Genomic DNA, 114745 nt, shown 5'->3' with positions numbered 1-114745 from the left:
CCCGAATCCGTCAGCTCACCCGGTAGGCGTACGACACCGAAGGGGACCGCCAGCACGTGCTGAAGGGCCGAAACCGCACTGCCGCCTCGCTCGCGGCGCTCGCCCTCTCCGGCGCTCTCGCCCTGTCCGTGAGCTCGCCGGCAACGGCGGAGCCCGACGTCGACACGGTCCGGGAGCGGGTCGAGGCGCTGCTGCACCAGGCCGAGCAGGCATCCGAGCGCTACAACGACGTCCGCATCGAGCTGACCGAGCTCAATCGCGACCTGAAGTCGCTGCGGGCCGACCAGTCCCGCCAGGGCGAGAGCCTGGACGGCGTCCGCGCCGAGGTCCGGGACACCATCATCCAGCGCTACCAGAACGGCGGCCTCGGCCCCGCGGGCGACCTCCTCGCCTCCGACTCGGAGCGTTTCCTCGACGGACTGTCGACCAAGGAGACCGTCGACGGCCTGCACGAGGCGCTGCTGTCGGACTACGACAACGAGCGCGAGGCCTACGGCATCCGCGAGAGCCAGACCGAGAAGCGCCGCAAGGCCATCGCAGCGCTCAAGGCGAAGCTGGCCGAGGAGAAGAAGGAAGCCGACGACAAGCTCGCGAAGGCGGAGTCGCTGCTGTCCCGGCTCGAGGCGGCCGAGCGCGACGAGATCGTGTCCCGCGACAGCGAGCGTGCCCCCGCCGCTGCCTCCGTCCCCGCCTCCGGCCGCGCCAAGGCGGCCATCGCCTACGCGCTGGCCCAGGTCGGAGACCGCTACGTCTTCGGCGCCGCCGGCCCCGACGCCTTCGACTGCTCGGGCCTGACGATGCGCGCCTGGGGCCAGGCCGGCGTCAGCCTGCCGCACTCCTCCCGCGCTCAGGCCGGGACCGGAACGCCCGTCGCCCGCAACCAGCTGCAGCCGGGCGACCTCGTCTTCTACTACAGCCCGATCAGCCACGTCGGCATCTACCTGGGCAACGGAAAGATCGTCCACGCCGCCAACCCCGGCGCGGGCGTGAAGGTGTCGAGCGTCGACGAGATGCCCTACGCCGGAGCGGTCCGGCCTGGGTGATCCGCCGAGCCGGAGCGGCGCTGCTCGCGCTCGCCCTCCTCTGCGGGGGCTGTGGCGGTGAGGAGTACGTCGCGCCGCCTCCGGCCAAGGCGAGCTCCGCGGTCGACGCGACCGCGGCGACGTCGACCGTCACGGCTCTCCAGCAGGCGCTGGTGGCCGGCGACCGCGCCGCGGCCGAGCGCCTCGGCGCCGACGGACCGGCGCAGCAGCTGCTGGCCGCCGTCGCCGGCAACGTCCGCGAGCTCGGGCTGCGCGAGGTCACGCTCCGCTACGTGACCGAGACCGGGCGGACCCGTGGCGCCGACGGCTGGGACGGCCTGGTCGCGCTCACCTGGCGGATGCCCGGATCGGCCACGGCCGCTGCCCGGCTCGAGCTGCCCTTCTCCTTCGCCGACGGCGGACACGCGGTCTCCGCGATCGGCGGCACCTCAGGAAGGCTGCCGCTGTGGCTGGCAGGCCCGGTGACGGTGCGCCGGGTCCCGGGTGCCGTCGTGGTCGGCGAGGGTGCCGCGGCCGACCTGGCGTCGTACGCACGATGGGCGCGGCAGGCGGTCGTGGAGAGCCGTGACGTCGTCGAGAAGGACGCCGTTCTCGTGGTCGAGGTGCCTGCGGACACCACCGCCCTGCACCGGGCGCTCGGCGCCGATGCGGGGGAGTACGCCGCGATCGCGGCCGTGACCGCGCCCGCGGACGGCTCCCGGGTGCCGGACGCACCGGTGCACGTCTTCCTCAACCGCGCCGTGTACGACGACCTCGACCCGGTGGCGGCGCAGGTCGTGATGACGCACGAGGCGGTGCACGCGCTGACCGGGGCCGTGCTCGCCGGTGGGGCACCGCTGTGGCTGGTCGAGGGCTTCGCCGACTACGTCGCCCTGCGGGACCTGGACCTCCCCCTGGACCGGACCGCGGGGCAGGTCATCGAGGAGGTGCGCCGCGACGGTCTCCCGGACGCGTTGCCCGCCGACACCGACTTCTCCCCGGGCGCCAGCCACCTCGGCGGCGTCTACGAGGCCGCCTGGCAGGTGGCGGTCACCCTCGCCGAGCGCCGCGGCGAGGCCGCGCTGGTCGCCCTGTACCGCGCCGTCCTCGACGGCACGAAGCTCGCGCCGGCCCTGCGCTCGGGGTTCGGCTGGTCCGAGGCGGAGCTGACCACGGCGTGGCAGGAGCGGCTGGCGACACTCGCCGGCGTCCCGGAGCAGGCGCCGTGAGGGGCCCCCGGTTGAGCCGCCGGAGCGTCGCGGCGCTCACCGTCGTCGTCGGCGCGCTCGCTTTCGTGGTCATCGCCGTGTGGCGGGTGCCGTGGGAGCCGGTACCGGGCGGCACGCCTCCGCCGGTGCCTGCCGACTCCGTGTTCACCGAGGCGCAGATCGCCCGCGCCGAGCACCTCGCCGCCTGGAGCCGGGTGTGGAGCTGGTCCTCGCTGGCCCTCTCGTTGGCCGTGGCCTGTTGGCTCGGCTTCGGTCGCCTGGGCCGTCGCTGGGCCGGCCGGGTCCGGGGCTGGCGCTGGGTCAGGGTCGTGGTGGTCGTGGCCGCGCTGAGCCTGGTCGGACGAGTCGTCACGCTGCCGTTCGCCATCGCGCTGCGCCGGCTGCGGCTGGACGAGGGCCTCGCTGCGGGCACCTGGGGCGCCTGGGCGCGCGACCTCGTGGTCAGCGAGCTCGTCACCGTGGCATCGACCTCGCTGGCGGTGCTGGCCCTGCTGGCGTGCGTGCGACTGCTGCCCCGGCTGTGGCCGCTGATCGCTGGACTGGGTGCCGCCGCGGTCGTCGTGCTCGGCTCCTTCGTCTACCCGGTCCTCGTCGAGCCGTTGTTCAACGACTTCACCTCGCTGCCCGACGGCGAGCTGCGCACCGAGATCCTGCAGCTCGCCGACCGTGAGGGCGTCGACGTCGAGGACGTGCTCGTCGCGGACGCATCGCGACGGACCACGACCCTCAACGCCTATGTCTCCGGCATCGGCAGCACCCGCCGGGTCGTGCTCTACGACACCCTGGTGGAGTCGACACCACCGGCTGAGGCGCTCTCCGTCGTCGCCCACGAGCTCGCCCACGCCAAGCACGACGACGTGGTCACCGGCACGCTCCTCGGCGCCGCGGGCGCCATGGTCGCTCTCGGTCTGCTCGGGCTGGTGCTGCCGGCCGGAGGCCGCGGTGCCCCAGAGGCTGCACCAGTCGAACCTGGCATCGGGGTGCGCGACATCCCGAGACTGCTGGCTCTCGCGGCCCTGGTCTCCCTGCTGGCGTCCCCGGTGCAGAACGGCATCAGCCGGCAGATGGAGACCCGCGCCGACCAGGTGGCGCTGGAGAGCACGGGGGACCCGCAGGCGTTCCGGGACCTGCAGGTCCGGCTCGCGCTGCGCTCCCTGGCCGACCCGACGCCGCCCGCCTGGTCGCAGTGGTGGTTCGGTTCACACCCGACCGTGCTGCAGCGGGTGGCGCACGCGGACGCGTTCAGGGGCTGAGGGCGTCCAGCAGGCCGGCGGAGGAGAGCAGGTCCATGACTGAGCCGTCGAATGCGCTGACGGCGGTGACGATGACGCCGGCGATCAGCAAGGCGAGGAGGGCGTACTCGGTCGCGGCGGTGCCGCGGTCCTGGGATGGACGCCACCTGCTCATCGATGCCCTCTTCTACGGAACGAAAAGCACGCCGGCCGCGTCACCCGGGGTGACGCGGCCGAGCGGTTCGACGTTGGGATCAGAGCTTGCTGTTGACCTTGCCGAACGCGTCGTCGATCTTGCCGCCGAGGGTGGCAACCACCCCGACGATCACGGCGGCGATCAGGGCGACCAGCAGGCCGTACTCGACGGCGGTGGCGCCGCGCTCCTCCATCTTGGCGAAACGGGCGTTGAGCAGGATGCTGAGGTACTGGACCATGAGAGTGACTCCTTGATCGACGTGCGTGTCTCCGGGGGCGGCCCCCGATGTCCCAATCCTGTCGGACCACTGGCCCTCGAGGATCGGGAGTTCGTCTCCTCGCCACTAGTCACTTCGGGCCAGGAAACCCGGGCGGACCTCAGCGCGCCGAGGGCTGCACCGTGGACAGCAGGCCGACCCGCATCGCGGTGACCAGCGCCTGCGCCCGGTTGGCGGCGCCGAGCTTCTGGTAGATCCGGGCGATGTGCGACTTGGTGGTCGACTCCGACAGGTAGAGCTTGGCGCCGATGGCGGCGGCGTTGAGCCCCTCGGCCAGCAGCAACAGCACGTCGTGCTCGCGCTCGGTGAGCGCCGTGGACTCGGCCGAGGTGCGGCGCATCATCGCACCGACGAGCCCGGCACAGACGAACGCCTTGGGGGAGACCGCGGCGTGCCGGGCGGTCTTGATCACCTCGGTCGACGGCGCGTCCTTGCCCACGAATCCCGACGCGCCGGCCTGCATCGCGGCGAAGATCTGCTCGTCGCCGGAGTGCATGGTCAGCACCACGAGCCCGACGGTGTCGCTCTCCTTGCGCAGCGTGCGGACCACGTCGAGGCCGGTGCCGTCCTGCATCTGCAGGTCGGTGATCACCACCGCCGGCCTGTGCTCGCGGTAGCGCGCGATGCCCTCGGCGACCGAGCCGGCGGTGGCCACCACCGCCAGGTCGGGCTCCAGGTCGAGGACGGCGCCCAGGCCGTCGCGGATCAGCTCGTGGTCGTCGATCAGCAGGACGGTGATCTGCTCGCTCATCGCTTCTCCTCTGTGCTGTTCGACCCTGCGGGAGCACGGGCCGTGTGCCTCGGGGTCTTCACCGACACCGCGACGGTGAGTCCCCGGCTGGCGTTGTCCCTGACCACCAGCTCGGCGCCGATCAGTCTGGCACGCTCCCGCATGATCTTGAGCCCGTGGGAGTCGCTGCGGGCCGTCTGCAGCCCCACGCCGTCGTCGGTGACCGTGATCACCGCCTCCGGGGGATAGACCTGGCACCGGACGTCGATCGCGGTGGCGCGCGCGTGCTTGACGGCGTTGTTGATCGCCTCCTGCGTGATCCGGAACAGCTCTGCCTCCACCTCCGGACGCAACCGAGCCGGCTGCTCGTCCAGGCGGACCCGGATCGGGATGCCGGAGGACTCCGACAGGTGCCGTGCCACGCCGCTGATCGCCGCGCCCAGGCTCTCGTTCTCGCCGATGCTGGTGCGCAGGTTCATCACCGACTGCCGGACCTCGGCGACCACCTTGGAGACCCGTTCGCGCAGCATGGCGAGCGCCTTGGCCTGCTGCTCGTCGGCGGGCCGTGCGGCGAGGGCGTCGATGATGTAGCCGAGCGAGGCGATGTCCTGGGCCACCCCGTCGTGCATCTCGCGGGCCAACCGGTTCCGCTCGTCGGCGGTCGCGGCGGTGCGGAACTCGGCGAAGAGCAGGGCGGCGTCGAGCTTGACGGCACTGTCGGACAGATCCCGGCCCACCCGGTCGAGTGCCGGCGTGGCACCGGGATCGGCGGTCGCCGGGCGGATGCCCGCCACGATGGCCTGGTCGCTGACCCGGAACGCGAAACCCTGGCCGACCTCGATGTGGGCATCACCGCGCACGTCGAGGGCACGCACCTCACCGGCGAGCACGGCACAGGCCGCGGCGTCCACGGCATCCAGCTCGACGGTGGAGGCCACCGGCGTCAGCTTCTCGCCGTGCGGCACGTAGAGCACGAGCCCGCGGTTCGGGATCCGGTCACTGACCTGGCTGAGCAGCTCGCCGCCGATCGCGCCGACGTCCAGCCCGGAGCTGAGTCCACCGGCCAGGTCGAGCAGCTGACGCAGGTGCTGCTGAGCATCGCGGTACGGCGCCACCGGGTCCGCGCTGCGGTGGTCGGCGAACGTGTACGACGCGATCAGGCTGAGCCCGACCCCGGTCACCGTCCACACGAAGATGCCCACGCTCTGGTCCGGGGTGAGCTCCTGGGCCCACATCAGCGCCAGAGCGATGACGCTGATCAGCTGGACGGCGACGGTGCGCACCATCACCTGCGTGCCGGCGATGGCGGTGGCGTACAACGGTGGCACCACCAGCGCGGCCAGCAGCGTGACGCTGCTCTGCATGCCCAGCGCGCAGATCACGCCGACCGCGGCGCCCTCGGTGATCGGCGAGACCGACAGGCGCAGCTCGCGCCGGGTGGCGGTGAGTCCCTGGTAGACCCAGAGCAGGCCGAGCGCTCCGATGGCCGCGACGCTCTCGGACTGCTGGAGCCACAGCGCCGGCGCGCCCAGCGCGAGCAGCGCGAAGAGCCGGGCGGCAGCCACGACCGCGAAGGACTGGTTACTGGCCATCGTCAGCGGGTGTCAGCCTGCGCCGGAGAAGCTGTCGATGGCGGAGAGCACCGCCGGCCCCATGACGACGACGAACAGGCACGGCAGGATGCACAGGATCAGCGGGATCATGATCTTCACCGGCACCTGTTGCGCCTTCTCCTCGGCGTACTGCCGCCGTTTGACCCGGATCTCCGAGGACTGCACCCGCAACACCTGGCCGACCGGGATGCCGAAGGCGTCGGCCTGCACCATGGCGCCGACGAAGGTGTGCAGGTCGTCGACGTTGCTGCGCGCACCCAGCGCGCGCAGCGCCTCGGCGCGGCCCATGCCCAGCTGCATCTCCCGCAGCACCCGGGAGAACTCCTCGGCCAACGGGCCGTCGGTGTTGCGCGCCACCTGCTGCAGGGCGGCGTCGAAGCCGAGGCCCGCCTCCACGCTGATGGTGAGCAGGTCGACGGCGTCGGCCAGCGTGCGCTTGATCTTGTCGGCCCGCTTCGCCGCGCACTGGTACAGGTAGATGTCGGGGGCGAAGAATCCGACGACGGCCCCGCCGAGCACCAGCAGCACCAGCCAGGTGGGGCTGAAGCCCAGCAGCAGGCCGTAGACGCCGAAGCAGACCGGGAGCACCACCGCGGCCATGACCTTCAGCGAGACCACCCGGTCCACCGACCAACCACGGGGGTTGCCGGCGAAGTCCAGCTTGCGCCGGATCCGCTCCGCCTTGTCCGCCCCGGTGATCCGGCGGCCGAGGGTCAACGCGCGGGTCTGCATCGGCTCCAGCACGCGGTCGGCGAAGGGACGGTCCGCCTCCTGGGCCATCTCCTGGCCGGCGAGGCCGGAACGCTCCAGCGCCTCGAGAGCGCGCTGCAAGCCCTGCGGCTGCTCCCTGGCGAGACCGGCGCCGACCGCGGCGATGGCGAGCAGGAACATCAAGAACGCGACGAGGAGCAGCATCAGACGTCCACCTTCACCATGCGCGACATCCAGAACACCCCGATCGCCAGCCAGGCGACCCCCGCCACGCTGATCACGATGCCGCGGGGATCGCGGTAGAGCGGCTCCAGGAACGCCGGGTTGGTCAGCAGCAGGTAGAGCGCGAACACCGGCGGCAGCGAGCACAGGATCATCGCCGACATCCGGCCCTCGGCCGACAGCGCCCGCACGTGCCGGCGCAGGAACTGCCGCTCCCGCATGGTGGCGGCCACCGTGGTCAGCAGCTCGGCTAGGTTGCCGCCGACCTGCCGCTGGATCCGGATCGCCATGACGGCCCAGGCGAAGTCACGGCTGTTGAACCGCTCCGCCACACCCTCGAACGCGTCCTCCAGTGCCACGCCGATCCGGGCCTCGACCAGCACCCGCTTGAACTCCGAGGCGATGGGCTCCGGACCCTCCCGGACCACCGTGTCCACGGCCTGGGCCAGCGAGAGACCGGCGCTCAGCGCGCCGGAGAGCAGCTGCAGCACCTCCGGCAGCGCGTTGTCGAAGGCCTTGCGCCGCCGACCAGCGACGGTCCGGAGGTACAGCGGCGGCAGCGCCGCGCCGACGAGCACGAAGATGAGACCGACCACGATGCTGCCGCCGCCCAGCAGCAGGCCGAGCACACCGCCGGCGAGCACCACGCCGACGTGGACCAGCAGCCACTCCGAGGGCTTGAACTCGCTGCCGGCGGCGGCGAGGCGACGGGTCAGCCGGTCGTTGAGGCCATGGTTGCGATCAAGGACACCGGCGGCCGCGGCCTTGGCCTGCTCCAGCATCGGCTCCGCGGCCTTCTCGTCCGACTCCCGAGCCGCCCCCGCGGGTCCGGCGCCGTAGCGGCTGTACGCCGTGACCCGGTCCGCGATGCTGAGCGGCGCGGGCGGCGGCGGCACGAGCAGGACGGCCACCGTGACCAGGCCGACGGCCAGCACGCCCAGCCCGACCCACAGCAACCAGGCGGGCGCCACCCAGCCGCCGTCGATGGCGAGGTCGGGCGTGCCCGTCGCCGCGCTGCTGCCCGCGGCCGCGACCTCGACCGGCGCCAGCGCCCGGGCCACCACGGGCTCGGTGGCGGTGGGCAGCGTGACGACGACGTTGGCGACGCTCGCCGCGAAGGCCTCGGGCAGGGGAGCCGTGACCAGCACCTGATCGGCGACCGCGGCCGCCTGCGCGGCGAACGTACGGGCCAGCGCGTCGCCGGTGGAGGTGATCACCTCGCCCTTGCCGGTCGTCGCGATGCTGCGCAGTGCGGCGAGCTGGTCGGCGGGCAGGTCGAGGCCGACGACGTGGACCCGGGTCTCGCTCTCCTCGACCAGGGCGGTGACGTCCTCGAGGCTCGCTCGGCTGCCGGTGTCCGCGCCGTCGGAGAGCACCAGGACGGTGCGCTGCCCGACGTTGCCGGCGCTGCGTACGGCGGCGGTGAGGCCGTCGTACAGCAGGGTGTCCCGGCTCAGGCCGAGACCCTCGAGCACGGCCTGCGCCGCTGCGCGGTCCTCGGTGGGCTCCAGCGCCACCTCGACGTCGGAGTCGAAGGTGACGATGCCGACGGCGACGTCCGGCGGCACGGTGCGCAGGTAGGCCGCCGCGGCCGCCTGGGCGGCCGCGAAGCGCCCCTTGCCCCGCATCGAGCGACTGGTGTCGATGGCCAGCACGGTGGTGCGCCGGACGGCCGTGCCCTGGCGGGTGCTCTCGGCGGTGGCAGCGAGCTCCTTGCCGTCCAGGGTGACCTGCACCCCGGTCAGGTCGGCCTGGGTGCCGGGGGGCACGTCGACCAGGATCCGCAGGCCGTCCTCGCCCGCCTCGACGTACGCGATCGAACCGTCGGCAGCGCTCGCGGCACCGGCGGGCAGCAACAGCACCGCGAGGACCGCCACCAGCAGCCCCGCGAGCCGTGCCCACGTTTGCGAGCCCTCGACCCGGCGTCGCCGGGCACCCGGCGACATCAGATGCGTTCCGTTCGGAAGAGCGTCGGGTCCACGGCCACGTTGGACTGGGCCAGCTTCTCCACGAACGTGGGCCGCAGCCCGGTCGGGCGCAGCCGGCCGAGGACGCGGCCGTTCTCGTCGAACCCGGCGGAGTTGTCGAAGACGAAGATGTCCTGGAGGGTGATGATGTCGCCCTCCATCCGCTCCACCTCGGTGATGTGGGTGATCCGGCGCGACCCGTCCTTGAACCGGGTCTGGTGCACGATCAGGTCCACGGCCGAGGCGATCTGCTCGCGGATGGCGCGGATCGGCAGGTCCATGCCGGCCATCAGCACCATCGTCTCCATGCGGGCCAGCGTGTCCCGCGGGCCGTTGGAGTGCAGGGTGCAGATCGATCCGTCGTGCCCGGTGTTCATCGCCTGCAGCATGTCGAGCGCGGAGGCGTCGCGGACCTCGCCGACGACGACCCGGTCGGGGCGCATGCGCAGGCTGTTGCGGACCAGGTCGCGGATGCTGACCTCGCCCTTGCCCTCGATGTTGGAGGGGCGCGACTCCAGGCGCACCACGTGGTCCTGCTTGAGCTGCAGCTCCGCCGCGTCCTCGATCGTGACGATCCGCTCGTCGCTGGGGATGAACGACGACAGCACGTTCAGCGTCGTCGTCTTGCCGGCACCTGTGCCGCCCGAGACGATCACGTTCAGCCGGCCCCGGATGCAGGCGTCGAGGAAGTCGGCGGTCTGCGGGGTCAGGGAGCCGAAGTTGATCAGGTCCTGCACGGTGAGCGGGTCGGCGGAGAACTTGCGGATCGTCAGCGCCGATCCGTCGACGGCCAGCGGCGGCACGATCGCGTTCACCCGGCTGCCGTCGGGGAGCCGGGCGTCGACCATGGGGGAGGACTCGTCGACGCGGCGGCCGATGCGGGAGACGATCTTGTCGATGGTGCGCCGCAGGTGCGCCTCGTCGCTGAAGTGCGCCTCGGCCTTGACCAGGCGGCCGTTGAGCTCCAGCCACACGCTGTCGTGCCCGTTGACCATCACCTCGGAGACCTCGGGGTCACGCAGGTACGGGTCGATCGGGCCGTAGCCGAGGATGTCGTCGGTGATCTCCTGCGTCACCCGGCTGCGGTCGGCCGCGCTGAGCGGCCGGTCCTGGGCTGCGAGGACCTCCGAGAGCACCGAGCGAACGCGCTGGTCCAGCTCTTCTTGGTCCATCTCGGCGTCGTAGAGGTGCGGCCCGAGCTGCTTGAGCAGCTCGGCGTGCACGCTGGACTTCAGCTCCTCGATCCGGTCGGCCTCCTGGGCGGCCATGCTTCGCCGGGCACCGGGGCGTCCCTCGGACGCGGCGACCGCGGTGCGGGCCGAGAGCGGTCCCGGGGCGCTGCCGGCGGCGGGGGCGGGCTCCGGGGTGGTGCTCACCGGGGCCTGGGCGGCCGCCTGCTCGCTGCCGGACTGGTCGGCCGCCTGCTTGTCCTGTGCGGCCGCGGCCTCGCGGCGGGCCGCGGCGAGACGATCGGAGAGGCTGGCCATCAGTTCCTCCCGCGGCGGAAGAGCCCGCGAGACCTGCCCTGCTGCTCGCTCTGCTGGGCGGGGACGAGGGGTGCGGCCACGGGCTCACCCGTGACCGAGGCGGCCAGCTGGCTGAACGCGACGCTCGCCGCGTGGCCGGGCTTGGTCGAGACGATCGGCGTGCCGGCATTGGTGGAGGCCGCGATGTCGACGGCGGTGGCGACCTGCGCCGAGACGGGCATGCCGAGGATGCTCTCCACCTTGTCCACGCTGATCCCGACCTCCTCGTCGGCCCGGTTGAGGAGCAGGTGGCGGTGACCGCGGGCGATGTTGAGCATGTCCATCGTCTCCAGTGCGACCTTGACGTTCTTCAACGTCGGCACGTCGAGGGTGGCGATGATGACGCACTCGTCGGTCTCGTCGAGCGCGGTGAGGGTGGCGTCGTCGAAGGACGGTGAGGTGTCGACGACCACGTAGTCGAACCCGTCGCGCAGGTGCCGCAGGATCCGGGAGATCAGCAGCGGGGTGACCCGCTCCCGCACGTCGGGGTGCGCCGGCGCGGCCAGGACCATGAGGGAGTCCTCGGCGCGGGTGAGCAGGCCCTCGAGCATGCCGAGGTCGATCGAGTCCTCCGCACCCACGGCCTGCTCGATCGAGTGCGTCGGGAACAGCTGCATCGTGATGGCGACGTCGCCGAACGCCAGGTCCAGGTCGACCAGGCAGACCTTGCGGGCGCCCCGGTCGGTCAGCGCCAGCGCCAGGTTGACCGAGGAGGTGGTCTTGCCGACGCCGCCCTTGGGGGAGAAGACGGTGACCACACGGCCGACCTGCTTGGCCCCGCCGGGTCCGCGCAGTGCCTGGTAGAGCTGGTGAGCGCGCTCCACGGCGCCGGTCAGCGCCTTCGGCTCGTCGGCGACGACCACGTCGCGCACCCCGGCCTGCATCGCGCGGGTCAGCACGTCGGTGTCGAACGTCTCGCGCACCAGCACCACGCTGACGGTGGGGCGTTGGATGCGCAGCTGCTCGGCGGTCCCGAGCGCCATGTCGAGGGGGACAGTGGAGCCGAGGACGAGCACGTACTCGTCGGTGTGCTGGTCCAGCCAGGCCAGGCCGCGCTCAGCGGTGCCCACGGCGTGCGAGCCTGGCGGCATCGCGACCAGCAGCTCCTCGACGGTGGTCGGATCCTGCTCTACGAGAACCGGCATGTCGTCCCTACCGTGCGTTGCGGATCGCTGCGCAGGGCCCGCTCTTGTCGAGCTTGACCTCGCTCGCCGAGTTCAGCAGGGCCACGGACAGCTCTCCGCGGGTCTTGCCGTCCTCGATCTGCTCGAACTGCTTCTGGGTGACCGCGAGGTGCAGGGCCGGGGCGCTGCCCGCCTCGGCCGGCTCGGAGGTCTCCGGGGTGGTCGTCTGGGCGCCGACGGAGATCACCGACACCCGGTCGACGAGCAGGCAGGTCGGGGCGCTGGCGTCGGTGGTCAGGAACACCGCGAGCTGTGAACCGGGGAGGATGAAGGAGCCGACAGGCAGGTCGAACGACTCCGGCTTGGCGATCATCCCGCTCGGCAGCGGCAGGGTCGCCACGTCGACGGTGTCGCCGACGCCGCCGAACTTCGTGGACAGCAGCTGCTCGCCGGCGTACAGCGTGGTGAGCGCGACCTTGTCGTCGAGGTCCGTGAGGTCCGCGCCCCGCAGCGCGTCGGCGAGGACCTGGGCCCGCGGCACGTCGGTCTCGGCGAGCTTGCCGGTGTCGAGGGCGGACTTGATGCTCTCGCCGGGCAGCACGGTCTTGCCGGCCGCGACGGTCACGATCTTGGTGGTCTCATACCTCTCGGCCGCGCGGCTCTCGGCGCCCCGGGCGAACACGAAGACCAGTCCGACTCCGATCGCGGCGATCACCGCGGCCAGCACCAGCATCAACCTGCGACGATCCACTTCTGAGCCCTCCCGCTCCCCATGAGTCGGCCGCGGACCCTCCCCGGGGAGCCACGTCGACCGCTCACTGATGAGAAAAATGGTGCTGTCGCCGCCCTCCCCGGCGGACGCGCAGGGCGAGGCTAGCGAAGTCCCGGGCCACCAGTGACCAAAACCCCAAAACGGTGAGACGTGTCGGCCGGGCCCGGGACCGCGCGCTCAGGAGTAGAGGTTGGTGATCTCTTCGACGTAGTCCCGCATGACCACGTGCCGCTTCAGCTTCAGGCTGGCGGTGACGTGGCCCTCGTCCTCGGTCCAGTCGTGGGGCAGGATCGTGAACTTGCGGATGGACTCGGCCTTGGAGACCGTCTTGTTGGCGTCGTCGACGGCGGCCTGGATCTCCGCGCGCAGGTCAGGGTCGTCGATGAGGTCGGCGACCGATCCGCGCTTGCCGCGCTGCTCGGCCCACGCGGAGAACGCCTCCTCGTCGATGGTGATCAGCGCGCCGATGAAGGGCTGGCCGTCGCCGACGACCAGGCACTGGCTGACCAGTGCGGACGCCCGGACCCGGTCCTCCAGGACGGCCGGGGCGACGTTCTTCCCTCCCGCCGTCACCAGGATCTCCTTCTTGCGGCCCGTGATCCGCACGAAGCCCTCGTCGTCGATCTCCCCGACGTCACCGGTGTGGAACCAGCCGTCGGCGTCGATGGCCTCCGCGGTCGCCTTGGGGTTGTTCCAGTAGCCGGTGAACACCTGGCCGCCGCGGAAGAGCAGCTCACCGTCGTCGGCCACCCGCACCGAGGTGCCCGGCAGCGGACGTCCCACGGTGCCGATCTTCTGCGCGTCGGGCAGGTTCACGGTCAGCGCGGCGGTGGTCTCGGTCAGGCCGTAGCCCTCGAGGACGTTGACCCCGATGCCGCGGTAGAAGTGGCCGAGCCGCTCGCCCAGCGGAGCACCGCCGGACACGGCGTACTCGCAGCTGCCGCCCAGCGCGGTGCGCAGCTTGGCGTACACGAGGCGGGAGAACAGGGCGTGCTGCGCGCGGATCCGCAACGGCACCCGGCCGCCGTCCAGGGCACGCGAGTAGGCGATCGCGACCTCGGCCGCTCGGTCGAAGATCCGGCCCTTGCCGTCCGCCGTGGCCCGCTGGGAGGCGGTGTTGAAGACCTTCTCGAACACGCGCGGCACCGCGAGCACGAAGGTCGGCTGGAAGGTAGCCAGCTGCGGCAGCAGGTTCTTGATGTCGGCGCTGTGCCCGACCCGGGTGCCCGCCTTGATCGTGCCGACCTCGATGATCCGGGCGAAGACGTGGGCCAGCGGCAGGAACAGCAGCGTCGAGGAGCCCTCGGTGTCGAAGAGCCGCTCCAGCTCCTCCACGGCTACACCCAGCTCGAACCCGAAGTTGCCGTGGGTGAGCATGCAGCCCTTGGGCTTGCCCGTCGTGCCCGAGGTGTAGATCAGCGTGGCCAGGTCGTCCGGCCCGGCCGTCGTACGACGTTCCTCCAGCTCGGCGTCCCCCACGCCGGCACCGGAGGCGGTGAGCGCCGTGACGGCGCCGTCGGTGATCGTCCAGACGTGCTCGAGCGCGGGCAGGTCGGCGCGCAGCGGCTCGACCCGGGCCAGGTGGTCCGCGTCCTCCACGACCAGGGCACGGGCGCCGGAGTCGGAGAGGATCCAGGCGATCTGGTCGGCCGACGACGTCTCGTAGATCGGCACGCTGACCGCGCCGGCGAACCAGATGGCGTAGTCGAAGAGCGTCCACTCGTAACGTGTCCGGCTGAGCAGCCCGACCCGGTCACCGGCCTCGATCCCGGCGGCGAGGAGCCCCTTCGCCAGCGCCGAGACCTCGGCGAGGAACTCGGCGCAGGACACGTCGACCCAGCCGCCCTCCTCGTCGGGGCGGGCGAACTGCGGTCGGTCGGGGGTCCGCTCGGCGTTCCTGACCACGTCGTCGGTCAGGTTGCCGGTGGTCGGGATCGTGATCGTCTGCGGGTTGGTGTACTCGCGCACCGTTCCTCCTGCTCTGGGGGCCGTCGAAGGGTACTCCTGGCCACTGGTGCGACCTATGCGCGGCATAGGAGTCCGGTAGCCTTCGCCGCATGGCAGAACAGACGTCCTCGTCGATCGTCGTCGACGCCCCTGCTGCAGCGGTGATGGCTGCCATCGCCGACTTCGAGGCCTACCCCCAGTGGGCCAAGGGTGTGACGGTGGCCGAGGTGCGCTCCACCTTCCCCGCGGACGGTCCCGAGCGCGGCCGGGCCCGCGAGGTGTTCTTCGCCCTCGACGTCTCTCCGATCAAGGACGAGTACACGCTGGCCTACCAGTGGGACGGCGACCGGCAGGTCACCTGGACCCTGGTCGAGGGCAAGATGCTCAAGGCGCTCGACGGTGCCTACGTGCTGCGGGAGACGGGCGCGGGCACCGAGGTCACCTACCGCCTGGCGCTCGACGTCTCCATCCCGCTGATCGGGATGCTCAAGCGCAAGGGCGAGAAGATCCTGATCGACACAGCGCTCAAGGGGCTGAAGAAGCGCGTCGAGTCCGGCGCCTGAGCGCCACGAGGGGGCCGACGTGCGGATCATCCTGTTCACCGGCAAGGGAGGCGTCGGCAAGTCGACCGTCGCCGCCGGCACGGCGGCGCTGAGCGCCGCCGGCGGCCACCGCACGCTGGTCATCTCCACCGACGCCGCGCACTCGTTGGCCGACGCCTACGGCCTCGGCGCCGTACGCCCGCTCGAGCCGACCGAGGTCGCGCCGAACCTCTACCTGCAGCAGGTCGACGCCCAGCAGCGCTTCGAGCAGTCCTGGGCCGACGTGCAGCGCTACCTGCTCTCCGTGCTCGACGCGGTGGGCATGGACCCGGTGGCCGCCGAGGAGATGACGGTCATCCCGGGCGCCGAGGAGGTGCTCGCGCTGCTGGAGCTGCGCCAGCACGCCCGCCGGGGCGGGTGGGACGTCATCGTCATCGACTGCGCCCCTACCGCCGAGACGCTGCGCCTGCTCGCGCTGCCGGAGGCACTGGGCTGGTACCTGGAGCGGCTCCTGCCGATCCAGCGTCGGCTGGTGCGGGCGCTGCGGCCGCTGCTCGACCGCGCCGCCGGCGTGCCGATGCCCGGTGACGACGTGTTCGACGCGATCACCCGGCTGCACGACGAGCTCGACGACGTGCACGACCTGCTCTGCGGCCCCGGCGCGAGCGTCCGCCTGGTGCTCACCCCCGAGCAGGTGGTCCTCGCCGAGGCCCGCCGGGCCTACACCAGCCTCTCCCTCTTCGGCTACCGCGTCGACGCGGTCGTCGCCAACCGGGTCTTTCCCGCGGCGGACGGCGACCCCTGGCGCGCCGGCTGGGTGCGCGCCCAGCAGGCGGTCCTCGCCGAGGTGCAGCAGTCCTTCGCCGGCCTGCCGGTGCTCACCGCGCCCTACCAGTCCGCCGAGCCCGTCGGCGTGGAGGCGCTCGGCGCCCTGGCCGCCGAGCTGTACGACGCCACGGACCCCCTCGCCGAGCCCGTCGGGCAGGGGCCGTTCCGGGTCACCCGGTCGCAGGGTGCGGGCGCCGTGATCCACCTCAGCCTGCCGTTCGTGACCCGTGAGGACGTCGACCTGGCGCGCAACGGCGACGAGCTGGTGCTCACCGTCGGCTCCTACCGCCGGCTGCTCACCCTGCCCGCCGGCCTGGCCCGGCTGCGCGTCGTCGGGGCCCGGGTCGCCGACGGCGAGCTGCAGGTGCGCTTCGCCGAGCAGCCGGACCAGCCGGACCACCGGCCTGACCGCCAGAAGAAGGACGCGCGATGAGCGACCAGCCCGACGACCCCCAGCCCGACGGCCCCCAGCCCGGCGGCCCCCAGCCCGGCGACGACCAGATCGGCTCCGTGGCGGAGGAGGCGACGAAGCTGTTCAGTGCGCTGGCGGACCTCGCCCGCACCCAGGGCGGCGGCGCGGGCGGCCTGGCCGGGGACCTGGCCGGGGACCTCGCCGGGCAGGCGGCCGGCATGGCCCAGCAGGTCAACGAGCACCTGGCGACCGGGGACGCGGAGTGCCGCTACTGCCCGCTGTGCCGAGCGGTGCACGCCGTACGGGTGGCCTCGCCGGAGGTCAAGACGCACCTCGTCGTCGCGGCCTCGTCCCTGCTGCAGGCGGCCTCGGGGCTGCTGGAGGCGATGCAGCAGCCACCCCAGCGCGCCGACGGCGACGCAACGGCTCCGCGGGCGGCCTCGGTGCAGCACATCGACCTCGACGACTCCGAGGACGAACCGCGATGAGCGCCCGGCCGGAGCCGACCGCCGGTGAGCTGACCTGCGGCATCGACATCGGCGGCACCAAGATCGCCGGTGCCGTCGTCGACGCCGAAGGGCGGATCCTGGTGGAGGAGCAGGTCGAGTCCCCGGCCACCGACCCCACCGCGCTCGAGGCGACCGTCGCGTCCCTGGTCGCCCGGCTCTGCGCGGGCCTTTCGGTCAAGGCGGTCGGGGTCGGCGCCGCCGGCTACATCGCCGCCGACCGCTCCACCGTGCTGTTCGCGCCCAACATCGCCTGGCGCAACGAGCCGCTCGGGGCCGACCTGAGCCGACTGACGGGTCTGCCGGTCCTGGTCGAGAACGACGCCAACGCCGCCGCGTGGGCCGAGGCCCGGTTCGGGGCCGGCCGTGGTGTCGCCGACCAGCTCATGGTCACCGTCGGCACCGGCGTCGGCGGAGGGATCGTGACCGGCGGCCGGCTGCTGCGCGGCGCGCACGGCATCGGCGCCGAGATCGGGCACCTGTGCCTGGTGCCCGACGGGAGGCTCTGCGGGTGCGGGAACCACGGCTGCCTGGAGCAGTACGGCAGCGGCTCGGCGCTGGTGGCCGACACCCGTGAGGCGGCCGCCGCCAGCTCGCTGCTGGCCCGGGCCCTGCTGCAGCGCGCCGGCGGCGACCCCGCCGCGATCACCGGACCGATGATCACCGCCGCCGCCCAGGAGGGCGACCGGTTCGCCATCGCGCAGCTGGCGCGGCTCGGGGGCTGGCTGGGCCGTGGCCTCGCCTCGCTGGCAGCGGTGCTGGACCCGGCGCTCATCGTGGTCGGCGGCGGCGTCAGCACCGCCGGCGACCTGCTGCTGGAGCCGATGCGCACCACCTTCGAGGCCGAGCTGACCGGCCGCGGGTTCCGCCCCGCCGCACAGTTCCGGCTGGCCGAGCTCGGGGTGCGGGCCGGCGTCATCGGCGCCGCCGACCTCGCCCGTACCTGAGCACGGGTCCTGAGCCACATGAGCACCACCGTCGGGCGGCCGCACGCGGCGAGCACGATCGGCGTCGACGTCGGCGGCACGAAGGTGCTCGCCGTACGACTCTCCGCCGACGGTCAGGTCGAGGCGAGCAGCACCCGGCCGATGCCGGGGCGCGACGCCGAGGAGCACCGGCTCGAGCAGGTCGTGGCGGCCGCCGCCCGAGACGTGTACGACGTGCCCGGCCCGGCCGCGATCGGGCTGTCGCTGGCGGGGCTGGTCGACGCCGCGCGCGGGCGCTACCTGTTCGGTGCCCACCTGCCGTGGCGTGACGCACCCGTGCGCGAGCGGCTCGCGCGTCGTACCGGGCTGCCGGTCGTGGTCGACAACGACGCCAACTGTGCCGCGTACGCCGAGGTCCTCGCCGGGGCGGCCCGGGGTGCGCGCTCCGCCCTGCTGGTCACCATCGGCACCGGGATCGGTGGCGCGCTGGTGCTGGACGGCCGCGTGGTCCGCGGGGCCCGCGGGCTGGCCGGGGAGTTCGGGCACATGCAGGTGGTGCCCGACGGGCTGGCCTGCGAGTGCGGTCTGCGTGGCTGCTGGGAGCAGTACTGCTCCGGTCGGGCGTTGGAGCGCCTGGCCCGGGTCGCGTTGGGGCGACATCTCGACGGTCCGCAGGTGACCGCGCTGGCGCGTGGCGGTGACGAGGTGGCCCGGCAGGCGTTCTCGTCCGTCGGCACGTGGCTCGGGGTGGGGGTGGCCGGCCTCGTCTCCGCCTTCGACCCCGAGGTCGTGGTCGTCGGCGGCGGCGTGGCGGCGGAGGACGACCTGCTGCTGCAGCCCGCCCGGGCCGCGCTGCGGGACTCGCTGCAGGGCACCGCCTACCGTGCGGTGCCGCCGCTCCTCGCCGCTCGCCTCGGGCCGGTGGCCGGTGCGGTCGGTGCGGCGCTGCTGGCCCGGGACGCGACGGGCTGAACCGGCAGGTCAGAGAGGGACAGCGACAGGGAGGCCGGCGTCGCTCAGACGCGGGCCCCGTCGTCCCAGGGGTCGCGCGGCCCGCCGGGCATCCGGGCGACCAGGTAGCAGAACCCGGCGATGAAGCCGCCGACGAGGACCCAGGCGAGCAGGCCGGGCAGGCTGAGCCCGAGCAGCAGGAACACCAGCAGCACGACGGGGGAGCCGAGCACCCCGGCCCAGGCCAGCAGGCGGTCCAGCGGCGGCATCGCGACCGGGGGTGCCTCCTCGGGCACGAAGCGGTCGACCTCGTCCAGGTCATCGTCGCCCACGGCGGTCTCGTCGGGGTCGGCGGGCTCGTCAGGCAGGTGGAGGTCCTCGACCCGGTCTGGAGTGGCGTCGGTGTGCCCGGCGGTCTCCCCGGAGGTCTCCTCGACGGGGTCGATCAGCACCCGATCGCCGTAGTTGTCGACGATCTGCTGCCAGGCCGCGTCCTGGTCGCCGGCGTCCTCCCGCGTCACGCCACCAGCCTACGTCGCATCGCGGCGCACGGACACGCCTGCGCCGGCTGCGCTGCGGTCAGCCCGTGACCCGCGCGACGAACTCCGCCGAGCGGGCGAAGATGGTCGGCGCGTCGTTGTCGAGGGTGGCGACGTGGTAGCTCTCCGGCAGCGGCACCCGGGTGACGTCGGTGGAGGAGACCCGACCGAGGATGATCGGCTCGGAGGAGTCGTCGACGACGTTGTCGGTCGCGGAGCGGAAGTAGACCAGGGGCGCGGTGACCTGCGGCAGGTCGGCGATGAGCTGCGGCCAGGCCCGCATCATCGAGTGCACGGCCTTCAGCGGGGTGCGCTGGTAGCCGGACTCGTCCATGCCGGCCTTCTTGATGTCGTTGCCGATCGCCGGGAACGACGGGACCACGTGCTTGAGCACCGGCAGCAACCGCACGTCGCGGCGCAGGGTGGACACCGCCGGGTTGACCACCATCACCCCGGCGACCCGGTCGCCGACGTCGGCGGCCAGGCGCAGCACCTGGGCACCCCCCATCGACAGCCCGCCGACGACCACCGCGTCGTGGGTGGCGCTCAGCTCCTCGAACACCTCCCGGATCGTCGCGGTCCACTGCGCCCAGGTGTGCCGGTTCAGGTCCTGCCACGTCGTGCCGTGGCCGGGCAACAGCGGCGCGCGGACGCCGTACCCGAGCTCGGCGAGGTGCTCACCCCACGGCCGCATCGACGCCGGCGAGCCGGTGAACCCGTGGCTCAGCAGCACCGCGATGCGGCGATCACCGGTCAGCTCGGGGCGGGCATCGACTCTCAGCGGCGCGGTGGCGGACCCGGTGGTGCTCGGCATGCGGTGATTGTGCCGCACCCGGCGTGGTGGCGTCGGGTGTTCGCCGGCCGGTCGGGGCACTAGTCTTCGAGGGCGTGCCCGCTCGGGGGCCGCGTGGTGGGTGTCCTAGGGAAGGTGCGGTCGGTTGTTCTACTGGTTCCTCAAGTTCGTCGCGCTCGGTCCGCTGCTGAAGGTCGTGTTCCGGCCGCGTGCAGAGGGCGTGGAGCACGTCCCGACGGAGGGCCCTGCGATCATCGCCAGCAACCACCTCTCCTACGCCGACTGGCTGTTCATGCCGCTGGTCGTGCCGCGCAGGGTCAGCTTCGTGGCGAAGGCGGAGTACTTCACCAGCCCCGGCCTCAAGGGCTGGCTGCAGAAGACGTTCTTCAGCGGCACCGGCAACATCCCGATCGACCGCTCCGGCGCCAACGCCGCGGCCGGTGCGCTGCTGTCCGCCAAGCGGGTCCTGGACGACGGTGAGCTGTTCGGCATCTACCCCGAGGGCACCCGGTCCCACGACGGCCGGCTCTACCGCGGCAAGACCGGCATCGCCCGGCTCGCGCTGGAGACCGGCGTCCCCGTCGTCCCCGTCGCGGTCGTCGGCACCGACGTCGTGGCGCCCCCGGGCAAGAAGTTCGGCCGCTGGACCCGCCCGCGGGTGCGGTTCGGTGAGCCGATGGACTTCTCCCGCTACGCCGGCATGGAGAACGACCGGTTCATCCTGCGCGCGGTCACCGACGAGATCATGTACGAGATCATGAAGCTCTCGGGCCAGGAGTACGTCGACGTGTACGCCGCCCGCGCCAAGTCGGAGTCACGCCGCGGGGGGCCCGGGGGCAAGGGCCCCCAGGGCGACCAGGGCGGCGACGAGCAGCGGAAGCTGGCGTCCTGACCGACCCGACCTCGCTGCGGGCGGCGCTGGCGGTCGAGGACCGGCTGTTCCGCGCCCTCGCCGTGCTGCGGTTCGTGGTGCTGGGCTACGCGCTCCTCATCAACGCCTACCGCAACAATTTCGATCGTCCGGCGCTGGCCTGGACCTGCCTGGGGGTCATGGTGGTCGCGACGGTGGCCGCCACGTTCGTCTACGCCGCCCCGGAGCGTCGGGTGCCGGCCGTGCTGGTCGCGGACCTCGGGCTCGCCGTCGGGCTTCTGCTGATCACCCCGGTGGCGAAGGGGGAGTGGTTCCACGCCACCATCCCCAGCTACTGGATCATCGCCGCCGTGCTTGCCTGGTCCGCGCGGTACGGCTGGCGCGGCGGCACTGCGGCCGGCGTGCTGCTCGCCGCGGTCGACCTGCTCACGCGGGCGGAGGTGGCGCAGAAGGACTGGGGCAACGCCTTCCTCATCGTCCTCGCCGGCTCGCTGATGGGCTTTCTGTGCGGCTCGCTGAAGGAGATGGCGGCCGAGCGGGACCGGGCCCAGGCCGAGGCCGCCGCGGCGTCGGAGCGGGTCCGGCTCGCCCGGGCGGTGCACGACGGCGTGCTGCAGGTCCTCGCCCTGGTCCAGCGCCGCGGCGCCGAGCTCGGGGGCGAGGCCGCCGAGCTCGGTCGGCTCGCCGGCGAGCAGGAGCAGGCGTTGCGCACCCTGATCCGCACCCAGTCCGGCGTCGTCGTACCGCCCACCGCCGTGCGCCGGGGCGCGCCGGGGCAGCCGCCGAGCGACCTGGCCGCCGCGCTGGGACGGCTCACCGCGCGCGAACGCACCGAGGTGGCGCTGCCGGCCGGGACGGTGGAGCTGCCTGCCGACCGGGCCGCCGAGGTCGTCGCCGCGGTCCGTGCCTGCCTGGACAACGTCGACCGGCACGTCGGCGAGACGGCGCCCGCCTGGGTGCTGCTGGAGGACCTCGGCGACCACGTCGAGGTGACCGTGCGCGACGAGGGTCCCGGCATCGCTCCCCACCGGCTCGCTGACGCCGAGCGGGAGGGCCGGCTCGGGGTGGTGCAGTCGATCCGTGGCCGCATCACCGACCTCGGCGGCACCGCCGAGGTCGACACCGGCGTGCACGGCACCGAGTGGGTGCTCTCGGTGCCCCGGCACGCACCGGCCGAGGAGCCCGCACGGGACTCCGCACCCGCCGAGGAGGCGCGTTGACCATCCACACCGGCCACCCCTTCGCCGTCCCCGACCCCGACCCCGCCCGGCGGCTGCGGGGCCGGCTGGGCGGCGCGGTCACGCTGTGGACCGCCGGCGCCGGTGCCGACCGGGCCGGGCTCACCGTCAGCTCCGTGCTGGTCGCGCTCGGTGAGCAGCCGGCGCTGCTGGCGCTGCTGGACCCGGACGCCGACCTGACCGACCGGCTGCGGGAGACCGGCACGGCGGTGGTGCAGCTGTTGGCGTGGCGCGAGCGTGACCTGGCGGAGATGTTCGCCGGCACCGCCCCCGCTCCCGGTGGTCCCTTCCGGCAGGCCGCGTTCGTCGACACCCCGCACGGTCCGCGACTGGCGTCCGCCGGCACCTGGGCCGCGGTGCGCCTGGTCGGGGAGCGGGAGGTCGGCTGGTCGGTGGAGGTCGAGGCCCGCATCGAGCACGTCGAGATCGCCGCCGACGCCGCCGACGCCGCCGACGCCGGAGACGGTGGCGCCGCACCCCTGCTGCACCGCCGCGGCCGCTACCAGCGCGGATAGGGTCCCGCCATGACCGAGACGACGGGTGCCGTGGGCACGGCGGGCACGGGCGAGCCGCTCCGGGTGATGGTGGTCGACGACCACCCGATGTGGCGTGACGCGGTGGAGCGCGACCTCGTCGCCGCCGGCCTGGAGGTCGTGGCGACCGCGGCGAACGGCACGGACGCCATCAACCGGTTCCGCGCCACCCGGCCGCAAGTGGTCGTGCTCGACCTGCAGATCCCCGAGCCCACCGGGGTCGAGGTCACCCGGACCGTGCTGGCCGACGACCCGTCCGCGCGAGTGCTGATCCTGTCGGCCTCCGGCGAGCAGGACGACGTGCTCGCCGCGGTGAAGGCGGGCGCCACCGGCTACCTGGTCAAGTCCGCCTCGGCCGCGGAGCTGCTGGCCGCCGTACGACGCGTCGCCTCCGGGGACAGCGTCTTCACCCCCGGCCTGGCGGCGCTGGTGCTGGGGGAGTTCCGGCGGATCAACGAGCCGAGCACGCCGCCGGGTGAGCGGCTCACCGAGCGTGAGACCGAGATCCTCAAGATGGTGGCCAAAGGACTGTCCTACAAGCAGATCGCCGAGCGGCTCGTGCTCTCCCACCGCACGGTGCAGAACCACGTGCAGAACACGTTGCGCAAGCTGCAGCTGCACAACCGCGTCCAGCTGACCCGCTACGCCATCGAGCAGGGCCTGGACGACGAGCCGTGAGTGCCGCCGCCTCGCCCGGGTTGCTGGAGATCGCCGACGAGCTCTACGCCGTCGGGCTCGCCGAGTTCACCCCGACTCGCGACGCGAAGGTGAAGGAGCTCAAGGGCACGCCCCTGGCAGCGCAGGTCAAGGCGCTGCGCAAGCCGAGCACGGCCGCCTGGGTGCTCAACCTGCTGGTCCGGCGTGAGACCGAGCAGGTGGACCAGGTGCTCAGCGTCGGTGCCGCGCTGCGCGAGGCGCAGCGGTCGATGTCGGCCGGCGAGCTCCGCGCCCTGACCAGGCAGCGGCGGCAGGTCACGGCCGCCGTCACCACCCAGGCGCGGCGGCTGGCCGCGGCGGAGGGCCTCAAGGTCACCTCGGCGGTCTCGGACCAGGTGGAGAGCATGCTCACCGCGGCGATCGTCGACGCCGAGTGCGGGCGTGCGCTGCGCAGCGGGCTGCTGGTCTCCACCCTGAGCACCAACGGCTGGGACCCGGTCGACGAGGCGACCGTGGCCGCAGCGCTGGCCGCGCCGGAGGCGCTGGGGTTCACCGCCACCGCCCGCGAGGCGCCAGCGCCCGGGCCGCCCGACCTCAAGGTCGTCCCCGACCCCGAGAAGGAGGCGAAGCGGCTCCGTGCCGCCGAGGAGCGGCTGGCCCGCGCCGCCGAGCAGTACGACGTCGCGCGCGCCGCGCACCAGGAGTGGGTGAGCGAGGTGGAGCGCCTCGACGCCCGCTCGCTGCAGCTGCAGGCCGAGATCGACGAGCTGCGCCGTCGGCTCGCCGAGCTCGAGGAGAGCTGCGACGCCCTCGACGAGGAGGTCGCCGAGGCCGAGGAGAGTCGCGACTCCGCGGCCGCCGAGCTGCGCACCGCCGCGGCGGAGCGCGACGCCGCCCAGGCCGCCCGGGACCGCCTCGCCCCGTGAGCCGCAACGGCCCGTGACTCGGGCGACTGACTCGCCCGGCGTGAAGGCTGACGCGACCAGCGTAGGTGGGCGACGACGGGACGGAAGAGGGAGAAAAACAGGGGGCGACGGGACGCAGGCAGAGGCGTACGTTGGATGACATGCGCGTGGGAGTCCTCACCGGAGGCGGCGACTGTCCTGGCCTGAACGCGGTGATCCGCGGGGTGGTCCGCAAGAGCGCGGCCCAGCACGGTTTCGAGGTCATCGGCTTCCGCGACGGCTGGCGCGGACCGCTGGAGGGACTGACGATGCCACTCGGCGTCGAGCAGTGCCGAGGCATCCTGCCGCGCGGCGGCACCATCCTCGGCTCCTCCCGCACGAACCCGTTCGCGGTGCCCGACGGGGTGGAGCGGATCGTCGCCAACCTCGCGGCGGCCGGCGTCGACGCGCTGGTCGCGATCGGCGGCGAGGACACCCTCGGGGTGGCGACCCGGCTCGCCGAGGCGGGGGTGCAGGTGGTCGGCGTGCCCAAGACCATCGACAACGACCTGTCCGGCACCGACTTCACCTTCGGCTTCGACACCGCCGTCAACATCGCCACCGAGGCGATCGACCGCCTGCACACCACCGCCGAGTCCCATCACCGGGTGCTCGTGGTGGAGGTGATGGGCCGGCACGCCGGCTGGATCGCGCTGCACGCAGGCATCGCCGGCGGGGCCAGCGAGGTGCTGATCCCCGAGGTGCCCTTCGACATCGAGGCCGTCTGCGCCCACGTGGAGGCTCGGTTCCGCAGCGAGTACGCGCCGGTCGTGGTCGTCTCCGAGGGCGCGGTGCCCGCGGACGGCTCCGGGATGACGCTGGTCACCGGGGAGAAGGACGCCTTCGGCCACGTCCGGCTCGGCGGGATCGGCGACCGGTTGGCCGGAGAGATCGAGAGCCGCACCGGCAAGGAAGCCCGGGCCGTGGTGCTCGGCCACGTGCAGCGCGGTGGCACGCCGACGGCCTTCGACCGGTGGCTGGCGACCAGGTTCGGCCTGCACGCCGCCGACGCTGTGGCCGAGGGGGACTTCGGAGTGATGGTCGCCCTGCGGGGCACCGACATCGTCCGGGTCCCGCTCGCCGAGGGCACCGGCGAGCTCAAGGTGGTCAGCCCGCGGGAGTTCGCCGAGGCGCAGGTCTTCTTCGGCTGAGGCCCAGCCGCCGCAGTCCTGCTCCTGGCCCCAGAGCTGCACCCCGAGCAGTGTCTGCGCCGAGGCCCGGCTGCAGGTCCAGGTCCACCACGAGGGCGCGGTGGTCCGACAGCTCCATCCGCCGCGCCTGGCCGCGCGCCGCCAGTGCGGGCTCGGCCAGCACGTGGTCCAGCTGTTCGGTGGGAGCGTCCGCGGGGAAGGTGGCCTCCGCCACCAGGGGGTTCATCCCGGTGATCCGACGTGCCCGGGCGAGGTCCATGTTGAGGTCGCCGCACAGCACCAGGGGTCGGGGAGCGGGTGCCAGCGCCCGGAGCAGGTGGCGCAGCTGGTGCCGGTTCCACCAGCTGATGAACGACAGGTGCGTGTTGGCCACCGTGAGCTCGCCGTACGGCGTCGCCACCCTGGCCGCGATCGCCACCCGCGGCTCATCACGGACCAGGACGGGCCGCACCGACTCGGAGAAGCGCATGGGCACCCGGCTGCGCAGCGTCGGCAGCCGGATGCTCTCCCAGCCGCTGACGGGCAGCCGGCTGAGCAGGGAGATCCCGTAGGCGGCGTCCCGGGGCTGCTCGTGCCCGGTCGCCGCGCTCCAGGTCGCCCCGGGGCTGCCGGCGAGCGCGGCCACGAACTGCTGGTGCGACGCGCCCATCGCGTCCGCGGCCACCGCGGTGAGGTCGGCCAGGCCGGAGCGGCGCTGGTTCCGGTCGACCTCCTGCAGGGCGAGGACGTCGGGGTCCAAGGAGCGGACCGCGTCGGCGAGCACCGAGGGGTCCACGACGTCGTCGTGCGGAGTGCGGCCGTTGAGGATGTTGAACGTCACGATGCGCATCACCGGCCGCGGTACCCGGCCCAGCCCAACCCAGCCCAACCCAGCCCGGCGCATAGCAGGGGGAGTGCGGGGTACCTCGGGGCCGTGATGCCGATGGATCAGGTGCCCGGCATGGTGGGCCACGGGGCAGCCCCCCGTGGGCGGAACCCGCTGCGCGAGGCGCTCAAGCAGGTAGCGGTGGCGCTCAAGGAGAGCCAGGTCCCGTTCGCGCTGGCAGGCAGCTACGGCCTGTGGGCCCGCGGCGGACCCGAGCCCGCCCACGACGTCGACTTCATGATCGCCGAGGACGACGCCACCGCCGTCTACGAGCTGCTCGCCGGACGCGGCCTCGAGGTCGTGCAGCCGCCCGAGGACTGGCTCTTCAAGACGTACGTCGACGGGGCGATGGTCGACGTCATCCACCGCGCCGGCGCCCGCTCCATCGACCGAGGGCTCTTCGGCGAGGCCGACCTCCTCGAGGTGGAGTCGGTGCAGATGCCGGTGCTGTCCGCGACGGTGCTGATGGCGCACAAGCTGGGCGCGATGGACGAGCGCGCCTGCGACTTCGGAGCGGTGCTGCCCGCCGCCCGCGCCGTACGTGAGCAGGTCGACTGGGAGGAGGTCTCGCGGCGGACCGCGCAGAACCCCTTCGCCCGCTCCTTCCTGGGCCTCCTGCACGACCTGGCCATCGCATGAGCACGGTCCGCGTCGGGCGCGACCGCACAACCCAAGGAGTGGACCGATGACCGCTTCGTCCGCCGACCACGGCGCCGACCGGAAGAACGAGACGACCGGTCCCGACCAGCCGCCGCTGAAGCGGGTGCTGGGCCCCGGCCTGCTGCTGCTGTTCATCGTCGGCGACATCCTCGGCGCCGGCGTCTACGCGGTCACCGGCCGGCTGGCCGGTCAGGTCGGCGGGGTGGCCTGGCTGCCGTTCCTGGTCGCGTTCGCCATCGCCACGCTGACCGCCTTCTCCTACCTGGAACTGGTCACGAAGTACCCGCAGGCGGCGGGGGCGGCGTTGTACGCGCACAAGGCGTTCGGCATCCACTTCATCACGTTCCTGGTCGCGTTCACCGTCGTGTGCTCCGGCATCACCAGCGCGTCCACGTCCGCGGGGCTGCTCGCCTCGAACCTGATGATCGGCCTCGGTGACGACAACCCCGGCAACGGCGTGGTCCTCGGCGTCGCGATGGGCTTCATGCTGCTGCTGGGCGCGATCAACCTGCGCGGCGTGGGGGAGAGCGTGAAGTTCAACGTCGTGCTCACCGTCGTGGAGATGGTGGCCCTGGCGATCGTCATCGCCATCGGCTTCGTCGTGGTCGGCAAGGGCGACGGCGACCTGAGCCGGGTCACGGTCTTCGAGAGCCCCGACGACAAGAACCTCTTCATGGCCGTCACCGTGGCCACCGCGATCGCGTTCTTCTCGATGGTCGGCTTCGAGGACTCGGTGAACATGGTCGAGGAGACCAAGGAGCCGGAGCGGATCTTCCCGCGGATGATGCTCACCGGCCTGGGCATCGCGGTGCTCATCTACATGCTCGTGGCGATCTCCGTGGTCGCGGTGATCCCCGCCGAGGACATCGCCAACCCGACCAACCCCGACGCGGGCATCCTCATCGACGTCGTCAAGGTCGGCGCCCCCGGCCTGCCGATCGACGAGGTCTTCCCGTTCCTCACGGTCTTCGCCGTCGCCAACACGGCCCTGATCAACATGCTGATGGCGAGCCGGCTGGTCTACGGCATGGCGCGCCAGGGCGTGCTGCCGCAGGTCTTCGGCAAGGTGCTGCGCCGCCGACGCTCGCCGTACGTCGCCATCGCCTTCACCACGGTGCTGGCCATGGCGCTCATCGCCTACGTCCGGCTGGCCTCGGAGAGCACCATCGTCGTGTCGCTCTCAGGCACCACGGCGCTGCTGCTGCTCGCGGTCTTCACCGTCGTCAACGTCTCCTGCCTGGTGCTGCGCCGCGACCCGCCCGGCAAGTTCCGCGCCCCCACGGTGGTGCCGGTGCTCGGCGCCCTGCTGTGCGCCTACCTGCTCGGCCCGTGGGCCCGGCTGGAGACGGACATGATCCAGTACAAGATCGCCGCCTACCTGCTCGGCCTCGGCATCGTGCTGTGGGCCGTGGCCCGGCTGCTGCACAAGCCCGAGGGCGGCCACTTCGCCGACATCGACCACCTCGACGGCGACGACACCGACTGGCGCCCCCCCGGCCAGAGCTGACAGCGCCCCGGCGGCCGGGTTCGTCCGGCTGGTGCGCCGAGTCTGCGGCCGGAGGTCTCGCGCCGTACCCTAGAGGGGTGAGCACCTTCCCGTCCCTCGAGCAGTTGCACGCCATCGGCGCGAAGCAGCAGCCGTCGTACGACGACCCCGCGGCGGTGGCCGCGGCCGTCGAGCGGCTGCGCCGGCTTCCTCCGCTGGTGTTTGCCGGCGAGTGCGACGGGCTGAAGTCGAAGATCGCCGCCGCCAGCCGGGGTGAGGCCTTCCTGCTGCAGGGTGGCGACTGCGCCGAGACCTTCGCCGACGCCACCGCGGACAACACCCGCAACAAGCTGCGGGTGCTGCTGCAGATGGCGGTCGTGCTGACCTACGCCGCCTCCGTGCCGGTGGTCAAGGTCGGCCGGCTGGCCGGGCAGTACGCCAAGCCGCGCTCCTCCGACAACGAGACCCGGCTGCTGCCCGAGGGCGAGGTGACGCTGCCGGCCTACCGCGGCGACGCCGTCAACGGCTTCGAGTTCACCCCCGAGTCGCGCCGGCCGGACCCGCAGCGGCTGCTCGAGGTCTACCACTCGTCCGCGTCCACGCTGAACCTCGTGCGCGCCTTCACCACCGGCGGCTACGCCGACCTGCGCCAGGTGCACACCTGGAACTCCGAGTTCGTCCGCAACTCGCCGGTGGGCCAGCACTACGAGGCCATGGCCGCCGAGATCGACCGTGCGCTGACCTTCATGAAGGCGATCGGCGCGAACCCCGACGAGTTCCACCGGGTCGACTTCTACTCCTCGCACGAGGCGCTGATCCTGGAGTACGAGCACGCGATGACGCGCATCGACTCCCGCACCGAGCAGCCCTACAACGTCTCGGGCCACATGGTCTGGATCGGCGAGCGCACCCGCCAGATCGACGGCGCCCACGTGGAGTACTTCAGCCACATCCGCAACCCGATCGGCTGCAAGCTCGGCCCGAGTGCGACCGCCGACGACGCGCTCGCGTTGGCCGCCAAGCTGAACCCGACCAACGAGCCCGGCCGGCTGACGTTCATCACCCGCTTCGGGGCCGACAAGGTCCGCGACGGGCTGCCCGGCCTGGTGGAGAAGGTCAACGCCGAGGGCGTCGACGTCGCCTGGGTGTGCGACGCGATGCACGGCAACACCTTCACCTCCTCCAACGGCTACAAGACCCGGCGCTTCTCCGACGTCCTCGACGAGGTCCGCGGCTTCTTCGAGGTGCACCGCGCCCTGGGCACGGTCCCGGCCGGGATCCTGGTGGAGAACACCGGCGACGACGTCACCGAGATCATCGGCGGCGGCGAGGAGCTCGACGAGCAGGGCCTGGCGCACCGCTACGAGTCGGTCGTCGACCCGCGGCTGAACCGGGTGCAGTCCCTCGAGATGGCCTTCCAGGTCGCGGAGATGCTGCGCCGTTCCTGACGCCTCGGCGTCCCGGCGTCCCGCGCCGCTGTCGGACGGCGACAGTGGTGCGGGTGGCAGGATGAGCAGGTGATCGACCTGCGCTCCGACACCCTCACCCGTCCCACCGAGGCGATGCGGGCGGCGATGGCCTCCGCCGAGGTCGGTGACGACGTGTACGGCGAGGACCCCACCGTCCGCGCGCTCGAGGAGCGGGTCGCCGAGCTGTTCGGCCACGAGGCGGCGCTGTTCACGCCGACCGGGTCGATGGCCAACGTGCTCGCGGTCGCGGCGCTCGTCGTCCCCGGCCAGGAGGTGCTCTGCGAGGCGCGGGCGCACATCGCGCGCGCCGAGCTCGGTGCCCACGGTGCCGTGAGCGGGCTGACGATGCGCACGTGGTCGCACCCGCGCGGCGGGCTGGACCTGGCCGTGCTGGAGGAGCTGTTCGCCCCCGACCTCGGCCCGTTCTTCGTGCGCACCGCGGCGATCTCGGTCGAGAACACGCACAACTTCGCCGGCGGCACCGTGCTGGGCTTGGCCGACCTGCAGGCGCTGCGGGCCTTCGCCGACGACCGCGGCGCCGCGGTGCACCTCGACGGGGCGCGGATCTGGAACGCCCATGTCGCGACCGGCACCCCGCTGGCGTCGTACGGCGCGGTGGCGGACGTGCTGGCGGTGTGCCTGTCGAAGGGGCTGGGCGCCCCGGTGGGCTCGCTGCTCGTGGGCAGCGCCGAGCAGATGGACGAGGCCCGGGTGCGGCGCAAGCGCCTGGGCGGCGGCATGCGCCAGGTCGGGGTGCTCGCCGCGGCGGGCCTGCACGCGCTGGAGCACCACGTGGCGCGCCTCGCCGAGGACCACGAGCATGCCCGGCTGCTCGCCGAGGCCTGCGGTGTCGACCCGGCGACGGTGGACACCAACATCGTGGTGCACGACGTCGACGATGCCGTGACGTTCGTGAAGGCCGCCGCGGACGCCGGGGTGCTGCTCAGCGCCGTCGGCCCCCGGACGGTGCGGATGGTCACCCACCTCGACGTCGACCGCGCCGCCGCGCAGCGGGCCGCCACGGTGCTGGCCGCGCTCTGAGTGCCTGACCTGAGCGCCTGACCTGAGCGCCCGACCGGGTCTCAGCCGCGGGCGCCGGTCAGACGGACCTCGCTGATCGCGGTGAAGTCGCGGCCGTTGTCGCCGCGTCCCGGGGCGGAGACCTCGAGGAGGTGCAGCCGCACGGTGCGGGTGCGCACCGGGCCGATGCTGTGGGTCTGCATGTTCGGCAGCGGGCTGAGCTGCTGGGTGATCCGGGTGCCGTCGTCGAACTCCCACTGCACCGCGGTGATCCGACGGTTCCCGCGGTACCAGTCGTCCTCGCCGTCGATCTTGGCGTAGCCGTTGACGAGGCCGACCTCGGTGAGCACCACCTCGTCGCCGAGGTCGAAGGTCAGGATCTGCCCGGTGCCGTCGCCCGGCATCCGCCAGGCGGTGCGCGGGTCGTCGTCGATCAGGTTCGCCGCCTCGAAGTCGACGGGCTTGTTGTCCCGGTCCCGGCTCGCGGGCGCCACTGCGGGGACCTGCACGGACGTCTCGGCGGCCAGGTCCTCGACCTCGTCGGGCTGCTCGACGGGGCCGTCGGTGCCGGTGGCGTCCGGGCTGCCGTCCTGGTCGGTCGTCGGGGAGTCGCTCGCCACGGGGCTCTGTGCCGCCGGGACGTCCTCGTCTCCCTCGGAGCCGCCGAGGAGGAGCACGGCGCCCAGGCCCGCCGTCAGCACGACCGCGGCGACACCGAGCGCCCAGGGCCACCACGGACCCCGCGGCGCGGCGCGGCCTCCGGGTGGGGTCGGCGGGCCGGGCACGAACGGCACCGGATCAGGGTCGGCGAACAGGGGGTAGCGCGCCGGCTGAGGCACGCCCGTCGCGGGCAGCGGCGCCACCGGTCCGGACGGCGCCGGCGGCGGGGGAGGCGGTGGAGTCCATGCCGGCGGCACCGGGACCGTCTGCGGGCCAGTCGGCGGACCAGTCGGCGGGGCCGGGGGCGGGCCGGCCGGCGGGGCGGGCGGGGCCTGCGGGGGCCGGCCGAGTGCCGGGGTGCCGCAGCTCGTGCAGAACCGGCCCACCCCGAGCGGGTGCGCGCAAGCGGGGCAGAGGGTCGGCTCGGTCATGGCGCGGTCAGGCTACCCGACCGTGTCGGCGGGCGCCGGGCGTCGTACGACGCTCCTCGGCACCAATGTGGTCTGTGTCGCCGGGAGCGCCCGTCCTCACACGGCGATGTGGGGCACCTCGCCCTCGACGTGCCGGCGGGGCAGCGCCTCCACGACGAGCATCGCGACCAGCACCAGGGCGCCACCGAGCAGCATCCGCGAGGTGAGCGACTCCCCGCCGAGCAGGACCGCGAAGAACGCGGCGAAGACCGGCTCCATGCTCATGATGATCGCGCTGCGCGTCGGCGGCAGGTGGGCCTGGGCCCAGGTCTGCGCCAGCATGGCGAGCGCTCCGGCCGCGATCGCCATGTAGAGCACCGAGGCCCAGTCCGCGCCGCCGGAGGGCAGCACGACGCCCGGCTTCCCGGTGCCCAGGGCCGCCACCAGGCAGATCCCGGCGATCACCAGCACCTGCAGCACCGACATGCCCAGGGCGTCGGCGGGACGCGACCAGGCGCCGAGGCCCACGATGTGCGCGGCGTAGAGCAGGGCGGCGACCAGGGTGAGTGCCTCGCCGTAGCCCACGGAGAGCCCGTCGAGGCTGAGCACCGCGAGCCCCACGGTGGCCAGCGCCACCGCGGCCCACGTGCCGCGGGTGACCCGGCTGCGCAGCAGCAGCGCGGCCAGGACGGGGGTGGCGACGACGTACAGGCCGGTGATGAAGCCGGACACGCTGGCCGGGGTGTGCGCCAGCCCTGCCGTCTGCAGCACCTGCGCGGCGCCGTACAGCCCGCCCAGGGCCAGGGCGCGGCGCCGGGTCTCGGGTGAGAGGCGGGCGATGGCCCGTGGTGCGACGAGCAGCATCGCGGCTCCGGCGACGAGGAAGCGCACGGCGAGGAAGTCCACCGTGGGCACCCGCTCCAGCAGGTCCTTGATGAGGAAGAACGTGGAGCCCCAGCACGCGGTCAGCGCCAGCAGGGCGAGCGCTGCCAGCAGGGCGGTACGACGGGTGGTGCCCGGCCCGGGCGCCGGGACGGCGGCGCCGGGGCTCCGTGCGGGGTCGGCCTCAGCCACCGGCGGAGGCGTCGCGCAGCTGCTTGAGCAGCGCGATGTCGGGGTCGTCGGCTCCGCGCGAGCCCGGCGTCTCCAGGATGAACGGCACCCCCGCGGTGGCGGGGTGCGCGAAGAGCTCGGCGAACGCAGCGGTGCCGATGTGGCCCTGACCGATCTTCTCGTGACGGTCCTTGAAGGCGCCCCGGACGTCCTTGGAGTCGTTGGCGTGGATCAGTCGGAGCCGGCCCTCTCCGCCGACCTGCACCAGCCGGTCCACGGTGTCGGTCGTGCCGCCCGGCTCGTCGAGCGGTTCGCCGGCGGCGAACACGTGGCAGGTGTCCAGGCACACCCCCGCCTTGGGGTGCATGTCCAGCGCACCGAGGTAGGCGGCGAGGTCCTCGACCTTGGCGCACAGCGACCGGCCCTGGCCGGCGGTCGGCTCCAGCAGCAGCCAGGGGGCGTCGTCGGTGGCGACGTCGTCCAGGATCGGCAGCAGCCCCTCCCGGAGGCGGCGCAGCGCGTCGCGGTGCCGCTCCTGCGCCGCGTCGGGGTCGTCGCCGGCGGGCTCGACGTAGGAGCCGGTGTGCACCACGACGCCCTCGGCGCCGATCTCCACGGCGCGGCGCAGGTTGTGCGCGATCAGCGCCAGGGAGCGCTCGTACGTCGCCGGGGTGGGGGAGCCGGGGTTGACCAGGTACGGGGTGTGGATGAAGACCCGCAGGCCGAGCTCGCCGGCGCGGTCGCGGAACCGCCGGTCGACGTCGGGGTCGCCCTCGCTGAGCGCCCAGCCGCGCGGGTTGCCGCAGAAGACCTGGATGGCCTCGCACCCGAGGTCGACGGCCGTGCGCAACGCCCCGTCCACGAGGTTCTTGCCGACCTGGACGTGGGTGCCGACGGGACGGGAGACGTCCGGCGGGCGGGGCGTCGTCGTGGCGTCGGCGAGGGGAGCGGGCGCGAGGCCGGGTACGGCGTCCTGCAGGGTCACCCTCAGACGATATAGAGCACGATCGTGCTGCCCTTGCGCACCCGGGTGCCGCCGGCGGGGTCGGTGGCCCAGGCCACCTCGCCGTTGATGTAGATCGAGGCGCGCCGCTTCTTGACCACCAGGCCCAGCGCCTCCAGCTTCTCCACCGCGTCCTCGGTCGAGGACAGCCGGACGCCGGGGACGGTGACCAGCGGCGGGCCCTTGGAGACCACCAGCGTGACGGTGTCGCCCTTGTAGACGTTGCCGCTGCGCGGCTGCTGGCGGATCACCTCGCCCTTGGCCACGTCCTCGCTGAACTCATCCTCGGTCTTGACCTTCAGACCACGCCCGGTGAGGTTCTTGGCCAGCTCGTCGGCGTCGCGGCCGGTCCAGTCGCGGACCGGGATCGGCTTGCGGCCCTTGCTCACCACGAGGCTGACGGCGGTGTTCACCGGCAGGTCGAGGGCGGCCTCGGTGCCGTACGACGGCTTGCTCGAGACCACCTGTCCCTTCGGGACCGTCTCGGAGTACTGCTCGGTGACCCGGCCCACGAGCATCTTCACCTCGCCCAGCGCGGACTCCGCCTCCTCCAGGGTGAGGCCGGCCAGTTCGGGCAGGTCGTAGCGCTCGGGGCCCAGCGAGACGGTCAGCGCGACGCTGTCCTCAGGCAGTATCCGGGCGCCGGGGCGGGGGTCGGTGCCGATCACCACTCCCTTGGCGGTGCTCTCGGAGTAGACCTCCTCGGCGACCTGCGCCTGCAGACCGGCCTTCTCCAGCTTCGCCACGGCGGCGGCCTGCTCGAGCCCCACCACGCTGGGGGTGTCGGTGTAGCGGCCCCAGCCGAACCAGTAGCCGGCCGAGCCGAGGCTGGCGAGCAGCACGGCGAGCACCACGAGCAGCACCAGGCGTCGCCGCCGGCGCGGGCGCTGGGCTCCGCTGTGCGTGGAGTCGTCACCCCGGTGGCCCGGGTGGTTCGTGTCGTCGGCGGGGCCGCTCGCGGCAGCGGTGCGGGTCCCTGCGGTGCGGGTGCCGGTCGCCGGCTCCACCGTGGTGCCCGCGGCCAGCCGCGGCGCGGTCGGGCCCTGCAGCACCGACGTCGCCTCCCGATCGGAGGGCTGCTCGGAGCGGACCCAGTCCGGCACGCCGTCCCACAGCGAGCTGACCGGCTCGGGCTTGGTGTCGCTCAGGCCCGCACCGCCCTCCTCGGCGCCACGGCGTGCCTGCGGCATCAGGTCGGCGACCAGCTCGTCGTCCTCGCGGACGCCGCCGTGCAGCGCGTGGGCCACCCGGCGCACGTGGTGCAGCAGGACGCCTGCGTCGGCCGGTCGCAGGCTGGGGTCGCGGGTGGTCGCGCGTGCGACGAGCGCGTCGACGTACGCCGGGATGCCGGGCACCACGCTCGAGGGCGCCGGCACGTCGTGGTGCACGTGGCGGTAGGCCACCGCGATCGGGCTCTCCCCGGTGTGGGGCTTGGTGCCGGTGAGCAGCTCGAAGAGGATGACGCCGGCGGCGTAGACGTCGGCGCGGGCGTCGGCCTTCTGCTCGATGACGAGCTCGGGCGCGAGGTAGGAGACGGTGCCGATCAGCACGCCGTTCGTCGTGGTGTGCTGGGTGTCGGCGCTGATCGCCTTGGCCAGGCCGAAGTCGGCGACCTTGATCCGGCCGTCGTCGGCGATCAGCACGTTCTCCGGCTTCACGTCGCGGTGCACCAGCCCGGCGCGGTGCGCCGAGGCCAGCGCCGAGAGCACCGGCTCCAGGATCGCCAACGCACGCTCCGGCGACATCGGCGCTTCCTTGGTGATGGTGTCGCGCAGAGTGTGCCCGGGCACGTACTCCATGACCAGGTAGATCGTGCCGTCCCCGGTGTCGTCGCGGCCCTGGTCGTAGACGGCCACCACGTTGGGGTGGGAGAGCCGGGCCGCGGCCCGCGCCTCGCGCACGAAGCGGCGCGCGAAGGACTCCTCGGCGTCGGCGGAGGCGTCGCCCAGGCCGGTGTGCATGATCTTGACCGCGACCGTGCGGTCCAGCCGGGTGTCCGTGGCCTCGTAGACGCTGGCCATGCCGCCGCGGGCGATCCGGGAGCCGATCCGGTAGCGGCCGTCGAGCAGCCTGCCGCTCTGGTGGTCCGAGATCCGCGCGGGGTCGCCGGCGGACGCGGCGAGGTCGCCGCGGGCGCGTCGGTCGTCGTGCACAGCGACCCTCCTGTGCATGTTCTGCTGGACCGGCCGGGGAAGTGACCGGGGGGCCATCGTACGGCGCGGCGCGCGAGGGCGGTGCAGGCCACGCCGAGGCGCCGGCGGCTCGGCGTGCGCCGTGCCGGTGGTGGAGGATGGACCCATGACCGAACCGCGACTCGCCGATCACGACCTCGCCGCCCTCGTCGACGACTGGCTGGACTGGGACGAAGCCGCCGCGTCGCTCGGCGTCACCCCGGCGCAGGTGCGCACGATGGTGCGCGAGCACCGACTGGCGGCCGCCGTGCCCGCTCCGGGGCGGCGTCAGGGCATCCCGGCGTTGTTCCTCGTCGACGGTGAGCCCGTCAAGGGCCTGCCGGGGCTGCTCACCCAGCTGCACGACAACGGCCTCGACGACCGCGAGTGCATCGCCTGGATCTTCCTCGACGCGGACCTGCCCGGCCGCCCGATCGACGCGCTGCGGGAGAACCGGGGCTCGGAGGTCAAGCGCCGCGCCCAGGTGATGGGCGCGATCTAGGCCCCGTCGCCGCCCGGGCTCCCGGAAGCGCTCAGGAGGTCCGGCTGGTCGCCGCGGTGGCCAGCTGGTCCAGCGCCACCACGGCGTCGGGGTGCCAGCCGGCCTCGCGGCCGCGCTCGAGCGCGGCACGGGCGGTACCGGCCAGCTCGGCGATCGTCGTCTCGACCCGTTCGCGGGCCCCGCAGCGCTCGATGATGTCGCGCAGCTCGGCGACCTCCGAGGCGTCGAGGGCGGTGCCCAGTGCGGCGTCCAGTCGCTTCGCCTCGGCTGCCGGCGCGGCGTCCAGGGCGAGCGCGACCAGCACGGTGCGCTTGCCCTCCACCAGGTCGTCGCCGGCGGGCTTGCCGGTGGCCGCGGGGTCGCCGAAGACGCCGAGCAGGTCGTCGCGCAGTTGGAAGGCCTCGCCCAGCGGCAGCCCGAAGTCGGAGAGCAGCTCCAGCGCCGCGGCGTCGGCGCCGGCCAGGGCCGCCCCGACGTGCAGCGGTCGCTCGATGGAGTACTTCGCGGACTTGTAGCGCAGCACGGTCATCGCCTGCGCGACGTCGGCGGTGCCCCGGGCCTGCACGGAGATGTCGAGGAACTGCCCGGCGATGACCTCCGAGCGGCACAGGTCGAGCACCTCGAGCGCCGGTCCGACCCGGTCCCAGCCGAAGCCGCAGCGGCGCAGCAGCTCGTCGGCCCACGTGAGCAGGAGGTCGCCGGCCAGGATGGCCGCCGCGGCGCCGTACTGCTCGGGGTCGCCGCGCCAGCCGTCCGTGCCGTGCTCAGCGGCGAAACCGCGGTGCGTGGCCGGGCGTCCGCGGCGGGTGTCGGAGGCGTCCATCAGGTCGTCGTGCACCAGGGCGCTGGCGTGCAGCAGCTCGAGTGCGGCCGCGGCCCGGCTCACTGCGCGGGCGTCCTCCCCGCTCGGCGGGCCCGCCAGGGCGGCGTAGCCCCACAGGCAGAAGGCGGCGCGCAGCCGCTTGCCCCCGCTGGTCAGCGCCCGCACCTCGGTCATCAACCTGGCCGCGTCGTCCCCGAGCGGGCGCAGCCGTGCGTCCTGCTCGGCGAGGAAGTCGTCCAACGTGTCCTGCACCGAGCTGCGAAAGGCGGTCGGGTCCCACGTGCGGTCGCTCACGCTGAGAGCCTAGTGAGGTGCGCGGCGAGCGGGACGATCCCCCCTGTTCCAGTGACCGCGCCTAGACTCCGCGCCATGACTACCGGTTCTGGGCGCTCCCTGGGCGAGATCCTCCGCGGGGGAGAGCGGTCCTTCTCGTTCGAGTTCTTCCCGCCCAAGGACGACGCGGGCGAGGAGCAGCTGTGGCGAGCGATCCGCGCGCTCGAGCCGTACCGGCCCTCGTTCGTCTCCGTGACGTACGGCGCCGGCGGCACCACCCGCGACAAGACGGTCGCGATCACCGGGCGCATCGCGCGCGAGACCACGCTGGTCCCGATGGCGCACCTGACCTGCGTCGGTCACACCCGCGCGGAGCTCGAGGGCATCCTCGATGCCTACGCCGCCGAGGGGGTGCGCCACGTCATGGCGCTGCGCGGCGACCCGCAGGAGGGACCCCGCGCCGAGTGGTCGCCGACCGAGGGCGGCCTGAACTACGCCGTGGAGCTGGTCGACCTGGTCCGCTCCCGTGGCGACTTCCGGGTGGGCGTGGCCGCCTTCCCCGAGGGCCACCCGTCGGCGGCCTCGCTGGACGACGACGCCGACGTGCTGGTCGCGAAGGCCGAGGCGGGCGCCGAGTTCGCGGTGACCCAGATGTTCTACCGTGCCGAGGACTACTTCGGCCTGGTGGAGCGGGTCCGGGCGCGCGGCTGCGACATCCCGATCCTGCCGGGCATCATGCCGATCCTGAACCTCAACGCGATCCGCCGACAGGGCGAGCTGATCGGCACCAGCGTGCCGGCCGACGTGGTCGCCCGGATCAGCGCCTTCGACGGCGACCCGGTCGCGGTGCGCGCCGAGGGCATCAAGATCGCTGCCGAGCTGTGCCACGAGCTGCTCGCAGGTGGTGCGCCGGGCCTGCACTTCTACACGCTGAACCGCTCCAAGGCGACGCTGGAGATCTTCGAGGCGTTGCAGATCGCCGTCTGAGCTCCGGACACCCATGCGCCCGGGCTACCGGTCAGCGGGCCGCGGTGCCGATGAGCTGGGCGACGAGCGCGGCGGACTGCGTCACGAACGGCACCCCCGCGCCGGGCGCGCCGTGCGCGCCGGCGACGTAGACGCCCGCGATCGGCGTGTGCGGGCCCAGCCGGCGGCGTACCGTGCCGCGGCCCTGCCACAGCACCCCCATCGGCGAGCCGTGCCACTGCTCCACGGCCTGCCGGGGCGAGAGGTCGACGCGGGTCACGATGTTCTCCCGCACGTCGATGCGGTGCCGGGCGAGTGCGTCGACGATGTCCTCGGCGAGCTTGCCGCGCCCGTGCAGCGTCCACGCCGTGCCGCCCTCGGGTGCGGAGCCGCCGGGGCGCACCACGATCAGCGGCTCGGCGTGCAGCACCACCTCGTGGGTCAGTGCCGGTACGTCGCCGCTCAGGCCGAGGTGGGTGATCACCGGCGGGAGCGCCGGCATCGTGCGCGCGACGTGCGGGGCCAGGACCGGGATCCGCCGGGGGTCGACGGCCACCACGACGGCGTCGGCGTCCGCGTCTCCCTCCGGGGTGCGTACGGCGACCACCCGGCCCCCGCGCACCACGAGGTCGGTCACCGGGGTCGAGGTGCGCACGCTCACCTTGCGCGTGGCCAGGCGCGCGGTGAGCAGGTCGGCCAGCCGGGCCATGCCGCCCGGCAGCTGCCACCCGCCGAAGGTCTGCTCGAGGTAGGCGCGCACACCCACCCAGGACGGCACGTTGCGCAGGTCGTGGCCCTCGGCCACTGCCGGGTGGCCGGCGACCAGGGCGAGCCGCTCGTCGCGGAAGTCCCGGCGCAGCCGCTTGTGCAGCGTCTCGCGCGAGCCGAGGAGTGCGTCGAGCTCCTTCGACGTGCTCACCTTGGCGCGCGGGTCCCAGGGGGCCTCGACGTAGTGCCGGCGCAGCAGGTCCCACGTCTCGCCGTAGCTGTCGACGTGCTCGGCCCAGCGGCGGCCCAGGCCCGGCCCGAGCTCCTCCATCGCCGCCATCTGTGCGGCACGCGACCCGCCGGTCAGCCGCACGGAGGTGCGGTCGGCGAAGCGGTGCTCGCGCAGCACCTCCAGCGGCTCCAGCTCGCCGCGCAGCTCGGCCTCCAGCGGCCGTCCCGTCTTGCGGAACAGGTCGCGCAGCGCGGCCGGGAGCAGGGTGCTGGTCGGGCCCGCGTCCCAGGTGTAGCCGTCCTGATGCACCGGGGCGAGGGCGCCGCCGAGGCGGCCGCCGGCCTCGAGCAGCGCCACCTCGTGCCCCTGCTTGGCGAGCCGGGCCGCGGCGGCCATGCCGCCGAGGCCGCCGCCGACCACGATCACCCGCACCATCTGCTCGCTCCGCTTCCTGTGCTCGTCTACTCGACGTCGATCGGGGTGGCGCCGGTCATCGCGAGCAGCTCGTCGTACGTCGTCGAGAACACCGCGGCCGGGTGCCCGGCCGCCGCCCACACGACCTCGTGCCTGCGCAGCCAGGAGTCGATGTAGGTCCGGATCGGAGCCGGGTGGCCGATGGGGGAGACGCCCCCGATCACCTGCGAGGTGTGCTCCTTGACGAGCTCGGGCTTCGCGCGCTTGAGCGGTACTCCGCCGGTGCGCTCGCTGACCAGCGCGGTGTCGACCCGGTGCGCCCCCGAGGTGAGGATCAGCACCGGGGATCCGCCGGCGTCGAAGAGCAGGCTGTTGGCGATCGCGCCGACCTCGCACCCCAGGGCCTCGGCGGCGAGTGCGGCGGTGTGGACGCTGTCGGGCAGAATGACGATCTCGCCGGTCCCGCCACGCTCGCGATGGGCGGCGCGGAACCTGACGACGGAGGGATGGTCGGCCGACATGGAGGAGACCATAGCGATCGGCGCGCCCGTCGATGCAGTCGCGGATGCAGGAGGAACGATGACCAAGAGACCACCGGCCGTCGAGCTCGCCTGCTGGCTGTTGTGGCTGCAGATGGTCGCCGGCGCGCTCGTCTGCCTGATGGTGGTCGTGCGTCGCGACGACCTCGGCGCTGTCTGGTCCCCGATGCAGGTCGGGGACAGCACGGTCCAGCCGGTCGAGTTCGTGCCGGTGATCCTGGTGCTCTACGCCTGCACCGCCGTGCTCGCCGCCACCTGCATCATGCTGCTGCGCAGCGGCCACGACTGGGCGCGCTACGCGCTGGCGGCGATCGCGGTCGGCATCTTCGTGATCTGCGTGGCGACCGTGCGCACCGACCCGCCCGCGCTGGTCGACGCCTCGGCCATCGCCGGTGCGGTGCTGAGCGCGGTCACCCTGGTGTTCCTGCTGCACCCGCAGACCCACCGCTTCCTGCGTGACGCGGCCGCCGTGCGCGGCGACACGGAGCAGACGCCGCCCGGCGCCCAGGGCGCCGTCGAGCGCGCGGGCGCGGGAAAGGGCTCCCGCGACGCTTGAGTGCTGTCGGAGGGGCGGTGTAGGTTCGACGGTGTTCGAACAGATGTTCGATCACCGTCGAAGGAGGAGCCCGTGCCCGAGCCGACCGCACCCCGCCCGTGTGGCCCGCACACGCTGCCGGCGACCACCCACAGCTACCTGCTCCGCTCGGCCGAGTCGCTGAGCGAGGCTGTCGCGGCGCCGGATGCCGCCACGCGGTACTCCTGCGCCCACGTCGCGGCCCTGCGCGCCGCCGCCGCGTTGCTGTCGGCGCGCGCCCGGCCCGTGGCCCCGCGCCGCCGCCCTCAGCGCAACGCCTGGGTGCTGCTCGCCGAGGTGGCCCCGCAGCTCGCGGAGTGGGCGACCTTCTTCGCTGCGGGCGCCGCCAAGCGCGCCGCCGCGGAGTCGGGCTCCTCGCGAGCGGTGACCGAGCGGGAGGCCGACGACCTGGTCCGTGACGCCGACCGGTTCCTGGCCGTCGTCGAGCAGTCGCTGGGGCTGACCCCGCACGCCGCCCTCGGCGACCAGCTCCTCGGCCTGGCCGCGGTCTGAGTCCAGGCTGGGCGCGGCCGGGTGTGGGCTGGGTGCGGGCTGGCGGCCGTGCGGACCTCGCAGGTCGATGTTCTAGTGTTCCGGGCATGGCTTCTCGCGAGCAGCGCGGTTCGGTACGGACCGCGGTCGTCTGGGACACGCTCACCGCAGCGCTGGGCGAGGGGCCCCGCGACGTGGTCGACCTCGGCGGCGGCACCGGCGGCCTCGCCGTCCGGCTGGCCGGCGCCGGTCACCGGGTCCGCGTCGTCGACCCCAGCCCCGACGCCCTGGCCTCGCTGCGCCGCCGTGCCGAGGAGGCGAGGCAGCAGGTGGTCGGCCTGCAGGGCGACGTCACCGACCTCGTCGAGGTCGTCGGTGCGGGCAGCGCGGATGTTGTGGTGTGCCACGGCGTGCTGGAGGTGGTCGATCCCGGGCAGGCGCTCGCCCGGGTCCGCGAGGTCCTGCGCCCCGGCGGACTGCTCAGCCTCGTCGTGGGACAGCGCCACGCCGCGGTGCTCGCGCGGGCCATGGCCGGCCACTTCGTCCAGGCCCGCGACCTGCTCGACGACGCTGAGCCGCTCGACGCCCGCACCGGGCGCCGGTTCACCGCCGAGGAGGTCGCCCGGCTGCTCGTGGCGGCGGGCTTCGAGCCGCAGGCGACGTACGGCGTGCGCGTGTTCGGCGACCTGGTGCCGGCTGCGCTCGTCGACCTCGAGCCCGGCGCGGCCGGGTCGCTCGTCGAGCTGGAGCGCGCCGTCGCGCAGCGCCCGGAGTACTTCCCGCTCGCCACGCAGCTGCACGTCCTCGCCACCCGCCCCTGACCTAGCCCCTGACCCTGCCGGTGGTGGTCGGTGGCGGGCACCGGGGCGTGGTGCTCTCCGTGAACTACCTGGCCCGTCGATCTCGGTGGCCAAGCTGGCCAGCCGGCTGGCGAAGCCGGACGGCGTGCGGGCCATCCCGCCGGACCGCGTCCCCGCCGAGGTCCACCCCCTCGACGTCGGCGCGTTGTACGGCGTCGGTGAGGCCACCCGACGCCGGCTGCACCTGCACGACCTCGCCTGGGGCACCGACCGCGACCGGCTCCGTCCCGGCGGCGCGGGCGTATTCGGGTTGGGGGAGGGCGAGGCCGAGCGCAGCATGGGTGCCCAGCACACGCTGGCCGCGGACGTGAGCGACCGCGACGCACTGCACCGCGAGCTGCTCGCCCTGGTCGCCCGGGTGACCCGCAGGGCGCGGACGGCCGGTCGGTTGCGACGCACCGTCGCCGTCACGGTGCGCCTGGCGGACTTCACCACGACCACCCGCTCGCGCAGCCTGGCCGAGCCCACGGCCGGATGGCTCGACATCGACCGCGCCGGTGACCGAGCAGCGGCTCGGTTCGGCAGCCGCGCGCTCACCCGTGCCAGCCTGCTCCGGCCCGGCGCCGGAGAGCCGGACCGGCCGCCGGGGTGGCCCACCGGATAGCTCGCGTGACCCCGATCGCACTATTTCGGGGGACGGCCTATCCCACGTTGACCGAGCCTGCCTACACTTGAGGTCAGCCATGGGCGTACTCGCCTCGCACGTGTCGGAGGAAACGGTGCCACTCTCAGAAGAGGAGCTGCGACTGCTCGAGCAGATGGAGCGTGCGCTGAGCGAGGAGGACCCCAAGTTCGCCTCCACGTTGCGCGGCACCTCCCTGCGGCAGGCGGCTCGCCGGCGGGCGATCCTGGCGGGCGGCGTGTTCGTCGTCGGTCTCGGCGTGATGATGGCGGGCGCGGTCAGCGGCTACTGGCCGGTGGGCGTCGGCGGCTTCGTGATCATGCTGGTCTCGGCCACCATGCTGCTCACCGCGATCAGCGGCCATCGCCACGCGGGTGATCCCCACATCGCCGCCCACCCCTCGGGCTTCGGCGTCGTCGAGGGCGGCCGCGGCCGCCGCGGCTCCTCCCGCTCCGGTGGCTCCTCGCGGTTCATGGAGACCCTGCAGGCGCGTTGGCGCCGCCGCCGCGAGCGCGGCGGCTTCTGACCCCGGCCCACCGGGTCCCCGGCCTACCGCCGCGGCTCGCGGCCGCCGGACCACACTGACAGCGGCGCCCAGGTCGCGCGCCGCCGCGCTGCCTTGCCGGCGGATGCCTCCAGGGCGGCCGTGACCGTCCCGGCGTCCTCGCGCAGCGTCGTCCGCTCCAAGGTGGACACCGAGCCCGGCCGGGCGTAGCGACCGCGCTCCACCTCGGCCACGATCCGGGCCAGTGCGGAGGTGGCGTCCTCGCCCCCGTGGTCGGTGAGGTGCGCGCCCAGCGCCTCCCCGACGGCGGCGGGGGAGCGGCCCTCGGGCCAGTCCAGACGCAGGTCGGCGGCGGTGGCGCGCAGCTCCGCCCACACCTGCTCCGGTCCGTCGTCGAGGCGGCGCTGCCGCTGGCGTCGGCGCAGGGCCCGGGGCCCCAGCGAGGCTCCCGCGACGATCACCGCCCCCGCGAGGGCCGCGAGCAGGACCAGGATCGTGCGGCCGGACGCACCGGCAGGACCGTCGTCAACTCCCGAGGCCGCCTCCCGCGGGGCCGTGCTGGGAGTGACGCTCGGCGCCGCCGTGGGCGCGCTCTCGCTGGGCTGCGCGCCACCCGGGCCGGCGGCGGGGTCGTCGCTGTCCGCGTCGCCGCCGACAGCGACGCGGGAGTAGGCGGGCACGGCGTCGACCCGCCCGGCCGGAGTGGGCTCGAAGCGCACCCAGCCGGCGCCGGCGAAGTACAGCTCGGGCCAGGCGTGCAGGTCGTGGCTGCTGTACTCCCAGGTCGTCGGGCTGATCCGGTCCGGCTCCAGGAACCCGACGGCGACGCGGGCGGGGATGCCGAGCGTCCGCGCCATCACCGCCATCGCGGAGGCGTACTGCTCGCAGTAGCCGACCCGGCCGTCCTCGGACAGGAAGGCCTCCAAGGTGTTGTTGCCCGTGCCGTCCGGCGCCCGGCGCAGGTCGTAGACGAAGCCGCCGTCGCGGCGGAACCAGCGCTGCAGCAGCAGGGCCCGCTCGTAGTCGTTGGTCGCCTCGTCGGTCACCTCGCGGGCCAGGGCGCGCACCATCTCCGGGAGGCTGTCGGGAAGCTCGAGCATGTCGTCGGGCACCGCTCCCGTGGCGGCGTCGCGGAAGAAGCGCCCGTCGGTGCCGTAGCGCGGCTCGAGGCCGATCATCCGGTAGGTCAGATCCCGGGTGTCGCCGTCGTCGGCGGCCAGGAAGTCCATGGTGTCGGGGTCGAAGCGCCAGTCGCCCTCCGCAGTCACCGCCGCGGCCGGGAACTGGGTGGGCAGCCAGGTGGAGTCGAAGTCCTCGGTGACGCGCACCTCGTAGGCGTAGGAGCGCCGCGGCACGGCGGTCGTCATGCCGGCCGGGGCCGGCAGCTCCCCGTCGGCCTTGTCCTCCCGGGCGACGTCGCGGTCCCCGCTGCTCCACTCCTGGCCGGTGAACCGGTGCAGCACGGAGATGCGCAGGTAGGAGGGGGAGGGGTCGTCGGTCTCGACGGTGAGCATCGGGATGTCCACGTCGCGCTCCAGGTCGCGGCGCATGTCGGCGACGGGCTTGCGGATGCGGATGTCGCCGTCCCCGCTGCGGTTGCCGAGGTCGAGCAGGTCGACGCCGAGGGTCGGGATGAACGCAGGTACGGCGAGGGCGAGCACCGTCGCGCCGACCCCGATCCGGCCCGCACCTGCCCGGGCCGCGTCCAGCACCGGGTTGGTGCGCACCCAGCGCACGTCGTCGCCGCTGGGGCCCACGCCGCGGCCCCAGCGCCGCAGGCCCTCGCGGCTGTCCAGGTGCAGCATCAGCAGGAACCCCAGGGCCGCCACCGCGAACGGCGCGGCACCGGGACCGTCCTCGAGCAGGCCGCTCGGCACCGCGTAGACGGCGAGCAGGACCAGACCGGCTCCGGGCACCCGGCGAAGGGTGGCGGCCACGACGTCGACGAGGAGGAGGAAGCCGGCGCCGCTCACCAGGAGCAGCGGCCACACCGGCGGCGCGCCGGGGCCGATCGGCGCCGCGAAGGTCCGGGCGCTGTCCACCGCGACCTCGAGCGAGCCCCACAGCTCGGCGCCCGGGGCGCCGACGAAGACGGGGGAGCCGGTGACCTGGTAGCAGACCAGTGCTGCCACGGCCACCGCCTGCGCCAGCACCGTCACGGCGCGCGGCGCGCCGCGCCAGCGCAGCAACGTCCCCAGCCCGGCGACGACCACCGCGACGACGGCGAGCCCGTCCAGGTAGCTGGACGGCTGTGCCACGAAGTCGCGCCACGCGGTCAGCGTCACCCACGTCGTGGCCGCGGCGAGGGCCGGGATGCCGAGGGTCGCGCCCACGCCGAGCGCCGGGGCTCTCACTGCCCGGCCGCCTGTCGCGGTGCCGCCGCTGCGGCCCGGACCGCGGTGCGACCGAGGTCGCGCCACACGGCGTCGAGGCGGTCACGCGGCCCCAGCCCCACGGCCCGCCACCCCGCGACCAGCAGCGGCGCCGCCGCGGCGGCCGCGCCGTCGCTCCTGCCGGTGGCCGACCACTGCGCGACGTCGAGGACCATCGCGAGCGCGGCGGCGGCCTCGTGGCGCAGGCGGCGCAGGGCCGGGGCATCGGCGTCGGCGAGCTGGCCCAGGATCGCCACCACGACCCCGCCCCGGGGTGCGTCGCCGCGGTGCGCGGGCTGCAGGAGGGCGTGCGGGACCAGCTGCAGCACGGCCAGGCGCTGCAGCGCCTCCTCGGCGTTGAGCGCCACCGTCCCCTCGGCGGTGCTCAGCCGGACGGAGTAGCCCTGGGAGGCCAGGTGGGTGATCACCGACGCGGCGGCCACGACAGCCGTCTCCAGGCTGGAGCCGGCGCCCTGGCCACGGTGCACGTGCGCCCGGTTGTCGAGGAGCACGTGGGCGTGTGCCTCCCACGGCTCCTCCTCGCGGCGCACCATGAGCTCGCCGACACGGGCGGAGCTGCGCCAGTGCACCCGCCGCAGGTCGTCGCCACGCCGGTACTCGCGCACGCTGGCGTCCTCGGTCGACCCGGCGGCGAACGCCTGGGCCCGGTGCTCGCCGGTGCCCTGCCAACCGCCGGCGGCGGGGATCGCCGACAGCGGGACCACGCGCGGCGTGACGACCAGCGTCGCGACCCCCGGCACCGCGCGGCGTCGTTCGACAAGGCCGAACGGGTCGCCCATGCGCACCACGAGCGGACCGACGGCGTACTGACCGCGAAGGTCTGCGCGCACCGGGTAGTCGACGCTGCGCTCCCACCGCTGGCCCAGGCCCTGCAGCACGAGGCGTGGCCGGTCGCCGAGCGCGTAGGGCACCCCGTCCTCCACCAGCAGCGCGCCGGGGGCGCGGCCCGATCCGGCGGCGATCGTCAGCCCGATCCGCGCCGACTCGCCCGCACGCAGCGTGCGCGGCTGCACGTCCCGACTCACCTGCAGGTCCGGCACGCGGCGCCGCGCCAACAGCAGCGCCAGCAGCGGAAGACTGGCCACCAGCACGCCCACCCGGCTCAGCGCGGGCTGGCCGAGGACGACGGCGCAGGCGATGGCGGTGAGCCCGGCGGCGAGGAACGTGCGTCCGCGCAGGGTGAGAGGGGAGAACGGCCGGCGCACGGTCAGTACGACGCCGGGTCGGGGACCGGTACCCGGTTGGCGATGTCCGCCAGGATCGAGTGCGCCCCGCGCCCGGCCACCGTCGCCTCCGGGCCGGGCAGCAGGCGGTGGGCGAGCACGGGCTGGAGCAGGACCAGCAGGTCGTCGGGCAGCACGTAGTCGCGGCGGTGCATGGCGGCGCGCGCCTTCGCGGCCCGCACGAGGTGCAGGGTGGCTCGCGGCGAGGCGCCCAGGACCAGCTCGGGGCTCTGCCGGGTGGCCGAGGTCAGCGCGACGGCGTAGCGCTGCACCGCCTCGGAGACGTGCACGTCGGCGACGGTGGCGCACAGCTTGCGCACCTCGGCGGTGTCGGTGACCGGCTCGAGGTCGTCGAGGGGGTTCGTCGCCCCGTGGTTGCTGAGCATCGCGATCTCGGCCGCCGGCACGGGGTAGCCGATCGAGACCCGGGCGAGGAACCGGTCCCGCTGCGCCTCGGGCAGGGGGTAGGTGCCCTCCATCTCCACCGGGTTCTGGGTCGCGATCACCATGAACGGCGACTCGAGCTGGTAGGTGACGCTGTCGACGCTGACCTGGCGCTCGGCCATGCACTCCAGCAGCGCGGACTGGGTCTTGGGGGAGGCGCGGTTGATCTCGTCGCCGATCACGACGTTGGCGAAGATCGCGCCGGGACGGAACTCGAAGCTGCGCGTCGACTGGTCGTAGACCGAGACGCCGGTGATGTCCGAGGGCAGCAGGTCCGGCGTGAACTGGATGCGTCGCACGGTGGAGTCGATGCTGCGCGCCAGTGCCTTGCTGAGCATCGTCTTGCCGACCCCGGGGATGTCCTCGATGAGCAGGTGGCCCTCGGCGAGCAGGACGACGATCGCGGCGGAGACCACCTCGGGCTTGCCCTCGATCACCTTCTCCACGTTGTCGCGGATCCGCTCGGCGACGCGGGCGACGGCATCGACGTCGGCCGCACCGGCCGCCGGGGTCGGTCTCTCGACGCGCTGGCCACGGGGCGGGGGCGGGGGTGTCAGCGGCTCCACGTGGTGCTCCCTCATCGGTGCTTGGGCTTCTCCTCACCCTACGGCGCACGCGGGCAGCGCCGTCGTCGAGCAGCCGCCACGCCCCACGCGGCACCACGTTCCTCCACCTTCCGCTCCACCTTCCTCCACCTCGCCCCACGGCGCTCGGTGAGCCGGCTGCGGGGCGTCGTACGCCGCTGACCTGCGGGTTCGCGCGACACGGAACGCAGCGACGACGCGGCGGGGAGTACCGAGGCGCGAATCCGCACCGGAAAGGGGTGCGCGGGTGGTTGACCGTGGGGGATTGTGGAGTAATGTGGTGGAAAGTGGAGGAGGACACGACCTCACGTCGAACTGCTGGGGGTGCCGGATGCTCTTCATGGGCACCTACACCCCGAAGCTCGACGAGAAGGGCCGCGTCTTCCTCCCCGCGAAGTTCAGGGAGCGGCTGGCGGAGGGCATCGTGGTGACACAGGGGCAGGAGAGGTGCCTGGTCGTGTGGCCCACCGACGTCTTCGCCGAGGAGGCCGAGCGGGCCGCGGCCCGCCCCATGACCAGTCGCTCGGCCCGTCGCTACGCCCGGATCCTGTTCGCCGGCGGTGACGAGAGCCGTCCCGACAAGCAGGGCCGGATCGGCATCCCGGCGCACCTGCGTGAGTACGCCGGCCTCGAGCGCGACGTCGTCGTGATCGGTGTGCGTGACCGGCTGGAGATCTGGAACCCCGCCGCCTGGCGCGAGTTCCAGGCCGAGGCGCTGGAGGACTACTCCGACCTGGACGAGGACGACGACTAGCTCCACCACCGCGCCCCCACGGCGCGGCACAACTCCACAGCGGATCCGCAGGACGAGGTCTCAGCCCGCTCCCGCACGGCGCATCCCGTTGACCGGCACGCGCACCTGTAGCACCTTCCCCGGCCACAGGCGCGACACCCACGACGGGATCACCCGGTCATCTGGAGCACTTCCCCGGCCCCAGACGACACCCGAACACACCGGCAGGAGCGGGCAGGGACCTGGCTCTGCGGATCCCCCGGACCCTCCGAACCCGGAGGGTCCTCCAGTAGTTCCAGCAGCGGTCGAAGGGTCGAGACATGAGCGTGACCGGCACCCAGGCACCGGGTTCCTCCGGCACCGGCGCACCGCCACCGCGCGTGCGCCAGCAGGCGCGCGACGCCCTGGTGCTGATGGGGTTCTCCCTCGGGGTCTCGCTGCTCTGCGCGGCACTGCTGCTGCTCGCCCGCCTCGGGGAGCGCTGAGCAGGCCATGAGCGGTCCCCGCCACGTCCCCGTCATGCTCGACCGGGTCGTCTCCCTCCTCGCGCCTGCCCTGAGCGAGCCCGGCTCGGTCCTGGTCGACGCCACCCTGGGCCTCGGCGGCCACAGTGAGGCGGTCCTGACCCGCCTGCCGCAGGCCAGGGTGATCGGCATCGACCGTGACCCCGACGCGCTCGCGATGAGCCGGGAGCGCCTGGCCCCGTTCGGGGACCGGTTCACCGGCGTGCACGCGGTGTACGACGAGATCGGCGACGTCCTGGCCGACGCCGGCCTGGACACCGAGGCCGGCGTCGCCGGCGTGCTCTTCGACCTCGGGGTCTCCTCGATGCAGCTCGACGTCGCCGAGCGGGGCTTCGCCTACTCCGTCGACGCACCGCTGGACATGCGGATGGACGGCAGCACGGGGCCGACCGCGGCCGACGTGCTCAACACCTACAGCGCCGCCGACCTCGCCCGCGTGCTCAAGCAGTACGGCGAGGAGCGGATGGCCCGGCGGATCGCGGACGCCGTGGTCCGCGAGCGTGCCCGGGAGCCGTTCACCAACTCCGCACGTCTCGTGGAGCTGCTCTACGACGTCATCCCCGCCCCGGCCCGGCGCACCGGCGGCCACCCCGCGAAGCGCACCTTCCAGGCGCTGCGGATGGAGGTCAACGACGAGCTGCGCGTCCTCGAGCGGGCGATGCCGGCCGCGGTGGCGGCCATCGGGCTCGGCGGCCGGGTCGTCGTGGAGTCCTACCACTCCCTGGAGGACCGGCTGGTGAAGCGAACCTTCGCGGACGCCGTGCGCCTCGACGTGCCCGACGACCTGCCGTTCGTGCCCGAGGGGGCCGAGCCGTCGTACCGGCTGGTGACGCGGGGCGCGGAGCAGGCCGACGAGGCGGAGATCGCGGAGAACCCCCGCGCCGCGTCCGTGCGGCTGCGCGCCATCGAACGGGTCCGTCCACGCGGCGTCGGTGGCGACACCAGCAGGACCAGCAAGCCGAGCAGCACCAGCAGGACCAGCACCGACCGTGAGACCAAGGGCAAGGGAGCCTTCTAGTGTCCAGCACCGCATCCGCGCAGCGCGCCCGTCTCCCGCACGCCGCGCCCCGCATGGCGCAGGCGGCCCTCGAGCGCGCCCGGCTCAGCGTCGTCCCGCGCCGACGGACCACCGCGCCCCGGGTCCCGTTCGTCACCTTCGTCAGCATCATCCTGCTCGGCGGCGTGATCGGGCTGCTGCTGTTCAACACCTCGATGCAGCAGGCGTCGTTCCAGGCCACGGCGCTGCAGAAGCAGGCCACCGACCTGTCCGCGCAGCAGGAGGCGCTCGAGATGGACCTGCAGTCCCTGCGTGAGCCGCAGCGCGTGGCCCGTGCGGCACAGCGCCTCGGCATGGTGATCCCGGCGACCCCCGCCGGCGTCCTCCACCTCGGCAGCGGCCGGATCAGCGGCCAGCCCACCCCGGCCAGTGCCGCCGACAGCATCCCGCTGAACACCCCGGCGCCGAGCAAGCCGGCCCAGCTCGAGCGGCGCGTGGTGAAGGTCAAGGTCAAGGCGCCCGCGACCGATCCGGCGGCGGCCGAGACGGCCGCCGGGAAGGCGGCGAAGGCGAAGCGGGCGGAGCGCGCGGAGCGGGGAGCGGGCGCCGGCGGCGCGTCCACCCGGAATCGGTGACCGCGCCGCCTAGGTTTGATCCGACCCGGGCGCAGAGGACCCGGCGCCGACCAGGACGAGAGCGTTGAGCCGAACCAACCCACTGCGCAGGATCAGCCGTGACGCCGCGGAGCGGCGCGGGGCGCCGCACCGGCGCCTGCAGATCGGCTTCCTGCTGATCGCGATCGTGCTGTCCGTCTTCGCCGGACGCCTGATCCAGCTCCAAGGCCTGGACCCGAAGGCCTACGCCCAGATGGCGGCCGCGGAGGGATCGCAGGTCGTGACGCTGCCGGCGAGGCGCGGTGAGATCCTCGACCGCAACGGCGAGGCGCTCGCCGAGAGCGTCGACGGGCGGATGGTCATCGCCGACCCGGCGGTGACCGCCAAGGTCGCACCCGAGCTCGCGACGTTCCTGGCCCAGGAGCTCGGCGTCGACTACTTCGAGACCCTCGCCAGGCTCCGGGTCGAGGGCAGCCGCTACCAGTACGTCGCGCGCCAGGTCCCGGCCAGCAAGGCCGAGAAGGTCGTCGCCGACGCCAAGGAGCGATTCGCCGAGGACGACCGCCCCTTCGTCGGGCTGGCCACCGAGCGCGACCCGGTCCGGGTCTACCCGAACCGCGACGTCGCCGCGAACGTGATCGGGTTCCTGGCCGAGAACGGCGAGAAGGGCGCCAAGGCCGCCATCGTCGGCCGGGCCGGCCTGGAGGACGCCTTCGACACCTTCCTGTCCGGCAAGGACGGCGAGGCCCGCTACGACATGGGGGCGGGCAACCGCATCCCGCTCGGTGAGAACACGATGACGCCCGCCGTCGACGGCAAGGACCTGCGCACCACCATCGACCGCGACCTGCAGTTCTACGCCCAGCGCGTGCTGCAGCAGACCGTGGAGCGCTCCGACGGCGAGTCCGGCATCGCGGTGATCATGGACAGCCGCACCGGGCAGCTGCTCGCGCTGGCCGACTACCCGACGTACGACGTCTCGGACCCCTACGAGTACCCCAAGGAGCGCTACACCTCCTCGGCGCTGACCGACGTCTTCGAGCCGGGCTCGGTCGGCAAGGTGCTCACGATCAGCTCCCTGGTCGACGCCGGCCTGGCGTTCAAGGAGCAGAAGCTCAAGGTGCCGGGCAGGCTGAACCGGCAGGACCGCCCGATCGGCGACTACTGGGACCACGGCACGCTGCGGCTCACGCTGGCGGGCGTGATGGCCAAGTCGTCCAACGTGGGCACCGTGCTCGCCGCCGACCAGTTCAAGCGTGGCCAGCTGCGCTCGTACCTGCTCGCCTTCGGCCTGGGCTCCCAGACCGGCGTCGGCCTCGGCGGGGAGAGCAAGGGCATCGTGCCCCAGGGTGCGGCCTGGACCTCCCAGGTCGGCGACCGCGTCGCGTTCGGTCAGTCGCTGTCGGTCAACGCGGTGCAGATGACCGCCGCGGTCAACACCATCGCCAACGGCGGCGTGCGGGTCGACCCCAGCCTGGTCACCGGCTCGGCGGTCACCGACGAGGGACGCACCGTGGGCAGCGACTCCGCCCGTACCCGCCGCGTGATCAGCGAGGCGGCGGCCACCGAGACGATGCTGATGATGGAGCGGGTCCTGGACCCCGAGGAGGGCGTCGCCCCGCGGGCCGCCGTGCCCGGCTACCGCGTCGCCGGCAAGACCGGCACCGCCCAGCGCGTCGTCGACGGCCGCTACGACGGCAGCACCTCGGTCTCCTTCGCCGGATTCGCCCCCGCCGACGACCCGCGCTTCACGATTTACGTCGTCGTGCACGCTCCACGGTCGGGCTCGGGTGGTGGCAGCGTGGCCGGTCCGGCATTCTCGAAGCTGATGAGCTACACGTTGCGCCGCTATGGAGTCCCGCCGACCGGGGCCAAGCCGAACCAGACCCCGGTCGAGTGGTGAGCCCCGCGTGGTGACCCCCGGACCCGCTGACCGACCGACCACTTCACCGACCACTTCACCGGCCACTTCACCGGCCGCCCCACCGGCGACCCGGCCGCTGCACCCGAGGCTGACGCCGCTGGGCGACCTGGCGGCGCTGCTCGGTGTGCCCGGCACGTTCGCCGACGTGCGCGTCGGTGGCCTCACGCTGGACTCGCGCCGGGTGCAGCCGGGCGACCTCTACGCCGCGCTGCCCGGCGCCCGGGCCCACGGCGCCGCGTTCGTCGCGCAGGCCGCCGAGGCCGGCGCCGTCGCGGTGCTCACCGACCCGGCCGGGGCCGAGCAGGCCGTCGCCGGGCTTCCGCTGCTCGTGGTGCCCGACCCGCGCGCGGTGCTCGGCTCGCTCGCCGCGCAGGTGTACGGCGACCCCGCCGCCGCGCTGACGACGATCGGCGTCACCGGCACCCAGGGCAAGACCACCGTGACCCGGTTGCTCGACGGCGGGCTGCTGGCCGCCGGGGTGCGCAGTGCGGCGATCGGCACCGTCGGCACCCGCATCGCCGGCGAGGAGGTCAAGACCTCGCTGACCACGCCGGAGGCTCCCGACCTGCACGGCCTGTTCGCGCGGATGCGCGAGCTCGACGTCAGCGCGTGCGCGATGGAGGTCTCCAGCCATGCGCTGGTGCTGGGTCGCGTCGACGGCGTCCGCTTCGACGTCGCCGTCTTCACCAACCTCGGCCGCGACCACCTCGACTTCCACGCCGACGTCGAGGAGTACTTCGCGGCCAAGGCGCTGCTGTTCACCCCCGAGCACGCCCGCCTCGGCCTGGTCTGCATCGACGACGAGCACGGGCGGCGGCTGCTGGAGCAGGCCACGATCCCGGTGCGCAGCTATGCCCTCGGCGATCCCGACGCCGACTGGACGGCGCACGACGTGGACTCGCACGCGGACGGGTCGCGGTTCGTGGTGCACGGCCCCGATGGGCTGCGCGTCCCGGCCGCCGTGCCGCTGCCCGGTGCCTTCAACGTCGCCAACGCGCTGGCCGCGATCGCGGCGGCCGCCGAGGCCGGCCTCGACCCCCACGCCGTCGCCGACGGCATCGCCCGCTCGGGCGGCGTGCCCGGTCGCCTGGAGCGGGTGCCGACCAGCCTCGACCTCTCGGTGGTCGTCGACTACGCCCACAAGCCCGACGCCCTCGAGGCGGTGCTGAACACGCTGCGGCCCGTCACCCGCGGCCGGCTGGTCGCGATCGTCGGCGCAGGCGGCGACCGTGACCGCGGCAAGCGCCCGGTGATGGGGGAGATCGCCGCGCGCCTCGCCGACGTCGTGGTGGTCACCGACGACAACCCGCGCACCGAGGACCCGGCCGCGATCCGGGCCGAGGTGCTGGCCGGTGCCCGCAGCGCCGAGACCACGGGAGCTGCCCGGGCGGAGGTCCGTGAGGTCGGCGACCGGGGCGCGGCGATCCGCGAGACCCTCGCCGGCGCCGGGCCCGGCGACGTGGTGCTGATCGCCGGCAAGGGACACGAGAGCGGACAGGAGGTCGCCGGCGTGGTGCACCCGTTCGACGACCGTGAGGTGGCCCGCGAGGTGCTTCGCGAGCTGGAGGAGAAGCGATGAACCCGATCAGGCTCTCCGAGGTCGCCGCCGTCGTCGGTGGCACGCTGCACGGCGAGGACGTGCTCGTCACCGCGCCGGCCTACATCGACAGCCGCGCCCCGATCCCCGGCGGGCTCTTCGTCGCCGTCGCCGGTGAGCGCGTCGACGGACACGACTTCGCCGCCGGCGCCCACGCCGTGCTCGGCACCCGGCCCACGGCCGCCCCCACCGTCGTGACCGACGACTCGGTGGCGGCGCTGGGCCGGCTCGCCCGGCACCAGATCGATGCGACCAGCGCCAGCGTCTTCGCGCTCACCGGGTCCCAGGGCAAGACCGGGACCAAGGACTATCTCGCCGCGGTCCTGGCCAGCCTCGCCGGCGAGGACGCGGTGGTGGCCACCCGCGCCAACCACAACAACGAGCTCGGCGTGCCGCTCACCGTGCTGCGCGCCGACGACTCCACCCGCCACGTGGTGGTGGAGATGGGGGCGCGTGGCGGTGGCCACATCGCCTACCTGTGCTCGATCGCCCCGCCGCGGATCGCCGCCGTGCTCAACGTGGGCACCGCCCACGTGGGCGAGTTCGGCAGCCGGGAGGCGATCGCGCAGGCCAAGGGCGAGATCGTGGAGGCCCTCGACGCCGACGGCGTCGCGGTGCTCAACGCCGACGACCCGTTGGTGGCCGCCATGGCGCGTCGTACGACGGCGCGGGTGCTCACCTTCGGTGCCGAGGCGGCCGTCCGCTGGCGCGACGTCTCCTACGACGCGCTCGGCCGCCCCACGTTCGAGCTCGGTCACGACGGCGCGTGGCACCCGGTCACGCTGCGCCAGGTCGGCGGGCACCAGGTGGCCAACGCCGCCGCCGCGGCCGCCATGGCCCTGGCCGCCGGGTACGACGTCGCCGCTGTCGCGGCCGCGCTGTCGGAGGCCGAGGCCGCCTCCCCGATGCGCATGCAGCTGAGCGAGCGCGCCGACGGGCTGGTCGTGGTGAACGACGCCTACAACGCCAACCCGGAGTCCACCCTCGCCGCGCTGGAGGCCCTGATGCGGATCGCGTCGGCCCGGCCCGGTGGCCGGTCGATCGCGGTGCTGGGTGAGATGCGCGAGCTCGGCGCCGAGCACGAGGCCGGGCACCGCTCGGTGGGTGCGGCGGCCGTTGCGCTGGGTGTCGACGTGCTGGTCGTGGTGGGGGAGCAGGCCGCGCCGGTGGCGGCCGGCGCCGCGGATGCGGCGGGAGGCGCCGCATCCGGCTGGCAGGGTGACGTAGTCGTCACGGCGGGCCGGGAGGAGGCTGCCGCCTGGGTGCGGCAGAATGCGCGGGCGGAGGACGTCGTCCTCGTCAAGGCGTCGCGTGGCGCCGCCTTGGAGCTCGTGGCACAGACGATCCTGGAGGGAACGACAGCGTGAGAGCGATCCTGCTCGGAGGTGGAATCTCACTGCTGATCTCGTTGCTGGGCACCCGGGTGGTCATCAGCCTGTTCACCCAGTGGGGCTACGGCCAGGAGATCCGCGACGACGGCCCGACCAGCCACCACACCAAGCGCGGCACGCCCACGATGGGCGGGGTGGTCATCATCCTGGCCGCCGTGATCGGCTACTTCGCCGCCAAGCTGATCACCTTCACCCCGCCCAGCGCCTCGGCACTGCTGCTGCTCTTCCTGTTCGTCGGGATGGGCCTGGTCGGCTTCCTCGACGACTTCATCAAGATCTCCAAGCAGCGCAGCCTGGGGCTGCGCAGCAAGGCCAAGATGGCCGGGCAGACGGTGATCGCGCTGGTCTTCGGCTGGCTGGCGCTCTCGCCGTGGCTGGAGGACGAGAACGGCCGCACGCCGGCCAGCGAGAAGCTCTCCTTCCTGCGTGAGCTCGACTGGTTCGTGCTGCCCACGATCCTCGCGCTCCTGCTGATCTGGCTCTTCGTCGCCGGGTTCTCCAACGCCGTCAACCTCACCGACGGCCTCGACGGCCTCGCCGCGGGCGCCTGCGCGATGGTGTTTGGCGCCTACATGCTGGTCAACATCTGGCAGAGCAACCAGTTCTGCCAGGACGTGCCCAGCGCGTCCTGCTACAACGTGCGGGACCCGCTCGACCTCGCGATCATCGCCGCGGCCATCACCGGGGCCTGCTTCGGCTTCCTGTGGTGGAACGCCTCGCCGGCGAAGATCTTCATGGGTGACACCGGCTCCCTGGCGCTCGGCAGCGCGCTCGCCGGGTTCGCGATCCTCACCCGCACCGAGCTGCTGCTGGTCATCCTCGGCGGCCTGTTCGTCCTCGAGACGATGTCGGTGATGCTGCAGGTCGGCTTCTTCAAGCTCACCAAGGGCAAGCGGATCTTCCGGATGGCCCCCATCCACCACCACTTCGAGATGCTCGGCTGGGAGCAGGTCACCGTGGTGATCCGGTTCTGGATCATCACCGGCCTCTTCGTGGCCACCGGCCTGGGCCTGTTCTACGCGGAGTGGGTGTCGAAGCTGTGAGCCGCGACGTCACCACGCTGGGCCGGCGCGACGCCTGGACCGGCGTGCGGGCGGTCGTGGCCGGCTTCGGTGCCAGCGGTGCGGCCGCCGTCGACAACCTGCTGCACCTGGGCGCCGACGTGCACGCGGTCGCGGAGAGCGTCAGCCCGCGCATCCTCGAACGCGTCGAGCTGCTCGAGGTGCTCGGCGCGCGGATCGACGTGCACACCGGCGCGACCCACGACCTGCCCGCCGGCGACGTCGACCTGCTCATCGTCTCGCCGGGGTTCCGCCCCGACGCGCCGATCGTGACGGCCGCCCGCGAGCGCGGCGTCGTGGTGTGGGGCGAGGCGGAGCTGGCGTGGCGGCTGCGGGACCCCGCGAACCCGGCGCCGTGGCTGTGCGTCACCGGCACCAACGGCAAGACCACGACCGTGCAGATGCTCGAGTCGATCCTGCGCGCTGCGGGCCTGCGCACCGTCGCGGCCGGCAACGTCGGCCTGCCGCTCACCGAGGCCGTCATGGACCCCGAGGGATACGACGTCCTCGCCGTCGAGCTGTCCAGCTTCCAGCTGCACTCGGTGCAGACCATGGCCGCGGAGAGCGCCGTGGTGCTCAACGTCGCCGAGGACCACCTCGACTGGTACGAGAACCACGGCGGCATGTCCGGCTACGCCCGCGACAAGGGCCGCATCTACGAGGGTGTCGAGCGCGCCTGCGTCTACAACGTGGCCGACCCGGTCACCGAGCAGCTGGTCCGCGACGCCGACGTCGTCGAGGGGGCCCGCGCGGTCGGGTTCACCCTCGGCGTGCCCGGCCCCGGGATGCTCGGCGTGGTCGACGAGTTCCTGGTCGACCGGGCCTTCATCGCCGAGCGCGGCACCAGCGCCGCCGAGCTGTGCACCCTCGACGACCTGGCCTCCCAGGCGCCGCACTTCATCGCCAACGCCCTGGCCGCCGCCGCGCTGGCCCGCGCGCACGGCGTGAGCCAGGCCGCCGTGCGCGACGGCCTGCGCGCGTTCCGTCCCGGCGACCACCGGATCGCGGTGGTCACCGAGCACGAGGCAGTCACCTGGGTCGACGACTCCAAGGCCACCAACCCGCACGCCGCCGCCTCGTCGCTGGCCGCCTTCGACTCCGTGGTGTGGGTCGCCGGCGGGCTCGCCAAGGGCGCCACCTTCGACGACCTCGTCGCGACCGTCGGCTCCCGGCTGCGTGCCGTCGTGCTTCTCGGCGAGGACCGCGGCCTCATCGCCGACGCGCTTTCGCGACACGCACCCGATGTGCCCGTCTTCGACGTCGAGAGCACCGAGACTGGAGACGCTGAGAGTGGGTCCGGAGGGGACCTGATGAGGCGCGTCGTGGCGGCGGCCGCCGGCGTGGCCCAGCCGGGCGACACCGTGCTGCTGGCTCCGGGGTGTGCCTCGATGGACCGGTTCACCGACTACGCCGCCCGCGGGGACGCGTTCGCCGCGGCGGTGCGGAAGCACACCGGCACCGAGTAGGACAGAGCCGCACCGTCGGCGAGGAACGAGCAGAGCGAGGGGGACGTCATCACCACCGCGAACCCCGAGGACGCCCGGCTCTCCCTGCGCGAGCGGCTGCGGCGCCGTCCTCGGCTCGGCACCCCGGGCGCCCCGCGTGGCCCGCGGGCCCCGCGCACAGCGCGTGCCGTGACGCCGGCCCCACGTCGTACCGGATGGCTGGGAGCGGTCCAGGACGCCCTCGGCCGGCCGCTGACCACCTACTACCTGCTGCTCGGCGCCACCGCGCTGCTGCTCACCATCGGGCTGATCATGGTGCTCAGCGCCTCCAGCGTCGCCTCCTTCCGCCAGACCGGCGACTCCTACACCGTCGTACGACGCCAGCTGATGTGGGTCGCGCTCGGTGTGCCGTGCGCCTTCATCGCCTCCCGGGTCTCGGTGCGCTGGGTGCGCGGGCTGTCCTACCCGGCCTTCACGCTCTCGCTGATCCTGCTCGGGCTGACGGCCGCGATCGGCGTCGAGGTCGGCGGCAACACGAACTGGCTCGCGCTCGGGCCGGTGCAGATCCAGCCCTCGGAGATCGCGAAGCTGTCGCTGGTGATCTGGGCCGCCCACATCTACGCCAACAAGGAGCGCCGCCTGGCCAACCTGCACCAGATGCTGGTGCCGGTGGTGCCCGGCATGGTGCTGGCCACCGGCCTGGTCGTCATCGGTCGCGACCTCGGCACCGCGCTGGTGTTCTTCGCGCTGCTCGTCGCCATGCTGTGGGTGGTCGGCGCCCCGGGCAGGCTGTTCGTGCTCGCGCTGATGTCGGTCTCCGCGGTGGCGCTGGCGATGGCGGCGACCTCGTCGGTGCGCGCCGCCCGGCTGGCCAACTTCGTGGACCCGTTCAAGGACTACCACGGCACCGGCTGGCAGCCCGCGCACGGCCTCTACGCGCTGTCCAGCGGGGGAGTGTTCGGTGAGGGCATCGGGGCCAGCCAGCAGAAGTGGGGCCAGCTGCCGGAGGCCCACACCGACTTCATCTTCGCCGTGCTCGGCGAGGAGCTCGGCCTGGTCGGCACCCTGCTCGTGGTCGGGCTGTTCCTGGTCATCGCCTACGCCGGCATCCGGGTGGCGCGGGAGACCAAGGACCCGTTCGTGCGCTACTGCAGCTTCGGCATCGTGGTGTGGCTGCTCGGCCAGATGATCATCAACGTCGGCATGGTGCTGGCGCTGCTGCCGGTGATCGGCATCCCGCTGCCGCTGGTCTCCTACGGCGGCTCCAGCCTGCTGCCCACACTGGCCGCGCTGGGCCTGGTGATCGGCTTCGCCCGCCGCGAGCCGGCGGCGGCGCGCGCGCTGAAGCAGCGGCGCCGGGCCTCCTCCGCCGGGCTGTCGGCGCGTCGGTAGGTTGGCTCCCGTGCGAGTTCTGTTGGCCGGTGGGGGAACGGCGGGGCACACCTCGCCGCTGCTCGCCACCGCGGACGCCCTGCGGCGCCTGGTCCCCGATGTCGAGATCACCTGCCTGGGCACGCCCCGCGGCCTGGAGAACACGGTGGTGCCTGCCGCCGGGTACCCGCTGCGTCTCGTGCCCCCGGTGCCGCTGCCGCGCCGGCCCGGCAAGGACCTGCTCGCCGTCCCGGTGCGGCTGCGCGCCGCGGTCCGCGCGGCCCTCGACGTCGTCGACGAGGTGCGCCCCGACGTCATCGTCGGCTACGGCGGCTACGTCTCCGTGCCGGCCTACCTCGCGGCCCGGCGACGCCGGATCCCGCTGGTGGTGCACGAGCAGAACGCGCTGCCCGGCATCGCCAACAAGCTCGGTGCCCGCGTGGCGACCCGGGTCGCGGTCAGCTTCCCCGACACCCCGCTCAAGGGTGCCGAGTACGTCGGCCTGCCGATCCGCCGGATGATCTCCGCGCTGGACCGCGACGCCGTGCGCGCCGAGGCCCGGGCGTTCTTCGGCCTCGACGCCGACCGGCCCACGCTGGTCGTCACGGGCGGCTCGCAGGGCGCGCGCCGGCTCAACCGCGCGGTCAGCGCCGCCGCGCCCGCCCTGGCCGCCGCCGGGGTGCAGGTGCTGCACGCCATCGGCCGGCACGGCACCGAGGACCCCGACTGGAACGCCCCGTCCCCGGGCGCGGTGCCCTACGTGGTGGTGCCGTTCGTGGAGCGGATGGACCTCGCCCTGGCCGCGGCGGACCTGATGATCTGCCGCTCGGGCGCCTCCAGCGTCGTCGAGGCCTCGGCGAGCGGCGTGCCGGCGATCTTCGTCCCCCTGCCGATCGGCAACGGCGAGCAGGCGCTGAACGCCCGTCCCGTCGTCGAGGCCGGGGGAGCGATCCTGGTCGACGACGCCGACCTCAGTGCCGAGTACGTCGCCGCGACGGTGCCGCCGCTGGCCACCGACCCGGCCCGGCTGGCCGCGATGGGCCGGGCCGCCGCGGCGCTGGTGCCCCGCGACGCGGACGATCGGCTTGCCGAGATCATCCGCGACGTGGCGACGGCGGGTGCCCGATGAGGATCCCCGTCCCCGAGCAGATCCTGCCCGCCGAGCAGCTGGGCCGCGTCCACTTCGTCGGCATCGGCGGGGCGGGGCTGTCCGGCATCGCCCGGATCATGGCCCGCCGTGGTGTGCCGGTCACCGGCAGCGACGACAACGACACCCCGTTCCTGGCCCCGCTGCGCGAGGTCGACGTCCCGATCCACCTCGGCTACGCCGCCGAGCACGTCGCGGACGCCGACACGCTGGTCGTCACCACGGCCGCGCGCGAGGACAACCCCGAGGTCCTCGAGGCCACCCGCCGCGGGCTGCGGCTGCTGCCCCGCTCGGCGGGGCTGGCCGCGGTGATGGCGGACCGCACCGTGCTCGCCGTGGCCGGCACGCACGGCAAGACCACCACCACCAGCCTGCTCGCCGTCGCCCTGATCGCGGCCGGCGCGGACCCGTCGTACGCCGTGGGCGGGGTGCTCAGCGCCACCGGGCGCAACGCCGACCTCGGCGCCGGCGACCTGTTCGTCGCCGAGGCCGACGAGAGCGACGGCGCCTTCCTCGTCTACGACACCCACGCCGCGATCGTGCTCAACATCGAGGCCGACCACCTCGACGTGTGGGGCACCGAGGAGGCCTACGCCGCTGCGTTCGAGGACTTCGCCGACGGGATCGACCCCGCCGGGTTCCTGGTCTGCGGCGTGGACGACCCCGGCGCGGCCCGGCTCGCCGAGCGGCAGCGCCGCGCAGGGCGACGGGTCGTGACGACGGCCGTGGACACCGAGGCCGACCTGCGCGCGGTCCGGCTGCGGACCGCCGGCGGCGGCACCACCTTCGCCGTCGAGCGTGACGGCATCGAGCTCGGCGAGGTCGCGCTGCGGATCCCCGGGCGCCACTACGTCGTCGACGCGCTCGCCGCGCTGGCCATGGGCCTGGAGCTCGGCCACGACTTCGCCGCCCTGGCCGCCGGCCTGGGCTCCTTCGTCGGCACCGGGCGCCGGATGGAGCCGATCGGCACCGTCGGCGAGGGCGCGGACGCGGTACGGGTCTACGACTCCTACGCCCACCACCCCAGCGAGATCCGCGGCGACCTGCAGGCCGCGCGGTCGCTGGTCGCCGACGGCGGACGCCTGGTGGTCTGCTTCCAGCCGCACCTGGTCTCGCGGACCAGGATCTTCGGCGTGGAGATGGGGGAGGCGCTCGGCGCCGCCGACGAGGTGGTCGTCCTCGACGTCTACGTCGCCCGCGAGCAGCCCGACGCCGACGTCACCGGCGCGCTGGTCGCCGACGCGGTCCCGTTGGCCGCCGAGCAGGTCCACTTCGTGGCGGACCGCTCCGCCGCGCTGGACACCCTGGTGTCCACCGTGCGGCCGGGCGACCTGGTGCTCACCCTGGGGGCCGGCGACGTCACCGCGCTGGCGCCGCAGATGGTCGCCGCACTCGACGCGCAGCGGGGCCCGGCGTAGTGGCGCAAGGCTCCGGCTCGACGCGGCGTGGCAAGGCCGGTGACAAGACCCGCACGAAGGCCCGCGGCACGGGGAAGGGCAGAGCGGACTCGGCGAACCCCGCCCTCGACCGGGCCCGCCGGGCGTTCCTGCGCCGGCAGCGGAGGCGCCGCTGGCTGACCTGGCGCTACGTGGTCGCGGCGGTGGCCGCGGTGAGCCTGCTCGCCTTCGGCATCTACGCCGTCTACTTCTCGTCCTGGACCCGTGCCGAGGGCGTGGTGGTGCTCGGCACCGACCTGCTCAGCACCGAGCAGGTGCTGGAGGCCGCCGAGGTGCCCACCGGTGGCGCCCTGGCCCGGGTCGACCTGGACCCCATCGCCAAGCGGGTGGGCTCGCTGGCGGCGGTGCGCTCGGTCGACGTGTCGCGCAAGTGGCCCCACGACGTCCGGATCGAGGTGGTCGAGCGCAAGGCGGTCGCCGTGCTCGACCAGGGCCGCCGCGAGATGGCGCTGGACGCCGACGGCACCGCCTTCCCGGCTCCGCCGCGGGCGCTGGAGGGTCTGCCCCGGGTGCGCGTCGGCGCCGGTGCCGACCGCAACGCGCTCAGCGAGGGCGCCGCGGTCGTGGCCTCCCTCGACCGTGAGGTCGCGGCCCTGGTCGAGTACGCCTCGATCCGCACGGTCGACGAGATCATGCTGCACCTGGAGGACGGTCGCCTCGTCCGCTGGGGGAGCGCGGGCCAGTCCGAGGAGAAGGCCGCGGTCCTGCTCAAGCTCCTCGCCGTCGAGGCCACGACGTACGACGTCTCGGTCCCCGGCGCGCCCACCACCCGTTGAGCAGGGCTCCTGCTGGGCGCGTTCCCAAACAATGGCGCGCAATCGCGCGCGGACGCGGCGTGTCTGCACCGCGGGACGTCTCGTCGTGCCTACTGTCGTGGGAACGACGAGGTTGACATAACTATAACCCTCTACCTGAGGGTAAGGGTTTCGGGACACGCGGTGCGGCTGCTGGGGAAGGCGGCCCGCGCCGGCATCCCCGCCGACCTCGTCGAGACGACTACTGACATCGATACCGCCCCACACCCGGAGAGGTGAAGCCGCCGTGGCAGCTGCACAGAACTACCTGGCCATCATCAAGGTCGTCGGCATCGGCGGTGGCGGCGTCAACGCCGTGAACCGCATGATCGATGTCGGCCTCAAGGGCGTCGAGTTCATCGCCATCAACACCGATGCCCAGGCGCTGCTGATGAGCGACGCCGACGTCAAGCTCGACATCGGTCGTGAGCTGACCCGCGGCCTGGGTGCCGGCGCGAACCCCGACGTGGGCGGCCGCGCCGCCGAGGACCACGCCGAGGAGATCGAGGAGGTGCTCAAGGGCGCCGACATGGTCTTCGTGACCGCAGGCGAGGGCGGCGGCACCGGCACCGGCGGTGCTCCCGTCGTGGCCCGGATCGCCCGCTCGCTGGGCGCGCTGACCATCGGTGTGGTGACCCGCCCGTTCACCTTCGAGGGGGCGCGGCGCAAGAAGTCTGCGGACGAGGGCATCGATCGGCTCCGCGAGGAGGTCGACACCCTCATCGTGATCCCCAACGACCGGCTGCTGCAGATCTCCGACCGCAACGTGTCGATGCTGGACGCGTTCAAGCAGGCCGACCAGGTCCTGCTGCAGGGTGTCTCCGGGATCACCGACCTGATCACCACCCCCGGCCTGATCAACGTCGACTTCGCCGACGTCAAGGCCGTCATGAGCAACGCCGGCTCCGCCCTCATGGGCATCGGCTCCGCCCGCGGTGAGGACCGTGCGCTCGCCGCTGCCGAGATGGCGATCAGCAGCCCGCTGCTCGAGGCCTCCATCGACGGCGCCCACGGCGTGCTGCTCTCCATCGCCGGCGGCTCCGACCTCGGCATCTTCGAGATCAACGAGGCCGCCGCGATGGTCGCCGACGCCGTGCACGCCGAGGCCAACATCATCTTCGGCACGATCATCGACGACGCCCTCGGCGACGAGGTCCGGGTGACGGTGATCGCCGCCGGCTTCGACGGTGGCCTGCCCAAGCAGCGCCAGGAGACCTCGCTGCGCCGCGAGCGGGCCCAGGCGGCCCAGTCGACGCCCTCCCCGGCCGCGGAGGCCCGCTCCGCCGCCGCGCCGCGCCGCGAGGAGTCGTCCCGGTCCGCGCAGCCGGTCTCCTCGACCCCCGAGCGCCCCGCCGAGCGACCTGCAGAGCGCCCTGCCGAGCGCACCAAGCCGGCCGACCCGCAGCCCGTCGGCATGCGTCCCACGCCTGCGCCGATGCAGTTCGACGACGGCGACGACCTCGACGTCCCGGACTTCCTGAAGTAGGTCGGTGTACTCCCTGCGGATCTCGACGGGCCCCGTCGACCTGGCCTTCACGGACCGGTTCGGCGGGGTCAGTCCTGCACCCCACGACGAGCTCGACCTCGCGCTCGAGGGCGAGGGCGACGCCGCTGCCCGGGCGCAGAACCTGCGGCTGCTGCTCGACGACTTCGCCCCCGGCGACACCCTCGCCGACCTGCACCAGGTGCACGGGGCGGACGTCGTCACCCTGAGCGCTGAGACGCCCGCGCCTGAGCCGGGCCACCCGCCGCAGGCCGACGGCATCGTCACCACGCTGCCCGGCCACACGCTGATGGTCCGCGCCGCCGACTGCGTGCCCGTGCTGCTGGCCGACCCCGAGGCCCGCGTCATCGCTGCGGCGCACGCGGGCCGGCTCGGCCTGGTCCGGGGCGTCGTACCGGCCACGGTGGCCGCGATGCGCGCCCTGGGTGCCGAGAGCCTCACCGCATGGGTGGGGCCCTCCATCTGCGGCGGCTGCTACGAGGTGCCGGAGACGATGCAGGAGGAGGTGGCCGCGATCGTGCCGCAGGCCCGCGCCAGGACCACCTGGGGCACGCCGAGCCTCGACATCGGCGCCGGTGTGCGCGCCCAGCTCGAGGCCGACGGCGTGCAGGTCGTCGACGCCGGCCGCTGCACCCGCGAGTCGCCCGACCTGTACTCCTTCCGGCGCGACGGTGCCGCCGCCGGCCGCCAGGCCGGCGTCATCCGCCTCGGCGGTGCCCGGTGAGCCGCCCCGAGGAGCTCGCCGACGCGCTGGCGAAGGTGCGCGAGCGCATCGCGGCCGCCTGCCGGGCGGCGGGTCGCGGTGAGGACGAGGTCGGCCTCGTCGTGGTCACCAAGTTCTTCCCGGCCTCCGACGTGCGGCTGCTCGCCGGACTCGGCGTCACCGACGTGGGGGAGAACCGGCACCAGGAGGCACGCGCCAAGGCCGAGGAGTGCGCCGACCTCGGCCTGCGCTGGCACTACATCGGCGGCCTGCAGACCAACAAGGCCGCCGCGGTGGCCCGCTACGCCGACGTCGTCGAGTCCGTCGATCGTCCCGAGCTCGTCACCCGCCTCGCGCGAGGTGCCACCGAGACCGAGCGGCAGGTCGACGTGCTGCTCCAGGTGAGCCTCGACCCGCCCGCCGCTGAGCATCGCTTCGGTGCCGCCCCTGAGGCTCTCGGCGCCCTCGCCGAGAGCGTCGTGGCGGCCGGCGAGGCCCTGCGGCTACGCGGCCTGATGGCCGTCGCACCGCTGGGCGAGGACCCGGCCACGGCGTTCGCCCGGCTCGCCGAGGTGCGCGCGGCGTTCCTCAGCGACCACCCCGACGCGACCCTGCTCTCCGCCGGCATGAGCGGCGACCTGGAGCAGGCGATCTCGGCCGGTGCGACACACGTGCGCGTCGGCTCCGCGGTCCTCGGCCCGAGGCCACAAGTCCAGTAATGTCCACAACACCACCAGATGCTCCGGCCACGCCGGGGCACGGATCACGGAGGCAACTGTCATGAGCGGTGCGATGCGCAGGATCGGTGAGTACCTCGGCCTGCTGGAGGACGCCGGCTATGACGAGTACGACGAGGAGACCGCCGAGCGGCAGGCCGGCCCGCGCGACGCGCGCGAGCAGCGACCCGCCCGGCCCGTCCGCGCCGTGCCGTCGCCGAACGTGGCCGACCTGGAGGAGCGCCGTCGCCCCGTCGCGGCGGCTCCGCAGCCCGTCGTCGCAGAGCTCTCCCGGATCACGACCCTGCACCCCACGACGTACAACGAGGCGCGCTCGGTCGGCGAGGAGTACCGCGAGGGCGTGCCGGTGATCATGAACCTCACGGAGATGAACGACTCCGACGCCAAGCGGCTCGTCGACTTCGCGGCCGGCCTCATCTTCGCCACTCGCGGCAGCATCGAGCGGATCACCAACAAGGTCTTCCTGCTCTCCCCGCCGAACGTGAGCGTCGCGGCGGAGGACAAGCAGCGCATCGCCGACGGTGGATTCTTCAACCAGAGCTGAACCGGCGGTGCGCGTCGGTCGAGCCGGGTGCCCGGTGCTTCCGGCGCACCCGCTAGGTTGACGTCGTGAGCATCGCCGGCTGGATCATCGAGGGCGTCCTCTTCGTCTTCATCGGCTTCCTGTGGGTCCGGTTCATGACGGACTGGGTCCAGGTGTTCGCACGCAGCTGGGAGCCGCGTGGTGTGGTGCTGGTCTTCCTGGAGGCGGCCTACAGCGCCACCGATCCGCCGATCAACGCGCTCCGCAAGGTGATCAAGCCGATCCGTATCGGCAATTTCGCCCTTGACCTGAGCTTCATCCTCGTGATGATCCTGGCTTATGTGCTGCTCACGGTTAATCGCTCAGCACTGCTCGCCTGATCGGCAGGTGATGCGGCCTTCTCGCTATCAAGCGCTAAGGTTCGCTGAGAAACGTTTGTCCTGGTACTTCGAAGATAGGTGAGGTCATGCCGCTGACGCCTGAGGACGTGAGCAACAAGCGCTTTACGCCGGTCCGGCTGCGCGAGGGCTACGACATGGGCGAGGTCGACCAGTTCCTCGACGAGGTGGAGGCCGAGCTGGCTCGCCTCGTCCAGGAGAACGACGACCTCCGTGCGAAGCTCGCTGCTGCGCAGTCCGGCTCCGCGGCGGCTTACGACGCGCCGACGCAGCTTGCTCCGGTTCCCGAGATCGCTCCGGCCCCGGCTCCCGCGCCGGAGCCCGAGCCCGTCGTCGAGACGCCCGCGCCGGCTCCCGTCGCCGCTCCGGCTGCGCCCGAGCCGGCCGCCGCAACCGGTGTCCAGACGATTCGGGTCGAGACCGTCCCGGAGGCCTCCAACGCCGCCGCGCGGCTGCTCGAGATCGCCACGCGCAACGCGGACGAGCTCGTGGAGGACGCCAAGAACGAGGCCGACAAGATCGTCGGCGAGGCGCGCACCAAGGCCGAGCGGCTCGAGTCCGAGGCCAAGATGAAGGCCGACCGGCTGGAGTCCGACGCCCGCACCCGTGCCGAGATGCTCGACGGCGAGACCGCCGAGCGTCGTACGCAGCTGTTCGGGGACCTGGAGAAGGAGCGCGACAAGCTCTCGGCCGAGGTCGAGACGCTGCGTTCGTTCGAGCGTGAGTACCGCTCGCGGCTCAAGAGCTACTTCACCCAGCAGCTCGAGTCGCTCAAGGCTCCCGGCGACACCCTCGCCCCCGTCGAGGAGGCGCCGGCACCCAAGCGGCTGCGCTCCATCCTCGGTGAGGACGACGCCTGACCCCGTCGCGCTAGACGACGCGAACCGCCCGGCCCACCTCGTGGGCCGGGCGGTTTGCCTTTTCTCCTCGGAGAGTCTGCTTGGTGTGCTATGGCACAGTCACTAGCCTCCGCATCACACCCGCCGCCCGCTGGGCCTGAGGTGACCTGCCCGAGGAGTCAGGAATGACCCGAAGCACCAAGAAGTCGTTGGCCACCCAGGCCGCATCTGCGGCCCGGAAGATCATTCGCCCGCGCAAGCCCGGCGCCGCCGACCCCGCCGCCCCGGAGAAGAAGGCGGCATCCGCGAAGAAGTCGGCACCCGCGAAGAAGTCGGCACCCGCGAAGAAGTCGGCACCCGCGAAGAAAGCCGCTCCCGCGGCCAAGGCGGCCCCCGCGAAGAAGACGGCCCCCGCGAAGAGCGCGGCGGCGAGCAGGACGGCACCCAAGCCGAAAACCACCACACCGATCTCGGCGGTGCAGAAGAAGACCGCCTCTGCGAGACAGAAGGAGGCACCGGTGGCGAAGAGCACTCCGGCGAAGAAGGCGTCTGGGACGCCCGCCATCGTGAAGAAGTCCGGATCCGGCCCGACGGCGCGGTCCGCCCCGCGCACACGCCGCGCGGCACCCGACGACCTCGTCGTCCTCGAGGGCGAGGAGGCCTGGTCGGAGGCCGACCTCGCCGAGGTGCTGGCCGAGCTGCACGAGCAGTACGCGCACAGCGAGGAGGTGCTCCAGGCGCAGGAGGCTGACCTCAGCGGGTTGCTGCGCGACCCCGGTGACGGTGCGGGGCAGGACCAGGCCGACGTCGGGGCGACCAGCTTCGAGCGCGACCACGAGCTCACCGTGGTCAACCACGAGCGGGAGAAGCTGGCGCAGATCGAACGGGCGCTGGCCCGGATCGAGGACGGCACGTACGGCGTGTGTGAGGCGTGCGGCAACCCCATCGGCAAGATGCGGTTGATGGCCTTTCCCCGTGCCACACTGTGCATGACATGCAAGAAGCGCGAGGAACGACGGTAGGCGACCGCAGCGAAGGATCGTCCCCGGGCCGGTTCATCGCCTCACCTCGCAGCTGGCTGCTCTTCGCGGTCGTCGCCCTCGTGCTGCTGGTCGTGGACCAGGTCACCAAGGTCCTGGCCGTGCGCCACCTGACCGACCGTGACGACATCGAGCTGGTGGGCGAGCTCCTGCAGCTCCACCTCACCTACAACCCGGGTGCCGCGTTCAGCCTCGGCACCGGGTTCACGGAGGTGCTGTCCGCTCTCGCGGTCGCCGCGACCGTGGTGGTGCTGTGGATCAGCCGTCGCGCCGCGAGCAAGGTGTGGGCACTCGGGCTCGGGCTGCTGCTGGCCGGCATCGTCGGCAACCTCCTGGACCGCATCTTCCGTGACCCCGGACCGTTCCGCGGTCACGTCGTCGACTTCCTGATGCTGCCGAACTGGCCCGTCTTCAACGTCGCCGACATGTGCATCAACGTCGGCGTCGCGGTGGTGCTGCTCCAGGTGCTGCGCGGCGTCGCCCTGGACGGCACCCGCGTCCCCGCCGACGCGCCCGACGACAAGGCCGACCAGGACGGCGAGGAGAACCCGTGACCAGCATCGACCACCGCACCCTGTCGGTGCCCGACAGCCTCGAGGGCGAGCGGATCGACGTGGTGATGGCCCAGCTGTTCGGCCTCTCGCGCACCCGCGCGGCCGAGCTGGTCGCCGCCGAGCACGTGCGCCTCGACGGCGACCTGGTGCAGGGCAAGAGCGAGCGGGTGTTCTCCGGCGCCGTGCTCGACGTGTCCATCCCGGCCGAGAACGACGCGCTCGCGATCGTCCCCGAGATCGTCGAGGGCATCAAGATCATCCACGACGACGACTCCATCGTCGTGATCGACAAGCCGGTGGGCGTCGCGGTCCATCCCTCGCCCGGCTGGCGGGGACCCACCGTGGTCGGGCACCTGGCCGGAGCGGGCTTCCGGATCTCCACCTCGGGGGCCAAGGAGCGCGAGGGCATCGTGCAGCGCCTCGACGTGGGCACCTCGGGCGTGATGGTGATCGCCAAGTCCGAGCGCGCCTACTCGGTGCTCAAGAACGCCTTCCGGCACCGCACGGTGGACAAGACCTACCACGCCCTCGTGCAGGGCCACCCGGACCCGCTCAGCGGCACCGTCGACGCCCCGATCGGTCGGCACCCCGGCGCCGACTACCGGTTCGCTGTGATGGAGGGCGGCCGGGCGAGCGTCACCCACTACGAGACGCTCGAGGCGCACCGCTTCGCCAGCCTCCTCGAGGTGCACCTGGAGACCGGTCGCACCCACCAGATCCGGGTGCACATGTCCGCGCTGCGGCACCCCTGCTGCGGCGACCTGACCTACGGCGCGGACCCGACGCTGGCCAAGCGCCTGGGCCTGACCCGGCAGTGGCTGCACGCGGTCAAGCTCGGCTTCGAGCACCCCGACGGCGGCGAGTACGTGACGTACTCCTCGACGTACCCCGACGACCTCGCGCACGCGCTCGAGGTCATCCGCGACAGCGACTGAGGCGGTGCCCGCGCCGACCGACGACCTCGGCCTGCGCCCGGCAGTGCCCAGGGACGTGCCCGGGATCGTCCGGGTGCACCTGCGAGCCCGCGCGGCCGCGCCGATGCCTGCACCCGTGCCGGGCGACGCCGAGGTGGCGCGATGGTTGGGCTCGCGGATCGGCCAGGACGAGACGTGGGTGGCCGAGGTGGCCGGCGAGGTCGTCGGCTACGCACGGTTCACCCGCACCTGGCTGGACGACCTGTACGTCGACCCGGACCACGCCGGCGCCGGGATCGGCTCGGCGCTGCTGGACGTCGTCAAGGCCCGCCACCCGGGCGGCTTCGGGCTGTGGGTCTTCGCCTCGAACACCCCTGCGCGGGCCTTCTACGCCGTCCACGGGCTGCTCGAGCGCGAGCACACGGACGGCTCCGCGAACGCCGAGCAGGAGCCCGACGTACGCATGGAGTGGCCGGGCTGAGGAGGTTCCTCGACCGTCGGAGGCACCTGGCAGGATCAGGGTCTTCGGTCACGTAGGCTGGGGCCCTTCCCCGAGCGACCGACCGCTGGAAACGACCGCTGGAACACGCTGAGGAGTCACGAACCACACATGGCTGCTGCCGGGGACTTCGCGCACCTGCACGTCCACACCGAGTACTCCATGCTCGACGGGGCGTCGTTGCTCGACGGACTGTTCACCCGGGTCAACGACCTGGGCATGACGTCGATCGCGATGACCGACCACGGCAACCTGCACGGTGCCTACGACTTCTACTCCAAGGCCCGCAAGTACGGCGTGAAGCCGATCATCGGCATCGAGGCCTACGTCACCCCGGGCACGTTCCGCGGTGAGCGGCGGCGCGTGCGCTGGGGCAAGGGGGATGCGGCCGAGGAAGGCGGCGACGACGTCGCCGGCGGCGGCGCGTACACCCACATGACCATGTGGGCGGAGAGCACCGCCGGGATGCACAACCTGTTCCGGCTCTCCTCGCGCTCCAGCCTCGAGGGCTACTACTTCAAGCCCCGCATGGACAAGGAGATCCTCGCCGAGCACAGCGAGGGGATCATCGTCTCCACCGGCTGCCCCAGCGGCGCCATCCAGACCCGGCTGCGCCTGGGCCAGTACGACGAGGCCGTCCGCGAGGCCACCGAGCTGCAGGACATCTTCGGGCGCGACAACGTGTTCCTGGAGCTGATGGACCACGGCATCTCCATCGAGAAGCGGGTCCGCGACGACCTGCTCCGGCTGGGCAAGCAGCTCAACATCCCGCCGATCGCGACGAACGACTCGCACTACAACAACCCCGAGGACGCCGACGCCCACGACGCGCTCATCTGCGTCGCCTCCGGCAAGCGGCTCTCCGACACCAACCGGCTCAAGTTCGACGGCGGCGGCTACTACATCAAGTCCGCCGCCGAGATGCGCGAGCTGTGGGCCGACCGGTTCGGCATGCCCGAGGCGTGCGACAACACCCTCGCGATCGCCGAGCGGTGCGAGGTCGAGTTCACCGAGTCGACCGGTGGCTACATGGCGCGCGCCGACGTGCCCGCCGGCGAGACCGAGGACTCCTGGTTCCGCAAGGAGGTCTGGCGCGGCATCGAGATGCGCTACCCCGGCGAGAGGCTGACCCAGGACGTCAAGGACCGGGTCGAGATGGAGCTCGCGATCATCTCGCAGAAGGGCTACTGCGGGTACTACCTCGTGGTCGCCGACTTCATCCAGTGGTCCAAGCGCAACGGCATCCGGGTGGGCCCGGGTCGTGGTTCGGGTGCGGGCTCCATCGCGGCGTACGCGCTGAGCATCACCGACCTGTGCCCGCTGGAGCACGGGCTGTTCTTCGAGCGGTTCCTCAACCCCGAGCGCCCCTCGATGCCCGACTTCGACATCGACTTCGACGACGCGCGTCGCGGCGAGGTCATCGCGTACGTCTCCGAGAAGTACGGCGCGGAGCGTGTCGCCCAGATCGCCACCTTCGGCCGGCTCAAGGCGAAGGCCGCGATCAAGGACGCCGCCCGCGTGCTGGACCACGGCTTCGCGATCGGCGACAAGATCACCAAGGCGCTGCCCGCCGACGTGATGGGCAAGGGCGTCCCGCTCAAGGAGCTCTTCAACCCCGAGCACAAGCGCTACAACGACGGCGGCGAGTTCCGCGCGCTCTACGAGTCCGACCCCGACGTCCGCACGATCTACCAGACCGCGGTCGGCCTCGAGGGTCAGATCCGCAACTGGGGCGTGCACGCGGCCGGCGTGATCATGTCCAGCGAGCCGCTGATCGACATCGTGCCGATCATGGCCCGCCCGCAGGACGGCGCGGTGATCACCCAGTTCGACTACCCGATGTGTGAGTCGCTGGGCCTGGTCAAGATGGACTTCCTGGGTCTGTCCAACCTGCGCATCCTCGAGGACGCGCTGATCAACATCGAGGCCAACCGCGGGGAGAAGGTCGTCCTCGAGGAGCTGCCCTTCGACGACCGGGCGACGTACGAGCTCATGGGACGCGGGGACACCCTCGGCGTTTTCCAGCTCGATGGTGGCGGCATGCGGGCGCTGCTGCGCTCGATGCAGCCGGACAAGTTCGCCGACATCACGGCCGTCTCGGCGCTGTACCGCCCCGGTCCGATGGGTGCGGACTCGCACAACAAGTACGCGCGCCGCAAGAACGGCCGCGAGCCGATCGACCCGATCCACCCCGCGCTGGAGGAGGCGCTCGAGCCGGTCCTGGGGGAGACGTACGGCCTGATCGTCTACCAGGAGCAGGTCATGGCGATCGCCCAGGTGCTCGCCGGCTTCACCCTCGGTGCCGCAGACAACCTGCGCCGCGCCATGGGCAAGAAGAAGAAGGAGGAACTGGACAAGCAGTACGCCGGCTTCGCCGCCGGCATGCTCGAGCGGGGCTACCCGCAGGACGCCATCGACACCCTGTGGGCGATCCTGCTGCCCTTCTCCGACTACGCGTTCAACAAGTCGCACTCCGCGGCCTACGGCGTCATCACGTACTGGACCGCCTACCTCAAGGCGAACTACCCGACCGAGTACATGGCCGCCCTCCTGACGTCCGTCAAGGACGACAAGGACAAGATGGCGATCTACCTCAACGAGTGCCGCCGGATGAAGATCCAGGTGCTGCCGCCCGACGTGAACGAGTCCGCCCACGACTTCACCGCCGTGGGCCGCGACATCCGCTTCGGCCTGACCGCCATCCGCAACGTCGGTTCCAACGTCGTCGACGGCGTGGTGTCCGGCCGCGAGGAGAACGGCCGGTACGCCGACTTCAACGACTTCCTGTCCAAGGTCCCCGCCCACGTGTGCAACAAGCGGGTCATCGACTCGCTGATCCGGGCCGGCGCGTTCGACGACATGAAGCACAAGCGCCGCGCGCTGGTGGCGATCCACGAGACCGCCGTGGACCAGTACGTCGACATCAAGCGCAACGAGGCCATCGGCCAGGACTCCCTGTTCGCCGGGCTCGGCGACGACGACGCCGACGGCGGGTTCGGGGTGAGCGTGCCCATCCCCGACCTCGACGAGTGGGACAAGATGACGCTGCTCGGCCACGAGCGCGACATGCTCGGGCTCTACGTCTCCGACCACCCGCTGCTCGGGATGGAGCACGTGCTCTCGAACGGCACCGACTGCACCATCGGGCAGCTGGTCACGGACGAGGACCGCCCGCACAACGCGCACGTCACCGTCGCCGGGCTGGTGACCTCGGTGCAGCGCAAGATCACCAAGAACGGCGACCCGTGGGCGACCGTCACCCTGGAGGACCTCGAGGGTGCCATCGACGTGCTGCTGTTCCCGAGCTCCTACCGGCTCGCGTCGCCGTACCTCATCGACGACGCGATCATCCGGGTCCGCGGCCAGCTCGACAAGGAGCGCGACACCCCGCAGCTGCGCGGCCAGGAGGTCACCGTCCCCGACCTGGACAAGGGCAGCGACGGCCCGGTCGTGATCAGCCTGCCCTCCACCCGGTGCACCGCGCCGGTGGTGGCGCAGCTGCGTGAGGTGCTCTGCACGCACCCCGGCCTGACCGAGGTCCGGCTGCAGCTGCTGAGCCGTGAGTCCACCAAGGTCATGCGGCTGGGGGACAATCTGAGGGTGAGCCCCAGTCCCGCGCTCTTCGCCGACCTCAAGCAGCTGCTCGGGCCGGGGTGCCTGAGTTGAGCACCCCGCCGCCTGCCGCTGGGGCTCGTCCGCGTCCGGCGGGCCCGCTGCTCACCGTCCCGGTGGCGCTGGGGGCGGGCCTCGGCCTGCTGGCGGGCTGGTTGTGGTGGACCTGGTGGGGGCCGGCGCCGACGGGGAAGATCTTCGAGACCCGGGTGGGCCTGCGCTGGTACCCCGACCCCTTCGACGCCGGGATCGCCCGCGACTTCGACGGCACGGCGACCTTCGTGATCCTCGGCCTCGGGCTCGGGGTGCTGCTCGGGGTGGTGGCCGGTGTGCTGTGCCGACGCGCCGCGGTGCCCGGCCTCGTCGCGGCGCTGGTAGGAGCCGTCGTCGCCACGGTCGCGATGGTGCTGGTCGGCACGGCGCTCTCCCCGCCGGACCCCGCCACCCTGGTCTCCGGCCGTGCCGCGGGCGACACGCTGCCCGGCCACCTGCACGTCGGCGGCTGGACGCCGTACCTGGCCTGGCCGGTGGGCGTGGCGCTGGGCTACTTCGCGGTGATGATCGCCATCCTCAACCCTCGCGAGGCCCAGGGGCAGCCCTCCACCGCCGCCGGAGACCCCGCCGGTCCGTCCGCCGACGTCCGTCGGGCCTGAGGGTTCCTCAGCCGCGCGCGATGTCGGCGACGCCGGCGTCGGTGAGCCGCATCAGGTCACCGGGCGCCAGCTCGATCTCCAAGCCGCGCCGACCCGCGGAGACGAACACCGTGGGGTGCGCCAGCGCGGAGGCGTCGAGCACGGTGGGGTGCGCCCGGCGCTGGCCCAGCGGCGAGATCCCACCGACGACGTAACCGGTGGCACGCTCGGCCGCCTTGGGCTCGGCCATCACCGCCCGGCGCCCGCCGACGGCGCGGGCCAGCGCCTTGAGGTCGAGCTGGCCGGACACGGGCACGACGGCGACCACCAGGGCGCCGTCGACGTCGGCGAGCAGCGTCTTGAGGACCCGCGCCGGGTCGTTGCCCAGGGCCTGGGCCGCCTCCACGCCGTACGACGCCGTCGAGCGGGGGTCGTGCTCGTACTCGTGCACGGTGAACTCCACCCCGGCCGCGCTCGCCGCCGTCGTGGCCGGCGTGGCCCCGGCCTGCTTCCGCTTCGCCATCAGCGTCGGCCCGGGCTCAGTTCGGCGACCAGCGGGTGCGGGCGACCTCCGTGGCGGGCAGGGAGGGCAGCACGTTCATCATCCGCAGCTCGGCGCGGAGCAGGGCGGTGATCAGCAGGAGCCGCTCGGTGGTGTCCGTGGCCTCGAGCAGGCCCTGACGCTCGGCCAGTGGCAGTGGCACGGAGGCGGCGATGGTCCACGACAGGTAGGTGGGGTCCTCGGGCAGCGGGCCCGGCAGCGGGTCGCCGGCGATGTCGTCGAGCACGTAGCGGTAGGCGGCGAAGACGGCCCGCGCCTCCTCGGCGACGCTGGCGGGCACCTCGTGGTGCGGCTCCGGGACCGCGGTGACCTCCCCGACGGGGAAGGAGTCGGTGCGGCGCAGCCGGTCCAGCTGGATCCGGTCGCGGACCACCGCGAGCACGTCGAAGGTGCCGTCGGCGTGCGCCTCGACATCGGTCAGCTGCAGCCGCACCCCGACGCGGAACAGCGACTGGGCGCCGTGGTCGCCGACCTCGTAGCCCTCGCGGATCGCCACGGAGCCGAAGAGGCGCTCGGTCGGGTCGTCGATGCGCAGCAGGTGGTGCACGAGCGCCCGGTAGCGGTCCTCGAAGACCCGCAACGGCAGGCTGACCCCCGGGTAGAGGACCGCGTTGAGCGGGAACATCGGCAGTTCGTCGGCCACGGGATCGACCCTACTGTGACGCCCGCTGTGCCGGAGCGTCCGCGGCGGACGGCCGTGGCAGGGACGGGGCGTCGTGCGCCGTAGAATCGGGCCATGTCCCTGATCCGTCGCATCGACCTGCGCGAGGCCGACCCCGGCGTCGACTACCGGTCCGCCGTGCCCCGCGCCGACTTCGACATCGAGGCGGCGGTGCCGGCGGTGCATGCGATCTGTGAGCAGGTCCGCACCGGCGGCCGGGACGCGGTCGTGGAGCTGGGGGAGCGCTTCGACGGCGTGCGCGTCGACGACGTCCGGGTGGCGCCCGAGGCGATCACCGTGGCGCTGGAGCAGCTCGACCCCGACGTCCGCGCCGGCCTGGAGGAGTCCATCCGCCGGCTGCGCGCCACCTGCGCCAACGAGCTGGAGACCGACGCGGTCACCGACCTGGGCCCCGGCGCCCGGGTCACCCACCGCAAGGTGCCGGTGGGTCGGGTCGGGCTCTACGTGCCCGGCGGCCTGGCGCCGCTGGTCTCCAGCGTGCTGATGAACACCGTGCCCGCCCAGACCGCCGGGGTGGGCTCGATCGCCCTGGCCAGCCCGCCGCAGAAGGAGTTCGGCGGCTCGGTGCACCCGACGATCCTCGCCGCGTGCGCGCTGCTGGGCGTCGAGGAGGTGTACGCCGTCGGCGGCGCCCAGGCGATCGCGATGTTCGCCTACGGCCTGCCCGCCGACGCCGAGCACCCCGCCGTGGACCGCGTCGACCTGGTCACCGGCCCGGGCAACATCTGGGTGGTCACCGCGAAGCGGATCCTCAAGGGCCAGGTCGGCATCGACTCCGAGGCCGGGCCCACCGAGATCGCGATCCTCGCCGACGACACCGCCGAGGCGGCCTACGTCGCCGCCGACCTGATCAGCCAGGCCGAGCACGACCCCCTGGCCGCCGCCGTGCTCGTCACCACCTCCGAGCGGCTCGCCGCGCAGGTCGAGGACGAGCTGGAGACCCAGGTCGCCGCCACCAAGCACAGCGAGCGGATCACCACCTCCCTCGGAGGCAAGCAGTCGGGCATCGTGCTGGTGCGCGACCTCGAGCAGGGCCTCGCCGTGGTCGACGCCTACGCCGCCGAGCACCTGGAGATCCACACCGAGGACGCCGCGGGCTGGGCCGCGCGGGTGCGCAACGCCGGCGCGATCTTCGTCGGCCCGCACGCCCCGGTCAGCCTCGGCGACTACTGCGCCGGCTCCAACCACGTGCTGCCCACCGCGGGCTGCGCCTGCCACTCCTCGGGGCTCTCGGTGCGCGCGTTCACCAAGTCGGTCCACGTCGTGGAGTACTCCGCCGAGGGGCTCGCCGAGGTCGCCGACCACGTCGTCACCCTCGCCGAGGCCGAGGACCTGCCCGGCCACGGCGCCGCCATCACGGTGCGCACGCGGGCGGAGCAGACCCGGTGACCTTCCCCCCTCTGCGTGAGGAGCTGCGGGGCATCGAGCCCTACGGCGCGCCCCAGCTGGACGTGCCGGTGCAGCTCAACGTCAACGAGAACCCCTACGGGCCCTCCGCGGCGTGCATCGCCGACATCGCCGAGTCCGCCGCGCAGGCGGCCGCGACGCTGAACCGGTACCCGGACCGGGAGTTCGTCGCGCTGCGCGAGCAGCTGGCGTCGTACCTGTCCAAGGACACGCCGGCGGGGATCGTGCCCGAGCAGGTGTGGGCCGCGAACGGCTCCAACGAGGTCATGCTGCAGCTGCTGCAGGCCTTCGGCGGGCCCGGGCGCACCGCGGTCAGCTTCGCGCCGACGTACTCGATGTACCCGGAGTACGCCCGCGACACCAACACCCGTTGGGTCGCCGGGCACCGGGCCGAGGACTTCTCCCTCGACCTCGACGCCGCGCGCGACCTGGTCAAGACGGAGCGCCCGAGCGTGGTGCTGCTGCCCAGCCCGAACAACCCCACAGGCACCGCGCTGCCGCCCGAGGCGGTCGCGGTGCTCTGCGAGGCCACCGGGGAGGACGGGGTCGTCGTCGTCGACGAGGCGTACGGCGAGTTCCGGCGCACCGGCGTGCCCAGCGCGCTGGAGCTGCTGGCGACGTACCGCAACCTGGTCGTCACCCGGACCATGAGCAAGGCGTTCGCCGGTGCCGGGCTGCGGCTGGGCTACCTGGCCGCGGACCCGGCGATCTGCGACGCGATCCGGGTGGTGCGGCTGCCCTACCACCTGTCCGCGGTCACCCAGGCCGTCGCGCTGGCCGCGCTGCGCCACGCCGACGAGCTGCTCGGCAAGGTCGACGAGCTGCGCGCCGAGCGGGACGCGCTCGTGGACTGGCTGCGCGCGCAGCAGTACGACGTCGCCGACTCGGATGCCAATTTCGTGTTGTTCGGGCGATTCGCGGACCGTCATGCTGTCTGGCAGGGTCTGCTGGAGCGCGGCGTGCTGATCCGCGAGACCGGACCGGACGGCTGGCTGCGCGTCTCGGTCGGCACCCCCGACGAGATGGCCGCGTTCCGCGCGGCCCTGACCGATGTGAACGGAGAACGAGCATGAGCCGCACCGCCCGCGTGGAGCGCGCCACCAGCGAGTCCAAGGTCGTCGTCGAGGTCGACCTCGACGGCTCCGGGCGCCACGACATCTCCACCGGTGTCGGGTTCTACGACCACATGCTCACCGCGCTGGCCCGGCACGCGCTGCTCGACCTGACCGTGCGCACGGAGGGCGACGTGCACATCGACGCCCACCACACCGTCGAGGACACCGCGATCGCGCTCGGCCAGGCGCTGCGCCAGGCGTTGGGGGACAAGAAGGGCATCCGCCGCTTCGGCGACGCCACCGTCCCGCTCGACGAGGCGCTCGTGCACGCCGTCGTCGACGTCTCCGGGCGCCCCTACTGCGTGCACACCGGCGAGCCCGAGGGGCAGCAGTACGTGCAGCTCGGCGGCTCCGGGGTGTCGTACCTGGGTTCGCTGACCCAGCACGTCTTCGAGTCCATCGCCTTCCACGGCCACTTCGCGCTGCACGTGCGGGTGCTGGCCGGCCGCGAGCCGCACCACATCGTGGAGACCCAGTTCAAGGCGTTCGCCCGCGCGCTGCGCGACGCGGTGGCGATCGACCCCCGCGAGACCGGGATCCCGTCCACGAAGGGTGCTCTGTAGGCAGTGGCAGACCGCAAGCCGTCCGTCGTCGTCCTCGACTACGGGTCCGGCAACCTGCGCTCCGCCGTGCGCGCGGTCGAGCGCGCCGGCGCCGACGTGACGCTCACCGGCGACCTCGACACCGCGATGGAGGCCGACGGGCTGCTGGTGCCCGGTGTCGGTGCCTTCGACGCCTGCATGCGCGGCCTGCGCGAGATCCGCGGCGAGCGCATCATCGCCCGCCGTCTCTCCGGCGGTCGTCCCGTGCTCGGCATCTGCGTGGGCATGCAGATCCTGTTCTCCCGCGGCATCGAGCACGGCGTCGAGACCGACGGCTGCGGCGAGTGGCCCGGTGTCGTCGAGCGCCTGCAGGCGCCGATCGTGCCGCACATGGGCTGGAACACCGTGCAGGTGCCCGAGGGCACCCGGCTGTTCGCGGGGCTGGAGGACGAGCGCTTCTACTTCGTGCACTCCTACGGCGTGCGCGAGTGGAGCCTGGTCACCAACGACCGGACCCCCGAGGCCTACCAGCCGCTGGTCACCTGGGCCGAGCACGGCCCCGAGGGCCAGGCCGACCGATTCGTCGCGGCCGTGGAGAACGGACCGCTCACCGCCACGCAGTTCCACCCGGAGAAGTCGGGGGACGCGGGCGCACAACTGCTGAGGAACTGGGTGACATCGCTGTGAGCTCGTATCTGGAACTGCTTCCCGCCGTCGACATCAAGGGCGGCCAGGCCGTCCAGCTGGTGCAGGGCATCGACGGCTCGGAGAAGCGGTTCGGCGACCCGATCGAGGCGGCACTGCGCTGGCAGGAGGCCGGCGCCGAGTGGCTGCACCTGGTGGACCTCGACGCCGCGTTCGGGCACGGGGAGAACCGTGAGCTCCAGGCCGAGATCGTCGGCCGGCTCGACATCAAGGTCGAGATGAGCGGTGGCATCCGCGACGACGAGTCGCTGGAGGCCGCGATGGCGACCGGCTGCCGCCGGGTCAACATCGGCACCGCCGCGCTGGAGCAGCCGGAGTGGTGCGCCAAGGCGATCGCGACGTACGGCGACCGCGTGGCCGTCGGCCTCGACGTGCGCGGCCGCACCCTGGCCGCGCGCGGCTGGACCAAGGACGGCGGCGACCTCTACGAGACGCTGGCCCGCCTCGACTCCGAGGGCTGTGCGCGCTACGTCGTCACCGACGTGAACAAGGACGGCATGCTGCAGGGCCCCAACCTGCAGCTGCTCAAGGACGTCTGCGCCGCCACCGACCGCCCGGTCGTCGCCTCCGGCGGCGTCACCACGCTCGACGACATCCGCGCGCTGATGGACCTGGTGCCGCTCGGTGTCGAGGGCGCGATCGCGGGCACCGCGCTCTACACCGGCCAGTTCACGCTGACCGACGCCCTGGCGCTGACCAAGGGCGGGCTCGTATGACCCTGGCCGTCCGGGTCATCCCGTGTCTGGACGTGGACGCGGGCCGGGTGGTCAAGGGAGTGAACTTCCTCGAGCTGCGTGACGCCGGCGACCCCGTCGAGCTCGCCAAGCTGTACGACGCCGAGGGCGCCGACGAGCTCACCTTCCTCGACATCTCCGCCTCCCACCAGGGCCGCTCGACGACGATGGAGATCGTCTCCGCGACCGCGGAGCAGGTCTTCATCCCGCTGACGGTCGGCGGCGGCATCTCCTCGGTCGAGGACGTGGATCGGCTGCTGCGCGCCGGCGCCGACAAGATCGCGGTGAACACCGCCGCGATCAAGCGGCCCGAGCTGATCTCCGAGATCGCACACCGCTACGGCAGCCAGGTGCTGGTGCTCTCTGTCGACGCCCGCCGGGTCGCGGCGGATGCGGACAAGGTCGGCGAGTCCGGCTTCGAGGTCACCACGCACGGCGGGCGCCGCTCGGCCGGCATCGACGCCGTGGAGTGGGCGGCGCGCGCCGCCGAGCTCGGGGCCGGGGAGATCCTGCTCAACGCGATGGACGCCGACGGCACCACCGACGGCTTCGACCTGGAGCTGATCCGCAAGGTCCGCGCCGAGGTCGCCATCCCGGTGATCGCCAGCGGCGGAGCCGGCGCGGTCGAGCACTTCGCTCCGGCGGTCGACGCCGGCGCGGACGCCGTGCTCGCGGCCACCGTGTTCCACTTCGGCACCCTGCGCATCGGCGACGTCAAGACCGCGCTCGCGCAGGCGGGGCACCCCGTCCGCTGACCTGCCGGGCTGTCGGATTGCTGGCGTGCCGGGCCATGACCGGCCGGCGCACTAGAACGGGCTGGCGCCGTAGGACCCGAGGTCGCCGAGGCGCTGGCCCGGTGAGGCCGGTCCTGGGGCAGGTTCTGTGGCAGGTTCTGTGGCGGGGCCGCGGGACGGTGCTCGGTGCTCGGCCGGGGGAGCCGCGTCGGCGGAGCACCCGCCGAGGGTGAGCGCGGTCGCGGCGGCGAGGGTCGTGCCGAGGAGTCCGAGACGGATTCCGATGGTGTCCATGGGGGTTCCTTCCTCCGGGTGCCTCCACCCTCCGGGGCTGCGGGTGCGTCGGCAACCGGGCCCACGCCCGCCTGTGGACAACCTCCTCGACGGTTCGACTCGTCCACAACCGGCGGTCGCGGGTCTTGCCCATTGGTGTGCCGTGGGGGTCGGCGGGGGAGGGTGAGCGGCATGTCGTACCTGAACTACGAACCCGCCGGTGAGGGCGAGGTCGCGTCTGCTCCCGATCCCGGACCGTGGCGGGTGGCGGTCGAGTACTCCAACGGCGGCAACGCGAAGCCGCCCACCGTGATCGACATCGGCACCACGCAGTACGACGTGCGCGCCGAGGCACTGGCCGCAGCGCGCCAGACCGCTTTCGAGCACGTCCCGCCCGACCCGTGGTCCATCCAGGGACGTCAGGTGTTCCGCGACGGGCCGGGCGGCTTCCTGGTGGTCCTCCAAGGCGCGACCACCACGTTCCACATGAGTGTGCGACTCCTGTCGCCGCTCGAGGCCCCCTGAGCCGAGATCAGTACCCCATGAGCGTGGGGGAGGCCTCGATCGCCTCGAGCTCGTGGGTCGCGCCGGTGATCGTGACGGTACCGGGGATGCTCCGCCAGGCTCCGGTCCCGACCCGGAACCGTCCGGTGTAGGTGGTGTCGAGGCTCGCACGGTAGATGCCGGCGCGCTGGTAGCTGTGGGTGACCGTGAGGTCCGGGTACGCCGCGCCGGGGTCCGTGGTGGTCAGCGGCTTGCCGTCGCCGAAGTTCCAGCGGAACCGGCTGGGCGTGGCCTCGATCGTGACCTGCTGGCCGAGCAGGGTGACGGTGCGGCTCAGGGGTGCGGTGCTGGTGGTGAAGAAGTTGGTGTCGAAGTTGACCAGCGTGGTCCCGTCCGGTGGCTGGATCACGAGGTCGCCTGCGGGCAGGTCGAGGCGGGTGAACGCGCGCTGCACGTCGGCCAGGGTGAGTGCCGGGGTCGCGGCCTCGGCCTCGACGGGCGGGCAGAAGGTGGTCTCCACAAACTGCCCCGCGAGCTGGTCGGCAGCCTGGCACGCACTTGTTCCGAGAACCATCGCCGCGCGATCCGGCGAGCTGGGACGATGAGGTTCGACGGTCACCTCTTCGTCACGTCCAGGGCTTGGGGCCTGCGGTACTCGTTTGACCTTCTGGATCCAGAAGCCTTCGCCGTCACTGCCACCAACGGGATCGTCGGCGTGCGCGATCGAGGCTGCGGTACCTACGGAGAGGGATGCCACGAGTCCAACAGCGGCCATGCGATGCCACAGTCGAGTCACTTGATCTCCATCACCTGGAGCTGCCACTCGCCCTCGGACCACAGTGTCGCGACCACCACCTCGTTAGTGCTGCTCTTCAAACGCTGCACATCCCCGTCGCCGTTGACGATCTGTTGGGGCGCGTTGGTCACTGACAGGAGAGCTTCGAATGCGTCAATGTCGTTCTTGCTCGCGACCAGTCGGTTGATCTTGATGCTGTCGATCGAGTACTGCCCGCCCACGGTGTAACCGCCCTCGCGGTAGAGGGCCTCGATGCCGGTTATGCCCGTGCTGCAACCCTCGCACGTGTGGCTGGAAGCCTGTCGAAGCGCGGTGACGTCGCCCGATTCTTGGGCGTAGTTGATGAGGTCCCAGTAGTGCTCGATGAACGCTCGGGCGCCATTCTTTGTGGGCCGGTCGGCCGCGGCGGGCAATTCTGGCTCTGCCGGCGTGCTCCTCGCCGGGGTGGACGACGCCGGCACCGTCGGCGAGGACGTCGAGGTGGAGGGGCGAGGCGACGACTCCTTGCCGTCGGCGTCGCTGCATCCAGCGAGCGCACAGGCGAGCAGGGCGGCGGTGAGTGCGAGTCCGGGAGCGCGGAGCATACGCATGGGTCCCTCCGAGGGTGCTGCGCCCAGGACCAGGACGCCCCGGCAACGTAACCCGGTGGCGCCGTCTGCCGCCATGGGCCGTCGTGGGCTGTGGACAAAACGGGCCGGTCGCCGTGCGGGTCGCGGACGGGTGTCAGTAGCCCATCAGGGTGGGTGTGGCCTCGATTGCCGTCAGCTCTTGTGCGGTGCCGGTGATCGTGACGGTGCTGGGGATCTCCTGCCAGGCGCCGCCGCCGACGCGGAAGCGGCCGGTGTAGGTGGTGTCGAGGCTGACTTGGTAGGTGCCGGTGCGCTCGTAGTTGTGGGTGACGGTGAGGTCCGGGTATGCCGCCCCGGGGTCCGTGGTGGTCAGCGGCTCGCCGTCGCCGAAGTTCCAACGGAACCGGCTGGGCGTGGCCTCGATCGTGACCTGCTGCCCGAGCAGCGTGACCGTGCGGGTGAGCGGGGCCGTGCTGGTCGTGAAGAAATTGGTGTCGAAGTTGACCAGCGTGGTCCCGTCGGGTGGCTGGATCACGAGATCGCCTGCCGGTAGGTCGAGGCGGGTAAACGCGCGCTGTACGTCGGCTGCGGTGAGGGTGTCGCCTGGTGTTTCTGCCGTCTCGGGCTCGCAGATGCTCGCTTCGACGAGCTGTCCGCTGACCTGGTCGGCGGCCTGGCAGGCGCCGGACCCCAAGACAATGGCTGGCCGGTTCGGCGACGCTGGGACAGCGGGAGAGACTTCCGGGCGTTGTTGAGCTGGGAGCCCGACCCCTTCCTGCGACTGGGACTCCTGCTTGTGCGTCGTGACCCAGATCCCGTCGTCATCCGCACCACCGAAGGGCGGGTCTGCAGCAGCCGGTTGAAGGACGGTCGCAGCGTGCAGAGCCACTCCCGCAAACGCCACGCCAAACAGGCATGTGTGGCGCAGGTAGCTCATCACTGGAGCTCCATGATCTCGAGGCTCCATCTGCTTTCGGCCCACAGGCTCACGACCACATACCGGTTGGTCGACGACTTGAGGTCTTGGACTGAGCCGTCGCTGTTCACGATGTGTTGAGGCTGGTTGGTCACGGAGATGAGCGCTTCGAACGCGTTGAGGGCCCGCTTTTCGGGTGCGAGCTTGTTGATCTTGACGAGCGTGACTTTGTACTGGCCGCCGGTCGCGTATCCATTGTTGTCGTAGAGCGATTCGATGCCGGCAATGCCGGTCTTGCAGCCCTCGCACTGTGCGCCGGACGCATTCCGCAAGGCTGTCACTTCGCCCGTCTCCTGCGCGTAGTTGATCAGGTCCCAGTAGTAGGCGATGAAGGCGCGCGCTCCGGCCTTTGTGGGTTCCTTCGCTTCGGCAGGCAGCGTGGGTTCGACGGGCGTGCCGGCTGCTTCGGTCGCCGACGCCGACGGCGACGGCGACGCCGAGACGGTGGGGCGCGGTGCCGGTTCGTCACCGTCGGCGTCGCTGCATCCAGCGAACGCACAGGCGAGGAGGGCGGCGGTGAGTGCGAGTCCGGGAGCGCGGAGCATACGCATGGGTCCCTCCGAGGGTGCTGCGCCCAGGACCAGGACGCTCCAGCAACGTAACCCGGTCGTGCCGTCTAACGCCATGGGTCCGTCGTCGGCTGTGGAAGGCACGGCTCGCGCCGCCTCAGGCCGCCTGGAGGTCCAGCACTGGTTCGAAGCGCTGCGGATGCAGCTCACCGAGGAGCGAGCGGTCGCTGCTGGCGAGTCCTTCCACGACGGTCGTGCCGTACCGGGTCACGACCCGAGTCAGCCCGTGCCGGGTCTCCCAGCGGTAGGCACCGGGAGCCAGTTGACGCACCCGGTGTCCGGCGTGGGTCTTCGCGCGATGGTGTCGACGGGTGAGGGGCGCGTCGTTGTGGTCGCCGGTCTGCCCGGGAGGCCCGTTCTCGTCGTACGGCGTGGGGTGGTCGTGGTCGAGACGACGGCTCCGCGAGCCGCTGTGCGGGAACACGTCACCGCCGGTGCGGAGCATCGTGCGCTCCTTGCAAGCGGTCGGGTGCTCGTAGGAGTCGACGGCCGCTCCGGCGTTGAGGTCGATCACCGGCTTGACCACGACGTTGCGGTGCCGCAGGAGCTCGGCGACCTGCTCCAGCAGCAGAGGGCCGATGCCCTCGACCCGGGCCACGCCGTCTGCCTGACCGGCAAGCACGGCGGCGCTGATGTGCACCGCCAGGTCGGCGGTTCGGCCGGGGCGGGGAGCGTTCTGTGCGGGGGACGGCGGGGGAGTCTCGGTATCGGCGACCTCCGCGCCGCCCGTCGCCGGCGAAGGGCCGTCGAGGAATCGGACCGCGGCGTGCGGATCAGCGAGCAGCTCGACGGCGCGGGCGCGCCACTGACCCATGGTCAGCACGTCGTCCTCGTCGGCCGGGACGTGCTGATCGGCCATGGCTCGAGCGAGGTCGTCGACGCTGGTCGTGAACTCGACGGCGCCGGCGAGCGGCAGCCGGAGGGTGATCGGCTGCACGCTGGGCTGGGCGTCCACCTCCGTGACGGACTGGCCGGGGCGCCGGCGCCGCATCCACACGCCGGTGTTGGCCTCGTCGGCGGCGATGCGGGCGCGGTGCGTGTCGGGGTCGGCCTCGATCACCTTGGCCTCGGCCAGCTCGATGAGGCGGCCGGGCATCAGGTCGGCGCCGGCGGCGGTGGCGACGTCCACGATCTCCACGGCAGTGCGGGAGAGCTTGCGGGAGAGGGTGGCGATCTTGCGGGCGACCCAGACCTCGACGCGCAGGTCCTGGACCGCGGCCCACAGGCGGGGGAGTCGGTGGCGCAGGTCGAGCGCGTCCCCTGCCCGGTTCATGGTCGCGATGACCCCGGCATGGCTGGCAACGGCGAACTCCGCGAAGCACAGGTCGGAGACCTCCGGCGTGCCGGGACCGCCGACGCGGACGAGACGGTCGCCGCCGTACGCGATCGGGACCGCGCCGGGCTGGGTCTGCGGGTCGACCGAGTGCGCGTCACACCACGCCAGCAGGCGCAGGAGCTTGTCGACCTCCAGACGCCGCGCCTCGAGCACGCCCGCCTCTTCGGCAGCCAGCAGCGCCCCGAGGTCGAGGTCGGCGAACAGTTCCATGGACCGATTATATTCGAACAAAGATTCGAAGGCAATAGCTTGATGGCTCCATTCACCCGCGTCCGCCCGCCCCGTGGTGTTGGTCCACAACCCTCGTCCGGACGGTGGCGATGTCGGCGCCGTTCGGGTTAGCGTCGAGCATCCCGCTCCTGGTCCCGGAGCGGCTGCTGCTCTCGGAGGACCGCATGAAGCCCAGGTACGGCGTCGCCGCAATGGTGCTGTCTGTAGCTCTGGGTGCGGCCGGCTGTGGGGGCGACGAGCCGAAGCGCATCGGCACTGCCGAAACCTCCTCGGTGGGCGCCTCCTCCAGCACGGCCACGACCAGCGCGGCGCCGCAAATGACTGCGGAGGAAACCGTCGAAGCGTGGTTCGACGCGCGATCAGACCTCCTGCGAACCGGGGATCCCCGTCCCTTGAGGTCGCTAGCGGCGCCGGACTGCGAAACCTGCGAATGGCAGATCCAACCCGTGGTCGATGTGCACCAGGCCGGTGGGGGGTTCCAGGGCGGCGCGTGGTCCTCCGCCTCGGTCAAGAAGACGAAGGAGAATGCGGACTCGGCGGTGGTGCTCGCAGCGGTGGTGGTCGCCGAAGGCACGACCACGCCGAGTGGCGGAGCAGAGGAGCAGCGCTACGACGAAGAGCGGTTCATCCTGGAAATCACTCTCACGAAGATCGACGGGGCCTGGCGCGTCTCCAAGCTGGTGACGTTGCGGTGATCAGGGCAGTGCCTGCCATGGGACTCTGCCTCGTAGCGCTCATCATTGTTCCTGCGGCCCCGCCGGCTAGCGCGGCGTGCAAGGAGACGGTGCGCACCACGATGGTCAACGGAGTTGTGATCACCGAGGCGGTGAGGGTCTGTGACCCGCCGCCCCAGGGTGGCGGGTCACAGACACAGACGGGCGAACGCCCGCCGCCCCCAGCGGGCATCGCGGCCTGCCAGGCGGCGACGACAGTGCTGGGCACATCGACCACGGACTTCTGCGCCGGCCCACCCACCCCGGACGAACCCCAGCTGACCGGCGGGATGATCGCCCGCGCGTTCAGCGAGCTCCCGCTGCCGGGAAGCGCGCTGAACGTCCAGCCGCCCGACGGCGTCACCCTGGTCAACTTCGACACCAACTTCTACGTCGAGCCGCGCCCGCTGCAGCGCACGATCACGCTGCTCGGCCAGCAGGTCCAGCTGCGGATCTGGGCGGCGTCGTACCACTGGCGCTTCGGCGACGGGACGGTGCTCGACAGCACCTCGCCGGGAGCGCCGTACCCCGACCTCGAGGTCACCCACGACTACCTGCGGACGGGCCGCTACGGGGCACGCGTGGACACCACCTACCAGGCGGAGTACCGGGTCGGCACCGGCGCGTGGCAGCCCGTCGAGGGCACGTCGACGATCCCGGGCACGCCGGTCACGCTGCGCGCGGTGGAGGCCAGCCCGAGCCTGGTGGGCGCCGACCGCTGAGCCGCCCCGCAACGCCGCAGGCAGCGCCACCGGCGCCGGTGCGGTGTCGGGGCGGCGGAATAGTCTCGATCCTCGAGGCCTTGGGACTGGTTGTGCCGGCAGCAGCCGGCAACGACGACGTAGGTGGGAGCAGCGGCGGGTGACGACGGCGAGCGGTGTGACGGGTACGACGTCGGCAGGTTTCGCCGTCCTGTGGGTCGCCATCAAGCGGGAGCCGTGGATCTTCACGCTCTCCACGCTCGGCAGCGTGCTGTTCGGCGCCCTGACCGTCGCCGACGCGTGGGTGCTCGGCTGGGCGACCGACCACGTCGTGCTGCCCGCCTTCCGTGACGGCGAGGTCGGCGCGAACCTGCTGTGGGCGGTGCTCGGCCTCTTCATCGGTGTCGCGATCCTGCGCGCGGTCGGCATCGTCGCGCGCCGCCTCGGCGCCGGCGTCATGCAGTACCGGATGCAGGCGCACAGCCGCCGCGCGGTCACCCGGCAGTACCTGCGCCTGCCGATGGCCTGGCACCAGAAGCACCCCACCGGCGAGCTGCTGTCCAACGCCAACGCCGACGTGGAGGCAGCCTGGGGGCCGATCGCACCCCTGCCGATGGCGGTGGGCACCCTGGCGATGATGGTCATCGCGGTCGGCCAGATGCTGTTCACCGACCTGGTGCTCGCCGTGGTCGGCCTGCTGGTCTTCCCGCTCGTCATCGCCGTCAACGTCGTCTACCAGCGCCTGGCGCAGGGCTGGGCCACTCGCGCGCAGCAGCTGCGCGCCGAGCTCTCTGAGATCGCACACGAGTCGTTCGACGGCGCCCTCGTGGTCAAGACGCTCGGCCGGGAGCCGCAGGAGACCGAGCGGTTCGCCGCCAAGGCCGCCGAGCTGCGCGAGGCGAACATCAGGGTCGGCCGGATCCGCGCCGCCTTCGACCCCACCCTCGCTGCCCTGCCGAACCTGGCCGTGCTGGTGGTGCTGGTCCTCGGCGTGCAGCGCGTGCTCGGGGGCTCGACCGAGGCCGGTGACGTCGTCACCATCGCCTACCTGCTCACCGTCGTCTCCTTCCCCATCCGCTCCATCGGGTGGCTGCTCGGCGACTTCCCGCGCAGCGTGGTCGGCTACCAGCGGGTGACGTCGGTGCTGGAGGCCTCCGGCTCGATGGAGTACGGCGCCGAGCCGGCGCCGCAGCGCACCGGCAGCGGCGCACGGCTGAGCGTCGAGCACGCCGGCTTCGGCTACACCCCCGAACGACCCGTCCTGCGCGACGTCACCTTCGAGGTCGAGCCCGGGCGCACCGTCGCCGTCGTCGGCGCGACCGCCTCGGGCAAGAGCACGCTGACCACCCTGATCTCACGGCTCGTCGACGTCGACACCGGCGCGATCCGGATCGACGGCGTCGACGTGCGCGACCTGCGGCGCGGCGCCCTGGCGGAGGTCCTCGCCGTGGTGCCGCAGACCGCGTTCCTGTTCGACGACACCGTGCGCGGCAACGTGACGCTGGGCCTCGACGTCACCGACGAACAGGTGTGGGACGCGCTGCGCACCGCGCAGGCCGACGACTTCGTCGCTGCGCTGGCCGGCGGCCTCGACGCCCGGCTGGGGGAGCGCGGCACCACGCTGTCCGGCGGCCAGCGCCAGCGCCTCGCCCTCGCCCGGGCCCTGGTGCGCCGCCCGCGCCTGCTGGTGCTCGACGACGCCACCTCGGCCGTCGACCCCGACATCGAGGCCAAGATCCTCGCCGGGCTCGGCGGGGACGACACGACCCTGCTGGTCGTGGCCTACCGCAAGGCCACGATCGGGCTGGCCGACGAGGTGCTCTACCTCGCCGAGGGCCGGATCGCCGACCGCGGTCCGCACGCCGAGCTGGTCGCCCGCAACGACGACTACGCCCGCCTGGTCAACGCCTACGAGAACGACGAGCTGGACGACCTGGTCGGCTCGGGCGACCCGCCCGGCCCGGCCGGCTCCGAGACCGTGGAGGCGGGCCGATGAGCGCCCACACGACCGCGGATCCGTCCGAGCAGGCACCCGGCCAGACGCCAGGGCAGACGCCCGAGCAGACCCGGCTCTCGACGGGGGAGGACATCGGCGCCTGGCAGACCATCCGCCGCGGCCTGCGGCACTCCCCGGAGCTCAAGGACGGCATCGGCTGGACCCTGACGCTCGCCGTGATCGCCTCGGTCGGCCAGGTCGTCATCCCGATCGCGCTGCAGCAGACCATCGACAACGGCCTGCGCGGCCCGGGCGGGCCCGACCCGAGCTACACCGCCTGGCTGGCGCTGGCGGCCGGTCTCGCGCTGCTGGTGACCAGCTGGGCGTCGTACAAGATGACGGCGCGGCTGTTCTCCACCGCCGAGCGCGGCCTGGCGACGCTGCGGATCAAGGCGTTCCGCCACGTCCACGACCTGCCCCTGCTCACCCAGAACACCGAGCGCCGCGGCGCCCTGGTCTCCCGCGTCACCAGCGACGTCGACCAGGTCAGCCAGTTCCTCGTCTTCGGCGGCCTGCTCGCCGTGGTCAGCGTCGGCCAGGTGCTCATCGCGACCATCGTGATGATCGTCTACAGCTGGCAGCTGGCGATCGTGGTGTGGGTCTGCTTCGCGCCGCTCTTCCTGAGCCTGCGCTACTTCCAGCGCAAGCTCTCCGCCGCCTACGGCACCGTACGACGCCAGGTCGGCGCCATGCTGTCGGCGGTCTCCGAGCCGGTGGTCGGCGCCACGGTCGTCAAGGCCTACGCCATCGAGGCGCGCACCCAGGAGCGGATCGACGTCGCCGTGGACGCGCACAAGGCGGCCAGCACCCGGGCGCAGGGGTTCACCGCGTTCTCGTTCAGCCTCGGCGGCCTCTCCGCGGGGCTGGCCAACGCCGGCGTGATCATCGTCGGCATCTGGCTCGGCCAGGGTTTCGCCTGGGGTGAGGACATCACCGCCGGCAAGGTGCTGGCGTTCGCCTTCATCGTGACCCTCTTCGTCGGCCCCGTGCAGATGGGCACCCAGATCCTGACCGACGCCCAGAACGCGATCGCCGGCTGGCGTCGGGTGATCGGGATCCTGGACACGCCCGCCGACCTGGTCGACCCCGGACCGCAGGGGCACACCCTGCCGAAGGGCGCGATCGACGTGCGCTTCGAGCAGGTCGCCTTCGCCTACCCGGGCGGGGCCGAGGTGCTCAGTGACATCGACCTGGCGATCCCGGCCGGCCAGCGGGTCGCGGTGGTGGGGGAGACCGGTTCGGGCAAGTCCACCATCGCCAAGCTGCTGACCCGGCTGATGGACCCCACTCGCGGCCGGGTGCTGCTGGACGGGATCGACCTGCGCGAGATCTCCGAGGCGGCCCTGCGCAGCAGCGTCGTGCTGGTGCCGCAGGAGGGCTTCCTCTTCGACGACACCCTCGCCGCCAACGTCCGCTACGGACGGCTCGGGGCCACGGAGGCCGAGATCCGGGAGGCCGCGGAGGCCATCGGTGTCGGCGACTGGCTCGACGGGCTGCCTGAGGGCGTCGAGACCCGCGTCGGGCAGCGCGGCGAGTCCCTGTCCGCCGGCGAGCGCCAGCTGGTGGCCATGCTGCGCGCGCAGCTCGCCGACCCCGACCTGCTGGTGCTGGACGAGGCGACCAGCGCCGTCGACCCGCAGCTGGAGACCCGGATCGGGCGCGCCCTGGAGCGGCTGATGAGCGGACGCACCTCGGTCACCATCGCGCACCGGCTCTCCACCGCCGAGGCCGCCGACGTCGTGGTGGTGGTCGACCGCGGACGGATCGTGCAGCACGGCCGGCACGACGAGCTGGTGGCGCAGCCGGGGACGCCGTACGCCCGGCTGCATGCGTCCTGGATCGCGCAGCACGGGTGAGCACCCCGATAATGGGGGACGTGAGTGCACTCGACCCCGCCATCACCGCTCGACTCAAGCGCACCGCCGACGGACTGGTGCCCGCGATCGTGCAGCAGCACGACACCGGCGAGGTGCTGATGCTGGCGTGGCTGGACGACGAGGCGCTGCACCGCACGCTGACCACGGGGCGCGCCACCTACTACAGCCGCTCGCGCCAGGAGTACTGGGTGAAGGGGGAGACCTCGGGCAACCCGCAGCACGTCAAGGAGGTCCGCCTCGACTGCGACGGCGACACCCTGCTGCTCAAGGTCGACCAGGTCGGCGTCGCCTGCCACACCGGTGCCCGCACCTGCTTCGACGAGGACCTCCTCGGTGCCTGACCCCGACGCCGGACGAACCACCAGCCCCGCTGAGCCTCGCGTGAGCCGGGCGCGGCGCACCTTCGGGCCCGCGGTCCTCGCCGGCCTCGCCGGCGGCGGCGCCGCGGCCGTCGGCGGGCACCGCGCGATGCTGGCGGTGCCGCAGGAGACACTGACCGCGGCCGGCGGCCTCCCGCTCGGCCTGGCCGAGCGCTCCGCACAGTTCGCGCTCTCGGGCGCCCTGGCCCTGGTGGTGCTCGCCTGCTGGGGCGTGCTGCTGGTGACCCGCGGCGTGGTCCGCCGGGTGGTCGCGGTGCTCGCGGCGCTGGCCGCGGCCGGGGTCGTCGCGGTCGTGGTGACCGGCGGCTTCCTGCAGGACGAGGACGCCGCAGCCGACCTCGCCGTCCGGCTCGGGCTCAACGGTGCCGCGATCAGTGTGGAGCGCACCAGCTGGCTGTGGCTGACGCTGGCCGGTGGACTCCTCGCCCTCGCCGCGGCCGTCGTCGCGGTGCGCAACCTGCGCTCATGGCCCGAGATGGGCACCCGGTACGACGCCCCGGGCGCCGAGACGCCCCACTCGCAGGCCCGCCCGGAGGACCAGTCCAACCTGGACCTGTGGAAGTCCCTGGACGACGGGGACGACCCGACCGCCGACTGAGCGCGGTGCTGGTCCTAGAATCGACGCGTTCCGCCCGGAAAACGAACGAGGAGTGCCCCAACATGGCCGACAACCACGGCAACACCCCCGCTGCCTGGACCGCTGTCCTGGTGTCTCTCGTGGGGTTCGTGATCGGCGGGATCGGCATCTCCCTCTCCCCGGTGAACTGGACCCTGTTCTGGGTGGGCGCGGTCGTCGCCATCGGTGCCGGCCCGCTGTTCCTGATCCTGGCCAAGGTCGGCCTGCACGAGTCGGGTCACTGATCGGTTGACCATCACGGCACCCTCCGAGCGCGTCGGCGAGCAACCTCGCTGGCGCAGGATGGTGCCGCCGGTGCTCGTCGCCGGTGGTCTCGGTGCCGCCGTGCTGGCGTTGCGCCTGCGTGACCCGCATGTGCAGGGCTCCTGGGGCGGGTGCCCGCTCGCCGCGGTCGGCATCGACTGTCCCGGCTGCGGTGGCCTGCGTGCGGTCAACGACCTCGCCCACGCCCGCGTGCTCGAGGCCGCTTCCAGCAACCTGCTGCTCGTGGCCGCCGTGCCCGTGGTGGTGTGGCTGCTGCTGCGCTGGTCCGCGAGCCGGTGGACCGGCCGGCACTGGCAGCTCTCCCAGCGCTGGCAGTACGGCGCCGCCGTCGCGCTCGGCGCCCTGGTCGTGGTCTTCACCGTCCTGCGGAACACGCCGGCGGGGGCCTGGCTGGCGCCGTAGCAGCACCGCAAACGCACCGCGGCCCCGCGAAGGACTCCTGGGAGTCCCTCCGCGGGGCCGCGGTGCGTTGCAGGTCAGGCAGCTGGTGCTGCCGAGCCTCAGAGGTCGCTGTAGGCGTTGAACGAGACGGCGTCGGCGAACACGAGGATGATCCAGATGAGGCTCAGGACCACACCGATGGCACCGAGGATCAGACCGGCCAGGGCCATGCCCTTGCCGGTCTTGTGACCCTCGTCGATCTCCTTCTTGCCGAGGAACCCGAGGATGAGCGCGGCGACGCTGAAGACGAACGACCCGCAGCAGAGCAGGCCGAGGATGCCGGTGACCAGCGAGATGATCGCCAGCACGGACGTCTGCTGGGGCTGACCGCCGTAGCCGGGCTGCTGGCCATAGGGCTGCTCGGGACCGCCGTAGCCGCCACCGGGCGGCGGCGGGGGAGGCGTTCCGTAGTTCGGCGGCTCGTTGTAGCTCAAAGGTCTGCCTTTCACTGGTCGGAGGCCCGACCGGGAGCCGGGCTGTGTGTGGAACCCTAATGGCCTCGTGCCACACTCGACGTGCTCCTCGTCGAGAGTCGGTGAGGAATCGAAGCAGATCTACGGAGGCGCACAATGTCGGCCCCACCGGCCTCTCAGCCCACGGTGCTCGACGAGATCGTCGCCGGAGTCCTCGAGGACCTCGATGTCCGCCGCGCCGCGACCTCGGAGGCGGACCTGCGCGCCGCCCTCGCCGACGTCGACGCCCCGCGGGACCCGATGCCGCACTTCCGCGACGCCGCCTCCAGCGTGATCGCCGAGGTCAAGCGCAAGAGCCCCAGCAAGGGTGAGCTCGCCGACATCCCCGACCCCGCCGCGCTCGCGCGCGAGTACGCCGCCGGCGGTGCCGCCGCGATCAGCGTGCTCACCGAGCAGCGCCGGTTCTCGGGCAGCCTGGAGGACCTCCGCGCGGTACGCGCCGCTGTCGACGTGCCGCTGCTGCGCAAGGACTTCATCGTCACCCGCTACCAGCTGCTCGAGGCCCGCGCCGCCGGCGCCGACCTCGCGCTGCTGATCGTCGCCTCGCTGCCCGGCGACCTGCTCGACCGGCTGCACGACTACGCCCGCGAGCTCGGGTTGACCGTGCTGGTCGAGGTGCACGACGAGGCCGAGACCGAACGCGCCGTCGAGCTCGGCGCCGAGCTGATCGGTGTCAACGCCCGCAACCTCAAGACCCTCGCCGTCGACCCCGACACGTTCGGCCGGCTCGCGCCGCTGGTGCCCGCCGACCGGGTGCTGGTCGCCGAGTCCGGGATCGCCGGTCCCACCGACGTGCAGCGCTTCGTCGACGAGGGCGCCCGCGCGGTGCTCGTCGGTGAGGCGCTGGTGAAGCAGGGCGCACCGCGCGACGCGGTCGCCGCCATGACAGGACTGACCCGATGACGACGTACGACGCCGACACCCTCGGCTGGTTCGGTGGCACCGGCGCCTTCGGCGGCCGGTTCATGCCCGAGGCCCTGATCGCCGCGCTCGACGAGCTCGACGCCGCCTGGCAGGACGCGATGGCCGACCCGGCGTTCACCGCCGAGTTCACCGACCTGCTGCACAACTACGCCGGCGTGCCCAGCATGCTCTACGAGGCCCACCGGCTCTCCGAGGTCGCGGGCGCGCGGATCCTGCTCAAGCGCGAGGACCTCAACCACACCGGCGCGCACAAGATCCGCAACGTGCTCGGCCAGGCGCTGCTCACCAAGCGGATGGGCAAGAGCCGGGTCATCGCGGAGACCGGCGCCGGCCAGCACGGCGTGGCCTCGGCCACCGCCGCGGCGTACCTCGGCCTGGACTGCACCGTCTACATGGGCGAGGTCGACACCGAGCGCCAGGCGCTCAACGTGGCCCGGATGCAGCTGCTCGGCGCGGAGGTCGTGCCCGTCACCAGCGGCTCGCGCACCCTCAAGGACGCGATCAACGAGGCGCTGCGCGACTGGGTCGCCAGCGTCGACCACACCGCCTACCTGTTCGGCACCGCAGCCGGCCCGCACCCGTTCCCCAGCCTGGTGCTGTCGTTCGTGCGCGGCATCGGCGACGAGGCGCGCAGCCAGTGCCTGGAGCTGACCGGCGCACTGCCCGACGCCATCGCCGCCTGCGTGGGCGGCGGGTCCAACGCGATCGGCCTCTTCGCGGGCTTCCTGGACGACCCCGAGGTCGCCATCTACGGCTTCGAGGCCGGCGGCGACGGGGTGGACACCGGCCGGCACGCCGCGACCATCTTCGGCGGCTCGGTGGGCGTGCTGCATGGCGCGCGCACCTACGTGCTGCAGGACGAGGACGGCCAGACCGTGGAGTCGCACTCGATCTCCGCCGGCCTGGACTACCCCGGCGTGGGCCCGCAGCACGCGGCGTTGGCCGCCGGGCAGCGGGCGACGTACCTGCCGGTCACCGACGCGGAGGCGATGGACGCCATGGCGCTGCTCGCGCGCACCGAGGGCATCATCCCGGCTGTCGAGTCGGCCCACGCGGTCGCCGGCGCGCTCCGGATCGCCCGCGACCGGCCCGGGCAGACCATCCTGGTGAACCTGTCGGGTCGCGGCGACAAGGACATGGGCACGGCGCTGGAGTACTTCGGGCTCGGTCGCACCGGGCCCTCGGCGGAGGAGCGGAAGTGAGCAGCACCAGCACCAGCGTGGCCTTCGAGAAGGCCCGCGCGGAGGACCGCGCCGCCCTCGTCGGCTACCTGCCCGCCGGCTTCCCCGACGTCGAGGGCAGCATCGCCGCGCTCAAGACGATGGTCGAGGCCGGCTGTGACGTCATCGAGATCGGGCTGCCCTACAGCGACCCGGTGATGGACGGCCCCACCATCCAGGCCGCCGCCCAGCAGGCGCTCGAGCAGGGGATCCGCACCGCCGACGTGCTCCGTGTCGTCGAGGCGGTCGCCGCCACCGGCACCCCGACGCTGGTGATGACCTACTGGAACCCCGTCGAGCGGTACGGCGTGGAGCGCTTCGCCACCGACCTGCTCAACGCCGGCGGCGCGGGGCTGATCACTCCCGACCTGACCCCGGACTTCGCTCCGGAGTGGATCGCCGCGGCCGACGAGCGCGACCTCGACAAGGTGTTCCTGGTGGCGCCGTCGTCGACCGACGAGCGGATCGCGCTGACGACCGCCGCCAGCCGCGGCTTCGTCTACGCCACCGCCGTGATGGGCGTGACCGGCGCCCGCGCGGCCACCAGCGACCTGGCCGGCCCGCTGGTCGCGCGCACCAAGGCCACCACCACCCTGCCCGTCGGCGTCGGGCTCGGCGTCAGCAACGGCGCCCAGGCCGCCGAGGTCGCCGGCTTCGCCGACGGCGTGATCGTCGGCTCCGCCTTCGTCCGCACGCTGCTGGACCACCCCGGCGACCTGTCCGCAGGGCTTCGTGACCTGCGGGCGCTCACCGAGGACCTGGCCCGCGGCGTGGCCGGGGGCGTGCATGCCTAGTCGAGGACGCCCCGTCCTGCGCCTGTTCGCCCCGCTGCTCGCCCTCGCGCTGCTGCTCGCCGGGTGCGGCGGCGGCAGCGACCCCGAGGAGTTCTCCGGAAACCGGCTGACGAACCCCTACACCGCTCCCGACATCGCGCTCACCGACACCGCCGGGGCGCCGTACTCCCTGGCGGCCGACACCGACCGGCCGCTCACCCTGGTGTTCTTCGGCTACACCCACTGCCCGGACTACTGTCCGCTGGTGATGAACAACATCGCGGCCGCGATGAACCGGCTCGAGCCCGAGCAGCGCACGCAGGTCGACGTGGTGATGGTGACCACCGACCCGGCCCGCGACGACGAGGCCGCCATGCGCTCCTACCTGGACCAGTTCGACAAGTCCTTCATCGGGCTCACCGGCGACCTCGACACGATCATCGAGGTCGGCGACCCGCTGGCGGTCTACGTCAACGACGGCAAGAAGCTGCCCACCGGGGGCTACGACCTCGGCGGGCACTCCACCTTCACCCTGGCCATCGACGAGAACGACGAGGCGGTGGCGCTGTGGAACCAGGAGACGTCGAGCACCGAGTTCGCCTCCGACATCTCCCAGCTGCTGACCGACGAGGACTGAGCCCGTGCTGCCCGTGCTGCCGCAACTGATCGCCGCGACCATCCCGAGCCCCGACACCGGGGTGTGGCACCTCGGGCCGTTCCCGCTGCGCGGCTACGCGCTGTGCATCATCGCCGGCATCGTCGCCGCGATCTGGATCGGCGAGCGGCGCTGGCAGTCGCGCGGCGGCACCTTCGGGGACGTGCAGGACATCGCGGTGTGGGCGGTGCCCTTCGGCATCGTCGGCGCCCGGCTCTACCACGTGGCCACCGACTGGCGAGGCTACTTCGGCGAGGGCGGAGACCCGGTCTCCGTGCTCTACATCTGGCAGGGCGGCCTCGGCGTGTGGGGCGGCATCGCGCTGGGCGCGGTCGGCGCCTGGATCGGTGCCCGGCGCAAGGGCATCCGGGTCGCGCCGCTGCTCGACGCGCTCGCGCCCGGCGTGCTGGTCGGCCAGGCCATCGGCCGGTGGGGCAACTGGTTCAACCAGGAGCTCTACGGCAGGCCGACCGACCTGCCGTGGGCACTCGAGATCGACCGGCAGCACTACACCGGCGCCTACGAGCAGCAGCTCTACGACAACAACCAGCAGCTCACCGACGTCGCCACCTTCCACCCCACGTTCCTCTACGAGTGCCTGTGGAACCTGGCCGCCTTCGCGCTGATCATCTGGCTCGACCGCCGGTTCCGCCTCGGCCACGGCCGGGTGGTCGCGGTCTACGTGATGGCCTACACCCTGGGCCGCGGCTGGATCGAGTACCTGCGCATCGACGACGTGCAGCTCGACGACGTCTGGGGCCTGCGGTTCAATGTGTGGACCTCGATCGTGCTGTTCGTGCTCGCCGCGGCCTACTTCGTCTGGTCCGCACGCCGCGCCCCGGGCCGCGAGACCGAGGTGTACGTCGAGGGTCGCGGGCCGGTGGCCGAGGAGACCGGCGTCGAGGAGACCGGCGCCGAGGAGACCGGCGCCGAGGAGACCGTGGGCGACGACACCGTGGCCGACGGCGCTGTGGGGCGCGCCTCCGAGCGCCGTGACGGCGACCCGGCTGACAGCGGCACTGCGGAGTCCGAGGACTCCTGAGCCACGACCGCGACCCGGCTCGTCGCCGGGGTCGGGGCCGGCGACGAGCCGGCGCGGGGAGCGGTGGGCTACCCCGGCATCCCACCGGTATGCCCGGTGGAAAGAGATCACGTCACACGGTGGTAATCTTTGACCTCCGCCGCGTGGGCCAGTGCTGTCCCTTGCGCCCCACCTTCTGCCGGGCCGAGCATTGGGCTCCGGACGGCAGACGTAGTCGACGGGAGAACCCTGGTGCCCTACACGCACGCGTTCCCGCCGCCGGAGGGTCTTTACGACCCGCGTCACGAACATGACGCCTGTGGCGTCGCCTTCGTCGCGACGCTCACCGGCCAGGCCAGCCACGACATCGTGGTGAAGGCCCTCACGGCTCTCCGCAACCTGGACCACCGTGGTGCCGCAGGTGCCGAGCCCAACTCCGGTGACGGTGCCGGCATCCTCCTCCAGGTCCCCGACGCGTTCCTGCGCGCCGTGGCCGCGGACGAGGGCATCACGCTGCCGGCCGCCGGCACCTACGCCGTCGGCACGGCGTTCCTGCCCGGTGACGTCGACGAGGTCGCCAAGACCCGCCACCGCATCGAGGAGATCGCGGTCGAGGAGGGCCTCACGGTCCTCGGCTGGCGCGACGTCCCGGTCAACCCGGACATCCTCGGCACCATGGCGCTCAGCGTCATGCCCATGTTCAGCCAGCTCTTCGTCCAGGCCAGCCCCTTCGGCTCGCCCGACGCGGACCCGCTGACCGGCATGGACCTCGAGCGGCTCGCCTTCTGCCTGCGCAAGCGCGCCGAGCGGGAGACCGACGTCTACTTCCCGTCGCTCTCCTCCCGCACGCTCGCCTACAAGGGCATGCTGACCACCGATCAGCTCGACAACTTCTTCCCGGACCTCCGCGACGAGCGGATGGCGTCGGCGATCGGTGTGGTGCACTCGCGCTTCTCCACCAACACCTTCCCGAGCTGGCCGCTGTCGCACCCGTTCCGGTTCATCGCGCACAACGGTGAGATCAACACCGTCATGGGCAACCGGAACTGGATGCGGGCCCGCGAGGCGCTGCTCGACTCGTCGGCGATCCCCGGCGACCTCGAGCGGCTCTTCCCGATCTGCACCCCGGGCGCCTCCGACTCCGCGTCGTTCGACGAGGTGCTCGAGCTGCTGCACATGGGCGGGCGCAGCCTGCCCCACGCCGTGCTGATGATGATCCCGGAGGCGTGGGAGAACCACACCGAGATGTCGGAGCAGCGGCGCGACTTCTACCGCTTCCACTCCACGATGATGGAGCCGTGGGACGGCCCCGCCTCGGTGGTCTTCACCGACGGCACCCAGATCGGCGCGGTCCTGGACCGCAACGGCCTGCGTCCCTCGCGCTTCTGGATCACCGACGACGGCCTGGTCGTCCTCGCCTCCGAGGCCGGCGTGCTGCACGACATCGACCCCGCGAAGGTGGTCCGCAAGGGCCGCCTGCAGCCGGGCCGGATGTTCCTCGTCGACACCGCCGAGCACCGGATCATCGAGGACGAGGAGATCAAGGAGCAGCTCGCCGCCGAGCACCCGTACGGCGAGTGGCTGCACGCCGGTCTCATCGAGCTGGACCAGATCCCCGAGCGTGAGCACATCGTGCACACCCACGCCTCGGTCACCCGCCGCCAGCAGATCTTCGGCTACACCGAGGAGGAGCTGCGGGTCATCCTCACCCCGATGGCGAACACCGGGGGAGAGCCGCTCGGCTCGATGGGGACCGACTCCCCGATCGCGGCGCTGAGCGAGAAGCCGCGGCTGATCTTCGACTACTTCAGCCAGCTGTTCGCGCAGGTCACCAACCCGCCGCTGGACGCCATCCGCGAGGAGCTCGTCACCTCGCTGTACGGCAGCATCGGGCCGGAGTCCAACCTGCTCGAGCCCTCGCCGTCCTCGTGCCGCCAGATCGTGCTGCCCTTCCCGGTCATCTCCAACGACGACCTGGCCAAGATCCGGCACATCAACCGCGACGGCGACCACCCCGGCTTCGTCACGCACGTCTCCCGCGGCCTCTACCCGGTCAGCGGCGGCGGTGCGGCGATGGCCGCGCGGATCGACGAGATCTGCGCCGAGGTCTCCGAGGCGATCGCCGGCGGAGCCCGGATCATCGTGCTCTCGGACCGGCACTCCACCGCCGAGCTCGCCCCGATCCCGTCGCTGCTGCTCACCGCGGCGGTGCACCACCACCTGGTCCGGGAGAAGACCCGCACCCAGGTCGGCCTGCTGGTCGAGGCCGGCGACGTCCGCGAGGTGCACCACGTGGCGCTGCTCGTCGGCTACGGCGCCGCTGCGGTCAACCCGTACCTGGCGATGGAGACCGTCGAGGACCTCGCCCGCGAGGGCTACTACGTCAAGGCCGACGCCGAGGCCGCGGTGAAGAACCTGATCAAGGCGCTCGGCAAGGGCGTCGTGAAGGTGATGTCGAAGATCGGCGTGAGCACCGTGGCGTCGTACACGGGTGCGCAGATCTTCGAGTGCATCGGCCTGTCGCAGTCGGTGGTGGACAAGTACTTCACCGGCACGACCTCCAAGCTGGGCGGCGTCGAGCTCGACGTCATCGCCGAGGAGGTGGCCGCGCGCCACGCCAAGGCGTACCCGCCGGCCGGCATCGCGCCCGCGCACCGGGAGCTGGAGATCGGTGGCGAGTACCAGTGGCGTCGCGAGGGTGAGCCGCACCTGTTCAACCCGGAGACGGTCTTCCGTCTCCAGCACGCCACCCGCACCGGGCGCTACGACATCTTCAAGCAGTACACGCAGCTGGTCGACGAGCAGTCCGAGCGGTTGATGACGCTGCGCGGCCTGTTCAAGTTCAAGGACGCCTCCGAGCTCGGCCGCCAGCCGATCCCGATCGAGGAGGTCGAGCCGGTCTCCGAGATCGTCAAGCGGTTCTCCACCGGCGCGATGTCCTACGGCTCGATCAGCAAGGAGGCGCACGAGAACCTCGCGATCGCCATGAACCGGTTGGGCGCGAAGTCCAACACCGGTGAGGGCGGCGAGGACCCCGAGCGGCTCTACGACCCCGAGCGGCGCAGCTCGATCAAGCAGGTCGCCTCGGGTCGCTTCGGTGTCACCAGCGAGTACCTGAGCAACGCCGACGACATCCAGATCAAGATGGCGCAGGGTGCCAAGCCCGGCGAGGGCGGCCAGCTGCCCGGCAACAAGGTCTACCCGTGGGTGGCCAAGACCCGGCACTCCACGCCGGGCGTGGGCCTGATCTCGCCGCCGCCGCACCACGACATCTACTCGATCGAGGACCTGGCGCAGCTGATCCACGACCTCAAGAACGCCAACCGGGACGCTCGCGTCCACGTGAAGCTGGTCTCCGAGGTCGGGGTGGGCACGGTCGCCGCGGGTGTCTCCAAGGCGCACGCGGACGTCGTCCTGGTCTCCGGCCACGACGGCGGCACGGGTGCCTCGCCGCTCACCTCGCTCAAGCACGCCGGTGGTCCCTGGGAGCTCGGCCTGGCCGAGACCCAGCAGACCCTGCTGCTCAACGGCCTGCGCGACCGCATCGTCGTGCAGACCGACGGCCAGCTGAAGACCGGTCGCGACGTGGTCATCGCGGCGCTGCTCGGCGCCGAGGAGTTCGGCTTCGCCACCGCTCCGCTCGTGGTCTCCGGCTGCATCCTGATGCGGGTCTGCCACCTCGACACCTGCCCGGTGGGCGTGGCGACGCAGAACCCGACGCTGCGCTCGCGGTTCAACGGCAAGCCCGAGTTCGTCGTGAACTTCTTCGAGTTCATCGCCGAGGAGGTCCGCGAGCTGCTCGCGGAGCTGGGCTTCCGCTCCATCGAGGAGGCCGTCGGTCAGGTCCAGGCGCTCGACACCGCCGACGCCACCCGGTTCTGGAAGGCGAAGGGTCTCGACCTCTCGCCGATCCTGCACCGTGTCGACGTCGCCGAGACGCACTTCCCGGACCAGGACCTGCGCAACACCAAGGGCCAGGACCACGGCCTGGAGCGTTCGCTCGACCTCACCGAGCTGGTGCCGCTGGCCCAGCCGGCGCTGGAGAGCGGCGAGCTCGTGCGTGCACAGCTGCCGATCAGCAACGTCAACCGCACCGTCGGCACGATCCTCGGCAACGAGGTCACCAAGCGGTACGGCGGCGCCGGCCTGCCCGACGGCACGATCGACCTGACGTTCACCGGCTCGGCGGGCAACTCGTTCGGCGCGTTCGTGCCGCACGGCATCACGCTGCGCATCGAGGGCGACGCCAACGACTACGTCGGCAAGGGCCTCTCCGGCGGTCGCATCGTGGTGCGGCCCGACCGCAACGCGGGCTTCAAGGCCGAGGAGCACATCATCGCCGGCAACACCATCGCCTACGGTGCGACCTCGGGTGAGATCTTCATCCGCGGTGGCGTCGGCGAGCGGTGCTGCGTGCGCAACTCGGGTGCCACCGTGGTCACCGAGGGCGTCGGCGACCACGGCTGCGAGTACATGACCGGCGGCCGCGTGGTCGTCCTGGGCAAGACCGGACGCAACTTCGCGGCCGGCATGTCCGGCGGTGTGGCGTGGGTGCTGGACCTCAAGGAGTTCCGCGTCAACGCCGAGCTGGTCGAGCTCGGGCCGGTCTCGTCGGCCTACGCTGGCGAGCTGGAGCAGATCGTGCGCCGCCACCACGAGGAGACGGGCTCGGAGATCGCCGCCGAGCTGCTCGCCGACTGGCCGGCCGCACTGTCGCGGTTCACCGAGGTCATGCCCCGCGACTACCGGATCGTGCTCGAGGCCAAGGCCAAGGCCGAGGCCGAGGGCCTCGACGAGGACGGTGTCGCCAACGCGATGATGGGAGCACTCCATGGCTGACCCGAAGGGTTTCTTGAAGCACGACCGCCAGGTCGCCTCGCGGCGTCCCGTCGAAGAGCGGGTCAACGACTGGGACGAGGTGTACCCGGGTGGGATCGGCCGCGCGCTGCTGCCGATCATCAACACCCAGGCCAGCCGCTGCATGGACTGCGGCATCCCGTTCTGCCACTCGGGCTGCCCGCTGGGCAACATCATCCCGGAGTGGAACGACCTGGTCTGGCGTGACGACTGGGAGGGCGCCATCGAGCGCCTGCACGCGACCAACAACTTCCCGGAGTTCACCGGTCGCCTCTGCCCGGCGCCGTGCGAGACCGCCTGCGTGCTGGGCATCAACCAGCCGCCGGTGACCATCAAGAACATCGAGGTCTCGATCATCGACAAGGCCTACGAGTCCGGCTTCGTGCGGCCGCAGCCGCCGGAGTGGCTCTCGGGCAAGACCGTCGCGGTGATCGGGTCGGGCCCCGCGGGCCTGGCCGCGGCCCAGCAGCTCACCCGGGCCGGCCACACCGTGGCCGTCTACGAGCGGGCGGACAAGCCCGGCGGGCTGCTGCGCTACGGCATCCCCGAGTTCAAGATGGAGAAGAAGCAGGTCGACCGGCGCCTGGAGCAGATGAAGCGCGAGGGCACGGTCTTCCGCTCGGGTGTCGAGGTCGGCACCGGCGACCTGACCGGCCCCGCCCTGCGGGACCGCTACGACGCCGTCGTGCTCGCCATCGGCTCCACCGTTCCGCGCGACCTGCCCATCCCGGGCCGGGAGCTGAACGGGATCCACCAGGCGATGGAGTTCCTGCCGCAGGCCAACCGGGTGGCACTCGGGGAGACGGTCGAGGACCAGATCCGCGCCGACGGCAAGCACGTCGTGATCATCGGCGGCGGTGACACCGGTGCCGACTGCCTGGGGACCTCGATCCGCCAGGGCGCGGCCTCGATCACCCAGCTCGAGATCATGCCCCGGCCCAACGACGACCGTCCGGCGAACCAGCCGTGGCCGACGTACCCGATGACCTTCAAGGTCTCCTCGGCGCACGAGGAGGGCGGCGACCGGATCTACTCGGTCTCCACCAAGCAGTTCCTCGGCGACGAGAACGGCAACGTCCGCGCCCTGCGGATCGTCGAGGTCGCCTTCGAGGGCGGCAAGCTCGTCGAGCACGAGGGCACGGAGCGGGAGATCCCGGCCGACCTGGTGCTGTTCGCGATGGGCTTCGTGGGACCGCAGCAGCCCGGCCTGGTCGAGCAGCTCGGGGTCGAGCTGGACGAGCGCGGCAACATCAAGCGGGACAAGAACTACGCCAGCTCCGTCGAGGGCGTCTTCGTGGCCGGTGACGCCGGCCGCGGGCAGTCGCTCATCGTCTGGGCGATCGCCGAGGGCCGCGCCGCCGCGGCCGGCGTGGACGAGTTCCTCACCGGCAGCACCCAGCTGCCGGCGCCGATCCCGCCGACCGCGCGACCGCTGGTGGTCTGAGACCGCACGCCGTACGACCTCCAGGGCCGTCGGGGGCCCGGGCAGCGATGCCCGAGCGCCCGGCGGCCCTTCGTCGTGCGTGCCACCGATAGTGTGGAAGCGTGCGGAGAGCCAAGATCGTGTGCACCCTGGGTCCGGCCACCAGCTCGGAGAGGCGGATCCGTGAGCTCGTCTACGCGGGAATGGACGTAGCCCGCCTCAACATGAGCCACGGAAGCCACGAGCAGCATGCCGAGTCCTACCGGCTCGTGCGCGCCGCCTCCGATGCCAGTGGCCACGGCGTCGGCATCCTGGCCGACCTCCAGGGCCCCAAGATCCGGCTCGAGACGTTCCCAGAGGGCCCCGTCACGCTGGTGCGGGGGCAGCGCTGGACCATCACCACCCGCGACGTCGCGGGCAACGCCGAGATCTGCGGTACGACGTACAAGGGGCTGCCCGGCGACGTCGCCCCCGGCGACCCGCTGCTCATCGACGACGGCAAGGTGCGGCTGCGGGTGGTCGAGGTCTCCGACACCGACGTCGTCACCGAGGTGCTCGTCGGGGGACGGGTGAGCAACCACAAGGGGATCAACCTGCCCGGCGTGGCCGTCTCGGTCCCGGCGCTGTCGGAGAAGGACGTCGACGACCTGCGGTTCGCGCTGCGGCTCGGCGTGGACTTCGTCGCCCTCAGCTTCGTGCGCACCGCCGCCGACGCCGAGGACGTGCGCGTGATCATGCGCGAGGAGGGAGTCATGCTCCCCGTCATCGCGAAGATCGAGAAGCCGCAGGCCATCGAGAACCTGGACGAGGTCATCGACGCCTTCGACGCGTTCATGGTCGCCCGCGGCGACCTCGGCGTGGAGTGTCCGCTGGAGGAGGTGCCCTTCTTGCAGAAGAAGGTCATCGTCGCCGCCCGGCGCAACGCCAAGCCGGTGATCGTGGCCACCCAGATGCTGGAGTCGATGGTCGCCAACCCGGCACCGACCCGGGCCGAGGCCAGCGACGTCGCGAACGCGGTGCTGGACGGCGCGGACGCCGTGATGCTCTCGGGGGAGACGAGCGTGGGGGAGCACCCCATCCACACCGTGGAGACGATGGCTCGGATCATCGTCGCGACCGAGGGCCACGCCCTGGCGGACCAGACGTTCAGCCGGTTCGGCCGGATCGAGTGGGACCCGCGCACCCGCGGCGGCGTCATCTCCAAGGCCGCCGAGGAGGTGGCCCAGCGGATGCAGGCCAAGTACGTCGTCGCGTTCACCCAGTCCGGCGACTCCGCACGCCGCCTGGCCCGGCTGCGCAGCTCGATCCCGGTCCTGGCCTTCACCCCCGAGGCCCGGGTGCGCTCGCAGCTGGCGCTGTCGTGGGGCGTGGAGGCCTTCAAGACGGGCACGGTCGAGCACACCGACGAGATGGTGCGCCAGGTCGATGAGGAGCTGCTCCGCATCGGCCGGGTCGCCGAGGGCGACCTGGTGGTGATCGTGGCGGGCAGCCCGCCGGGCATCCCCGGCTCGACCAACGCGCTGCGGATCCACCGCATGGGCGACGCGATCAACGAGGCCGCGCCGGCGTACCGCCGGCACTGAGTGCCCCGGGTGGGATTCGAACCCACACTGGACGGTGTTTGAGACCGCTTCCTCTGCCGTTGGGATACCGGGGCGGTACCGCCGAGAACCGTAGCCGAGACGGCCGCGGCACGTCGCAGCGGCCCGGCCGCTTCCGGCGGGCCGGCGTCCGGTTGTCGACTCCCGCCGCGCGCCCCGCGCGGGGCGGATAGCCTTTCCCCCGTGACCGAGACCGACGCCAGCCCGACCACCCCGGCGAGCTCCCGCACCGTGGTGATCGCAGAGGACGAGACCCTCATCCGCATGGACCTCGCCGAGATGCTGGCCGAGGAGGGGTACGACGTCGTCGGCCAGGCCGGTGACGGCCAGCGGGCGATCGAGCTCGCCGAGGAGCTGCGCCCCGACCTGGTGATCCTCGACGTCAAGATGCCGGTGCTCGACGGCATCGCCGCGGCGGAGGCGATCGCGGGCAAGCGGATCGCTCCCGTGGTCATGCTCACCGCCTTCTCCCAGCGCGACCTCGTCGAGCGGGCCCGCGAGGCCGGCGCGATGTCCTACCTGGTCAAGCCGTTCTCGCAGTCCGACCTGGTGCCGGCGATCGAGATGGCCGTGAGCCGCTTCGCCGAGATCAGCCAGCTCGAGGCCGAGGTCACCGACCTCAAGGAGCGCCTGGAGACCCGCAAGGCCGTGGACCGGGCCAAGGGCATCCTGCAGGAGCAGCTGTCGCTGAGCGAGAGCGAGGCGTTCCGGTGGATCCAGAAGACAGCGATGGATCTGCGGATGTCCATGCGCGAGGTCGCCGAGGGCGTCGTGGTCCACGGCGTCCCCGGGAGCGCGTCCCGCTAGTACCAGAGGCGGGACCGGATCAGGTGTGTTAGGTCACAGATTTGTCAGGATTTGTGATCCAACGCACGATCCTGCTGCCATCGACCCCGGCACGGGTGTAGGTTCCCGCCGCAGGACCCCACCTGCGGACGGCGTTCGCCGCACGCAGGATCGACCAAGGAAGCGGGATTTGTCTTGAGGCGAAACAAGGTAGTCGGGCTCGGAGCGGTCGTGCTGACCCTCGGCCTGTCGATGTCCGCGTGCGGAACGACCGACGACGATGGCGGCAGCAGCAAGGGCGGCGCCGCGTGCGACCTGAAGCTGGCCTTCTTCGGTCCCGAGACCGGCGACGCCGCCGGCCTGGGCAAGCCGATCATCCAGGGCGCTCAGCTCGCCGTGGACCAGTACAACAAGGACGCCGACTGCAAGGTCGAGCTCGAGAAGAAGGACTCGCAGGGCAGCCCGGACGCCGCGCCGGCCCTGGCCACCGACGTCGTCGGCGACAAGTCCATCATCGGCGTGGTCGGCCCGGCCTTCTCCGGTGAGTCCGCCGCTGCGGGCCCGATCTTCGCTGAGGAGGGCGTGCCCACGATCAGCCCGTCCGCCACCAACCCGGCGCTGTCCGAGAACGGCTGGGACACCTTCCACCGCGCGCTCGGCAACGACGCGACCCAGGGCCCGGCCGCTGCGAAGTACATCAAGGACGTCGTCAAGGCCAAGTCGGTCTTCGTCATCGACGACGCCTCCGAGTACGGCGCGGGCCTGGCCAAGATCGTCGAGAAGGACCTCGGCGACCTGGTGGTCGGCACCGACACCATCCAGCAGAAGCAGACCGACTTCTCGGCGACCGTCACCAAGGTGACCGACGCCAAGCCCGACGCGGTCTTCTTCGGCGGCTACTACGCCGAGGCGACCATCCTCATCGGCCAGCTGCGCAACGGCGGCTTCGAGGGCACCTTCGTGGTGGCCGACGGTGTGAAGGACCCGGCCTTCCTCGACGCCGGCAAGGCGGCCGAGGGCTCGGTCATCACCTGCCCCTGCATCCCGGACACCGACCCGGCGGTCGCCACCTTCGCGAAGGACTACGAGAAGAAGTTCGGCGAGGCGCCGGGCACCTACGCCGCCGAGGCCTACGACGCCGCGAGCATCTTCCTCGCCGGCATCAAGGACGGCGTCGACAACCGCGAGGACATGCTCAAGTTCGTCAACGACTACGACGCCAAGGGCGTCACCAAGCAGCTCAAGTTCGACGACCAGGGTGAGCCGGCCGACGTGCACGTCTACGCGTACACGGTCAAGGACGGGGCGATCGTCCCCGAGGGCGAGATCAAGTGATCGTCCGCTGACTCGAACGGCATGACAGCGGCGCGGCCGGGGACCAGTGTCCCCGGCCGCGTCCTTGTCCGGAACCGGAGGCCAGGAGGCCTGGGTGAACCTGAACTTCGAATTCTTCTTCAACAACCTGCCCTCGCTCACCGTGACGGGGCTCGCGTTCGGCGCGATCTACGCGCTGATCGCGCTGGGCTACACGATGGTCTACGGCGTGCTGCAGCTGATCAACTTCGCGCACTCCGAGGTGTTCATGTACGGCACCTTCGCGATGCTGTGGACCGTGATCGCCCTCGGCGCTCGTGAGGCCGACGGGGTCACGCTGGTGGCGATCATGGTCGCCGCGCTGTTCGCCGCGATGGCGATGTCGGGACTGGTCGCGCTGCTGCTGGAGCGCGTGGCCTACCGCCCGCTGATCCGGCGCAACGCGCCCCGGCTGATCGCGCTCATCTCGGCCATCGGCGCGTCGTTCGTCCTGGCCGAGCTCATGGGCCTGCGTGACCGCATCGCCGAGTGGTTCGGCCTCAAGGACGACCTCGGCGCGTACGTGAACAAGGCCAAGATCAACAACAGCATGGCCGGCGTCATCGAGGCGCCCCGCTGGGAGGTCGCCGGCGTGCGGATCTCCAGCATCGACGTGCTGGTGATCGTCGCGGCCATCTTGATGATGGTCGCGCTCGACCAGTTCGTCCGCCGCTCCCGCCTGGGCAAGGGGATCCGCGCCACGGCACAGGACTCCGAGACGGCCTCCCTGATGGGTGTGAACCCGACGCGGACCATCCAGGTGACGTTCCTGATCGGCGGCCTGATGGCCGGCGTCGCGGCGTTCCTCTACATGCTCAAGATCGAGACCACCAAGTACGACGTGGGCTTCCTGCTCGGGGTCAAGGCGTTCACCGCCGCGGTGCTGGGCGGCATCGGGAACCTGCGCGGTGCCCTGCTGGGCGGCCTCGTGCTCGGCGTGGCGGAGAACTGGGGATCGGCGATCCTGGGCAGCGAGTGGCGCGACGTCATCGCGTTCGTGCTGCTGGTCCTGATCCTGCTCTTCCGGCCCACGGGTCTACTGGGTGAGTCGCTCGGAAAGGCACGCGCATGAAGAACAAGCTCACCGCCCTGCCCACCCCGGTCAAGATCGTGCTGTGGGTGCTGGTCGCGCTGCTGGCCTATGCGCTGCCGCTGCTCGAGGTGCCGATCCTGTCCACCCCGGACTCGGACTTCGCCAGCGTCCTGTTCACGGTCAGCATCTACTGCCTGGTGGCCCTGGGGCTCAACATCGTGGTCGGCTACGCCGGCCTGCTCGACCTGGGCTACGTCGGCTTCTACGCCGTGGGTGCCTACACCGTGGCGATCCTGACGTCGTTCCACGCCAACTGGCCGATGCTGCTCGCGCTGCCGGTGGCCGTAGCGGTCGCGATGATCTCCGGCGTCATCCTCGGCGCCCCGACCCTGCGCGTCCGCGGGGACTACCTGGCGATCGTGACGCTCGGCTTCGGCGAGATCATCCGGATCGTCGCGGTCAACCTGGAGTGGCTGGGCGGCAACAAGGGCATCAACAACATCTCGCGGCCGCCGAACATCGGGGACCCGGAGACCGACGGACTCTTCCAGATACCCCACCTGTTCTGGGGTGACGGCACGGTCCTGGTCGACACCGACAACACCACCGAGTTCCTCATCTTCGGCTACGCCGACGCCGTGCCCTACTACTGGATGGGCCTGACCGCGGTCATCCTCGTGCTGCTGGCCGACATCCTGATCAAGAACAGTCGGGTCGGGCGCTCCTGGGAGGCCACCCGCGAGGACGAGGACGCCGCCGAGCTGATGGGCGTGCCGACGTTCCGGTTCAAGCTCCTCGCCTTCGCCACCGGCGCCTTCGTCGGTGGCCTGGCCGGGGCGCTGTTCGCCAGCCGGCAGAGCTTCATCAACCCGCAGTCGTTCCTGCTGCTCTTCTCGATCCTCTACCTGGCGGCCGTGGTCGTCGGTGGCCAGGGCAACCGTTGGGGCGTGCTGGTCGGTGCCTTCCTGGTCGCCTACCTGCCCGAGCGCTTCCGTGGCTTCGAGGACTTCCGGGTGCTCGTCTTCGGTCTCGCGCTCGTGCTGCTGGCGACCCTGCGTCCCGAGGGCCTGCTGCCCCCGAAGCGCACGGTCCGGGCCAAGCAGGTCGAGGCCGAGCTCGAGGAGCTCGAGGAAGGCGCGGACCCAGGCCATGACGGACGAGACGGAGAGGGGGCCGCTCGTGTCTGAGCAGCCTGAGCCGACGACGCCCGCACACCCCTCGGGCGCAGCCGCCGGGACCGAGACGGTCCGCGGAGGCACCAGCATCCTGCAGATCGAGAACCTGACGCTGAAGTTCGGCGGCCTCACGGCCCTGGACGACGTCTCGTTCGAGATCCGGGAGGGCGAGATCCTCGGACTCATCGGTCCGAACGGCGCCGGCAAGACCACGTGCTTCAACGCGGTCACCGGTGTCTACCGTCCGACCAGCGGCGACATCCTCTTCGAGGGCAGGTCGATCGTGGGCAGGAAGAAGCACCAGATCACCCAGCTGGGGATCGCGCGCACCTTCCAGAACATCCGCCTGTTCCCGGCCATGACGGCGCTGGAGAACGTCCTGGTCGGAGCCGACGCGCAACACCGCACCGGCATGCTCAGCGCCCTGTTCCGGCTGCCGCGGCACCGGCGCGAGGAGGAGCAGGGACACGCGCTGGCGATGGACCTGCTGCGCTTCATGGGCATCCACCGCAAGGCCGACGAGCTGGCCGCGAACCTCTCCTACGGCGACCAGCGGCGACTCGAGATCGCCCGCGCGATGGCCACCGGGCCGCGGTTGATCTGCCTGGACGAGCCGGCCGCCGGCTTCAACCCGGCGGAGAAGGTCGAGCTCATGGAGCTGATCCGCAAGGTCCGTGACCGCGGCTTCACCGTGCTGCTCATCGAGCACGACATGAAGCTGGTCATGGGCGTCACCGACCGGATCGTGGTGCTGGAGTTCGGGCGCAAGATCGCCGAGGGCGCACCGGCCGAGATCCGAGACAACCCCGCGGTCATCGCCGCCTACCTGGGAGTGGACGAGGAAGATGCTTCTTGAGGTCGAGGGCCTCTGTGTCAACTACGGGCACATCGAGGCGATCCGTGACATCTCCTTCGGCGTGCCGGAGGGGACGGTCACCACGCTGATCGGCGCGAACGGCGCCGGCAAGACCACCACCCTGAAGACGATCTCGGGGCTGCGCAAGGTCCGCGCCGGGGCGGTCCGGTTCGAGGGTCGCGACATCACCACCATCGCGCCGTACGACCGCGTGAAGCTGGGGATCAGCCAGTCGCCGGAGGGCCGGCGCTGCTTCGTCGGGATGACGGTGCGGGAGAACCTGCAGATGGGGGCCTTCACCCGCAAGGACCGCAAGTCGCAGGCCTACCGCGACGACATCGACCGGGTGCTCGCGCTGTTCCCGCGTCTGGAGGAGCGCATCGACCAGGTCGCCGGCACCATGTCCGGTGGTGAGCAGCAGATGCTGGCCATGGGCCGGGCCCTGATGTCCCGGCCGCGGCTGCTGCTGCTCGACGAGCCGTCGATGGGCCTGGCGCCGAAGCTGATCGCGCAGATCTTCTCGATCGTCACCGAGATCAACCAGCAGGGCACCACGGTGCTGCTGGTCGAGCAGAACGCCATGCAGGCGCTCAAGCGCTCCCACGACGCCCACATCCTGGAGACGGGCTCCATCGTCCGCTCCGGGCGGGGGGCGGACCTTGCCGGGGACCCGGCGGTCAAGGCCGCCTACCTCGGCGGCGACCTGTAGGGCGCCGACCAGCGCCGCACGCGCGCCGTACGACGAAGGGCCCCGCCGAACGGCGGGGCCCTTCGTCGTACCTCGGTGCCTGGCTAGAGGACCTTCGACAAGAAGGCCTGGGTCCGCTCGTGCGTCGGGCTGGAGAGGACCTCGCTGGGCACACCCTCCTCGACGACGACGCCGCCGTCCATGAAGACCAGCTTGTCGCCGACCTCGCGGGCGAAACCCATCTCGTGGGTCACCACCATCATGGTCATGCCGTCGCTGGCCAGGTCCTTCATCACCGCCAGCACGTCCCCGACGAGCTCGGGGTCCAGCGCGCTGGTGGGCTCGTCGAAGAGCATCATGTCCGGCTCCATCGACAGCGCGCGGGCGATCGCCACCCGCTGCTGCTGGCCGCCGGAGAGGTGCGCGGGGTAGGCGGACTCGCGGTCGGCGAGGCCGACCTTGGCCAGGTTGCGGCGCGCCACCTCGACGGCCTCGGCCTTGCTGCGACCGCGCACGCTGCGCTGGGCCAGGGTCAGGTTCTTCAGCACGTCCAGGTGCGGGAACAGGTTGAACTGCTGGAAGACCATCCCGATCCGGGAGCGGACCGCGTCCAGGTCGACCTCGGGGTCGCAGATGTCGACGCCCTCGATCAGCACCTCGCCCGAGGTCGGCTCCTCCAGCCGGTTCACGCAGCGCAGCAGGGTCGACTTGCCCGAGCCGGAGGGCCCGATCACGCAGACCACCTGGCCGGCGTCCACGTGGAAGTCGATGCCCTTGAGCACCTCGTTGCTGCCGTAGCGCTTGTGCAGGTCGCGGACCTCGATCGCGGGCACGGCGCCCGAGGTGTCGAGGTGCGGTCCGTCGGATCTCATCGGGTCGCCTTCCTCTGCCGGCGCTCCTGCCAGGCCACGAGCTGGGTGAGCGGGATGGTGATCACCAGGTAGAGCAGCGCCGCCTGGATCAGGCTGGTCGCGGTGCCGGCGGAGACGCCGGAGGACTGGAAGTCCCGGGCCATCGTGGTCAGCTCGCGCTGACCGACGGCCGCGCCGATCACCGAGAGCAGGGCGGTGTCCTTGATCAGCAGCACGAACTCGTTGGTCAGCGGCGGGATGACCACCCGGAACGCCTGCGGCAGCACCACCTTGAACATGGTGGCGCCCGAGCTCATCCCCAGCGAACGGGCCGCCTCGGCCTGGCCCTTCGGCACCGCCTGGATGCCCGCACGCAGGGTCTCGGCCATGTAGGCGCCGGCGACCATGATCAGCGCGATCAGCCCGGCGCCGACGACGCCGCCCGGCGGGCGCCATCCGATCGCGATCGGCAGGCCGAAGCCCATGAAGATGATCACGATCAGCGCCGGCAGGCCACGGAAGAACTCGATGTAGACCGTGGCCAGCCAGCGCAGCGTGGCGATGGGGGAGAGGCGCAGCAGCGCGAGCACCACGGCCAGCACCAGGCCGCCGACGAACGCGATCGCGGTGTACTTGACGGTGTTGACCGCGCCGACCGTGATCAGCTCGCCCCAGTTGCCGCCGTCGAGCGCGACACCGGCGGGGTTCCAGAAGTTGCGCCTGACCTCGCCCCAGTCCACGACGAGCGCCAACCCGACGATGGCAGCCACCACCGCCAGGTTGACGCCGTAGCGGACGAGCCGGCTGCGCGTGCTCCGCTTCATGCCCATGTCACTGCCGACGGGTCGAGGACCCCGATCCGCGTCGGCTCAGCCTCACTTGACCTCGAAGT

113 protein-coding genes, 1 tRNA gene and 1 riboswitch (2 of these 115 cut by a window edge) are annotated in these 114745 nt (G+C 72.4%); of the genes, 79 read left to right on the top strand and 35 right to left on the bottom strand.

Annotated features, from left to right (window positions below):
* A riboswitch (cyclic di-AMP (ydaO/yuaA leader) is annotated at positions 1-44 on the top strand (it extends 144 nt beyond the left edge of the window).
* Between the two features lie 12 nt (positions 45-56).
* Genes KG111_RS11110 through KG111_RS11100 form a run of 3 tightly spaced genes read left to right on the top strand, consistent with a single transcriptional unit; the run spans position 57 to position 3504 of the window.
* On the top strand, positions 57-1043 hold the full coding sequence (locus KG111_RS11110) for a C40 family peptidase (RefSeq protein WP_249666087.1): 987 nt from the start codon (positions 57-59) through the stop codon (positions 1041-1043).
* Positions 1040-2251 carry a hypothetical protein gene (locus tag KG111_RS11105; protein WP_205292683.1) on the top strand — a complete coding sequence of 404 codons (1212 nt, stop codon included), beginning with the start codon at positions 1040-1042 and terminating at the stop codon, positions 2249-2251. The genes KG111_RS11110 and KG111_RS11105 overlap by 4 nt, the downstream gene beginning before the upstream one ends.
* Before the next feature lie 11 nt (positions 2252-2262).
* The gene (locus tag KG111_RS11100; protein ID WP_205292682.1) at positions 2263-3504 is read left to right on the top strand and encodes a M48 family metallopeptidase; all 1242 of its coding nucleotides are present in this window, start codon (positions 2263-2265) and stop codon (positions 3502-3504) included.
* Here KG111_RS11100 and KG111_RS11095 read toward each other — a convergent pair.
* The 10 genes from KG111_RS11095 to KG111_RS11050 all read right to left on the bottom strand — a co-directional run bounded on the left by KG111_RS11095 (position 3494) and on the right by KG111_RS11050 (position 14589).
* Entirely contained in the window at positions 3494-3658 is a 165-nt protein-coding gene (locus tag KG111_RS11095) for a Flp family type IVb pilin (protein ID WP_205292681.1), read from the bottom strand. The genes KG111_RS11100 and KG111_RS11095 overlap by 11 nt on opposite strands.
* A gap of 79 nt (positions 3659-3737) precedes the next feature.
* Complete coding sequence (locus tag KG111_RS11090) at positions 3738-3917, bottom strand: Flp family type IVb pilin (protein ID WP_205292680.1); 180 nt, start codon at positions 3915-3917, stop codon at positions 3738-3740.
* Between the two features lie 139 nt (positions 3918-4056).
* Entirely contained in the window at positions 4057-4707 is a 651-nt protein-coding gene (locus KG111_RS11085) for a response regulator transcription factor (RefSeq protein WP_205292679.1), read from the bottom strand.
* Positions 4704-6278 (bottom strand): sensor histidine kinase, encoded by a 1575-nt coding sequence (locus KG111_RS11080; protein ID WP_205292678.1) that lies wholly within the window; start codon positions 6276-6278, stop codon positions 4704-4706. Before KG111_RS11080 ends, KG111_RS11085 begins: the two co-directional genes overlap by 4 nt.
* Positions 6279-6290: 12 nt before the next feature.
* Entirely contained in the window at positions 6291-7214 is a 924-nt protein-coding gene (locus KG111_RS11075; protein ID WP_205292677.1) for a type II secretion system F family protein, read from the bottom strand.
* Positions 7214-9178, bottom strand: coding sequence for a type II secretion system F family protein (locus KG111_RS11070; protein WP_205292676.1), 1965 nt, complete (start codon positions 9176-9178; stop codon positions 7214-7216). Before KG111_RS11070 ends, KG111_RS11075 begins: the two co-directional genes overlap by 1 nt.
* Positions 9178-10686, bottom strand: coding sequence for a TadA family conjugal transfer-associated ATPase (locus tag KG111_RS11065; protein ID WP_205292675.1), 1509 nt, complete (start codon positions 10684-10686; stop codon positions 9178-9180). Before KG111_RS11065 ends, KG111_RS11070 begins: the two co-directional genes overlap by 1 nt.
* On the bottom strand, positions 10686-11870 hold the full coding sequence (locus tag KG111_RS11060; RefSeq protein ID WP_205292674.1) for a CpaE/TadZ family protein: 1185 nt from the start codon (positions 11868-11870) through the stop codon (positions 10686-10688). The genes KG111_RS11065 and KG111_RS11060 overlap by 1 nt, the downstream gene beginning before the upstream one ends.
* A gap of 7 nt (positions 11871-11877) precedes the next feature.
* Positions 11878-12600 (bottom strand): Flp pilus assembly protein CpaB, encoded by a 723-nt coding sequence (gene cpaB / locus KG111_RS11055; RefSeq protein WP_205292673.1) that lies wholly within the window; start codon positions 12598-12600, stop codon positions 11878-11880.
* A 198-nt stretch (positions 12601-12798) separates the two neighbouring features.
* Positions 12799-14589, bottom strand: a complete 1791-nt coding sequence (locus KG111_RS11050; RefSeq protein ID WP_205292672.1) for an AMP-dependent synthetase/ligase — start codon at positions 14587-14589, stop codon at positions 12799-12801.
* 89 nt (positions 14590-14678) lie between these two features.
* Here KG111_RS11050 and KG111_RS11045 point away from each other — a divergent pair, with 89 nt between their 5' ends.
* Genes KG111_RS11045 through KG111_RS11025 form a run of 5 tightly spaced genes read left to right on the top strand, consistent with a single transcriptional unit; the run spans position 14679 to position 18754 of the window.
* Positions 14679-15131 carry an SRPBCC family protein gene (locus KG111_RS11045; protein WP_205292671.1) on the top strand — a complete coding sequence of 151 codons (453 nt, stop codon included), beginning with the start codon at positions 14679-14681 and terminating at the stop codon, positions 15129-15131.
* 19 nt (positions 15132-15150) lie between these two features.
* Positions 15151-16371: an ArsA family ATPase gene (locus KG111_RS11040; RefSeq protein ID WP_205292670.1), complete on the top strand. Its 1221-nt coding sequence runs from the start codon at positions 15151-15153 to the stop codon at positions 16369-16371.
* Positions 16368-16838, top strand: coding sequence for a hypothetical protein (locus KG111_RS11035; protein WP_205292669.1), 471 nt, complete (start codon positions 16368-16370; stop codon positions 16836-16838). Before KG111_RS11040 ends, KG111_RS11035 begins: the two co-directional genes overlap by 4 nt.
* The gene (locus KG111_RS11030) at positions 16835-17803 is read left to right on the top strand and encodes an ROK family glucokinase (RefSeq protein ID WP_205292668.1); all 969 of its coding nucleotides are present in this window, start codon (positions 16835-16837) and stop codon (positions 17801-17803) included. Before KG111_RS11035 ends, KG111_RS11030 begins: the two co-directional genes overlap by 4 nt.
* Before the next feature lie 18 nt (positions 17804-17821).
* Positions 17822-18754 carry an ROK family protein gene (locus KG111_RS11025; protein WP_205292667.1) on the top strand — a complete coding sequence of 311 codons (933 nt, stop codon included), beginning with the start codon at positions 17822-17824 and terminating at the stop codon, positions 18752-18754.
* Between the two features lie 44 nt (positions 18755-18798).
* On the opposite strand, the gene KG111_RS11020 is transcribed toward KG111_RS11025, so the two are convergent.
* Both KG111_RS11020 and KG111_RS11015 read right to left on the bottom strand, forming a co-directional pair.
* Positions 18799-19254, bottom strand: a complete 456-nt coding sequence (locus KG111_RS11020) for a hypothetical protein (protein ID WP_205292666.1) — start codon at positions 19252-19254, stop codon at positions 18799-18801.
* 58 nt (positions 19255-19312) lie between these two features.
* Complete coding sequence (locus KG111_RS11015) at positions 19313-20086, bottom strand: alpha/beta hydrolase (protein WP_205292665.1); 774 nt, start codon at positions 20084-20086, stop codon at positions 19313-19315.
* Between the two features lie 124 nt (positions 20087-20210).
* Between KG111_RS11015 and KG111_RS11010 the strand changes: the two genes are divergently transcribed.
* The 6 genes from KG111_RS11010 to KG111_RS10985 all read left to right on the top strand — a co-directional run bounded on the left by KG111_RS11010 (position 20211) and on the right by KG111_RS10985 (position 25459).
* Positions 20211-20957 (top strand): lysophospholipid acyltransferase family protein, encoded by a 747-nt coding sequence (locus KG111_RS11010; RefSeq protein ID WP_205292664.1) that lies wholly within the window; start codon positions 20211-20213, stop codon positions 20955-20957.
* 62 nt (positions 20958-21019) lie between these two features.
* Positions 21020-22156, top strand: coding sequence for a MacS family sensor histidine kinase (macS, locus tag KG111_RS11005; protein ID WP_249666086.1), 1137 nt, complete (start codon positions 21020-21022; stop codon positions 22154-22156).
* The gene (locus tag KG111_RS11000) at positions 22153-22689 is read left to right on the top strand and encodes a flavin reductase family protein (RefSeq protein WP_205292663.1); all 537 of its coding nucleotides are present in this window, start codon (positions 22153-22155) and stop codon (positions 22687-22689) included. Before macS ends, KG111_RS11000 begins: the two co-directional genes overlap by 4 nt.
* Positions 22690-22698: 9 nt before the next feature.
* On the top strand, positions 22699-23385 hold the full coding sequence (locus KG111_RS10995) for a response regulator (protein ID WP_205292662.1): 687 nt from the start codon (positions 22699-22701) through the stop codon (positions 23383-23385).
* Positions 23382-24290: a hypothetical protein gene (locus KG111_RS10990; RefSeq protein ID WP_205292661.1), complete on the top strand. Its 909-nt coding sequence runs from the start codon at positions 23382-23384 to the stop codon at positions 24288-24290. The genes KG111_RS10995 and KG111_RS10990 overlap by 4 nt, the downstream gene beginning before the upstream one ends.
* A gap of 140 nt (positions 24291-24430) precedes the next feature.
* Positions 24431-25459, top strand: a complete 1029-nt coding sequence (locus tag KG111_RS10985; protein ID WP_205292660.1) for a 6-phosphofructokinase — start codon at positions 24431-24433, stop codon at positions 25457-25459.
* Here KG111_RS10985 and KG111_RS10980 read toward each other — a convergent pair.
* The gene (locus KG111_RS10980; RefSeq protein ID WP_205292659.1) at positions 25416-26288 is read right to left on the bottom strand and encodes an endonuclease/exonuclease/phosphatase family protein; all 873 of its coding nucleotides are present in this window, start codon (positions 26286-26288) and stop codon (positions 25416-25418) included. The genes KG111_RS10985 and KG111_RS10980 overlap by 44 nt on opposite strands.
* A gap of 87 nt (positions 26289-26375) precedes the next feature.
* On the opposite strand from KG111_RS10980, the gene KG111_RS10975 reads away from it, so the two are divergent.
* From KG111_RS10975 to KG111_RS10960, 4 genes are all read left to right on the top strand, one after another.
* Positions 26376-26963, top strand: coding sequence for a nucleotidyltransferase family protein (locus KG111_RS10975; RefSeq protein WP_240196084.1), 588 nt, complete (start codon positions 26376-26378; stop codon positions 26961-26963).
* A gap of 46 nt (positions 26964-27009) precedes the next feature.
* On the top strand, positions 27010-28491 hold the full coding sequence (locus KG111_RS10970) for an APC family permease (RefSeq protein ID WP_205292658.1): 1482 nt from the start codon (positions 27010-27012) through the stop codon (positions 28489-28491).
* A gap of 77 nt (positions 28492-28568) precedes the next feature.
* Entirely contained in the window at positions 28569-29918 is a 1350-nt protein-coding gene (locus tag KG111_RS10965) for a class II 3-deoxy-7-phosphoheptulonate synthase (RefSeq protein WP_205292657.1), read from the top strand.
* A 69-nt stretch (positions 29919-29987) separates the two neighbouring features.
* On the top strand, positions 29988-30980 hold the full coding sequence (locus tag KG111_RS10960) for a threonine aldolase family protein (protein WP_205292656.1): 993 nt from the start codon (positions 29988-29990) through the stop codon (positions 30978-30980).
* 41 nt (positions 30981-31021) lie between these two features.
* Here KG111_RS10960 and KG111_RS18490 read toward each other — a convergent pair whose 3' ends face one another.
* The 4 genes from KG111_RS18490 to KG111_RS10940 form a co-directional block, all read right to left on the bottom strand.
* Positions 31022-31753 (bottom strand): discoidin domain-containing protein, encoded by a 732-nt coding sequence (locus KG111_RS18490; RefSeq protein WP_205292655.1) that lies wholly within the window; start codon positions 31751-31753, stop codon positions 31022-31024.
* Between the two features lie 393 nt (positions 31754-32146).
* Positions 32147-33103, bottom strand: a complete 957-nt coding sequence (locus KG111_RS10950; RefSeq protein WP_205292654.1) for a DMT family transporter — start codon at positions 33101-33103, stop codon at positions 32147-32149.
* Entirely contained in the window at positions 33096-34067 is a 972-nt protein-coding gene (locus KG111_RS10945) for a deoxyribonuclease IV (protein ID WP_249666085.1), read from the bottom strand. The genes KG111_RS10950 and KG111_RS10945 overlap by 8 nt, the downstream gene beginning before the upstream one ends.
* A gap of 2 nt (positions 34068-34069) precedes the next feature.
* Positions 34070-36238 (bottom strand): Stk1 family PASTA domain-containing Ser/Thr kinase, encoded by a 2169-nt coding sequence (locus KG111_RS10940; RefSeq protein ID WP_249666084.1) that lies wholly within the window; start codon positions 36236-36238, stop codon positions 34070-34072.
* A gap of 145 nt (positions 36239-36383) precedes the next feature.
* Between KG111_RS10940 and KG111_RS10935 the strand changes: the two genes are divergently transcribed.
* A complete protein-coding gene (locus tag KG111_RS10935; RefSeq protein ID WP_205292652.1) occupies positions 36384-36758 on the top strand; it encodes an Rv2175c family DNA-binding protein in 375 nt (124 codons plus the stop codon).
* Between the two features lie 31 nt (positions 36759-36789).
* Here KG111_RS10935 and KG111_RS10930 read toward each other — a convergent pair whose 3' ends face one another.
* Positions 36790-37875, bottom strand: coding sequence for a polyprenyl synthetase family protein (locus KG111_RS10930; RefSeq protein WP_205292651.1), 1086 nt, complete (start codon positions 37873-37875; stop codon positions 36790-36792).
* 75 nt (positions 37876-37950) lie between these two features.
* On the opposite strand from KG111_RS10930, the gene metF reads away from it, so the two are divergent.
* Positions 37951-38841, top strand: coding sequence for a methylenetetrahydrofolate reductase [NAD(P)H] (gene metF / locus KG111_RS10925; protein ID WP_205292650.1), 891 nt, complete (start codon positions 37951-37953; stop codon positions 38839-38841).
* 31 nt (positions 38842-38872) lie between these two features.
* Here the strand turns inward: metF and KG111_RS10920 are convergent, their stop codons facing one another.
* Both KG111_RS10920 and KG111_RS10915 read right to left on the bottom strand, forming a co-directional pair.
* Positions 38873-40195, bottom strand: a complete 1323-nt coding sequence (locus KG111_RS10920) for a phytoene desaturase family protein (RefSeq protein WP_205292649.1) — start codon at positions 40193-40195, stop codon at positions 38873-38875.
* A 26-nt stretch (positions 40196-40221) separates the two neighbouring features.
* Positions 40222-40695, bottom strand: coding sequence for a YbaK/EbsC family protein (locus KG111_RS10915; RefSeq protein ID WP_205292648.1), 474 nt, complete (start codon positions 40693-40695; stop codon positions 40222-40224).
* A gap of 58 nt (positions 40696-40753) precedes the next feature.
* Between KG111_RS10915 and KG111_RS10910 the strand changes: the two genes are divergently transcribed.
* From KG111_RS10910 to KG111_RS10890, 5 genes are all read left to right on the top strand, one after another.
* Complete coding sequence (locus KG111_RS10910) at positions 40754-41269, top strand: hypothetical protein (RefSeq protein ID WP_205292647.1); 516 nt, start codon at positions 40754-40756, stop codon at positions 41267-41269.
* A 72-nt stretch (positions 41270-41341) separates the two neighbouring features.
* The gene (locus KG111_RS10905) at positions 41342-41800 is read left to right on the top strand and encodes an SAV_6107 family HEPN domain-containing protein (RefSeq protein WP_249666083.1); all 459 of its coding nucleotides are present in this window, start codon (positions 41342-41344) and stop codon (positions 41798-41800) included.
* An 86-nt stretch (positions 41801-41886) separates the two neighbouring features.
* Positions 41887-42600: a methyltransferase domain-containing protein gene (locus KG111_RS10900; RefSeq protein WP_205292646.1), complete on the top strand. Its 714-nt coding sequence runs from the start codon at positions 41887-41889 to the stop codon at positions 42598-42600.
* Between the two features lie 85 nt (positions 42601-42685).
* A complete protein-coding gene (locus KG111_RS10895) occupies positions 42686-43243 on the top strand; it encodes a DinB/UmuC family translesion DNA polymerase (RefSeq protein WP_205292645.1) in 558 nt (185 codons plus the stop codon).
* Positions 43244-43358: 115 nt separating this feature from the next.
* Positions 43359-43787, top strand: coding sequence for an SCO2097 family morphological protein (locus tag KG111_RS10890; RefSeq protein ID WP_205292644.1), 429 nt, complete (start codon positions 43359-43361; stop codon positions 43785-43787).
* Between the two features lie 23 nt (positions 43788-43810).
* On the opposite strand, the gene KG111_RS10885 is transcribed toward KG111_RS10890, so the two are convergent.
* The 3 genes from KG111_RS10885 to KG111_RS10875 are packed head-to-tail and all read right to left on the bottom strand — an operon-like array spanning position 43811 to position 48407.
* Positions 43811-46099 carry a transglutaminase TgpA family protein gene (locus tag KG111_RS10885; protein WP_213449983.1) on the bottom strand — a complete coding sequence of 763 codons (2289 nt, stop codon included), beginning with the start codon at positions 46097-46099 and terminating at the stop codon, positions 43811-43813.
* A 17-nt stretch (positions 46100-46116) separates the two neighbouring features.
* On the bottom strand, positions 46117-47364 hold the full coding sequence (locus tag KG111_RS10880) for a DUF58 domain-containing protein (protein ID WP_213449982.1): 1248 nt from the start codon (positions 47362-47364) through the stop codon (positions 46117-46119).
* A 2-nt stretch (positions 47365-47366) separates the two neighbouring features.
* Positions 47367-48407, bottom strand: a complete 1041-nt coding sequence (locus tag KG111_RS10875; RefSeq protein WP_205291790.1) for an AAA family ATPase — start codon at positions 48405-48407, stop codon at positions 47367-47369.
* Positions 48408-48750: 343 nt separating this feature from the next.
* Between KG111_RS10875 and mraZ the strand changes: the two genes are divergently transcribed.
* The 25 genes from mraZ (at position 48751) to KG111_RS10750 (ending at position 75441) form a co-directional block, all read left to right on the top strand.
* Positions 48751-49164: a division/cell wall cluster transcriptional repressor MraZ gene (mraZ, locus tag KG111_RS10870; protein WP_307820544.1), complete on the top strand. Its 414-nt coding sequence runs from the start codon at positions 48751-48753 to the stop codon at positions 49162-49164.
* A gap of 299 nt (positions 49165-49463) precedes the next feature.
* Positions 49464-49628: a hypothetical protein gene (locus KG111_RS10865; RefSeq protein WP_205291792.1), complete on the top strand. Its 165-nt coding sequence runs from the start codon at positions 49464-49466 to the stop codon at positions 49626-49628.
* A gap of 7 nt (positions 49629-49635) precedes the next feature.
* The gene (rsmH, locus tag KG111_RS10860) at positions 49636-50685 is read left to right on the top strand and encodes a 16S rRNA (cytosine(1402)-N(4))-methyltransferase RsmH (RefSeq protein ID WP_205291793.1); all 1050 of its coding nucleotides are present in this window, start codon (positions 49636-49638) and stop codon (positions 50683-50685) included.
* A complete protein-coding gene (gene ftsL / locus KG111_RS10855; RefSeq protein ID WP_205291794.1) occupies positions 50685-51299 on the top strand; it encodes a cell division protein FtsL in 615 nt (204 codons plus the stop codon). Before rsmH ends, ftsL begins: the two co-directional genes overlap by 1 nt.
* 64 nt (positions 51300-51363) lie before the next feature.
* Positions 51364-53181: a peptidoglycan D,D-transpeptidase FtsI family protein gene (locus tag KG111_RS10850; protein ID WP_240195820.1), complete on the top strand. Its 1818-nt coding sequence runs from the start codon at positions 51364-51366 to the stop codon at positions 53179-53181.
* Between the two features lie 97 nt (positions 53182-53278).
* Positions 53279-54781, top strand: coding sequence for a UDP-N-acetylmuramoyl-L-alanyl-D-glutamate--2,6-diaminopimelate ligase (locus tag KG111_RS10845; RefSeq protein ID WP_490707489.1), 1503 nt, complete (start codon positions 53279-53281; stop codon positions 54779-54781).
* Positions 54778-56166, top strand: coding sequence for a UDP-N-acetylmuramoyl-tripeptide--D-alanyl-D-alanine ligase (locus tag KG111_RS10840; RefSeq protein ID WP_205291796.1), 1389 nt, complete (start codon positions 54778-54780; stop codon positions 56164-56166). The genes KG111_RS10845 and KG111_RS10840 overlap by 4 nt, the downstream gene beginning before the upstream one ends.
* Entirely contained in the window at positions 56163-57233 is a 1071-nt protein-coding gene (gene mraY, locus KG111_RS10835) for a phospho-N-acetylmuramoyl-pentapeptide-transferase (RefSeq protein ID WP_205291797.1), read from the top strand. The genes KG111_RS10840 and mraY overlap by 4 nt, the downstream gene beginning before the upstream one ends.
* Entirely contained in the window at positions 57215-58717 is a 1503-nt protein-coding gene (murD, locus tag KG111_RS10830) for a UDP-N-acetylmuramoyl-L-alanine--D-glutamate ligase (RefSeq protein ID WP_249666081.1), read from the top strand. The genes mraY and murD overlap by 19 nt, the downstream gene beginning before the upstream one ends.
* A 168-nt stretch (positions 58718-58885) precedes the next feature.
* Entirely contained in the window at positions 58886-60088 is a 1203-nt protein-coding gene (ftsW, locus tag KG111_RS10825; RefSeq protein ID WP_205291798.1) for a putative lipid II flippase FtsW, read from the top strand.
* A gap of 10 nt (positions 60089-60098) precedes the next feature.
* Positions 60099-61196 carry an undecaprenyldiphospho-muramoylpentapeptide beta-N-acetylglucosaminyltransferase gene (gene murG / locus KG111_RS10820; protein ID WP_205291799.1) on the top strand — a complete coding sequence of 366 codons (1098 nt, stop codon included), beginning with the start codon at positions 60099-60101 and terminating at the stop codon, positions 61194-61196.
* Complete coding sequence (gene murC / locus KG111_RS10815) at positions 61193-62632, top strand: UDP-N-acetylmuramate--L-alanine ligase (RefSeq protein WP_205291800.1); 1440 nt, start codon at positions 61193-61195, stop codon at positions 62630-62632. The genes murG and murC overlap by 4 nt, the downstream gene beginning before the upstream one ends.
* The gene (locus tag KG111_RS10810) at positions 62632-63447 is read left to right on the top strand and encodes a cell division protein FtsQ/DivIB (RefSeq protein WP_205291801.1); all 816 of its coding nucleotides are present in this window, start codon (positions 62632-62634) and stop codon (positions 63445-63447) included. Before murC ends, KG111_RS10810 begins: the two co-directional genes overlap by 1 nt.
* 265 nt (positions 63448-63712) lie before the next feature.
* The gene (ftsZ, locus tag KG111_RS10805) at positions 63713-64951 is read left to right on the top strand and encodes a cell division protein FtsZ (RefSeq protein ID WP_205291802.1); all 1239 of its coding nucleotides are present in this window, start codon (positions 63713-63715) and stop codon (positions 64949-64951) included.
* 4 nt (positions 64952-64955) lie between these two features.
* On the top strand, positions 64956-65693 hold the full coding sequence (gene pgeF, locus KG111_RS10800; protein ID WP_205291803.1) for a peptidoglycan editing factor PgeF: 738 nt from the start codon (positions 64956-64958) through the stop codon (positions 65691-65693).
* Positions 65690-66391, top strand: coding sequence for a YggS family pyridoxal phosphate-dependent enzyme (locus KG111_RS10795; RefSeq protein WP_205291804.1), 702 nt, complete (start codon positions 65690-65692; stop codon positions 66389-66391). Before pgeF ends, KG111_RS10795 begins: the two co-directional genes overlap by 4 nt.
* Before the next feature lie 61 nt (positions 66392-66452).
* The gene (locus tag KG111_RS10790) at positions 66453-66953 is read left to right on the top strand and encodes a cell division protein SepF (protein ID WP_205291805.1); all 501 of its coding nucleotides are present in this window, start codon (positions 66453-66455) and stop codon (positions 66951-66953) included.
* Positions 66954-67018: 65 nt separating this feature from the next.
* The gene (locus KG111_RS10785; protein WP_205291806.1) at positions 67019-67312 is read left to right on the top strand and encodes a YggT family protein; all 294 of its coding nucleotides are present in this window, start codon (positions 67019-67021) and stop codon (positions 67310-67312) included.
* A gap of 86 nt (positions 67313-67398) precedes the next feature.
* Positions 67399-68190, top strand: coding sequence for a DivIVA domain-containing protein (locus tag KG111_RS10780; protein WP_205291807.1), 792 nt, complete (start codon positions 67399-67401; stop codon positions 68188-68190).
* Positions 68191-68354: 164 nt separating this feature from the next.
* Entirely contained in the window at positions 68355-69191 is an 837-nt protein-coding gene (locus KG111_RS10775) for a TraR/DksA family transcriptional regulator (RefSeq protein WP_205291808.1), read from the top strand.
* Positions 69164-69763 carry a signal peptidase II gene (lspA, locus tag KG111_RS10770; protein ID WP_205291809.1) on the top strand — a complete coding sequence of 200 codons (600 nt, stop codon included), beginning with the start codon at positions 69164-69166 and terminating at the stop codon, positions 69761-69763. The genes KG111_RS10775 and lspA overlap by 28 nt, the downstream gene beginning before the upstream one ends.
* Complete coding sequence (locus KG111_RS10765) at positions 69760-70698, top strand: RluA family pseudouridine synthase (RefSeq protein ID WP_283770550.1); 939 nt, start codon at positions 69760-69762, stop codon at positions 70696-70698. Before lspA ends, KG111_RS10765 begins: the two co-directional genes overlap by 4 nt.
* Positions 70699-70702: 4 nt before the next feature.
* Positions 70703-71158, top strand: a complete 456-nt coding sequence (locus tag KG111_RS10760) for a GNAT family N-acetyltransferase (protein WP_205291810.1) — start codon at positions 70703-70705, stop codon at positions 71156-71158.
* A 129-nt stretch (positions 71159-71287) separates the two neighbouring features.
* On the top strand, positions 71288-74842 hold the full coding sequence (gene dnaE / locus KG111_RS10755) for a DNA polymerase III subunit alpha (protein WP_205291811.1): 3555 nt from the start codon (positions 71288-71290) through the stop codon (positions 74840-74842).
* Positions 74839-75441, top strand: a complete 603-nt coding sequence (locus tag KG111_RS10750) for a hypothetical protein (protein WP_213449981.1) — start codon at positions 74839-74841, stop codon at positions 75439-75441. The genes dnaE and KG111_RS10750 overlap by 4 nt, the downstream gene beginning before the upstream one ends.
* Positions 75442-75448: 7 nt before the next feature.
* Here the strand turns inward: KG111_RS10750 and ybaK are convergent, their stop codons facing one another.
* Positions 75449-75943: a Cys-tRNA(Pro) deacylase gene (ybaK, locus tag KG111_RS10745; protein ID WP_205291813.1), complete on the bottom strand. Its 495-nt coding sequence runs from the start codon at positions 75941-75943 to the stop codon at positions 75449-75451.
* A 16-nt stretch (positions 75944-75959) separates the two neighbouring features.
* On the bottom strand, positions 75960-76625 hold the full coding sequence (locus KG111_RS10740; RefSeq protein WP_205291814.1) for an LON peptidase substrate-binding domain-containing protein: 666 nt from the start codon (positions 76623-76625) through the stop codon (positions 75960-75962).
* 99 nt (positions 76626-76724) lie between these two features.
* On the opposite strand from KG111_RS10740, the gene hisD reads away from it, so the two are divergent.
* The 7 genes from hisD to KG111_RS10705 all read left to right on the top strand — a co-directional run bounded on the left by hisD (position 76725) and on the right by KG111_RS10705 (position 82699).
* Positions 76725-78053, top strand: a complete 1329-nt coding sequence (gene hisD / locus KG111_RS10735) for a histidinol dehydrogenase (RefSeq protein WP_205291956.1) — start codon at positions 76725-76727, stop codon at positions 78051-78053.
* Positions 78050-79144: a histidinol-phosphate transaminase gene (locus tag KG111_RS10730; RefSeq protein ID WP_205291815.1), complete on the top strand. Its 1095-nt coding sequence runs from the start codon at positions 78050-78052 to the stop codon at positions 79142-79144. Before hisD ends, KG111_RS10730 begins: the two co-directional genes overlap by 4 nt.
* On the top strand, positions 79141-79749 hold the full coding sequence (gene hisB, locus KG111_RS10725) for an imidazoleglycerol-phosphate dehydratase HisB (protein ID WP_205291816.1): 609 nt from the start codon (positions 79141-79143) through the stop codon (positions 79747-79749). The genes KG111_RS10730 and hisB overlap by 4 nt, the downstream gene beginning before the upstream one ends.
* A 3-nt stretch (positions 79750-79752) precedes the next feature.
* Positions 79753-80415 (top strand): imidazole glycerol phosphate synthase subunit HisH, encoded by a 663-nt coding sequence (gene hisH, locus KG111_RS10720; RefSeq protein WP_205291817.1) that lies wholly within the window; start codon positions 79753-79755, stop codon positions 80413-80415.
* Positions 80412-81149: a bifunctional 1-(5-phosphoribosyl)-5-((5-phosphoribosylamino)methylideneamino)imidazole-4-carboxamide isomerase/phosphoribosylanthranilate isomerase PriA gene (gene priA, locus KG111_RS10715; protein WP_205291818.1), complete on the top strand. Its 738-nt coding sequence runs from the start codon at positions 80412-80414 to the stop codon at positions 81147-81149. Before hisH ends, priA begins: the two co-directional genes overlap by 4 nt.
* Positions 81146-81922: an imidazole glycerol phosphate synthase subunit HisF gene (gene hisF / locus KG111_RS10710; RefSeq protein WP_205291819.1), complete on the top strand. Its 777-nt coding sequence runs from the start codon at positions 81146-81148 to the stop codon at positions 81920-81922. Before priA ends, hisF begins: the two co-directional genes overlap by 4 nt.
* Before the next feature lie 444 nt (positions 81923-82366).
* Complete coding sequence (locus tag KG111_RS10705) at positions 82367-82699, top strand: hypothetical protein (protein WP_205291820.1); 333 nt, start codon at positions 82367-82369, stop codon at positions 82697-82699.
* 7 nt (positions 82700-82706) lie between these two features.
* Here KG111_RS10705 and KG111_RS10700 read toward each other — a convergent pair whose 3' ends face one another.
* From KG111_RS10700 to KG111_RS10680, 5 genes are all read right to left on the bottom strand, one after another.
* Positions 82707-83198, bottom strand: a complete 492-nt coding sequence (locus KG111_RS10700; protein ID WP_205291821.1) for a PKD domain-containing protein — start codon at positions 83196-83198, stop codon at positions 82707-82709.
* 272 nt (positions 83199-83470) lie between these two features.
* Positions 83471-84064, bottom strand: a complete 594-nt coding sequence (locus KG111_RS10695) for a DUF6318 family protein (protein WP_205291822.1) — start codon at positions 84062-84064, stop codon at positions 83471-83473.
* 133 nt (positions 84065-84197) lie between these two features.
* Positions 84198-84980 carry a PKD domain-containing protein gene (locus KG111_RS10690; protein ID WP_205291823.1) on the bottom strand — a complete coding sequence of 261 codons (783 nt, stop codon included), beginning with the start codon at positions 84978-84980 and terminating at the stop codon, positions 84198-84200.
* Positions 84980-85570 (bottom strand): DUF6318 family protein, encoded by a 591-nt coding sequence (locus tag KG111_RS10685; RefSeq protein ID WP_205291824.1) that lies wholly within the window; start codon positions 85568-85570, stop codon positions 84980-84982. The genes KG111_RS10690 and KG111_RS10685 overlap by 1 nt, the downstream gene beginning before the upstream one ends.
* 115 nt (positions 85571-85685) lie before the next feature.
* Positions 85686-87134 (bottom strand): 13E12 repeat family protein, encoded by a 1449-nt coding sequence (locus KG111_RS10680; protein WP_205291825.1) that lies wholly within the window; start codon positions 87132-87134, stop codon positions 85686-85688.
* Between the two features lie 110 nt (positions 87135-87244).
* Between KG111_RS10680 and KG111_RS10675 the strand changes: the two genes are divergently transcribed.
* The 8 genes from KG111_RS10675 to KG111_RS10640 all read left to right on the top strand — a co-directional run bounded on the left by KG111_RS10675 (position 87245) and on the right by KG111_RS10640 (position 94125).
* Complete coding sequence (locus tag KG111_RS10675; RefSeq protein ID WP_205291826.1) at positions 87245-87850, top strand: DUF6318 family protein; 606 nt, start codon at positions 87245-87247, stop codon at positions 87848-87850.
* A gap of 236 nt (positions 87851-88086) precedes the next feature.
* A complete protein-coding gene (locus tag KG111_RS10670; protein WP_205291827.1) occupies positions 88087-88590 on the top strand; it encodes a PKD domain-containing protein in 504 nt (167 codons plus the stop codon).
* A gap of 139 nt (positions 88591-88729) precedes the next feature.
* Entirely contained in the window at positions 88730-90565 is a 1836-nt protein-coding gene (locus tag KG111_RS10665; RefSeq protein ID WP_205291828.1) for an ABC transporter ATP-binding protein, read from the top strand.
* Positions 90562-92421: an ABC transporter ATP-binding protein gene (locus KG111_RS10660; RefSeq protein WP_205291829.1), complete on the top strand. Its 1860-nt coding sequence runs from the start codon at positions 90562-90564 to the stop codon at positions 92419-92421. The genes KG111_RS10665 and KG111_RS10660 overlap by 4 nt, the downstream gene beginning before the upstream one ends.
* An 11-nt stretch (positions 92422-92432) precedes the next feature.
* Positions 92433-92783, top strand: coding sequence for a phosphoribosyl-AMP cyclohydrolase (gene hisI, locus KG111_RS10655; RefSeq protein WP_205291957.1), 351 nt, complete (start codon positions 92433-92435; stop codon positions 92781-92783).
* Positions 92784-92823: 40 nt separating this feature from the next.
* Complete coding sequence (locus KG111_RS10650; RefSeq protein ID WP_213449980.1) at positions 92824-93420, top strand: Trp biosynthesis-associated membrane protein; 597 nt, start codon at positions 92824-92826, stop codon at positions 93418-93420.
* Positions 93421-93482: 62 nt separating this feature from the next.
* Positions 93483-93683: an HGxxPAAW family protein gene (locus KG111_RS10645; protein WP_205291831.1), complete on the top strand. Its 201-nt coding sequence runs from the start codon at positions 93483-93485 to the stop codon at positions 93681-93683.
* Positions 93684-93687: 4 nt separating this feature from the next.
* Positions 93688-94125, top strand: a complete 438-nt coding sequence (locus tag KG111_RS10640) for a DUF2752 domain-containing protein (RefSeq protein WP_240195823.1) — start codon at positions 93688-93690, stop codon at positions 94123-94125.
* A 98-nt stretch (positions 94126-94223) separates the two neighbouring features.
* Here the strand turns inward: KG111_RS10640 and KG111_RS10635 are convergent, their stop codons facing one another.
* Positions 94224-94598 carry a DUF4190 domain-containing protein gene (locus tag KG111_RS10635; RefSeq protein WP_205291832.1) on the bottom strand — a complete coding sequence of 125 codons (375 nt, stop codon included), beginning with the start codon at positions 94596-94598 and terminating at the stop codon, positions 94224-94226.
* A 135-nt stretch (positions 94599-94733) separates the two neighbouring features.
* Between KG111_RS10635 and trpC the strand changes: the two genes are divergently transcribed.
* From trpC to pyk, 8 genes are all read left to right on the top strand, one after another.
* Positions 94734-95540, top strand: coding sequence for an indole-3-glycerol phosphate synthase TrpC (trpC, locus tag KG111_RS10630; protein ID WP_205291833.1), 807 nt, complete (start codon positions 94734-94736; stop codon positions 95538-95540).
* On the top strand, positions 95537-96763 hold the full coding sequence (trpB, locus tag KG111_RS10625; RefSeq protein ID WP_205291834.1) for a tryptophan synthase subunit beta: 1227 nt from the start codon (positions 95537-95539) through the stop codon (positions 96761-96763). Before trpC ends, trpB begins: the two co-directional genes overlap by 4 nt.
* On the top strand, positions 96760-97575 hold the full coding sequence (gene trpA, locus KG111_RS10620) for a tryptophan synthase subunit alpha (RefSeq protein ID WP_205291835.1): 816 nt from the start codon (positions 96760-96762) through the stop codon (positions 97573-97575). The genes trpB and trpA overlap by 4 nt, the downstream gene beginning before the upstream one ends.
* A complete protein-coding gene (locus KG111_RS10615) occupies positions 97568-98191 on the top strand; it encodes an SCO family protein (protein ID WP_205291836.1) in 624 nt (207 codons plus the stop codon). Before trpA ends, KG111_RS10615 begins: the two co-directional genes overlap by 8 nt.
* 4 nt (positions 98192-98195) lie before the next feature.
* A complete protein-coding gene (gene lgt, locus KG111_RS10610) occupies positions 98196-99251 on the top strand; it encodes a prolipoprotein diacylglyceryl transferase (RefSeq protein WP_205291837.1) in 1056 nt (351 codons plus the stop codon).
* 231 nt (positions 99252-99482) lie between these two features.
* Positions 99483-104069 carry a glutamate synthase large subunit gene (gene gltB / locus KG111_RS10605; protein WP_205291838.1) on the top strand — a complete coding sequence of 1529 codons (4587 nt, stop codon included), beginning with the start codon at positions 99483-99485 and terminating at the stop codon, positions 104067-104069.
* Entirely contained in the window at positions 104062-105531 is a 1470-nt protein-coding gene (locus KG111_RS10600) for a glutamate synthase subunit beta (protein WP_205291839.1), read from the top strand. The genes gltB and KG111_RS10600 overlap by 8 nt, the downstream gene beginning before the upstream one ends.
* Positions 105532-105632: 101 nt before the next feature.
* Complete coding sequence (pyk, locus tag KG111_RS10595) at positions 105633-107093, top strand: pyruvate kinase (RefSeq protein ID WP_205291840.1); 1461 nt, start codon at positions 105633-105635, stop codon at positions 107091-107093.
* Position 107094: 1 nt separating this feature from the next.
* Here the strand turns inward: pyk and KG111_RS10590 are convergent.
* A tRNA-Leu gene (locus tag KG111_RS10590) sits at positions 107095-107167 on the bottom strand.
* Between the two features lie 127 nt (positions 107168-107294).
* Between KG111_RS10590 and KG111_RS10585 the strand changes: the two genes are divergently transcribed.
* The 6 genes from KG111_RS10585 (at position 107295) to KG111_RS10560 (ending at position 113023) form a co-directional block, all read left to right on the top strand.
* Positions 107295-107918: an ANTAR domain-containing response regulator gene (locus KG111_RS10585; RefSeq protein ID WP_205291841.1), complete on the top strand. Its 624-nt coding sequence runs from the start codon at positions 107295-107297 to the stop codon at positions 107916-107918.
* A gap of 210 nt (positions 107919-108128) precedes the next feature.
* Positions 108129-109232, top strand: a complete 1104-nt coding sequence (locus KG111_RS10580) for a branched-chain amino acid ABC transporter substrate-binding protein (protein WP_205291842.1) — start codon at positions 108129-108131, stop codon at positions 109230-109232.
* Between the two features lie 94 nt (positions 109233-109326).
* The gene (locus KG111_RS10575) at positions 109327-110322 is read left to right on the top strand and encodes a branched-chain amino acid ABC transporter permease (protein ID WP_205291843.1); all 996 of its coding nucleotides are present in this window, start codon (positions 109327-109329) and stop codon (positions 110320-110322) included.
* On the top strand, positions 110319-111470 hold the full coding sequence (locus KG111_RS10570; RefSeq protein WP_205291844.1) for a branched-chain amino acid ABC transporter permease: 1152 nt from the start codon (positions 110319-110321) through the stop codon (positions 111468-111470). The genes KG111_RS10575 and KG111_RS10570 overlap by 4 nt, the downstream gene beginning before the upstream one ends.
* On the top strand, positions 111463-112314 hold the full coding sequence (locus KG111_RS10565) for an ABC transporter ATP-binding protein (RefSeq protein WP_249666080.1): 852 nt from the start codon (positions 111463-111465) through the stop codon (positions 112312-112314). The genes KG111_RS10570 and KG111_RS10565 overlap by 8 nt, the downstream gene beginning before the upstream one ends.
* Positions 112304-113023, top strand: a complete 720-nt coding sequence (locus KG111_RS10560) for an ABC transporter ATP-binding protein (RefSeq protein ID WP_205291846.1) — start codon at positions 112304-112306, stop codon at positions 113021-113023. The genes KG111_RS10565 and KG111_RS10560 overlap by 11 nt, the downstream gene beginning before the upstream one ends.
* An 83-nt stretch (positions 113024-113106) precedes the next feature.
* On the opposite strand, the gene KG111_RS10555 is transcribed toward KG111_RS10560, so the two are convergent.
* The 3 genes in view from KG111_RS10555 to KG111_RS10545 are tightly spaced (at most 51 nt apart) and all read right to left on the bottom strand, a layout consistent with a single transcriptional unit that may run on beyond the window.
* The gene (locus KG111_RS10555) at positions 113107-113874 is read right to left on the bottom strand and encodes an amino acid ABC transporter ATP-binding protein (protein ID WP_205291847.1); all 768 of its coding nucleotides are present in this window, start codon (positions 113872-113874) and stop codon (positions 113107-113109) included.
* Positions 113871-114677 carry an amino acid ABC transporter permease gene (locus KG111_RS10550; protein ID WP_240195824.1) on the bottom strand — a complete coding sequence of 269 codons (807 nt, stop codon included), beginning with the start codon at positions 114675-114677 and terminating at the stop codon, positions 113871-113873. The genes KG111_RS10555 and KG111_RS10550 overlap by 4 nt, the downstream gene beginning before the upstream one ends.
* Positions 114678-114728: 51 nt before the next feature.
* A protein-coding gene (locus tag KG111_RS10545) for an ABC transporter substrate-binding protein (RefSeq protein ID WP_205291849.1) crosses the window boundary here: on the bottom strand, positions 114729-114745 show its 3' end. Its footprint extends 772 nt past the window's final position; only the last 17 of its 789 coding nucleotides appear in the window; its start codon lies off the right edge, out of view — the gene reads right to left on this strand; the stop codon is at positions 114729-114731.

The sequence above is a fragment of the Nocardioides faecalis genome (genome assembly GCF_018388425.1).
GTDB classification, from domain to species: Bacteria; Actinomycetota; Actinomycetes; order Propionibacteriales; family Nocardioidaceae; genus Nocardioides; species Nocardioides faecalis.
Note: the sequence above shows the minus strand (reverse complement) of the source record. Positions and strands in the feature narration are given on the sequence as shown.

Coding starts and splice junctions, on each gene's coding strand:
- KG111_RS11095 (WP_205292681.1), bottom strand. CDS start 3,658: ATGAGCAGGTGGCGTCCATCCCAGGACCGCGGCACCGCCGCGACCGAG.
- KG111_RS11090 (WP_205292680.1), bottom strand. CDS start 3,917: ATGGTCCAGTACCTCAGCATCCTGCTCAACGCCCGTTTCGCCAAGATG.
- KG111_RS11085 (WP_205292679.1), bottom strand. CDS start 4,707: ATGAGCGAGCAGATCACCGTCCTGCTGATCGACGACCACGAGCTGATC.
- KG111_RS11080 (WP_205292678.1), bottom strand. CDS start 6,278: ATGGCCAGTAACCAGTCCTTCGCGGTCGTGGCTGCCGCCCGGCTCTTC.
- KG111_RS11075 (WP_205292677.1), bottom strand. CDS start 7,214: ATGCTGCTCCTCGTCGCGTTCTTGATGTTCCTGCTCGCCATCGCCGCG.
- KG111_RS11070 (WP_205292676.1), bottom strand. CDS start 9,178: ATGTCGCCGGGTGCCCGGCGACGCCGGGTCGAGGGCTCGCAAACGTGG.
- KG111_RS11065 (WP_205292675.1), bottom strand. CDS start 10,686: ATGGCCAGCCTCTCCGATCGTCTCGCCGCGGCCCGCCGCGAGGCCGCG.
- KG111_RS11060 (WP_205292674.1), bottom strand. CDS start 11,870: ATGCCGGTTCTCGTAGAGCAGGATCCGACCACCGTCGAGGAGCTGCTG.
- KG111_RS11045 (WP_205292671.1), top strand. CDS start 14,679: ATGGCAGAACAGACGTCCTCGTCGATCGTCGTCGACGCCCCTGCTGCA.
- KG111_RS11035 (WP_205292669.1), top strand. CDS start 16,368: ATGAGCGACCAGCCCGACGACCCCCAGCCCGACGGCCCCCAGCCCGGC.
- KG111_RS11030 (WP_205292668.1), top strand. CDS start 16,835: ATGAGCGCCCGGCCGGAGCCGACCGCCGGTGAGCTGACCTGCGGCATC.
- KG111_RS11025 (WP_205292667.1), top strand. CDS start 17,822: ATGAGCACCACCGTCGGGCGGCCGCACGCGGCGAGCACGATCGGCGTC.
- KG111_RS11015 (WP_205292665.1), bottom strand. CDS start 20,086: ATGCCGAGCACCACCGGGTCCGCCACCGCGCCGCTGAGAGTCGATGCC.
- KG111_RS10995 (WP_205292662.1), top strand. CDS start 22,699: ATGACCGAGACGACGGGTGCCGTGGGCACGGCGGGCACGGGCGAGCCG.
- KG111_RS10985 (WP_205292660.1), top strand. CDS start 24,431: ATGCGCGTGGGAGTCCTCACCGGAGGCGGCGACTGTCCTGGCCTGAAC.
- KG111_RS10980 (WP_205292659.1), bottom strand. CDS start 26,288: ATGCGCATCGTGACGTTCAACATCCTCAACGGCCGCACTCCGCACGAC.
- KG111_RS10975 (WP_240196084.1), top strand. CDS start 26,376: ATGCCGATGGATCAGGTGCCCGGCATGGTGGGCCACGGGGCAGCCCCC.
- KG111_RS10970 (WP_205292658.1), top strand. CDS start 27,010: ATGACCGCTTCGTCCGCCGACCACGGCGCCGACCGGAAGAACGAGACG.
- KG111_RS10935 (WP_205292652.1), top strand. CDS start 36,384: ATGACCGAACCGCGACTCGCCGATCACGACCTCGCCGCCCTCGTCGAC.
- metF (WP_205292650.1), top strand. CDS start 37,951: ATGACTACCGGTTCTGGGCGCTCCCTGGGCGAGATCCTCCGCGGGGGA.
- KG111_RS10920 (WP_205292649.1), bottom strand. CDS start 40,195: ATGGTGCGGGTGATCGTGGTCGGCGGCGGCCTCGGCGGCATGGCCGCC.
- KG111_RS10915 (WP_205292648.1), bottom strand. CDS start 40,695: ATGTCGGCCGACCATCCCTCCGTCGTCAGGTTCCGCGCCGCCCATCGC.
- KG111_RS10910 (WP_205292647.1), top strand. CDS start 40,754: ATGACCAAGAGACCACCGGCCGTCGAGCTCGCCTGCTGGCTGTTGTGG.
- KG111_RS10900 (WP_205292646.1), top strand. CDS start 41,887: ATGGCTTCTCGCGAGCAGCGCGGTTCGGTACGGACCGCGGTCGTCTGG.
- KG111_RS10875 (WP_205291790.1), bottom strand. CDS start 48,407: ATGAGGGAGCACCACGTGGAGCCGCTGACACCCCCGCCCCCGCCCCGT.
- mraZ (WP_307820544.1), top strand. CDS start 48,751: ATGGGCACCTACACCCCGAAGCTCGACGAGAAGGGCCGCGTCTTCCTC.
- KG111_RS10865 (WP_205291792.1), top strand. CDS start 49,464: ATGAGCGTGACCGGCACCCAGGCACCGGGTTCCTCCGGCACCGGCGCA.
- rsmH (WP_205291793.1), top strand. CDS start 49,636: ATGAGCGGTCCCCGCCACGTCCCCGTCATGCTCGACCGGGTCGTCTCC.
- KG111_RS10840 (WP_205291796.1), top strand. CDS start 54,778: ATGAACCCGATCAGGCTCTCCGAGGTCGCCGCCGTCGTCGGTGGCACG.
- murC (WP_205291800.1), top strand. CDS start 61,193: ATGAGGATCCCCGTCCCCGAGCAGATCCTGCCCGCCGAGCAGCTGGGC.
- KG111_RS10790 (WP_205291805.1), top strand. CDS start 66,453: ATGAGCGGTGCGATGCGCAGGATCGGTGAGTACCTCGGCCTGCTGGAG.
- KG111_RS10780 (WP_205291807.1), top strand. CDS start 67,399: ATGCCGCTGACGCCTGAGGACGTGAGCAACAAGCGCTTTACGCCGGTC.
- KG111_RS10775 (WP_205291808.1), top strand. CDS start 68,355: ATGACCCGAAGCACCAAGAAGTCGTTGGCCACCCAGGCCGCATCTGCG.
- lspA (WP_205291809.1), top strand. CDS start 69,164: ATGCAAGAAGCGCGAGGAACGACGGTAGGCGACCGCAGCGAAGGATCG.
- dnaE (WP_205291811.1), top strand. CDS start 71,288: ATGGCTGCTGCCGGGGACTTCGCGCACCTGCACGTCCACACCGAGTAC.
- ybaK (WP_205291813.1), bottom strand. CDS start 75,943: ATGGCGAAGCGGAAGCAGGCCGGGGCCACGCCGGCCACGACGGCGGCG.
- hisB (WP_205291816.1), top strand. CDS start 79,141: ATGAGCCGCACCGCCCGCGTGGAGCGCGCCACCAGCGAGTCCAAGGTC.
- hisF (WP_205291819.1), top strand. CDS start 81,146: ATGACCCTGGCCGTCCGGGTCATCCCGTGTCTGGACGTGGACGCGGGC.
- KG111_RS10705 (WP_205291820.1), top strand. CDS start 82,367: ATGTCGTACCTGAACTACGAACCCGCCGGTGAGGGCGAGGTCGCGTCT.
- KG111_RS10695 (WP_205291822.1), bottom strand. CDS start 84,064: ATGCGTATGCTCCGCGCTCCCGGACTCGCACTCACCGCCGCCCTGCTC.
- KG111_RS10690 (WP_205291823.1), bottom strand. CDS start 84,980: ATGAGCTACCTGCGCCACACATGCCTGTTTGGCGTGGCGTTTGCGGGA.
- KG111_RS10685 (WP_205291824.1), bottom strand. CDS start 85,570: ATGCGTATGCTCCGCGCTCCCGGACTCGCACTCACCGCCGCCCTCCTC.
- KG111_RS10680 (WP_205291825.1), bottom strand. CDS start 87,134: ATGGAACTGTTCGCCGACCTCGACCTCGGGGCGCTGCTGGCTGCCGAA.
- KG111_RS10675 (WP_205291826.1), top strand. CDS start 87,245: ATGTCGGCGCCGTTCGGGTTAGCGTCGAGCATCCCGCTCCTGGTCCCG.
- KG111_RS10660 (WP_205291829.1), top strand. CDS start 90,562: ATGAGCGCCCACACGACCGCGGATCCGTCCGAGCAGGCACCCGGCCAG.
- hisI (WP_205291957.1), top strand. CDS start 92,433: ATGGGGGACGTGAGTGCACTCGACCCCGCCATCACCGCTCGACTCAAG.
- KG111_RS10645 (WP_205291831.1), top strand. CDS start 93,483: ATGGCCGACAACCACGGCAACACCCCCGCTGCCTGGACCGCTGTCCTG.
- trpC (WP_205291833.1), top strand. CDS start 94,734: ATGTCGGCCCCACCGGCCTCTCAGCCCACGGTGCTCGACGAGATCGTC.
- trpB (WP_205291834.1), top strand. CDS start 95,537: ATGACGACGTACGACGCCGACACCCTCGGCTGGTTCGGTGGCACCGGC.
- KG111_RS10615 (WP_205291836.1), top strand. CDS start 97,568: ATGCCTAGTCGAGGACGCCCCGTCCTGCGCCTGTTCGCCCCGCTGCTC.
- KG111_RS10600 (WP_205291839.1), top strand. CDS start 104,062: ATGGCTGACCCGAAGGGTTTCTTGAAGCACGACCGCCAGGTCGCCTCG.
- KG111_RS10570 (WP_205291844.1), top strand. CDS start 110,319: ATGAAGAACAAGCTCACCGCCCTGCCCACCCCGGTCAAGATCGTGCTG.
- KG111_RS10560 (WP_205291846.1), top strand. CDS start 112,304: ATGCTTCTTGAGGTCGAGGGCCTCTGTGTCAACTACGGGCACATCGAG.
- KG111_RS10555 (WP_205291847.1), bottom strand. CDS start 113,874: ATGAGATCCGACGGACCGCACCTCGACACCTCGGGCGCCGTGCCCGCG.
- KG111_RS10550 (WP_240195824.1), bottom strand. CDS start 114,677: ATGAAGCGGAGCACGCGCAGCCGGCTCGTCCGCTACGGCGTCAACCTG.